General features: G+C 37.1%; 103 protein-coding genes, 1 tRNA gene and 1 riboswitch (2 of these 105 cut by a window edge). Of the genes, 64 read left to right on the top strand and 40 right to left on the bottom strand.

The annotated features are described in order from the left end of the window. The 4 genes from FB551_RS21845 to FB551_RS21830 form a co-directional block, all read right to left on the bottom strand. Positions 1 to 3,157 carry the 5' portion of a S41 family peptidase gene (locus FB551_RS21845; protein ID WP_142018922.1) on the bottom strand. It extends 20 nt beyond the left edge of the window, so the window shows 3,157 of its 3,177 coding nt (coding positions 1-3,157); it begins with the start codon at positions 3,155 to 3,157; its stop codon lies off the left edge, out of view. Positions 3,158 to 3,455: 298 nt separating this feature from the next. Then, positions 3,456 to 3,529: transfer RNA gene (locus tag FB551_RS21840), tRNA-Asn, on the bottom strand. A gap of 81 nt (positions 3,530 to 3,610) precedes the next feature. Then, a complete protein-coding gene (gene rseP, locus FB551_RS21835; RefSeq protein ID WP_142018921.1) occupies positions 3,611 to 5,101 on the bottom strand; it encodes an RIP metalloprotease RseP in 1,491 nt (496 codons plus the stop codon). A 105-nt stretch (positions 5,102 to 5,206) separates the two neighbouring features. Then, positions 5,207 to 5,647, bottom strand: coding sequence for a DUF6646 family protein (locus FB551_RS21830; RefSeq protein ID WP_047428734.1), 441 nt, complete (start codon positions 5,645 to 5,647; stop codon positions 5,207 to 5,209). Between the two features lie 222 nt (positions 5,648 to 5,869). On the opposite strand from FB551_RS21830, the gene FB551_RS21825 reads away from it, so the two are divergent. Next, complete coding sequence (locus tag FB551_RS21825; protein WP_142018920.1) at positions 5,870 to 6,622, top strand: nitrilase-related carbon-nitrogen hydrolase; 753 nt, start codon at positions 5,870 to 5,872, stop codon at positions 6,620 to 6,622. A gap of 47 nt (positions 6,623 to 6,669) precedes the next feature. Here the strand turns inward: FB551_RS21825 and FB551_RS21820 are convergent, their stop codons facing one another. The 3 genes from FB551_RS21820 to FB551_RS21810 are packed head-to-tail and all read right to left on the bottom strand — an operon-like array spanning position 6,670 to position 8,773. Continuing rightward, positions 6,670 to 6,969: a thioredoxin family protein gene (locus tag FB551_RS21820; RefSeq protein WP_047428738.1), complete on the bottom strand. Its 300-nt coding sequence runs from the start codon at positions 6,967 to 6,969 to the stop codon at positions 6,670 to 6,672. Positions 6,970 to 6,981: 12 nt separating this feature from the next. Then, the gene (locus FB551_RS21815) at positions 6,982 to 7,359 is read right to left on the bottom strand and encodes a rhodanese-like domain-containing protein (RefSeq protein ID WP_142018919.1); all 378 of its coding nucleotides are present in this window, start codon (positions 7,357 to 7,359) and stop codon (positions 6,982 to 6,984) included. A gap of 4 nt (positions 7,360 to 7,363) precedes the next feature. Then, positions 7,364 to 8,773 carry an MBL fold metallo-hydrolase gene (locus FB551_RS21810; RefSeq protein WP_142018918.1) on the bottom strand — a complete coding sequence of 470 codons (1,410 nt, stop codon included), beginning with the start codon at positions 8,771 to 8,773 and terminating at the stop codon, positions 7,364 to 7,366. 347 nt (positions 8,774 to 9,120) lie between these two features. Here FB551_RS21810 and FB551_RS21805 point away from each other — a divergent pair, with 347 nt between their 5' ends. From FB551_RS21805 to FB551_RS21750, 12 genes are all read left to right on the top strand, one after another. Then, a complete protein-coding gene (locus tag FB551_RS21805; protein ID WP_142018917.1) occupies positions 9,121 to 10,647 on the top strand; it encodes a helicase HerA-like domain-containing protein in 1,527 nt (508 codons plus the stop codon). A 151-nt stretch (positions 10,648 to 10,798) separates the two neighbouring features. Then, positions 10,799 to 12,022, top strand: coding sequence for a 3'-5' exonuclease (locus tag FB551_RS21800; RefSeq protein WP_142018916.1), 1,224 nt, complete (start codon positions 10,799 to 10,801; stop codon positions 12,020 to 12,022). Positions 12,023 to 12,283: 261 nt separating this feature from the next. Next, a complete protein-coding gene (gene lysA / locus FB551_RS21795) occupies positions 12,284 to 13,486 on the top strand; it encodes a diaminopimelate decarboxylase (RefSeq protein WP_185097530.1) in 1,203 nt (400 codons plus the stop codon). A 248-nt stretch (positions 13,487 to 13,734) separates the two neighbouring features. Continuing rightward, positions 13,735 to 15,468, top strand: a complete 1,734-nt coding sequence (locus tag FB551_RS21790; RefSeq protein WP_142018915.1) for a thiamine pyrophosphate-dependent enzyme — start codon at positions 13,735 to 13,737, stop codon at positions 15,466 to 15,468. 129 nt (positions 15,469 to 15,597) lie between these two features. Then, entirely contained in the window at positions 15,598 to 16,080 is a 483-nt protein-coding gene (locus FB551_RS21785) for a hypothetical protein (RefSeq protein ID WP_226798760.1), read from the top strand. 17 nt (positions 16,081 to 16,097) lie between these two features. After that, positions 16,098 to 16,823 carry an energy transducer TonB gene (locus FB551_RS21780; RefSeq protein ID WP_142018914.1) on the top strand — a complete coding sequence of 242 codons (726 nt, stop codon included), beginning with the start codon at positions 16,098 to 16,100 and terminating at the stop codon, positions 16,821 to 16,823. A gap of 83 nt (positions 16,824 to 16,906) precedes the next feature. Continuing rightward, positions 16,907 to 18,343, top strand: a complete 1,437-nt coding sequence (gene miaB, locus FB551_RS21775) for a tRNA (N6-isopentenyl adenosine(37)-C2)-methylthiotransferase MiaB (protein ID WP_142018913.1) — start codon at positions 16,907 to 16,909, stop codon at positions 18,341 to 18,343. A 201-nt stretch (positions 18,344 to 18,544) separates the two neighbouring features. Then, a complete protein-coding gene (locus tag FB551_RS21770) occupies positions 18,545 to 19,342 on the top strand; it encodes a tetratricopeptide repeat protein (RefSeq protein ID WP_142018912.1) in 798 nt (265 codons plus the stop codon). 36 nt (positions 19,343 to 19,378) lie between these two features. Then, positions 19,379 to 20,668, top strand: a complete 1,290-nt coding sequence (locus tag FB551_RS21765; RefSeq protein WP_142018911.1) for a sigma-54 interaction domain-containing protein — start codon at positions 19,379 to 19,381, stop codon at positions 20,666 to 20,668. Positions 20,669 to 20,681: 13 nt separating this feature from the next. Continuing rightward, the gene (locus tag FB551_RS21760; protein WP_142018910.1) at positions 20,682 to 21,386 is read left to right on the top strand and encodes a hypothetical protein; all 705 of its coding nucleotides are present in this window, start codon (positions 20,682 to 20,684) and stop codon (positions 21,384 to 21,386) included. Next, a complete protein-coding gene (locus FB551_RS21755) occupies positions 21,376 to 21,927 on the top strand; it encodes an LptE family protein (RefSeq protein WP_051934227.1) in 552 nt (183 codons plus the stop codon). The genes FB551_RS21760 and FB551_RS21755 overlap by 11 nt, the downstream gene beginning before the upstream one ends. A 1-nt stretch (position 21,928) precedes the next feature. Further along, positions 21,929 to 24,016 (top strand): hypothetical protein, encoded by a 2,088-nt coding sequence (locus FB551_RS21750; protein ID WP_142018909.1) that lies wholly within the window; start codon positions 21,929 to 21,931, stop codon positions 24,014 to 24,016. Between the two features lie 39 nt (positions 24,017 to 24,055). On the opposite strand, the gene FB551_RS21745 is transcribed toward FB551_RS21750, so the two are convergent. The 4 genes from FB551_RS21745 to FB551_RS21730 form a co-directional block, all read right to left on the bottom strand. Beyond that, complete coding sequence (locus FB551_RS21745; RefSeq protein WP_047428763.1) at positions 24,056 to 24,664, bottom strand: DUF4126 domain-containing protein; 609 nt, start codon at positions 24,662 to 24,664, stop codon at positions 24,056 to 24,058. An 83-nt stretch (positions 24,665 to 24,747) separates the two neighbouring features. After that, positions 24,748 to 25,119 (bottom strand): ribonuclease P protein component, encoded by a 372-nt coding sequence (gene rnpA, locus FB551_RS21740; protein WP_142018908.1) that lies wholly within the window; start codon positions 25,117 to 25,119, stop codon positions 24,748 to 24,750. 99 nt (positions 25,120 to 25,218) lie between these two features. Beyond that, the gene (locus FB551_RS21735; protein WP_142018907.1) at positions 25,219 to 25,944 is read right to left on the bottom strand and encodes a tRNA threonylcarbamoyladenosine dehydratase; all 726 of its coding nucleotides are present in this window, start codon (positions 25,942 to 25,944) and stop codon (positions 25,219 to 25,221) included. Further along, positions 25,937 to 26,563, bottom strand: a complete 627-nt coding sequence (locus tag FB551_RS21730) for a TatD family hydrolase (RefSeq protein ID WP_142018906.1) — start codon at positions 26,561 to 26,563, stop codon at positions 25,937 to 25,939. The genes FB551_RS21735 and FB551_RS21730 overlap by 8 nt, the downstream gene beginning before the upstream one ends. A 96-nt stretch (positions 26,564 to 26,659) precedes the next feature. On the opposite strand from FB551_RS21730, the gene FB551_RS21725 reads away from it, so the two are divergent. The 9 genes from FB551_RS21725 to FB551_RS21685 all read left to right on the top strand — a co-directional run bounded on the left by FB551_RS21725 (position 26,660) and on the right by FB551_RS21685 (position 36,247). Further along, entirely contained in the window at positions 26,660 to 27,289 is a 630-nt protein-coding gene (locus tag FB551_RS21725) for a TetR/AcrR family transcriptional regulator (protein ID WP_047428771.1), read from the top strand. 103 nt (positions 27,290 to 27,392) lie between these two features. Then, on the top strand, positions 27,393 to 28,388 hold the full coding sequence (locus FB551_RS21720; RefSeq protein WP_142018905.1) for an outer membrane protein assembly factor BamD: 996 nt from the start codon (positions 27,393 to 27,395) through the stop codon (positions 28,386 to 28,388). Between the two features lie 42 nt (positions 28,389 to 28,430). Further along, on the top strand, positions 28,431 to 28,754 hold the full coding sequence (locus tag FB551_RS21715) for a DNA-directed RNA polymerase subunit omega (RefSeq protein WP_034681463.1): 324 nt from the start codon (positions 28,431 to 28,433) through the stop codon (positions 28,752 to 28,754). Positions 28,755 to 28,877: 123 nt separating this feature from the next. Further along, positions 28,878 to 30,083, top strand: coding sequence for a bifunctional phosphopantothenoylcysteine decarboxylase/phosphopantothenate--cysteine ligase CoaBC (gene coaBC, locus FB551_RS21710; protein WP_142018904.1), 1,206 nt, complete (start codon positions 28,878 to 28,880; stop codon positions 30,081 to 30,083). Between the two features lie 36 nt (positions 30,084 to 30,119). Next, positions 30,120 to 31,025 (top strand): type IX secretion system protein PorD, encoded by a 906-nt coding sequence (gene porD, locus FB551_RS21705; protein ID WP_142018903.1) that lies wholly within the window; start codon positions 30,120 to 30,122, stop codon positions 31,023 to 31,025. A gap of 354 nt (positions 31,026 to 31,379) precedes the next feature. Next, on the top strand, positions 31,380 to 33,029 hold the full coding sequence (locus tag FB551_RS21700; protein WP_142018902.1) for a DNA repair protein RecN: 1,650 nt from the start codon (positions 31,380 to 31,382) through the stop codon (positions 33,027 to 33,029). Positions 33,030 to 33,103: 74 nt separating this feature from the next. Next, entirely contained in the window at positions 33,104 to 34,570 is a 1,467-nt protein-coding gene (locus tag FB551_RS21695) for a DUF5687 family protein (RefSeq protein WP_142018901.1), read from the top strand. A gap of 3 nt (positions 34,571 to 34,573) precedes the next feature. Then, a complete protein-coding gene (locus tag FB551_RS21690) occupies positions 34,574 to 35,290 on the top strand; it encodes an ABC transporter ATP-binding protein (protein ID WP_142018900.1) in 717 nt (238 codons plus the stop codon). A gap of 18 nt (positions 35,291 to 35,308) precedes the next feature. Then, positions 35,309 to 36,247, top strand: coding sequence for a Dyp-type peroxidase (locus tag FB551_RS21685; protein ID WP_142018899.1), 939 nt, complete (start codon positions 35,309 to 35,311; stop codon positions 36,245 to 36,247). Between the two features lie 91 nt (positions 36,248 to 36,338). Here the strand turns inward: FB551_RS21685 and FB551_RS21680 are convergent, their stop codons facing one another. Beyond that, a complete protein-coding gene (locus FB551_RS21680; RefSeq protein ID WP_047428785.1) occupies positions 36,339 to 36,536 on the bottom strand; it encodes a bacteriocin-like protein in 198 nt (65 codons plus the stop codon). Between the two features lie 246 nt (positions 36,537 to 36,782). Between FB551_RS21680 and FB551_RS21675 the strand changes: the two genes are divergently transcribed. From FB551_RS21675 to FB551_RS21665, 3 genes are read left to right on the top strand one after another with little or no spacing between them, the layout of a single operon-like run. Next, positions 36,783 to 37,343 carry an RNA polymerase sigma factor gene (locus FB551_RS21675; protein ID WP_047428786.1) on the top strand — a complete coding sequence of 187 codons (561 nt, stop codon included), beginning with the start codon at positions 36,783 to 36,785 and terminating at the stop codon, positions 37,341 to 37,343. Next, positions 37,330 to 37,941: a hypothetical protein gene (locus FB551_RS21670; RefSeq protein WP_142018898.1), complete on the top strand. Its 612-nt coding sequence runs from the start codon at positions 37,330 to 37,332 to the stop codon at positions 37,939 to 37,941. Before FB551_RS21675 ends, FB551_RS21670 begins: the two co-directional genes overlap by 14 nt. Positions 37,942 to 37,970: 29 nt before the next feature. Further along, the gene (locus FB551_RS21665; RefSeq protein ID WP_142018897.1) at positions 37,971 to 39,011 is read left to right on the top strand and encodes a porin family protein; all 1,041 of its coding nucleotides are present in this window, start codon (positions 37,971 to 37,973) and stop codon (positions 39,009 to 39,011) included. A gap of 75 nt (positions 39,012 to 39,086) precedes the next feature. Here the strand turns inward: FB551_RS21665 and fumC are convergent, their stop codons facing one another. Beyond that, positions 39,087 to 40,481 carry a class II fumarate hydratase gene (gene fumC, locus FB551_RS21660; RefSeq protein WP_142018896.1) on the bottom strand — a complete coding sequence of 465 codons (1,395 nt, stop codon included), beginning with the start codon at positions 40,479 to 40,481 and terminating at the stop codon, positions 39,087 to 39,089. Between the two features lie 223 nt (positions 40,482 to 40,704). On the opposite strand from fumC, the gene FB551_RS21655 reads away from it, so the two are divergent. Then, positions 40,705 to 42,312 carry a fumarate hydratase gene (locus FB551_RS21655; protein WP_142018895.1) on the top strand — a complete coding sequence of 536 codons (1,608 nt, stop codon included), beginning with the start codon at positions 40,705 to 40,707 and terminating at the stop codon, positions 42,310 to 42,312. 93 nt (positions 42,313 to 42,405) lie between these two features. Beyond that, on the top strand, positions 42,406 to 42,690 hold the full coding sequence (locus FB551_RS21650; RefSeq protein ID WP_170872059.1) for a hypothetical protein: 285 nt from the start codon (positions 42,406 to 42,408) through the stop codon (positions 42,688 to 42,690). 93 nt (positions 42,691 to 42,783) lie between these two features. Here the strand turns inward: FB551_RS21650 and FB551_RS21645 are convergent, their stop codons facing one another. Then, the gene (locus tag FB551_RS21645) at positions 42,784 to 43,656 is read right to left on the bottom strand and encodes a helix-turn-helix transcriptional regulator (RefSeq protein WP_167497908.1); all 873 of its coding nucleotides are present in this window, start codon (positions 43,654 to 43,656) and stop codon (positions 42,784 to 42,786) included. 154 nt (positions 43,657 to 43,810) lie between these two features. Between FB551_RS21645 and FB551_RS21640 the strand changes: the two genes are divergently transcribed. The 15 genes from FB551_RS21640 to FB551_RS21570 all read left to right on the top strand — a co-directional run bounded on the left by FB551_RS21640 (position 43,811) and on the right by FB551_RS21570 (position 67,808). Next, positions 43,811 to 45,889, top strand: a complete 2,079-nt coding sequence (locus FB551_RS21640; protein ID WP_142018893.1) for a T9SS type A sorting domain-containing protein — start codon at positions 43,811 to 43,813, stop codon at positions 45,887 to 45,889. Between the two features lie 192 nt (positions 45,890 to 46,081). Then, positions 46,082 to 48,919, top strand: a complete 2,838-nt coding sequence (locus tag FB551_RS21635) for an alpha-amylase family glycosyl hydrolase (RefSeq protein ID WP_142018892.1) — start codon at positions 46,082 to 46,084, stop codon at positions 48,917 to 48,919. 270 nt (positions 48,920 to 49,189) lie between these two features. Beyond that, a riboswitch (SAM riboswitch) is annotated at positions 49,190 to 49,295 on the top strand. A 92-nt stretch (positions 49,296 to 49,387) separates the two neighbouring features. Next, a complete protein-coding gene (locus tag FB551_RS21630; RefSeq protein WP_142018891.1) occupies positions 49,388 to 51,841 on the top strand; it encodes a TonB-dependent receptor plug domain-containing protein in 2,454 nt (817 codons plus the stop codon). Positions 51,842 to 51,848: 7 nt separating this feature from the next. After that, positions 51,849 to 53,153 carry an APC family permease gene (locus tag FB551_RS21625; protein WP_047428801.1) on the top strand — a complete coding sequence of 435 codons (1,305 nt, stop codon included), beginning with the start codon at positions 51,849 to 51,851 and terminating at the stop codon, positions 53,151 to 53,153. Between the two features lie 153 nt (positions 53,154 to 53,306). Then, positions 53,307 to 54,392 carry a peptide chain release factor 1 gene (prfA, locus tag FB551_RS21620; protein WP_047428803.1) on the top strand — a complete coding sequence of 362 codons (1,086 nt, stop codon included), beginning with the start codon at positions 53,307 to 53,309 and terminating at the stop codon, positions 54,390 to 54,392. A gap of 77 nt (positions 54,393 to 54,469) precedes the next feature. Further along, positions 54,470 to 55,147, top strand: coding sequence for a hypothetical protein (locus FB551_RS21615; RefSeq protein ID WP_142018890.1), 678 nt, complete (start codon positions 54,470 to 54,472; stop codon positions 55,145 to 55,147). A gap of 94 nt (positions 55,148 to 55,241) precedes the next feature. Beyond that, positions 55,242 to 57,344 carry a prolyl oligopeptidase family serine peptidase gene (locus FB551_RS21610; protein ID WP_142018889.1) on the top strand — a complete coding sequence of 701 codons (2,103 nt, stop codon included), beginning with the start codon at positions 55,242 to 55,244 and terminating at the stop codon, positions 57,342 to 57,344. Between the two features lie 138 nt (positions 57,345 to 57,482). After that, the gene (scpA, locus tag FB551_RS21605) at positions 57,483 to 59,603 is read left to right on the top strand and encodes a methylmalonyl-CoA mutase (RefSeq protein ID WP_142018888.1); all 2,121 of its coding nucleotides are present in this window, start codon (positions 57,483 to 57,485) and stop codon (positions 59,601 to 59,603) included. Positions 59,604 to 59,645: 42 nt separating this feature from the next. Continuing rightward, positions 59,646 to 60,629: a M28 family peptidase gene (locus FB551_RS21600; RefSeq protein ID WP_142018887.1), complete on the top strand. Its 984-nt coding sequence runs from the start codon at positions 59,646 to 59,648 to the stop codon at positions 60,627 to 60,629. Positions 60,630 to 61,034: 405 nt separating this feature from the next. Further along, the gene (locus tag FB551_RS21595; protein WP_142018886.1) at positions 61,035 to 61,769 is read left to right on the top strand and encodes a hypothetical protein; all 735 of its coding nucleotides are present in this window, start codon (positions 61,035 to 61,037) and stop codon (positions 61,767 to 61,769) included. 27 nt (positions 61,770 to 61,796) lie between these two features. Continuing rightward, positions 61,797 to 63,188 carry an RtcB family protein gene (locus FB551_RS21590; RefSeq protein WP_142018885.1) on the top strand — a complete coding sequence of 464 codons (1,392 nt, stop codon included), beginning with the start codon at positions 61,797 to 61,799 and terminating at the stop codon, positions 63,186 to 63,188. A gap of 76 nt (positions 63,189 to 63,264) precedes the next feature. Continuing rightward, the gene (locus FB551_RS21585; RefSeq protein ID WP_142018884.1) at positions 63,265 to 63,810 is read left to right on the top strand and encodes a nucleotidyltransferase family protein; all 546 of its coding nucleotides are present in this window, start codon (positions 63,265 to 63,267) and stop codon (positions 63,808 to 63,810) included. A gap of 2 nt (positions 63,811 to 63,812) precedes the next feature. Further along, positions 63,813 to 64,511, top strand: a complete 699-nt coding sequence (prfH, locus tag FB551_RS21580) for a peptide chain release factor H (protein WP_142018883.1) — start codon at positions 63,813 to 63,815, stop codon at positions 64,509 to 64,511. After that, complete coding sequence (locus tag FB551_RS21575; protein ID WP_142018882.1) at positions 64,498 to 65,010, top strand: tetratricopeptide repeat protein; 513 nt, start codon at positions 64,498 to 64,500, stop codon at positions 65,008 to 65,010. The genes prfH and FB551_RS21575 overlap by 14 nt, the downstream gene beginning before the upstream one ends. Before the next feature lie 218 nt (positions 65,011 to 65,228). Further along, on the top strand, positions 65,229 to 67,808 hold the full coding sequence (locus tag FB551_RS21570; RefSeq protein ID WP_142018881.1) for a T9SS-dependent M36 family metallopeptidase: 2,580 nt from the start codon (positions 65,229 to 65,231) through the stop codon (positions 67,806 to 67,808). Between the two features lie 46 nt (positions 67,809 to 67,854). On the opposite strand, the gene FB551_RS21565 is transcribed toward FB551_RS21570, so the two are convergent. Next, a complete protein-coding gene (locus FB551_RS21565) occupies positions 67,855 to 68,142 on the bottom strand; it encodes a c-type cytochrome (RefSeq protein ID WP_047428818.1) in 288 nt (95 codons plus the stop codon). 20 nt (positions 68,143 to 68,162) lie between these two features. Next, complete coding sequence (locus FB551_RS21560) at positions 68,163 to 68,456, bottom strand: c-type cytochrome (protein ID WP_142018880.1); 294 nt, start codon at positions 68,454 to 68,456, stop codon at positions 68,163 to 68,165. 198 nt (positions 68,457 to 68,654) lie between these two features. Here FB551_RS21560 and meaB point away from each other — a divergent pair, with 198 nt between their 5' ends. After that, positions 68,655 to 69,647 carry a methylmalonyl Co-A mutase-associated GTPase MeaB gene (meaB, locus tag FB551_RS21555; RefSeq protein ID WP_142018879.1) on the top strand — a complete coding sequence of 331 codons (993 nt, stop codon included), beginning with the start codon at positions 68,655 to 68,657 and terminating at the stop codon, positions 69,645 to 69,647. Here the strand turns inward: meaB and FB551_RS21550 are convergent. Beyond that, positions 69,644 to 70,192 carry a DUF4251 domain-containing protein gene (locus tag FB551_RS21550; protein ID WP_047428825.1) on the bottom strand — a complete coding sequence of 183 codons (549 nt, stop codon included), beginning with the start codon at positions 70,190 to 70,192 and terminating at the stop codon, positions 69,644 to 69,646. The two genes, meaB and FB551_RS21550, sit on opposite strands and share 4 nt — an antisense overlap. A gap of 105 nt (positions 70,193 to 70,297) precedes the next feature. On the opposite strand from FB551_RS21550, the gene FB551_RS21545 reads away from it, so the two are divergent. Together FB551_RS21545 and FB551_RS21540 are read left to right on the top strand one after the other, a co-directional pair. Then, entirely contained in the window at positions 70,298 to 71,104 is an 807-nt protein-coding gene (locus tag FB551_RS21545) for a M48 family metallopeptidase (protein ID WP_142018878.1), read from the top strand. Positions 71,105 to 71,190: 86 nt separating this feature from the next. Further along, on the top strand, positions 71,191 to 71,502 hold the full coding sequence (locus tag FB551_RS21540; protein ID WP_047428829.1) for a hypothetical protein: 312 nt from the start codon (positions 71,191 to 71,193) through the stop codon (positions 71,500 to 71,502). Positions 71,503 to 71,538: 36 nt separating this feature from the next. Here the strand turns inward: FB551_RS21540 and FB551_RS21535 are convergent, their stop codons facing one another. From FB551_RS21535 to FB551_RS21485, 11 genes are all read right to left on the bottom strand, one after another. Then, on the bottom strand, positions 71,539 to 72,150 hold the full coding sequence (locus FB551_RS21535; RefSeq protein WP_142018877.1) for an outer membrane beta-barrel protein: 612 nt from the start codon (positions 72,148 to 72,150) through the stop codon (positions 71,539 to 71,541). Further along, positions 72,134 to 72,949 (bottom strand): ABC transporter ATP-binding protein, encoded by an 816-nt coding sequence (locus FB551_RS21530; RefSeq protein ID WP_047428831.1) that lies wholly within the window; start codon positions 72,947 to 72,949, stop codon positions 72,134 to 72,136. Before FB551_RS21530 ends, FB551_RS21535 begins: the two co-directional genes overlap by 17 nt. Beyond that, positions 72,949 to 73,701: an MlaE family ABC transporter permease gene (locus tag FB551_RS21525; protein ID WP_047381748.1), complete on the bottom strand. Its 753-nt coding sequence runs from the start codon at positions 73,699 to 73,701 to the stop codon at positions 72,949 to 72,951. The genes FB551_RS21530 and FB551_RS21525 overlap by 1 nt, the downstream gene beginning before the upstream one ends. A 103-nt stretch (positions 73,702 to 73,804) precedes the next feature. Beyond that, positions 73,805 to 75,175, bottom strand: coding sequence for an exopolysaccharide biosynthesis polyprenyl glycosylphosphotransferase (locus FB551_RS21520; protein WP_047428832.1), 1,371 nt, complete (start codon positions 75,173 to 75,175; stop codon positions 73,805 to 73,807). Positions 75,176 to 75,218: 43 nt separating this feature from the next. Then, positions 75,219 to 75,848 carry a 7-carboxy-7-deazaguanine synthase QueE gene (locus tag FB551_RS21515; RefSeq protein WP_047428835.1) on the bottom strand — a complete coding sequence of 210 codons (630 nt, stop codon included), beginning with the start codon at positions 75,846 to 75,848 and terminating at the stop codon, positions 75,219 to 75,221. A 7-nt stretch (positions 75,849 to 75,855) separates the two neighbouring features. After that, the gene (locus FB551_RS21510) at positions 75,856 to 76,740 is read right to left on the bottom strand and encodes a bifunctional 5,10-methylenetetrahydrofolate dehydrogenase/5,10-methenyltetrahydrofolate cyclohydrolase (RefSeq protein WP_034692667.1); all 885 of its coding nucleotides are present in this window, start codon (positions 76,738 to 76,740) and stop codon (positions 75,856 to 75,858) included. A 47-nt stretch (positions 76,741 to 76,787) separates the two neighbouring features. Continuing rightward, positions 76,788 to 78,428, bottom strand: a complete 1,641-nt coding sequence (gene pgi / locus FB551_RS21505) for a glucose-6-phosphate isomerase (RefSeq protein ID WP_047428838.1) — start codon at positions 78,426 to 78,428, stop codon at positions 76,788 to 76,790. A gap of 206 nt (positions 78,429 to 78,634) precedes the next feature. Beyond that, positions 78,635 to 79,240, bottom strand: a complete 606-nt coding sequence (locus FB551_RS21500; protein WP_142018876.1) for a hypothetical protein — start codon at positions 79,238 to 79,240, stop codon at positions 78,635 to 78,637. Continuing rightward, positions 79,230 to 79,739 carry an RNA polymerase sigma factor gene (locus tag FB551_RS21495; RefSeq protein WP_142018875.1) on the bottom strand — a complete coding sequence of 170 codons (510 nt, stop codon included), beginning with the start codon at positions 79,737 to 79,739 and terminating at the stop codon, positions 79,230 to 79,232. Before FB551_RS21495 ends, FB551_RS21500 begins: the two co-directional genes overlap by 11 nt. Before the next feature lie 24 nt (positions 79,740 to 79,763). Continuing rightward, positions 79,764 to 80,639: a TraB/GumN family protein gene (locus FB551_RS21490; RefSeq protein WP_142018874.1), complete on the bottom strand. Its 876-nt coding sequence runs from the start codon at positions 80,637 to 80,639 to the stop codon at positions 79,764 to 79,766. A 155-nt stretch (positions 80,640 to 80,794) separates the two neighbouring features. Beyond that, the gene (locus FB551_RS21485; RefSeq protein ID WP_142018873.1) at positions 80,795 to 81,706 is read right to left on the bottom strand and encodes a DUF4349 domain-containing protein; all 912 of its coding nucleotides are present in this window, start codon (positions 81,704 to 81,706) and stop codon (positions 80,795 to 80,797) included. A 208-nt stretch (positions 81,707 to 81,914) separates the two neighbouring features. On the opposite strand from FB551_RS21485, the gene FB551_RS21480 reads away from it, so the two are divergent. Further along, on the top strand, positions 81,915 to 83,273 hold the full coding sequence (locus FB551_RS21480) for an acyl-CoA dehydrogenase family protein (protein WP_142018872.1): 1,359 nt from the start codon (positions 81,915 to 81,917) through the stop codon (positions 83,271 to 83,273). Between the two features lie 67 nt (positions 83,274 to 83,340). On the opposite strand, the gene FB551_RS21475 is transcribed toward FB551_RS21480, so the two are convergent. Then, the gene (locus FB551_RS21475; RefSeq protein ID WP_142018871.1) at positions 83,341 to 83,718 is read right to left on the bottom strand and encodes a DoxX family protein; all 378 of its coding nucleotides are present in this window, start codon (positions 83,716 to 83,718) and stop codon (positions 83,341 to 83,343) included. Between the two features lie 153 nt (positions 83,719 to 83,871). On the opposite strand from FB551_RS21475, the gene FB551_RS21470 reads away from it, so the two are divergent. Then, complete coding sequence (locus FB551_RS21470) at positions 83,872 to 84,108, top strand: bacteriocin-like protein (protein ID WP_047428849.1); 237 nt, start codon at positions 83,872 to 83,874, stop codon at positions 84,106 to 84,108. A gap of 96 nt (positions 84,109 to 84,204) precedes the next feature. Here the strand turns inward: FB551_RS21470 and FB551_RS21465 are convergent, their stop codons facing one another. Together FB551_RS21465 and lon are read right to left on the bottom strand one after the other, a co-directional pair. Continuing rightward, entirely contained in the window at positions 84,205 to 85,317 is a 1,113-nt protein-coding gene (locus tag FB551_RS21465; protein WP_047428851.1) for an AI-2E family transporter, read from the bottom strand. 208 nt (positions 85,318 to 85,525) lie between these two features. Continuing rightward, a complete protein-coding gene (lon, locus tag FB551_RS21460; protein WP_142018870.1) occupies positions 85,526 to 87,931 on the bottom strand; it encodes an endopeptidase La in 2,406 nt (801 codons plus the stop codon). A 260-nt stretch (positions 87,932 to 88,191) separates the two neighbouring features. Here lon and FB551_RS21455 point away from each other — a divergent pair, with 260 nt between their 5' ends. The 12 genes from FB551_RS21455 to FB551_RS21400 all read left to right on the top strand — a co-directional run bounded on the left by FB551_RS21455 (position 88,192) and on the right by FB551_RS21400 (position 102,742). After that, positions 88,192 to 90,345 carry a SurA N-terminal domain-containing protein gene (locus FB551_RS21455; RefSeq protein ID WP_142018869.1) on the top strand — a complete coding sequence of 718 codons (2,154 nt, stop codon included), beginning with the start codon at positions 88,192 to 88,194 and terminating at the stop codon, positions 90,343 to 90,345. A 127-nt stretch (positions 90,346 to 90,472) separates the two neighbouring features. Then, positions 90,473 to 91,423, top strand: a complete 951-nt coding sequence (locus FB551_RS21450; protein WP_047428857.1) for an MlaD family protein — start codon at positions 90,473 to 90,475, stop codon at positions 91,421 to 91,423. An 8-nt stretch (positions 91,424 to 91,431) separates the two neighbouring features. Then, complete coding sequence (locus FB551_RS21445) at positions 91,432 to 92,769, top strand: (Fe-S)-binding protein (RefSeq protein ID WP_047428859.1); 1,338 nt, start codon at positions 91,432 to 91,434, stop codon at positions 92,767 to 92,769. A gap of 89 nt (positions 92,770 to 92,858) precedes the next feature. Next, entirely contained in the window at positions 92,859 to 93,644 is a 786-nt protein-coding gene (locus FB551_RS21440) for a (Fe-S)-binding protein (protein WP_047428861.1), read from the top strand. A gap of 20 nt (positions 93,645 to 93,664) precedes the next feature. Continuing rightward, entirely contained in the window at positions 93,665 to 94,801 is a 1,137-nt protein-coding gene (locus tag FB551_RS21435; protein ID WP_142018868.1) for a hypothetical protein, read from the top strand. A gap of 86 nt (positions 94,802 to 94,887) precedes the next feature. Then, positions 94,888 to 95,376, top strand: coding sequence for a hypothetical protein (locus FB551_RS21430; protein WP_123277632.1), 489 nt, complete (start codon positions 94,888 to 94,890; stop codon positions 95,374 to 95,376). A gap of 98 nt (positions 95,377 to 95,474) precedes the next feature. After that, positions 95,475 to 96,608 (top strand): glycosyltransferase, encoded by a 1,134-nt coding sequence (locus FB551_RS21425; RefSeq protein ID WP_142018867.1) that lies wholly within the window; start codon positions 95,475 to 95,477, stop codon positions 96,606 to 96,608. A gap of 5 nt (positions 96,609 to 96,613) precedes the next feature. Beyond that, entirely contained in the window at positions 96,614 to 97,867 is a 1,254-nt protein-coding gene (locus FB551_RS21420; RefSeq protein WP_142018866.1) for a lipopolysaccharide biosynthesis protein, read from the top strand. A 66-nt stretch (positions 97,868 to 97,933) separates the two neighbouring features. Continuing rightward, positions 97,934 to 99,832 carry an asparagine synthase (glutamine-hydrolyzing) gene (asnB, locus tag FB551_RS21415; protein WP_142018865.1) on the top strand — a complete coding sequence of 633 codons (1,899 nt, stop codon included), beginning with the start codon at positions 97,934 to 97,936 and terminating at the stop codon, positions 99,830 to 99,832. Between the two features lie 38 nt (positions 99,833 to 99,870). Then, positions 99,871 to 100,389 carry a hypothetical protein gene (locus FB551_RS21410; RefSeq protein ID WP_142018864.1) on the top strand — a complete coding sequence of 173 codons (519 nt, stop codon included), beginning with the start codon at positions 99,871 to 99,873 and terminating at the stop codon, positions 100,387 to 100,389. 65 nt (positions 100,390 to 100,454) lie between these two features. Further along, the gene (gene serS / locus FB551_RS21405; RefSeq protein ID WP_047428874.1) at positions 100,455 to 101,723 is read left to right on the top strand and encodes a serine--tRNA ligase; all 1,269 of its coding nucleotides are present in this window, start codon (positions 100,455 to 100,457) and stop codon (positions 101,721 to 101,723) included. 326 nt (positions 101,724 to 102,049) lie between these two features. Next, on the top strand, positions 102,050 to 102,742 hold the full coding sequence (locus tag FB551_RS21400; RefSeq protein ID WP_047428875.1) for a hypothetical protein: 693 nt from the start codon (positions 102,050 to 102,052) through the stop codon (positions 102,740 to 102,742). Positions 102,743 to 102,818: 76 nt separating this feature from the next. Here FB551_RS21400 and FB551_RS21395 read toward each other — a convergent pair whose 3' ends face one another. The 9 genes from FB551_RS21395 to FB551_RS21355 form a co-directional block, all read right to left on the bottom strand. Continuing rightward, complete coding sequence (locus FB551_RS21395) at positions 102,819 to 103,538, bottom strand: hypothetical protein (RefSeq protein ID WP_226798759.1); 720 nt, start codon at positions 103,536 to 103,538, stop codon at positions 102,819 to 102,821. A gap of 17 nt (positions 103,539 to 103,555) precedes the next feature. After that, positions 103,556 to 104,281: a sulfite exporter TauE/SafE family protein gene (locus FB551_RS21390; RefSeq protein WP_047428877.1), complete on the bottom strand. Its 726-nt coding sequence runs from the start codon at positions 104,279 to 104,281 to the stop codon at positions 103,556 to 103,558. Beyond that, the gene (locus FB551_RS21385) at positions 104,272 to 104,724 is read right to left on the bottom strand and encodes a FixH family protein (RefSeq protein WP_142018863.1); all 453 of its coding nucleotides are present in this window, start codon (positions 104,722 to 104,724) and stop codon (positions 104,272 to 104,274) included. Before FB551_RS21385 ends, FB551_RS21390 begins: the two co-directional genes overlap by 10 nt. 10 nt (positions 104,725 to 104,734) lie before the next feature. Next, a complete protein-coding gene (ccoG, locus tag FB551_RS21380) occupies positions 104,735 to 106,189 on the bottom strand; it encodes a cytochrome c oxidase accessory protein CcoG (RefSeq protein ID WP_047428879.1) in 1,455 nt (484 codons plus the stop codon). 94 nt (positions 106,190 to 106,283) lie between these two features. Beyond that, positions 106,284 to 107,165, bottom strand: a complete 882-nt coding sequence (locus FB551_RS21375) for a cbb3-type cytochrome c oxidase N-terminal domain-containing protein (protein ID WP_047428880.1) — start codon at positions 107,163 to 107,165, stop codon at positions 106,284 to 106,286. 10 nt (positions 107,166 to 107,175) lie between these two features. After that, positions 107,176 to 107,376, bottom strand: coding sequence for a cbb3-type cytochrome oxidase subunit 3 (locus FB551_RS21370; RefSeq protein WP_002983870.1), 201 nt, complete (start codon positions 107,374 to 107,376; stop codon positions 107,176 to 107,178). 22 nt (positions 107,377 to 107,398) lie between these two features. Then, on the bottom strand, positions 107,399 to 109,660 hold the full coding sequence (ccoN, locus tag FB551_RS21365) for a cytochrome-c oxidase, cbb3-type subunit I (RefSeq protein WP_076595424.1): 2,262 nt from the start codon (positions 109,658 to 109,660) through the stop codon (positions 107,399 to 107,401). A 21-nt stretch (positions 109,661 to 109,681) separates the two neighbouring features. Beyond that, a complete protein-coding gene (gene ccoS, locus FB551_RS21360) occupies positions 109,682 to 109,894 on the bottom strand; it encodes a cbb3-type cytochrome oxidase assembly protein CcoS (protein ID WP_142018862.1) in 213 nt (70 codons plus the stop codon). 109 nt (positions 109,895 to 110,003) lie between these two features. After that, entirely contained in the window at positions 110,004 to 112,382 is a 2,379-nt protein-coding gene (locus FB551_RS21355) for a heavy metal translocating P-type ATPase (RefSeq protein ID WP_142018861.1), read from the bottom strand. 88 nt (positions 112,383 to 112,470) lie between these two features. Between FB551_RS21355 and FB551_RS21350 the strand changes: the two genes are divergently transcribed. From FB551_RS21350 to FB551_RS21330, 5 genes are all read left to right on the top strand, one after another. Then, a complete protein-coding gene (locus FB551_RS21350; RefSeq protein WP_047424695.1) occupies positions 112,471 to 113,184 on the top strand; it encodes a Crp/Fnr family transcriptional regulator in 714 nt (237 codons plus the stop codon). A gap of 61 nt (positions 113,185 to 113,245) precedes the next feature. Beyond that, entirely contained in the window at positions 113,246 to 114,061 is an 816-nt protein-coding gene (gene panB, locus FB551_RS21345; protein ID WP_047381678.1) for a 3-methyl-2-oxobutanoate hydroxymethyltransferase, read from the top strand. A gap of 3 nt (positions 114,062 to 114,064) precedes the next feature. After that, on the top strand, positions 114,065 to 114,379 hold the full coding sequence (locus tag FB551_RS21340) for a hypothetical protein (RefSeq protein ID WP_047377337.1): 315 nt from the start codon (positions 114,065 to 114,067) through the stop codon (positions 114,377 to 114,379). Between the two features lie 11 nt (positions 114,380 to 114,390). Beyond that, on the top strand, positions 114,391 to 115,068 hold the full coding sequence (locus FB551_RS21335) for an RluA family pseudouridine synthase (protein WP_047428885.1): 678 nt from the start codon (positions 114,391 to 114,393) through the stop codon (positions 115,066 to 115,068). A 20-nt stretch (positions 115,069 to 115,088) separates the two neighbouring features. Continuing rightward, positions 115,089 to 115,343, top strand: partial view of a hypothetical protein gene (locus FB551_RS21330; RefSeq protein WP_142018860.1) — the 5' end (the start) only. It continues 588 nt past the right edge of the window; only the first 255 of its 843 coding nucleotides appear in the window; its start codon is at positions 115,089 to 115,091; the stop codon falls past the right edge of the window.

Below are 115,343 nucleotides of genomic sequence, written 5' to 3'. Positions count from 1 at the left end.
GTATTTCCTGAACAGCTCTTTCCAACTGTGGATCATTGTTCTGAAGACGGTCCATAAAGGTGTTTTTAACATAAATGTCTGGTTTTACGCCTGTTTTTTCCAGATTTTGTCCGTCCAATGTGTAAGTTCCCCATGCAGGAAGTCTGTAAGAAGATCCGTCTACCAGTCCTTTGGCTGAAGTGAAAATAATCCATCGATACGTATCCTGACCGATAATTTTACCGAGCTTTAATGCTTTGAATCCAGCTGCAGTCATCTCAGCGTCGCTTAATGATGCTTCGTTAATCAAAAGAACAATAGGTTTTCGGGAAGGCGCAAAGTTGGGTTGGGTTGTTATCTTTCCTTCACGGTATTTCCATTGTAAATAAGGTCTCTGAGAAAGGAAATTCAATACCTTGTCATGAACATTTCCACCTGTGTTGTAGCGTAAGTCCAGAATAACAGCATCTTTTCTGTTTTCCTGTTCTACCATGTCTAGAAGGAAGCGGTCCAGCTCATCAGTAGACATGTTTTTCATGCAGGAGTAGGCAATACGGTTGTTGCTGAGCTTGTCTACACGCTGATGATTATTGTAGATCCAGTCATCATAAAGCAATCCTTTTAATTCTCCATTGGAAATCGGATGTACTTTGGTTGTTATAGTTTTACCATCGCGGTTAAAAGTAAGAACAAGTTCATCCTGTTTTTTAGGACTTGTGAAATAAGTTTCGATATTTTCGTTCAGATCTATTTTTTTTCCATTTACAGAGATCAGCTGGTCTCCAGGTTTGATATCAACTCCCGAACGGTAAGCCGGAGATTTTCTCACAATGCTTTCTACTGTGTAAGGATGGTCTTTTTTGAAGATAATTCCGGTTTCGTTGGTGAAATAGTTCAGGAACATTGTCTCTTCTTTTCCGGTAGAAGAAAACCCTGTGTGTGAAGAATTAAGCTCTCCTAAAAGATCGTTCAGTAAAATTCGCAGATCATTTCTGTTATGCACATAGGGAAGGTACTTTGCATACTGCTCCTTTTTCGCTTTCCAATCGATACCATGGAATTTTTCGTCGTAGAAGTTTTCCTCTACGCCCGTCCATGCTTCAGCATACATCTGAGTAAATTCTGATGCCAGATCTTTATCAAAGCTGTACTGGATGTTTATTTTTTCAGGTTTTAATGCCGCTAACGTTGTTTTATAAATGTTACCTTCTATCAGGGCAAATAGGTTTTTCTCATTTTTGGTTAAGTAATAAGCTGCTTTATCAAAGACTTTTTCAGATTTTGCAGGTTCAAAATCTGTGAACACTTTTTTGTAAAGCTGTCTTTTTCCATTATCCTGATTAGAGTTGAATAACAAGATCTCCTTTTTATCATCAGTGAAAACAGCAGGATCATCCTGATATCCATATCGGTCGGTAACCAGCTCAATCCTGTCCAGGGTGTCATCAGGATTTACTTTCAATTCTTTGATTACCGGTTCTTTTTCTTCCTTTTTTTCTTTATTTTTCTCTTCTTCTTTTTTATCCTTCTTATCTTTCTCTTTATCAGGCGATTTTTCCTCCTTCTTTTCTTCAGTGAAGAGATTGTCGAATTTTTCGGATTTAAAAGGTTCGTCAAACCAGTCGAGAGCCATACGGTAAATGTTAGATTTCTGCATGCCTAAAGGGTAAGACGGATTGGTTCTGTCACTGGCAAAATAAATATACTTACCGTTTGGAGACCATACGGGATCTTCCTCTGAAACTCCTGTGTTGGTAAGGTTTAAAGTCTGTGCTTTTTTAATATTATAGATAAAAATATCAAGCTCAAAGTTTCTTTTTGCGGAGAATAATACATATTCGTCATTGGGAGAAAAAGATGGTCTTGAGTTTTGGAATGCCCAGATTTCATCTTTGACGATGGTGGTGGATTTGAAACTTTTTAGATCCAATAATCTTACTTCATCCCTTCCGCTTAAGTAAACAGCTTTTGAAAGATCACTATTGAAGGTGATGCTGCGGTTATTGCGTAAATCTTCTGTTAATTGTTTTGGCTGGCCTTTGCCGTCTGCCTGAATCGTGAACCAGTTTTGATAGCCGTTATACGTTTGGCTGTAAAGCAAAGTGCGGTTGTCTTTCAGCCACTTAACTTCCATAGCATGTTCTTTTCCGTCAGAGACCTGCTGGGCAAATTTCCCTTCAATATCAGAAACGAATATAATCCCACGGCTTATGAACGCCATTTTTTTACCGTCCGGAGATACGTCATAATAGGAAATGTTATTTTCAACATTGAAGTTCTGGGCTTTTTCCAGGGTTTTGTTGGTGTTCAGACTGATATTGAGTGGAGTGGTCTTTTTTGAGGCAACATCGTAAGTATAAAGCTGGTAGTCCCTTTCAAAAATAACTTTAGATCCGTCCGCTGAAACAAACGGTTTTTTAATAGAAGTATCAAATTCCGTTAAAGCAGTTTTTTTACCATTTTCAAGCTTATAAAGATTGTATTCTCCGTTATTTTCATCAGAAATAAAGTAAATAATACCATTTTTATCTACACTTGGGTTGAAGTCTTTTCCTTCATAGTTAGTGTACTGTTTGAAAGAATTATTTTTTGGATTGTATCCGAGAATATCGGGATTATTTTCTCCCTTATAGCGCTTACGCTGTACCTGGTGAGCACTTTCTGAAGAACTTGTGAAAAGATATTCCCCGGCAGGTGTTTCTACGAGGCCGTTAGTATTGTTAAAATAATTATTGAAAAGCTTTTGTGGCGTTTTTCCTTCAATTGTAGTTGTAAAACTGCCGAAATTATTATTTCTGTTGGAAGTAAAATAGATTGTTTTACTGTCCCACGCCCAGCTTTCCATTTCATCTCTTCCGGTATGGAAGGTTAATTGCCTGATCGTTCCACCTCCTGCAGGCATTACATACACATCGTAATTTCCATATTGGTTTGAACTGAATGCAAGCCATTTTCCATCCGGAGAAAGACGGGGGTTGATCTCTTCTCCATCCAGTGCGGTAATTCGTGAAGCGTTTCCACCATTGGAGTCTGCTTTCCAGATATCGCCATCGTAAGCAAAATAAGCTGTTTTCCCATCAGGACTTAATGATGGACTTGATAAAAAATAAGACTTTTCCTGTGCCGAAATCCCTATAATAGAAAATGCTGTTAATAACGAAATAATACTTTTCTTCATGGTCAATTGGTTATTTATGCAATACTGTATATTGGTTTTATTACTCTTTGTCTTGGTAGAGGAGTATCCATTTGCTGAGAACTTTAGCAATTTGAATAACTCTAAAAAAGAATAGTCGAATGATTACGGAAATCGTTACATGAAAAATAGCTGAAAAGGTGGATAATATTCAGTGAAGCAGATCGATACTTCATAAAAGTTAATATAAGTTACCGATATGTGTCTTTTCTAGGCTAGATATGTACAATTGTTCAGATTAAAGCACAAAAAAAGACTTACATTTCTGTAAGTCTTCTTGCTCCTCCTGCTGGGCTCGAACCAGCGACCCTCTGATTAACAGTCAGATGCTCTAACCAACTGAGCTAAGGAGGAATGTCCTTTGTTTTAAGTGGTGCAAATATAGGACGAATATTTATACCCTACAAATATTTTTAAGAAAATTTTTCAAAAAAATTATAATTTCCCTGTAAATACCTTAAAGATGTCGCTTCCAAAGATCAGTAACATCAATCCTAACAGGAAGATAACTCCAATCATCTGTGCGTTTTCCAAAACTTTCTGAGGGACTGGTTTTCCTACAATAATTTCATATAAAGTAAATAAAACGTGTCCACCGTCAAGTCCCGGAATAGGAATAAGGTTCAGGAATGCCAGCCATACAGAGAACATTGCTGTAAAGCTCCAGAAAGCAACCCAGTTGATTTTAAAGCTTCCGTCTGCATCTTTATCCACAGGCATATTTTTTACAATAGCAATAGGACCTCCAACGTTCTTATAACCCTGAACTTTAGAGTTGAACATAATTTTGAACTGCTTAACCTGAGTAGTTAATGCTTCAATAGTTCTTGTAAATCCTCTTGGAATAGCTTCTCCAAAAGAATATTTTTTATTCGTTACAATATCTTTTGCAATACCTTTTGTATCAATGGCGATACCTAACTTTCCGTTTTTGTCAACAGAAACAGCTGGTAAAGTTTGTAAAGCTCCATTTCTCTCAACATCTACAGTAATCGTTTTACCTTTGTTTTCGCTTAAAAGAGTACTTACTTCATCAAAAAATGCTGCTTTCTTACCATTGATACCTACAATTTTATCTCCTTTTGCAAGACCGGATGCCTGAGATGAAGGAGTAGCTAATGAATCAACAACCATAGAAACTCTTGGAGTGATGTATAGTTTTGCTTCTCTCTGCTTAAGAACATCTGCTACACCGTCAGCATTCACCGGGAAAGTAACTTCCTGTCCGTTTCTGTTTACCGTAACATTGTCTCCTAAAAGAATATTGATTGAAGTGTTTTCAAGTCTTTCCGCTGGTTTTCCGTCTACAGTGATGATTTTGTCACCATTCTGGAATCCCATTTTCTTTCCGGCTGAAGTAGCTTCAATACCGTTCTTGAATTTTGTGATATCCGTATAGGTTTCTCCGTTGAAGAATGAAAGGGAGCTGTAGATTAACCATGCAAGGAAAAAGTTAACCGTAACTCCTCCCAGCATAATGATCAGTCTCTGCCAGGCAGGTTTTGATCTGAACTCCCAAGGTTCGGCCGGTTTTTTCATTTGGGCAGTATCCATACTTTCGTCTACCATTCCTGCAATCTTCACATATCCTCCGAAAGGAAGCCAGCCAATTCCGTATTTTGTCTGTTCAGGATGTTTTCTCCAGTCATTGTCCGGAAGTTTTGATATATCGATAGGAACTTCTTCCTTCTTTCCGTTCACCTCTATTACTTCAGAATCAGGAAGGTTCTTTGATAAAAATTTATACTGCCATTTTCCGTTGATTTTCTTCATGGAGAATATGGAGAAGTAAGGATCAAAAAACAGGAAAAACTTCTCTGCTCTGGTCTTAAACCATATTGCCGGTAAGAAATGCCCAAGCTCATGAAGAAGCACAAGTATAGAGATGCTCAGAATGAACTGAAAAAGTTTAATTGCTATTTCCATTAATAAATTTTAGATTTTAATTTGCAAAGGTAACAATTATCAAAACTATGCCAAATAAAAAAGCTCCCCGAAACGAGAAGCTTTGTCATATTTAAAGACGATAAGCTATAAATTGAAAGAAACTCCAAGGCTGCCATTATTACCTACCTCTGCAAAGACTCCGATTTTTTCTGTGAAGAAATATCGGGCTCCGATGTGAGCTCCCACTCCAAAGTCTCTACCAAGAACTCCAAGGTCTACTCCAGGGTAGATATCCCATTTGGAAGGAAGATTTAATGCTTCCTGCAAGTGAAAGTTCAGTCTCCCGAAAACAAAAACACGATTATCCTTATCGTTGTTTTTATAATTATCGAAGTAGCCATTAATCCCGGCTCCTACTGAAATAAGTTTGTTAAGTCCATAGTCGTAAGTTCCCGTGATCCCGGTTCCGTAGCCCCAGGCACTCAGCCCCAGTTGTATTTTCTGATCTCCTTTTCCTGTCCAGGCCTGAGCATTAGCCATAGCCCCAAAAAAGAAGATCGCCACCATAAAAAACAATTTCTTCATAAATTTTTAATTTTTAAGGATAATGATAAAAAAATATCTCTATCAAAAATGAAACCGAAAGGATATGAGTAGCATAAAAATGGTTGACTTTAATATATTATTAAGAAATAGATGCTGTCTTTGTATGAAAAACCATCTTTTCAGCTATTTAATTCTCCTTTTGTAATTATAAAAACTGTATTTTTATATTTCATATTTGAAATAATTTAAAAAGAATAAAAGATGAAAGTTGTTGGGCTTAATTTAGATATCATCTGGAAAAATAAAACTGAGAATTTCGCACGTATAGAAAGCGAACTGCTGAATGTGGAAGCAGATCTGTTTCTTCTTCCCGAAATGTTTTCAACAGGCTTCTGTATGGATGCTTCAGAAGTTGCAGATAGAAATAATGAATCACTGGAGTTTTTGAAAAAGATATCTAAAGAGAAAAAAGCAGCATTCTGCGGAAGTGCCCCGGTTGAACAAAACGGAAACTTCTACAACAGAATGTATTTTGTAAAGCCGGATGGTGAAATCTCTTTTTATGATAAAAGACATCTTTTCTCTTTTTCCGGAGAAGATAAAGTGTATACACCGGGAAAAGAAAGAGTAATTGTTGAATACAAAGGAATACGTTTCCTGCTCCAGGTGTGCTATGATCTTCGTTTTCCTGTTTTTGCACGAAATAATGATGATTATGATGCTGTTTTATATGTTGCCAACTGGCCAGAGAAAAGGGTAGGAGCATGGGAACACCTTTTAAAGGCCAGAGCTATTGAAAATTTATCTTTTGTATTTGGTTTAAACAGAATCGGGACTGATGGAAATGATCTGTTGTATCAGGAAAGCTCACACTGCTTCTTTGGGGATGGAAAAGAAATCTCTCAGAAACAGGGAAATCTTGTATCTGCAGAACTCTATCTGGAAGAATTGAACGATTTTAGAAAACATTTCCAGTTTTTAAATGACCGGGATCGTTTTTCTATTCAACTGTAAATAAAAATAAGGGCTGAAATTCATTGAATTTCAGCCCTTATTTTATCTTAGATATATTGTTGCAGAAGGTTCGTTAATGTATTCACGTCATGAACACCGCTTTCCTTCCATAGCATTTCCCCTTTTTTGAAAATGGCCAGTGTAGGAACTCCACGTACTCCATATTGAGCTGCCAGCGCGGGGTATTGATCTACGTCTACCTTTATAATTCTGGCTCCTTCGCCAATATTTTCCTTTACCGTATTTAATACCGAAGACTGCACTTTACAGGGCTGGCACCATGTTGCGAAAAAATCTATAAGGACAGGTCTTTCGGAATCAATAATTTCCTGAAATTTTTGTGACATATTTTGGTTGTATTAGTTTGCTTTTTTGTTTGTTTCGTCCTGGATTGCCTTTACATTCTTCCAGCTCGTCCCATCATAAGCTTCCACACCATTTTTCTTCAGAATTTCCATAGCCTGATCTGCCTGAATTCCTTTATTACAGAAAACAACAACTTTTTTAGCCTTCAGGGTTTCTACATTGTTTTGAATCTCTGCCAATGGAATATTGATGGCATTTTTTGCCGTTCCTGCAGCATACTGTTCCGGAATTCGGACATCTACCAATACTACATCAGAATTGTTGACGACATCTTTGATGTTAGCTGTAGGAACTGTAGTCCTATGATTTGTCTTACAGGCACTTAATGTAAATGCTAATGCTAAGAATAATCCGAAAAACTTAATTTTCATGATCTTACAGGGTCTTAGATTGACATACAAAATCTGTAGTTGGAAGTTTTTCCGTTTTTTTAATACCGTTAAAACCACCTTCTATTTCAGTAAAGTTTCTGATTCCGTGTGAGTTAAGAATGCTTGCTGCAATCATGCTTCTGTATCCGCCGGCACAATGAAGGAAGAAGTGTTCAGAATCATCAATGGTACGTGCCCAGTCGCTGATGGTATCCAACGGTTTGTTGTATGCATTGTCAATATGTTCTGCTGCATATTCAGTCAGCTTTCTTACATCAATTACAGTAGCTTCTTCTGTAAACTGCTCTGCAAATTCAGCCGGAGTAATTCTTTTGATCTCATCCGTTTCTTTTCCTGCATTTTTCCATGCTTCAAAGCTTCCCTTCAGGTATCCTATTACGTTGTCAAAACCCACTCTGCTCAGTCGCGTGATAACTTCTTCTTCAGTTCCTTCATCAGTAACTAATAATAATGGATGTTTTACATCTACAATAAGAGTTCCTACCCATGGGGCAAAATCTCCTTTCAGTCCTATATTGATAGAGTTTGGAACAAATCCTTTGTGGAAGTCTGCGGGGCCTCTTGTATCTAAAATTAATGCTCCTGTTTCTTCTGCCAAAGCTTCAAAGTCTTCAGCTTCAACAGGATGTAGTCCTTTATTCATTACCACATCAAGGCTTTCATAGCCGCCTTTGTTTAACGCGACATTCATTCCGAAATATTTCGGTGGAGCTGTTAAACCATCCAGAACTTCTCTGATGAAAGATTCTTTATCCGGTTGATTAAGAGCATAATTGGTCTTTTTTTGATTCCCCAGAATATCAACAGTTTCTTTCTGCATATTCTTTCCACAGGCAGAGCCAGCACCGTGAGCCGGATAAACAGTGATGCTGTCATCCAACGGCATGATTTTGTTCTGAAGACTATCATATAGAATTCCCGCCAGGTCTTCCTGAGTAAGGTTAGTAGCCTTTTGTGCCAGGTCTGGTCTTCCCACATCTCCTAAAAATAGCGTGTCACCTGTAAAAATAGCAGTCTCCGCACCATTTTCGTCTATTAAAAGATACGTGCTGCTTTCCATGGTGTGTCCCGGAGTATGCATTACCTTTATCTTCACTTTCCCGATTTCAAAAATCTGATTATCTTCAGCAATAATAGCTTCAAATTCCGGAGCAGCAGTAGGTCCGTATACAATCGGCGCACCTGTCTTCTTACTTAAATCCAAATGTCCCGATACGAAATCAGCATGGAAGTGAGTTTCAAAAATATATTTTAAAGTGACATTATCTTTTTCCAGACGATCCAGATAAGGTTTTACTTCTCTTAAAGGATCAATAATGATTGCTTCATTCTCTGATACAATATAATAGGCACCCTGAGCCAGACAGCCCGTATATATTTGTTCAATTTTCATTGGGGTCTTTTTTTAATGAGTTAAAGATACGAAGTATTAGATCAATTCTAAATGAAATGTTAAATCCCATTGATAGTTTCTTTCAATACTTTGCTAAACATACGTTTAGTATTTGTTGTTTTTTTAGCAAAAAGAATGCCTTACATAAGAATAAAAGGCAAATGCTGTTTTATATCATGTTTAGTTTTTATAACCTTTCCGGTATTTAAAAAAATTAATAATCGTGGTTTAAAATTTGATTATCCAAGAACAAATTTATTTTTAAAAGGAACAGATAGAAGTTCTTCAGAAAATATCTTACATATTTTACAAAAAATTTTATATTTATAAGTTAAAAAAGCGACCAAATGGCAGACAAAACACAATTTATTGAAGAACTGAATACGAGATACACTCCAAAAGGAGAGCATATAATATTAGGAAAGGGAATGTTGGATGGAGAAGTAGTGACAGAGGTTAATGTAACAATTCCCCTGAAAACAATTAACCGCCATGGTCTTATCGCCGGAGCTACCGGAACCGGCAAGACAAAAACATTACAGGTATTTGCAGAACAGCTTTCTCACGCAGGAATTCCATCTTTGGTTCTGGACATTAAAGGAGATTTCTCCGGAATTGCAGAAGCGGGACAAATGAATTCTATTATTGAAGAAAGGTATGCCAAGACACAGCTTCCTTATAACCCGCAAGGCTTTCCGGTGGAATTAATGAGTATTTCCGGCGGAAAAGGAGTGAAACTGAGGGCTACTGTTACAGAATTCGGGCCTGTTTTATTAAGCAAAATCCTTGAATTGAATGATACGCAGCAAAGCATCATGTCTATTGTCTTCAAATACTGTGATGATAAAGGACTTCCATTGATCGACCTTAACGATCTGAAAAAAGTACTGCAGTATGTAACAGATAATGCACAGGGGAAAGCAGAACTTGCAGCCAATTACGGATCCATTGCGTCAGCCTCTCTCGGAGCGATTTTAAGATCTATTGTTGCCCTGGAGCAACAGGGAGCAGCTGGATTTTTCGGAGAATTAAGTTTTGACGTTCATGACTTGCTGGAAACAAGAGATGGAAAAGGAGTTGTCAATATTCTCAGAGTAGCGGATATTCAGAATAAGCCACAGCTTTTCTCAACGTTTATGCTTTCGCTTTTTGCTGAAATTTATATGACATTTCCTGAAGAAGGAGATAGTGGAAAACCAAAGCTAGTCCTTTTTATAGATGAAGCCCACTTGATTTTTGATGAAGCATCCAAGGCCCTTCTTTCACAAATCGAAACCATGGTAAAACTCATCCGTTCCAAAGGAGTCGGGATTTATTTTATTACCCAGATTCCTGGGGATGTCCCTGAAAATGTACTTTCTCAGTTAGGATTGAAAATACAGCACGCATTGAGAGGCTTTACGGCAAAAGATAAAAAAGAAATTACCAAAGCGGTTGAAAATTATCCAACCACAGAATATTACAATGCGTCCAGCCTGATTCAGAATCTTGGAATCGGGGAAGCATTTGTTACGGCACTTGATGAAAAAGGGATTCCTACACCATTAGTCCATACATACCTGATTTCTCCGGAATCAAGAATGGATGTTCTGAATGAAGCAGAAATCTCTGACCTTACATCCAGATCAGCAATGGTAGCAAAATATGAGCAGGCATTAGACAGAGAATCTGCTTACGAAATGCTGACCACCAGAATGGAACAGGCAGCCCAAAACCCTGCGCCAACACAAAAGACAAAACCGGTAAAGGAAGAACCCGGAATGTTTGAACAGGTATTACAGAGTAAAGCCGGCCGTACTTTTACCTCTACATTAATGAGGGAAGGAGCAAAAGCTATTCTCGGAATGTTCGGACTGGGAGGCAGAAGAAGATAATTTGGAAGCTAACCTGCTGTATTTTGATATATTTTTTGTTATTTTAGCAGGTTATCTTTACTTAACGGTAAAAATAGAGCCGTATTTTATTGGGGAATAAAAGACAGGTTTTAAATATTAAAAACAGAAAAACAGCAGTTAACACACATTCATGTATTCAATAATAGATATAGAAAGTAATGGTGCAGGTTATAGAAATGAATGCATTATAGATATCGCCATTTACAGATATGACGGTCAGAAAATCACAGACCAGTTTATATCGCTGGTAAACCCTGAAGGTGATATTACTCCTTTTGTACAAAAGCTGACCAGTATTACCCCCAAGATGGTCAAAACAGCTCCGAAATTTCATGAAATTGCCAAGAGAGTAATCGAAATTACTCAAAACACAACCTTGGTAGGTCATAATATTGATTTTGATTACAGGATGCTTCGCCAGTCTTTCAAAAGACTTGGTTATGATTTTAAAACCAATACTTTAGATACAATTCCGTTAGCTAAAAAATTGATTCCTGATGAAGTAAGTTATTCGTTGGGAAAACTGGTAAAATCACTGGGCATTCCTTTGACTAACCACCATAGGGCGGAAGGTGATGCAAGAGCTACATTAGAACTTTTCAAACTTCTGATTTCAAAAGATACCGAAAATGAGATCATTCAGAAACAACATGACGAGTCTAATGCAAAAACGTATATCAACAAGATCAAAGAGCTAACCCAGGATCTTCCTAATGATAAAGGATTTGTGTACTTTCAGGATGAAGCGGGACGTATTATGTTTTCCGATTATGTTCAGGATATCAACAAATTTTCCAAAAAGGTTTTCAATTCCAAATCAAAAAAATGGGAACAGATCCAGAAAGATGTTGAACAGATTAATTTTGAGCTTACCGGAACAGATATTATTGCCAAACTGATCCTGAATTCCAAGAATATAAAAAAGAAGGAAGTTTTACCTTTCGGATTGTATTTCAGGAATAATAAATATGTGGTTGAAAAAAATAAACTCAATAAAACTGAGAAGCCGGTCCTGAAATTCAGATCATTTACCCAGGGTACAAAAGCGGTTCAGTTTATAGGTTCTCATGAAGAATTTAAAGATTTTTCTGCACTGAAACAGAAGGTCGAATTCAGAAAAAGAAATGAGCTTTGGCTGGGTCCTGGAAGAAAATTAGGCGAAAAGCTGTTTTTAATCATAGAAAACGGGAAAGTGGTTTCCTTTGGTTTTTATGAACTGTTTACGCAGATTCAGACACTCAGTAAGCTGGCTAAACTGAAGATTGATCTTCCGCTGTCTTCCACAGATCTGAATAACGAATTGCAACTGGCTTTGCTTCGCGGGGATTTCGAGACGTTGCCATTACCGAAGTAATAGAGTGTCTACACTTTACAGATTGTATTCTGAAGAGGATACAATTAAATCAAGTTTCTTGAAATAGAAAAATAAATAGTATTTTTGCAAAAATTAAATAGAAGCAATGCAAAATTTTAAACAAAATAAAACTGGAAAAAAGGGAGCTGTAAAGTTCTCTAAGGTTTGGAATATTTAAAAGAGTTGTCTTGCATAAAAAATAATCAATGTGGCAGGCTCTTTTTTATAAGAATCTGCCTTTTTTTATGTTAAAATGAAATTATGAATTCAAAAGAATTATTAAAGATTGCCAATGAGTTTGGCACACCAGTGTATGTTTATGATGCTGAATCCATCAAAGTTCAATACGAAAAACTGACTTCTTCATTTTTAAAACATACTAAGTTCTTCTACGCAGCGAAGGCTTTGACCAATATCAATATTCTTAAGTATGTCAAGAATCTGGGTGCATCTCTGGATTGTGTATCTATTAACGAAGTTAAGCTAGGTTTAAAGGCAGGATTTTCGAAGGAAAAGATATTATTTACACCCAACTGTGTTGACCTTGCCGAAATAGAAGAAGCAATGACTTTCGGAGTTCATATTAACATTGATAACATTTCTATCCTTGAGCAATTCGGAAATAAATACGGAAATACTTATCCGATTTTAGTAAGAATCAACCCACATATTTTTGCCGGTGGTAACTATAAGATTTCAACAGGGCATATCGACAGTAAATTCGGAATTTCTATCCATCAGGTTCGTCACATTGAAAGAGTGATGAAAAGCACGAACCTGAATGTGGAAGGGCTTCACATGCATACAGGAAGCGAAATAAAAGATCCGGATGTATTCCTTCAGGCTTTGGAGATTATGCTGGAACTTTCCGAGCATTTCCCGAACCTGAAATATCTGGATATGGGAAGCGGATTCAAAATCCCTTATCAGGACAGTGAAGAAGAGACTGATGTAAGAACATTAGGTAAAAAAGTAGAAAAAGTAATTTCTGAATTTTCAAAATCTACAGGAAAAAAATTCGAGCTATGGTTTGAGCCTGGAAAATTCTTAGTAGGAAAAAGCGGCTATTTATTGGTGAAAGCTAATGTGATCAAACAGACAACAGCAACTGTTTTTGTTGGAGTCAATTCGGGATTTAATCACCTTATCCGTCCTATGTTCTACGATTCTTACCATCTGATTGAAAACCTTTCCAATCCAAAAGGAGCAGAAAGGATTTATACGGTAGTAGGAAATATCTGCGAAACAGACACATTTGCCTGGGACAGAAAACTGAATGAAGTAAGAGAAGGAGATATCCTTGCCTTCCATAATGCGGGAGCTTATGGTTTTGAAATGAGTTCAAACTTCAATTCAAGATTAAAGCCTGCTGAAGTACTATACTTAGATGGAAAAGCTCATTTGATCCGTAAAAGAGATGAGTTCGAAGATTTATTGAGAAATCAGATTGAAATAGTAATGTAAAATCTGAAAAATATGATATAAACAGCCGCCTTTTGGGTGGCTGTTTTTTTTCTGGTGAGCTAAACCTCACGGGTTTTCAAAACCCGTGAGGTTTCAATAGAAAAAGAATTCAAAATAAATTACAAGTTTTTAACATCGGGTTAGGGATGGAGTCTCAACTTTATTAGCTAAATTTGATAGAAGTATGGATTTACGTCCGTTACAATTCTCATTTTTTCATACAAAACAACCACCAAAACAGACTAATTATGGCGAAAAACATAGCAGAGCAAATTGTTGAAATGCTCGAAAATGCCAATGTGAAAAGAATTTATGCAGTAACCGGCGACAGTCTTAATCACCTGAATATTGCTGTCAAAAAAAGCAGTATCCAATGGATTCATGTAAGACATGAAGAAGTAGGAGCTTATGCTGCTGCTGCAGAGGCAGAGCTTGATGGATTGGCTGTATGTGCCGGAAGCTGTGGTCCAGGGCATGTTCATCTGATCAATGGAGTGTATGAAGCCCATCGCTCTCATGTTCCCATGCTGGTCATTGCGTCCACAATCCCAAGTGATGAAATGGGAATGGATTATTTTCAGGAAACCAATACGATAAAGCTATTTGATGACTGCAGCTACTATAATCAGATGATTACAAGACCTGAACAGGTACAGAGAACCGTACAAACTGCTATTCAGCATGCGATCTCCAAAAAAGGAGTAGCGGTGATAGGTCTTCCCGGAGATGTTTCCGAATTAGATGCTGAGGAAGGCTCTACTTCCACTCAAATATTTAAAACCAATCCTGTCATAAGACCTTCGGATAGCGAGTTGAAAAGCTTGTCAACCCTTATAAACAATAGTAAAAAGATAACCCTGTACTGTGGTATAGGTGCGGCTGAAGCCCGCGCTGAGGTAGTTGCTTTGTCTAAGCTGTTAAAAGCACCTGTGGGATATTCATTTCGGGGGAAAATGGCTATCCAGCCCAATAATCCAAATGAAATAGGACTTACAGGGCTCTTAGGATTTCCTTCAGCTTATCATGCCATGCACGAAGCTGATCTCGTAATTCTTTTAGGGACAGATTTTCCTTATCAGAAATTCATGCCAGTAAAAAATAAGATAGTGCAGATTGATGAAAGCCCTGAAAGATTAGGAAGAAGAGCCAAGCTGGAGTTGGGTCTTGCAGGAGATGTCAAAGAAACCATTAAAGCATTGCTTCCTTTATTGGAAGAAAAAGCGGATGTCCACTTTCTGAATGAACAGCTTGCGTTTTACGATAAAGTAAAAGAAAGCCAGTTGGAGTATGTAAAGGATTTTGGAAAAGAGAACGCTATTCAGCCGGAATATGTAGCACACACTTTGGATAAGCTTGCCGAAAATGATGCTATTTTTACTGTAGACACAGGAATGTGCTGCGTCTGGGGAGCCCGTTTTATTACGGGAACGGGTGAAAGGAAAATGCTGGGTTCATTTAACCATGGTTCTATGGCGAATGCAATGCCAATGGCTATTGGAGCGGCTTTAGCTCATCCTGAAAAACAGGTTATTGCGATGTGCGGAGACGGAGGATTATCTATGTTGTTGGGAGATATGGCTACTATTTTTCAGTATAAACTTCCAGTAAAATTAATTGTTTTTAATAACAGAACTCTAGGAATGGTAAAGCTTGAAATGGAAGTTGGCGGAATGCCGGATAATGAAACAGATATGCTCAACCCTGATTTTGCCCTGGTAGCACATGCCATGGGCTATCCCGGGAAAAATGTGCACCTTCCCGAAGAAGTGGAAAGTGCTATCAGGGAATGTCTGGATCACGATGGACCTTATCTGCTGAATATTTTTACCAATCCCAATGCACTGGCTCTTCCTCCGAAGATTGAATTTGATCAGATCATGGGAATGACCAAATCTATGGCTCAATTGATGCTTGGAGGTAAAATGGATGAGGTTTTTGAAACGGTAAAGACCAATTATAAACACATCAAAGGCCTGCTATAAGAAGAAATAAATGATTGAAAAGTTATCTGAAATTCAGAATCTATATGTAAAACTTCATGCTTTGCGTGAAGTTTTTCTTTTTTATAAATGTGCTAAATATTTACCTTTGCTTATTATTAGTAAACAATTATGAGAACAGTACTTTTATTTTTGGCTTTGTGCACAGTGAATTTTTCCTTTGCACAGGATCAGGAAGAACGTGATGATTCTTTTATCAGGGAGAGCAATAAAAATGTTCTGAAAATAGATATCAAAGAACCTTTTATGCAGGTGGCTGTAAAATGTAATGATTTTAAACCTGCAGCTTATGAAGGAGGTGTAGCAGCCTACAAAGATATCCTGAACAAATATATTTATGCCTATCTGAATTCCGATTTCTATGCTTTGACGGGAGATTTTACATTTACCTTGATGCTTGATGAAAAAGGAAAAGTAGTTGATGTAAAAGGAATGCCTAAAGTGACCAATAGCGAAGTTTTTTTTGATGATATGCAGTACGTCGTAAGAAGAATAAAGAAAAGCTGGATTCCGGCATCTTGTAGTGGAAAGCCAGTAGCATCACAGATTAAAGTTAAAATGAACTTCTCTTCAATGTCTGCTGATATTGATTAAATAATTTAAACACAATAATGAAAAAGACTTTTATTATGTTTTTTCTGGCTTTTGTATCTCTGTATAAAGCGCAGATACTTGATGAATATCCGGAGAAACAAACCTTTTATGAAGGCGGAATGGTTAATTTTTACAAAGATGTCCATGAGTTTCTTATTAATAGTAAATTGAAGGAATGTGATGATAAAGAAATTTATCAACCTAGAATTATCATCACCGAAAAATCTGAAGTTAAATTTATTAAAGATCAGGATACTGCTAATATTGCAAGGAACAAATGTGCATATGATCTTTCCAGAGAAGTTCTTAAGAATCTTAAAAAATGGAAGCCGGCTGAAGCAAAAGGTTGGAAAATTGGAGCCATTACTGAGTTTATTTTATATCCAAAAGATGTAATGAGCAATTATCAGCCTGGTTATGATGCCAATAAATTTGTAGCGCATACCAAATACCCTGAAGGATCGAAAGCTTTTCATACCTTATTTCATGATAATTTTATGACGATTTTTTCAGATTATCAGCTTAACGGGAAAGTAAATCTGGAGTTTTATATCAGTAAAGACGGGCATATTACCAATCCCAGAATTTATCCTGAAGTTGATAATAAAAATTTCAATATTGATTTTATGCGAACTCTTGCAAGGATGAAAAAGATCTGGATACCAGCTTTTTATAAAGATATTCCTATTGTTGAGAGGATTTCATTTCCGGTACAGTTTTCAATAACATTTACTGAAAGATAATCCTGACATTCTGTCACAATATTTTGTATCTTTGCAAACTTATTCGTTCGTAATTTAAAACTACGGACTTTAAATCGATTATCGTGCAGGAAAAATATATAGACGAAACAAAACAGGGCGAAGCTTTTGCTATTGCAGAAAGACCGGAGAACTCTAAAAAACTGTTTTTAGAAAGCTATGGCTGTCAGATGAACTTCTCTGACTCTGAAATTGTTGCATCAATTCTCAATGAACAGGGCTATAATACAACCATGAAAGTTGAAGAAGCTGACCTGATTCTTTTAAATACATGTTCCATCCGTGAAAAAGCAGAACAAACCGTAAGAATGCGTCTTTCTCAGTTTAAAAATCTGAAAAAAGAAAGACCGAATATGACGGTAGGAGTACTGGGATGTATGGCGGAGAGATTGAAAACCAAATTCTTAGAAGAAGAACAATTAGTAGACCTTGTTGTAGGTCCGGATGCCTATAGAGACCTGCCGAATCTTTTAAAAGAAACCGATGACGGAAGAGATGCTATCAATGTAATTCTTTCCAAGGAAGAGACTTACGCAGATATTAATCCTGTTCGTTTAGGAGGAAACGGTGTTACCGCATTTGTCACCATTACCAGAGGTTGTGATAACATGTGTACATTCTGTGTAGTTCCTTTTACCAGAGGGAGAGAAAGAAGCCGTGATCCACACTCTATTATTGAAGAATGTAAAGATCTTGCCAATAACGGATATAAAGAAATTACCCTTTTAGGCCAAAATGTAGACTCTTACCTTTGGTATGGAGGTGGTCCTAAAAAAGATTTTGCCAAAGCTTCTGAAATGCAGAAAGCAACCGCTGTTAATTTTGCTCAATTGCTTGATTTAGTGGCTAAAGCCGTTCCGGAGCTTAGAATCAGATTCTCTACCTCAAATCCGCAGGATATGAGCCTGGATGTATTCAGAATGATGGCGAAACACGACAATATCTGTAAATACGTACACCTTCCTGTACAGAGCGGAAGCAACAATATGCTTGAAGCAATGAACAGACAGCATACCCGTGAAGAATATCTTGATCTGATCAGAAAAGCGAAGGAAATTGTTCCTGAAGTTGCATTTTCTCAGGATATGATCGTTGGATTCTGTAATGAAACAGAAAAAGATCACCAGGATACTTTAAGCCTGATGAGAGAAGTAGAGTATGACTACGGTTATATGTTTGCGTACTCAGAAAGACCGGGAACACCAGCTCACAAAAAAATGGAAGATAATATTCCGGCTGATGTGAAACAGAGACGTCTTGCTGAGGTTATTGCGCTTCAAGGTGAGCTTTCCAGCCAAAGAATGAAATCTTATGTAGGAAGAGTGCATGAGGTGCTGATTGAAGGGATTTCCAAGAAGAATAAAAACCAATGGAAAGGAAGAAACTCTCAGAATGCTGTATGTGTCTTCGATAAACTGGAAGGACAGAAAATAGGTGACATTGTGAACGTTTTCGTGTATGACAATACGCAAGGCACACTTTTAGGGAGAACAGTAGAATAAAATTAAGTTACCATCACTAAAAAACTTAAAAAAAGAAAATATATATTCTTAAAAAAGATCAACGGACATATTACCGTAAGATTTTAGTAAATTGTGAAGGAAAGACAGTACTGTTCAGATTATGGTATATAATCCCGGATCTGAAAGAGATAAAAGGTTTAAAAGTAGATTATTATCAGTATTTAACCTATAAAATTGAAAATGGAAAAGTTTCAGAGGTATTACCTTAGCTTTTTGTTACTTATCGTTTACACCAATACTATTGCACAGGTCAACTGTAATGCAGTAGAGGGTGAGAACTGCAAAAAAGCGTGTGAGTTATACAACTGGGCTTCAGATTTACAAGGTTTCGCAGAATCTCAGGAAGGTTTCGATAAAGCCATTGAATTGTGCCCCGATTTCTCCCATGCTTATATGGAAAAAGCAGTTCCATATCTTAAAAACGGAGATTTCATAACCTGGAAGATTCTAATTGATAAAGCAGTTGCCTTAGATCCTAAAATGCATCTTGGCTACAGAGGCTGGACAAAGTTTCAGTTCTTGAGAGACTATAAAGGTGCCATTCAGGATTTAGAAGGATTAAAAAAATACTACACCGGAGATTTGGGAAGATCTCAAAACGGAGACTATAATCTGGATGTAGTGAGAGCTATGTCCTACAGTACTTTAGGACAGAAAGAAAAAGCGGCTGGGATTATAGAAAGGCTTCTGGCTACCAGAGGTTATGTGAAGGGAATGTTCGATCATTATCAGCTTGGGGTTACCTATTTTGAGCTGGGAAGATATGACAAGGCCCTGGAAAATTTTGAAAAACAAAGCAAAGAATACAACTTTGCCGAGAATATATACTTTAAAAGTAAAGTTTCTAAGATCAGAAACAAAGATTATTTGGATTTAAAAATGTTAGCCCTGCAAACGTATGATGAAGGAAAGACTATGAAAGATGTCTATACTCATCACTTTAACAAAGTCTACAGACAACAGATTGAAGCGCTGTAGAAGATTAACATTAAATCAATAATCAAAAATTTACTTATGAGCAACGAGCTACAAAACATAAAAAACCGTTTCGGAATTATCGGAAACTTTCCCGCACTCAATCGTGCCCTGGAAAAATCTATTCAGGTGGCCCCTACAGATATTTCTGTACTGGTGATTGGAGAAAGTGGAGTAGGAAAAGAATTTATTCCGAAAATCATTCATTCAGAATCCAGAAGAAAACATCAGCCTTATATTGTGGTAAACTGTGGAGCAATTCCGGAAGGAACCATAGACTCTGAGCTGTTCGGGCACGAAAAAGGAGCTTTTACAGGAGCCACCGCTACCAGAAAAGGATATTTTGAAGTAGCAGACGGCGGAACCATCTTTCTGGATGAGGTAGGAGAACTTCCTCTACAGACCCAGGTTCGTCTTTTAAGAGTGCTGGAAAGTGGTGAATTTATGAAAGTGGGTTCGTCACAGGTACAGAAAACCAATGTGAGAATTGTGGCAGCTACCAACGTTAATATGATGAAAGCTATCCATGATGGAAGATTCCGTGAGGATTTGTATTACCGTTTGAATACCGTTCAGATTGATATGCCGCCTTTGAGAGAAAGAAAAGGAGATATCCATTTGCTATTCAGAAAATTTGCCATAGACTTTGCGGAAAAATACAGAATGCCGGAACTGGAACTGGAGCAGAGTGCTGTTCATTACATAGAAAGTTATTCCTTCCCGGGGAACGTCCGCCAGCTAAGAAATTTAGTAGAGCAGATGACCGTTGTGGAAAGGAACAGAAATATCACTGCTGAGAAACTTGCTGAGTATATTCCTATGGAAACCCATCTTCCGATGGTGGTAAATACTCCAAGCACCCCTAAGCAGAGCGACTTCGGAAGTGAAAGGGAAATCATGTATAAAATTCTGTTCGATATGAGGAATGATATTAATGATTTAAAATCCTTAACTTCGGAATTAATCAAGAACAGAGGAACAGCAGATCTGAGCAACCATGAGAAAAACCTGATTAACAGAATTTATACTTCTGATAGTCAGCCGCAAGTGAATTCCGGGTCAATGTTATATTTTGAAAATAATAATGATACGCCTGCTGTTCAGACTCCCACGATTATCTCAACTCCTGACGACAGCTATGAAGATATTGAAGATATCGAAATTGAAGAAAACAGACCAGAATCCCTTTCTCTTCAAAATAACGAAAAAGATTTGATTATCAAAGCTTTGGAGAAGCATAAAGGACGTAGGAACAGAGCGGCAGATGAGCTGGGAATCTCACAAAGAACTTTATACAGAAAAATAAAACAATATAACCTGGAAGATTAGCACAACATAAATAATGAAAGTCAATTTAACACCTAAGCCGATCAATTTTAAACTCGGAGAATACATTAACAAAGGAGTCGAACTTTTAAAGAAAGATTTCGGAAATATTTTCCTGGCATTTTTAGCATGCTTTGTGATGTCTATTATTCCATTCTGTGGACTGCTTGCAATGGGCAATATGTACAAATACCTTCAAAGGCTGAACAGAAGTCAGCCGGCAAGCCCGGGAGATATTTTTGATTTCAAAGATTTCATGCCTTATTTTATGCTGCAGTTAATTATTTTTGGAGGTGTTTTATTACTTTACATTCCTTTATTGGCTGTGCTGGGTATATCAGGTGCATTATCTGATAGTCATGAACCCAATCCAATGGTTGCACTTTTTGTGTTTCCATATATATTTTTATTAATAGCAGCTATATATTACTTTGTATTAAAAGGCTTTTATATCATTCCATTAATCAGTCTTAAAGGAATCAAAGAAGTGAAAGAAGCCTGGAATATTTCAAAAATAATGACCAAAGGAAATTTATTGTCAATCTTCCTTTTCTCATTGGTAGTAAGTATTTTGTCCCAGATTGGTATTGTTGCCTGCGGGATAGGAATTTTTCTTACCTTACCGTTTTTATATACAGCGAATTATTTTGCTTATGAAGATGCTATTCAACAAATTGAGTATGATGAAATTATTGAAATCGGATCTAAAAATGAACTTTAAAATTAACAATATCAGCCTGAAACAATCACTGTTAACGGGAATGCTTTTTGCGTTGCTGGGAGTTTTAAATTCATGTTACAGTTTTACGGGATCGTCTCTTACAGACGAGAAAACAGTTCAGATCAATGAATTTCCCAATAATGCACCTCTTGTAAACCCGGCATTATCCCAACAGTTTTCTACAGCAATACAAAACAGATTCCTTCAGAGAACCACTTTGAAAGGAACAAAAGAAAATCCGGATATCCTGATAGAAGGTGAAATTACAGACTATTCCATTACCCCTACCACAATCAGTTCCAATACCCAGACAAACCCTTCTGGTGGAGTGATTCAGCAGGCACAGAATAAACTTACGATTACCGTAAAGGTACATTATGAAAACAAAATTCATCCGGATGCAAGTTTTGACAGAACATACTCTGATGAAGCGGCTTTCAACAGTGATGTATCTCTAAGCCAGATCGAAGACCAGCAGGTAAAACTGGTAACAGATAGAATTATTAACAAGATATTTAACGACATTGTAGCGAATTGGTAAGATGAATCCGAGAGTTTTAGAATTAATAAAAAATCCGAAAAATATTCAGTCCGAAGACCTTGGTCTTTTGAAAGAAGAGATTCACACTTTTCCTTATATTCAGAATATCAGGGCACTTCACCTGTATGGGGTGCATCTGTATGAAAAAGAAAATTATCAGAAAGAGCTTTCCACTACGGCAGCATATACTACTGATAAAAAGATTCTATATCAGCTGATCAATGGAAAGATCAGACAGGAGGCTAAACCTGAAATTGTTGAAGAGAAAAAGCTTTCTAAAACAATTGAAAAACCTTCTCAATTTACACCAAAGGCGAAACCCTTTCCTATCAAAAGAGAAGAGGACGTTTCTTTGGAAAAGCCACTAGAGGAAAAAGAGAATACTTGTGTTTTACCGACTTTGCAAGACGTTAAGCACATTTACATAAATGGTGAGCGAAACAGAATTTTATTTGAAGGAGAAGAAAACTTCCTGGATGAGGAAAATTCTGAGACGATAGATATTGAATCTACCCTTGAATCGGGAACTCTGGTAACCCAGAAGGCTGAGCCTGTAGTTGAAGGACCGGATCAGGAGAAAGTAGAGCCTGTGCAGGTTGAAGCTGAGGAAAATGGTGGAGAGGAATTTACACCGGAAACCATCATTCACGAAGAACAGATTTCTTCCGAAAAAGAAGAAGAAAAGGTTGAAGAAGAAGAAAATATCAGTTTTCACGAAATAGCACCCTTAGTACCGGAAGTTAATATTGAAGAAGAGTCTGTAAAAGCAGAATCAGCAGCTCACGAAACTGAAATTGTTGCTGAGCAAGAGCCTGTTGAACAAGTGGAAATACAGGCTGAAGAAGAACAGGAAGCTGGAGAAAATTTTACACCGGAAATGATTGTCAACGAAGATCAGATTTCTGTTGTAAAAGAAAGAAGTAATGAAGAAGTGCCTTCAGTGGAATTATCTGATGCTGAAGTAAGCTTCCATGGAACAGATTCATTTATGCCGGACGTTAAGATCCAGGCCAACAACGAGGAAATAGCGGAGACCGTTGAAATTTCCAAACCGAATGTGAACAAACACGAGGAGGAAATGAGACGCCTGATTGAAGAGGTTGAGAAAAAAATGAAAGAAGCTAAGCCTGTTCCACAAGAAGAAGCAATAGAGCCTGAAATAGCTGAAGATCATGAAATTAGCTTCGCGGAAACCCAGAATTTTCATTTTTGGTCCACCAGTGAAGACAAGCCTGCAGAAATCAAAGAAGAGCCGCTGCAGAAAGAAGCTGTTGAGAATCAATTACCTGTAGAAGAAGCTAATTCTGAAGTTGCAGAAGAAAAAATAGAAGAAACTCCTGAAGTGCAATCTGCATGGAAACCAATGAGTGTGGAATCCAATATGCCGGATTCTTTAATCAGTAAGCCGGAACAGGTATCAACTCCTGAAATAAAAACGCCGGCAGTGGAAGTAACTCCTGTTACAGATGAAGGTATTATTGAAGAGACACAATCTCCCGAAGCTGTTCAGGAAGAAGTTTTACCAATAGCGGAAACTTCTGAAGCTAAAGAAGATAATGCTGCTCCAATGGAATCAACTGGAGAAGAAAAAACAGGAACTTTAAAAGAAGATGTTCCTGTGATGAATGTTTCATTCTTCGGGGCCGATATTTCTACCCTTAAGGTTGAAGAAAAGAAAGAAGAACCTGTAGACAAAGTGCAGGAGGTTACTATGAAAAATACGACTCAATCATCATTAGACAGCAACGTTCCTGGTTTTATCAATACGTGGCAGAGCTGGCTTAAGATTGACAGAACAGAAGAGATTGAAAAGGAAAAATCAGAAATCAAAGAAAAAGCTATTGAGAATTTCATTGAGAACAATCCTAGAATCAGTCAGTTAAAAGAAGAAAGTACCTATGTTGTAAAAGAAAAGAATGATGATATCTCGCATTTGATGACGGAGACATTGGCTAACCTTTATTTTGAGCAGAAACTATATACAAAGGCAATAAAAGCGTTTGAAATATTAATCAAAAAGAGTCCTGAGAAAAAAGAATATTTTGAATCCAGAATTCAGGATATTAAGGACTTCAGAAGTAAAAATTAAAATAAAAGGTACTGCTTATAACAGTACCTTTTTTTTGTTTTATAACTTTTGAGAATTGCTTTTACTGCTTCTTAATTTTTTCCAGGCCTTTCGCCCAAATACAATAACAACAATTAAGGTAATGATGGCAAATATTGCGGCCAATACCGGAGCTGCCATCGCAAGGATAGACATAATACCCGCGCCCGCTGTCTCCGTTGTTCCTACCATGGAATTTCCCAAACCTCCTGTAGTCGCTGTAGATGCAGCCCTTATTCCTGCAAATCCGGAACTGATAGTAGCTGCTGTTCCTCCACCGGCAATTAAGGCCAGTGCCCATTGTGGAAAAGTCCCAAGTTCAGCAAACTGACTGGCAAATAATATGGAGCCTGCCACTGTTGCCATGGGAATAGAAACAGTATCCAGTAAATGATCGACAAAAGGGATGTAATAAGCCAATATCTCAATAATAGTGGCTATTCCTGTTGTAATAAGCGTAGGGAGACCCGCAAGCCATTCAAAATGCTCATTCATCGGAATCCAGTTAAAATAAGAAGCAAGGCTTACAACAAACATGGGAAGGAATACCCGGAAGCCTGTAGCTGCCGCCAATCCAATACCGATAAATGCACTGATTATATAGGAAAAATAGGGAACATTCTCTAACATATTAATTTTCAGATTTATTGTTTTCCCTAAAAGTACAAAAACTATGCGAAGATTCATATGAAACTTCATTCCATATAAAAAGTTTACTTTTTCTGTGCTTCACAAAGCTTGATAAACTGCGCCTCCACGTCCTGGAATTTCGGAGGCATCTCAGAAGAAACCCAAAACAGCATTGCCATCGTTTTTTCTCCGAAGGCTTGTTTGAAAAGATCTTTATTCAGGCGATAGCATTCTCTCAGTAATCTTTTGATGCGATTCCTGTGCACCGCTCTTTTAAAGTATCTTTTAGAAACGGAAACTCCAAATCTTGCAGCTTCTACAGGAAGGTTGGGTTTATCCTTTAGAATAATAATTCTCAGATTTCCACTCGTTCTCCATTTGCCTTTTTCAAAAAGCAAACTGATCTCCGTGTTTTTTTTGAGCTTTTCTGCTCTGGGATATTTGGAATTTGTCATTTACGGAGTGTAAATATAGTTTTTATTTTTCTCTTGCTGATTTCACAGACTAATACATAAAATCGTTTTGTAAAATCTGTAAAATAGCTGGAAAATATTTTAATCCTGATTTAATAAATAATTAATCACTTCTGAAGCAGTATACAACCCGAAAATTGCTGGCATATAGCTTATTGTTCCGTAAAAAGATCTTTTATAATTAGTTCCGTCCGTCATTTTTAAACTTTCTTCATCCTGAATATCATTAGCAAAAACACAACGGACTCCTTTGTCTATTTTTACCTTTTTCAGCCTTTTTCTTACTTGTCTTGCCAGGTGGCAGTGTTCCGTTTTGCTGATGTCCCTTACCATTACCTTGCTTGGGTCGGTTTTTCCGCCGGCACCCATTGAACTTACGATTTTTATCCTTCTTCTTTTGGCTGCGATAATCAGACAGAGTTTTGGAGTAACGCTGTCTATACAGTCCAACACATAATCAAATTTTGCAGAATCCAGAACTTCATCCATTCTTTCAGGATTTAGAAACTCATTGATTGTGGTTAAATTAAGATCAGGATTAATATCTAAAAGTCTTTCGGCTACAACTTCTACTTTATGTTTTCCTACAGTAGAACGTAAGGCAGGTAACTGTCTGTTGATATTCGTAATATCTACTGTATCACCATCCACAATCGTCATATTTCCTACACCGGCTCTTGCCAGAAATTCAGCAGCAAAAGAACCGACACCGCCTAATCCAACAACCAAAACAGTGGCCTTATTTAATTTTTCCAAACCTTCTTCTTTTACCAGAAGTTCCGTTCTTTCCAACCAGTACTTATCCATTTTTTATTGTCTCTAAATTTTCTAAAATTTGTTCATTGAGCTGTTCCAAAGAAATACCTTTTATTTCTGAAACCTTACCATACAATTCTTCAATGTTAAAATCTTCATTGTCAGTTTCTAAAAAGAATTTGTCTAAGGGAGTGTTTTTTAAAATATCCTGCAAAGATAAATTATACAAAACAGCTTTTCCAAAACTCAGGTAAAAATTATTAGCAAGAAGGTCTTCTGCAATTTGATGCTTTTTATTAAAACCATGAATAATCATGGGCTGTTCCGCCTTCTTTTTAAAAGAAATGACTTCATAAAATTTTCTGACACAATGAATAATCATCGGTTTTCTGACTTCGTTAGCCATCCTGATCTGTCTTAAGAAAACTTCTTCCTGGATTTTCTGATCTATAGAAACCAAAGAATCTAAACCACATTCACCAATAGCAAAACAGTTTTGAAACATCATGCCTTTCATCCATAAAAACTGCTGTTCGAGATTATTAACATCAATATCCTGGGGATGAATTCCTATAGAATAAGGAAAGTCGGGCGGAATTTGTCCACTGTTCAGATTGTAAATTCCGTTTCTGATATATTTCTTATGATGATGAAAATCAAAAAAGTCCATAGTCAAAAGTAAGTATTTTCAGAATTAATTTAAAATTATTAAACGATCGTTTATAAATGTGTTAAAAATTTCTTAACTTTACTCAAAGTACACTTCATGAAAAAAAAATTTACAGAAAAACAGATTCACATACTGGATATTGCAGAAGAGCTGATTGCAAAAAAAGGATACGAGGGAACTTCTGTAAGAGATATTTGTTCTAAAGCAAATATCAATGTCGCCATGATCTCTTATTATTTCGGTTCTAAAGAGAAAATGATGTCTTATCTCTATCAGTACAGGGTACTGAAAACCAGAGAGAATTTTTCAGAATTTGCAGATACAATCAAGGATGGTAAACCTGAAATGCAATTACGGGAAATGATTAAATATATCGTTTCTCAGCTTTTCAAGTATAATTATTTCCATGGTTTTGTGACCCAGGAGCTTCGTCATACAGAAAATCTGAAAGATGAACTGCTGGATTTCTATCAGCTATTTGTGAAAAAACTGGACGAAGTCATTAAAAAAGGTGTCGCATCAGGAGTTTTTACTTTTACACCCAAACCTGAAGACATTCTTACCATGATTATCGGCTCCACTTTATTTGTCATCAGGAATAAAAATTTCTATGAGCTCTATGTTCCGAGCAAAAATGAGGAAACCTATGCAAAAGAAGCGGAGAAAAAGGTGAGAATGAATCTTTTATTAAGTGTTTTTGCGATTTTGGGATACGCTGCAGACTAAAATTACGTTAAATATTCATAAAAAAAAATCTATTGGCAAAAAAGTTATATTTTTGCAAATTAGTAAATCGGCTGTATAATCCGAAAACTGTTGAATTTTATATATGAAAAAATATATTTTAGGTCTTTTTGCTGTAGCGGTGATTACATCTTGCGTAAGCCAGCAGGAAAGAGCAATGAGAAGTGCTGATAAAGAATTTATCTTAAAGGCTGCTAATGATAATTTTGCTAAGAAAAAGTGGAAAAATGCATTGGCGCTTTATGACAGACTTGCCAATCTTGTGGCAGGAACAGATGATTTTCCTAACGTAGGTTTCAATACAGCTTATGCCAACTATTATGACAAAAGTTATAAGCTGGCAGGTCACCAGTTTAAAAATTTCGCAGTAAGTTTCCCTAAAGATCCGAGAGCAGAAGAAGCAGCATACATGTCTGCATTATGCTACTATGAAGGGTCTATGGATTATAACCTGGATCAGTCAAGTACAGAATTGGCGATCAATGAACTTCAGGACTTCCTGAACAATTATCCTAACTCTGAAAGATCTAAAAATATCAGCCAGTTAATTGATGAGTTGTCTTATAAGCTGGAATTTAAAGCATATGAAAACGGAAGACAATACTACAAAATGGGTGAGTATAAAGCAGCCAATGTAGCATTTGAAAATGTTTTGGAAGATTTTCCAAGTACAAAACTTCGTTCAAAAATTTATGACTATATCATGAAATCACGTTATGAACTGGCGATGAAATCTGTATATAATCTTAAAGATGAGCGTATTGAAAGTGCTCTTACTTATACAAAACTGGTAGAAAAAGAACTGCCTAACACGGAATATTCTAAAACAGCAGCTGATCTTAGAGAAAAACTGGAAAAGGAAAAACAGAATTTCGTAGGGGTGAAAAAACAAGCGGAGGCCAAAATTGCGGCTTTGACTGCCAAACAGAAAAAAGAAGCTGAAAAACTGGCAGATAAAGATAAAACAGAACAGCAAATTAAAGATCAGATCAGTAATGAAAAGAAAGCAATGCAGTTACAGAGGGACAGTGCAGCACTTAAGACCCCTCCTCCTGCAGCGACTTTCAAAATTCAAAGATAATTCGTAAATTTGCCATCTTAAAATAAAAATAATTTTCTCAAAATGAGTGTAAAAGATACAAAAGCAGAAGTAAATACTATTACTTACGACAAAGATAAGATTGAAGATAAAGTAGGTTCAATCTATGAAGCTATTGTTATCATGGGAAAGAGAGCAGAGCAGATCAATGCGGAGATCCGTACGGAACTTCACAACAAATTGGATGAATTTGCCGTTCACAATTCTACATTAGAAGAGGTTTTCGAAAACAGAGAGCAAATTGAGATCTCTAAACATTACGAAAAGCTTCCAAAGCCAACTTCAATTGCTATTGAAGAATGGTTAAACGAAGATGTTTATTTCAGAAAAACAGAAGAGAGAAAGTAATCTTCTGTATTTTAATAAATCAAGGTCATAAAAGAATTCACTTCTTTTATGACCTTTGTTGTTTTAAACCCTCATTGTGTGGGAAAAAATAAGTACTTTAGTATTTCAAAAAATTAGAACTCAATGAGTGTTTCCGGTAAAAAGATACTTATCGCGGTCTCTGGAGGAATCGCAGCTTACAAAATCCATTTTCTGATCAGAGACTTTGTGAAGAAAGGTGCCGAGGTACAGGTTATTATGACGCCTGATGCAGAAAATTTTGTAACGAAACTAAGCCTGTCTACATTATCCAAAAAACCGGTGTATTCGGATTTTTATAGTGATAACGGAACATGGAACAGTCATGTGGAAATGGCTCTGTGGGCAGATGTTATGATCGTTGCCCCATGTACAGCCAATACACTGTCTAAAATGGTTCACGGAATGTGTGATAACCTCATTATTGCCACCTATATGTCTGCCAAATGTCCGGTATTTATTGCGCCTGCAATGGATCTTGATATGTATGCACACCCTTCTACAACAAAGAATCTGGAGCTTGCAGAAAGCTTTGGACATATTATCGTTCCTGCAGAAAACGGAGAGTTGGCCAGCGGACTGATCGGACAGGGAAGAATGGCAGAGCCGGCAACAATTTTTAATGCTGTTGAAAAGTACTTTAAGTCAGATATCCAATCCCGAAGCCTTGAAGGAAAAACGGTTTTAATTACTGCCGGGCCTACCTATGAAGCGATAGATCCGGTAAGATTCATCGGAAATCATTCATCAGGAAAAATGGGATTCTCTCTCGCAGAAGAAGCTTCAAAAAGAGGAGCAAAAGTAATTCTGATTTCAGGGCCTAGTTTTCAAACCATTAATGATCCGAATGTTGAGCTTCATAAAGTAACTTCAGCCAAAGAAATGCTGGCCAAAGTATTTGAATTTTACGACAGAATAGACATTGGAATTGCCAGCGCAGCAGTAGCAGATTATGCTCCAAAGGACGTAGCTAAGGAAAAAATCAAAAAAAATGATGAAAACCTGACTATTGAATTGGTTAAAAACCCAGACATCCTTAAAACAATGGGCGAAAAGAAAACCCACCAGTTTTTGGTAGGATTTGCGCTGGAAACTCAAAATGAAGAAGAAAATGCCAGAGGAAAACTGGAAAAGAAAAACCTGGATATGATCGTTCTCAATTCCTTGCGTGACGAAGGAGCCGGTTTTAAAAATGATACCAATAAAATCAAGATATTTACCAAAACAGGGAAGAAGGAATTCAATCTGAAATCCAAGGATGAAGTAGCAAAAGATATTCTCAATTTTGTTGAGGCTCAACTTTTAAAATAATTTTAATAAATTTCCGTTCTCAATTTTTAATAGACAATGAAAAAAATTATAAGTTTATTTTTTCTGTTATTTCTATACACCCAAAGTTTTTCTCAGGAGCTGCTGTCAACGGTACAGGTCAATTCCAATCAGCTGGGAGGAAGTAACCAGCAGGCCTATAAAGCATTGGAGAAAAGTCTCAGGGATTTTATTAATAATACAAGCTGGACAGGTAAAAAGCTTCAGAATTTTGAAAAAATAAAATGTGCTTTTTCCATTGTTATTTCTGAAAGGGACGTGAACAAATTCAAAGGAACTATTGTTATTCAGGCAGTAAGACCTGTTTATAATACCACCTATGAATCTCCTTTACTGAACCTTCAGGATCAGAGATTTGCTTTTGAATATATTGAAAATGAGAGTCTTATTTTTAATGAAAGACAGTTTTCCGGAAAGAATCTCACAGATGTGATCAGTTTCTATATCTATGTTATTCTGGGTCTGGATGCAGATAGCTTCCAGTCTATGGGAGGATCACAATGGTACGCAAAAGCACAGCAGATTGCACAGAATTCCCAAAACAGAAACTATGAGGGCTGGAATACCATCAATGAGCCAAGAAGCCGTTCTATTCTGATCAACGAAATTATGAACCCTAATTGGGCGCAGCTACGTTCCACTATCTATACTTACCACAGAGCTGGATTAGATAACCTTTTCAACCAGGATCAGACTGCCGGGAAAAAAGTTATTTTTGATGCACTGATGCAATTAAAAATGTACGAAAACAACTTCCAGCAGGCGTTCTTCTTTAATCTGTTCATGGACACCAAAAGCGATGAAATTTTCAATATCTTCAATTCCGGAAATAATGGAGGACTGATTCTTAATGATCTAAAACAAACAATGATCATCCTTTCACCGAAGAATATAGAGAATAAGTGGAATAAATGGAAAGTCTAAAAATTGGTGGATAAGTTGAGAGATGGCCGCTTGATTATTAAAAAGTCATTAAAAAATATTTTGTTCCTTCACAAAAAAACCATTACTGTCCGGTATTCATACATTGATAATATCAATATTTATGGTATGAATTAACAGGTCGCTCCTACGGAGCTATAATTTTAAAACAAATACGTCCTATTAACAGTTAGCTCCCACAGGAGCTGGATTTGATCCCATTGAGATCCGTTGTTAGCAGAAAAATAAAGTCTCGGAGGAGCGATCTGTTAATTATGCTTTAATTAATCGGACAGGAATGAAAAAAAACTTATTTTTACAGTTCAAACTCAAATTGGATTATAACCCGGATTATCAATGCTTTCGAGAATTTACATTAAAAACTTTGCCCTGATTGATACCCTTGAAGTATCATTGAAAAATGGTTTACAGGTCATTACCGGAGAAACGGGGGCAGGTAAATCTATTATTCTAGGTGCTCTCCGGCTTATTTTAGGTGAAAGAGCAGATGTAAAATCAATTGCCAAAGCTGAAGAAAAAAGTGTGGTGGAAACCGAGTTTTCTCTCAATAATCAGTTTAAGAAATTCTTTATTGAAAACGATCTGGACTATGAGCTTCAGACGATTATCCGAAGAGAAATACTGCCCTCAGGAAAATCCCGTGCATTCATTAATGATGTACCGGTAACGTTGGATATTCTTAGAGAACTTTCCTCACAGCTGATCGATATCCATTCCCAGTTTGAAACATCCAATCTTTTTACCTCAGAATATCAGTTTAAAATTATTGACGGACTTTCTGATAATAAAAAAATTATTGAAGAGTATCAACAGGAGTTTTCTGAATTTCAAACGCTGAAGTTGTTGTTGAAAAAGCTGAAAACCCAACTTTCGGAATCTAATAAAGAAAGCGATTATAAAGAATTTTTACTCAACGAATTGGAAGAGCTCAAGCTTGACGATGTTGATTTTGAAGATGTTCAGAATCAGCTTTCTATTCAGGAAAATGCAGGAATGATCTCCGAAAATGTAGGACAGATTTTATCAAGGTTTCATCAGGAGGAAATAGGAATTCTGTCATTCTTTAATGAAGCAACCAGTAAACTTTCAAAGATTTCCGAAGTTTCTACCAGTTTCGCTGAACTTCATTCAAGACTGGAAACCTCATTTGTAGAACTTAAAGATATCATTTCCGAACTTGAACATGAAGCGGAAAGAGTGGAAATCAATCCTGAAAACCTGATATACCTTACCGATCTTAATAATAAAATCAACGCTTTATTTCTTAAACATAATGTTTCAGACCTTAATGAACTCATTGAGATCAGAAATCAGCTGGCAGGAGACCAGAAAGGAGCCTCAGACCTGGAAATACAGATTGAAGAAACTGAGAAAAATATTTCTCAAAAAGAAAAAACACTGCAGAGCCTTGCTGCAAAACTTTCAAAGAACAGACACAAGAATGTTCCTGTTTTCATTAAAAAAGCAGAAAGTCTTCTCAAGAAATTAGGACTCGAAAAAGCAAAAGTGGATATAGAATTAGAGGATGCTGATGAATTTAATCAGTTTGGAAAAGAAAGTATTCAATTACTGTTTCAGGCCAACTCCGGCTTTCCTTTAAAGCCAATTCAAACGGCTATTTCAGGAGGAGAAAGATCAAGGGTTATGCTTGCGGTAAAGAAAATCATTGCAGAAAGTGATGAACTGCCAACTTTGATTCTTGACGAAATAGATACCGGTGTTTCAGGGAAAGTAGCTGAAGAAATCGGAAACCTGATGAGAGAAATGTCTGAAGACATGCAGTTAATTGTTATTTCCCACCTTGCACAGGTTGCTGCTAAAGGAAACGACAATTATAAAGTAGTAAAACAAGATATTTCCGGAAGAACACAATCTACCATCATTCCTTTGACTAATGAGGAAAAACTGAACGAAATTGCCCAGTTACTATCCGGAAGTAAAATTACGGAAGCTGCTTTAGCACAGGCAAAAGAGCTTATTGGATAATAGAATAAATCCACTTTTTCTTAAAAATTTGTAACATATTTTACTTTATATTTACTAATGTAAAAAACTAAAATATGTTTCTAAAGTTCCTTAAGCTTGAAATCAAAAGCTTTTTTCGTGGTACATCTTTAGGGATCAATCTGACCATGAAAATCCTCCGTTTTATTGCAATACTTTATTTCGTGGGCTGTCTTGTAGGTGGAGCTTTTATTGCTTTCTTCTACTTGCAGGAGGAGATGCATCAGAATCCTGTAAAGCTGGTTTCAAAATTCATGATCGTTGCCTGGATTATTGATCTTGTTCTCAAATATCTATGGCAGGAAATTCCTACGCAGAATATCAAACCCTTCCTTACGATGAATATCCGGAAGAATACACTAGTCAATTATATGCTGGCTAAAACTTTTCTTTCGGCATTCAGCTGGCTGAGTTCCTTATTCTTTATTACCTTTTCACTGATTGCCGTATTCAATGGATATAGTATTTTGGGAATTTTGTTATGGCTTACAGGAGTGATTTCATTGTTGTATCTGAATAATTTTATCAACATTTTCTTCAACGGTAAAGAAACCCTGGCAGTGGTTACAGGAATATGCTTTCTTGGTATAGGAGCTTTGGCTTATTACAATATTGTTCCTGTTTTGTCATATTCCGAGTCGGTTTTCTTTAGTTTCTATGAAAAGCCCTATTTCGTACTGATACCTGTAGCTTTGTTCATAATACTGTGGTGGGTCTGTTTCCGTTACCTTCGTAACGAGTTTTACCTGGATCAGGGACTTGAAGCGAAGAAAACGGTTGGGAAAACAGAAAACATTGCCTTCCTGAATAAATATGGCGTTATCGGGACATTTATCAATAATGATATTAAAATGTTGAGACGTAATAAAGTACCCAAGGGAATTTTGCTGGGCAGCTTTATGTTTCTGTTCTACGGATTGCTGATGTTTACTTCCTCAATGTACAAAACACCGGCAATGATGATGGTTATGGGACTTTTTGTAACAGGAGGCTTTCAGTTTCTTTTTGGACAGAGAGTTCCCGCTTTTGACAGTTCCTACTATCCATTGATGATGACCCTGAATGTTCCCTATAAAGAATATTTAAAAGCGAAATGGTGGCTGATGAATATTGTGACAGGAATTTCCATCATTATAGCCCTGTGTTATGCCTATTTCGGGTGGGAAGTATACGTTACATTTTTTGCAGCAGGATTATATAATATAGGGGTGAATTCTCAATTTACCTTGTGGTCCGGAGCTTTCAATAAAACGCAGATTGACCTGAATTCAAAAGAGAAAAGATTGGGACAGAAAGGAAGCTTCAATATGATCGCTATACTTCTGCTGATTCCTAAAATGCTTCTCCCGATGGGTGTTTTTGCCTTAACAAAATATTTGTGGGGAATTACCGGAGGAGTAGTCAGTATTGCCATTATCGGGATTGTAGGATTTTTCCTGAGAGAGAAAATCTTCGATATTATCGTAAAACTTTACAAGAAAGAAAAATACAGCACACTGGATGCATTTAAAAATATAAGTTAAGCCATGATCAATATACAAAATTTATCTAAAACATACGGAAAAGCAACGGTTCTTAATATCGAACATCTTGAAATTCCCAACGGGGAAACATTTGGCCTCGTAGGAAATAACGGAGCCGGAAAAACAACTCTTTTCAGCCTGATGCTTGATTTAATTCAGGCTACTACAGGATCTGTAAGCATCGACGGAATTAAAGTCAATGAATCTGAAGCCTGGAAAAATAAGGTTTCAGCCTTTGTAGACGACACATTTCTTATTGGCTATCTTACTCCAGAAGAATATTTTTATTTCATTGGAGAGTTGAGAGGGCAGAACAAAGCATCAGTAGATGAATTCCTGAAGCCTTTTCATGATTTTTTCAATGGAGAAATCCTTAAGTCGGGGAAATATGTCCGCGATCTTTCAAAAGGGAATCAGAAAAAGGTAGGAATTGTAGGCGCTATTATTGGAAACCCTGAGATTATTATTTTGGATGAACCTTTTGCGAATCTCGATCCATCCACACAGATTAAACTTAAAAACCTGATCAAGGAATTATCAAAACAGGATGGTGTTACTTTCCTTATTTCAAGCCATGATCTTTCCCACACCACGGAAGTATGTAACAGAATTGTTGTTGTGAACAAAGGTCTTTTGGTAAAAGATATTCAGACCAACCCTGAAACATTGAAAGATCTGGAACAATATTTTGCAGATCAGATTTCAGTTTCGGATATTTAATACCACAAAAATAGAGGTATGAATACGACAGAATCACAGAATGTAACAGATTATCCAAATAGCAATACTATTTTTATGGTCTGGAAGCTTCATGACAGTCCACAGCTGAAAAATGTTTTTCAGGAATTATGCGCATTGGTGTTAAATCTTAATAATTCGGTGTTTAACCGTTTCCCGGATAGCAGGGCAAGCTGTGTCATGGGAATTGGTGCAGATGCATGGAGAAAACTTGAACTTCCGTCACCACCGCCAAAGGAGTTAATCAATTTTGAAGAAATAAAAGGAGTAAAACATACAGCTGTTTCTACTCCTGGAGATCTTCATTTTCACCTGAGAGCAGATAACAATAGTATTATTTTCGATATGGCGGTTGAAATATCCGGATTGCTAAGTTCAGTAGCTGAAAGCATTCTGGAGATTCATGGATTCAAATATTGGGATGCACGTTCTATTCTCGGTTTTGTAGACGGTACAGAAAACCCTCATGGGGAAGACCGTGATTATTTTGGAAAAATAGGAGATGAAGATCCTGAATATAAAGGAGGAAGTTATCTGTTTGTTCAGAAATATCTTCACAATATGGATGCCTGGAAGAGCTTATCAACAGAAGATCAGGAGAAAGTAATCGGGAGGTCAAAGGAAAATGATATTGAAATGTCTGATGCTGTAAAACCTTCGAATTCACACATTGCGTTAGCCAATATAGAAGGCGAGAATGGTGAAGAATTGAAAATTGTCAGAGATAATATGCCTTTTGGGAATCCTTCTACGAATGAGTTTGGAACTTACTTTATTGCCTATTCAAGTACATTTGCAACAACAAAAAAAATGCTGACCCAAATGTTTATAGGTGATCCTCCGGGAAATTATGACAGAATTTTAGATTTCAGTACAGCAGTTACAGGAACGCTTTTCTTTGTTCCTACCAGAAATATGCTTGATGAATTCTCAGGATAATATAGAAAAGGCTGTCTCAATCTGAGGCAGCCTTTTTATCAGTTACTTTTAGAGAAATTATGACCCTTTATTGTTGCAATTGAGCTTATGATTAAGCGGGTATACCAGTATCACACATACCAACAGGAGTCAGACAAAATGCAGAAGAGTTGCAAGGATCTACATCAGGTTTTGTACAGCATGCATAATAGCCGTTAGCTTCTACCAGGTAAAGATTACCAAGGCATGTAAAGCCTCCTCCTAGTACTGCTTTTAAATTTTCTCTTTCTAATTTCTTTAAATTTTTCATAGGTTTAGTTTTAAATTAATTAATCCCTAATATAGGAAAAAAAACAAACATGAAATCTTCTTTATTAAAGCGCTGTTTTTCAGTTTTTAATTGGAAATTTTTCTTTTGTTTTTTTGAAGTAAAAAGGGAGAAGAATTTGTAACTCCGGGTAAAAAATATCAACTTATTGTAAAAAAGAATAATTTTTTTAAAACTGTTGTAACTTTTTTTTGTTTTGAGTGTCTTTAGTATAGAAACAGCATAAGCATGAAACTTTTGTTCGGAAATAAAAAGAATGATTTGTTGAGCCTCCTGAAGAAACAGGATCCGGCTGCACAGAAGATTTTCTATGAACAGAACGTGAAGAGATTCCTGAGTGTAAGCAAAAGCTATGTGAGCGATTTGTATCAGGCAGAAGATTGTCTCATTAAAGCGTTCTGTAAAATTTTTAAGCATATAGAAAGCTTCAGAGGAGAGTCGAACCTGGAAAGCTGGGCAAGAAGAATTGTGGTCAATGAATGCCTTAATTTTATCAAAAGTCATAAAACAGTTTTCTATCTGGACGAGATTAATCAGTCTTTTCACGAAGACATTCATGAAGCAGAGATTGATTGCGATTTTAATGCTCAGGAGCTTTTAGACCAGCTTCCCGATGCCTACAGAATGGTTTTTAACCTGTATGTACTGGAAGAATATTCTCATCAGGAAATTGCTGATACTTTGCAGATTTCAGTGGCTGTCAGCAAGACACAGCTGTTCAGAGCAAAAGAAAAATTGAGAAAGATCTATTTTCAACAACAAAAAAAAGTGAAAAATGAAAACGTCTAAAGAAAATATTGGATTTCAGATCAAAAAGCAGATTGAGGAAAGAGAAATTGCTCCATCAAGGGATCTGTGGTCCGAAATTGAGCTTCAGAACAGCAATAATCACCGTTCCAAATCGAAAATGAACTGGCTTTTAATAGCTGCCTGTTTGATTTTGATATTCAGTTTGGGGAGCGTTCTTTTTTTTCTTAATGAACCTTCAGAAACTAATCCGGTAATTGTAAAACAAGCGGGAGAAAAAAAGACAGAAGAAATTATAAAAATTCCAGCTCAGAATGCTGCTCCTTTGGCAGTTGAGAATAATAATAAAAAGGAAGTAAAGCAAACATTTTCCCAGGATAAACAAGAAGTGATTTCTCCGGTGGCAATTGGTCAGAATAAACTTATTCCTAAAGAAACTCTTCCTTTGAAGAAGCTGGATATCACCCAGATTTCCAATCCTAAACTTATGGCAAAAGCCGATTCTATAAAAACTCCGGTTAAAAAGAAAAAATATGTAGACCCATCCACACTTCTTTTCTCAGTAGAGCATAAAGATGTCATCGAAAAAACAAAGGATGGAAGTAACGTGGCCACTACTATAGATCTGAATGCCAGATAATATATCCGTAAAAATTTAAAATTAATACTATGATCAAGAAATTAATCGTAATGGGATTGCTGTGCTCTTTTTCAGCATCATTCTATGCACAGAAGACCTTTAATATTAACCTGTCTTCTAAAAAAGATACAGAGGTAAGCCCTATTGTAAAAGAAAAAGTAGAAGAATATGCTGCAAAAATCAATACCATCATCCAGGAAGAGAAAAAGCTGATGGAAGAAGAACTGTTGGTTCTACAGGCCAAAAACCTGGATAAGGCAGATTTCGACAGAGAAAAAGCCCGGATTGCAGACCGTTATTCCGAGAAAATGGATAAGAGAATTGAGGAACTTGGATTTGATCTGGATGACGTTATCCAAAAACAGGTAAGATATTCCCTTTTGAATACTGATGTCACCTCTAAAGATGAGCTTAAAGAAAAACTGTTGAAAAAATTCCGTCCCAGCAGAAGCTTTACAGGGTATTTCTCTTATGGAATTATGACTTTAACAAACAGTTCTCAGGATAATGAACTGGATAAAAACATAGGATACGCCAATAATCTTGAATTTGGGCTAAAACTGAACTATCAGCTTAGTAGAACTAGCCCATGGGCAATTGTCTCGGGATTAGGGTTTTCATGGAGAACGGTAAGAGCGGATAATAATATGCTTTTTACAAGAAGTGCAGATCAGGGAGTTGCTTTGGCACAATACAGTGGAAACCTTGATAAAAGCAAGCTGAGAACAGGATATATTATGGTTCCTCTTGGGGTGCAGTATAATTTTTCTAAACTTAAAAATGCCGGAATGGATATCCAATACCGCAGTTATTATACCGGATTTAAAATAGGAGCCAATGTTTACGGTGGTGTAAAGATGGCTACCAATAATATTGTAAAAGGAAATGATGGCGAAACAAGAGACCGAGGGAATTATCAGGTAAATCCTTTTGTCTATGGAGCGCAGATTACGTTTTCATACAACAGCTTCAGTCTGTTTGTGAAAAAAGATTTCAGCAACTTCTTTAAAGACAGTTATTTCAAAAATGATAAAGCGCTGATATTCGGCGTGGCCATCGGACTGGATTAAATAAATTTTAATAGCAAAATGAAAAACTCCGGGAAAGGCTCCCGGAGTTTTTGCATTGTATCAGTTATAGAATCATTATTTTAAGCTTCCTACCATATCTTCAGGTTTTACCCATTCGTCGAACTGTTCAGCAGTTAACAAGCCAAGATTGATGGCTTCTTCTTTTAACGTGGTTCCATTTTTATGGGCTGTTTTAGCAATTTTAGCGGCATTTTCGTATCCAATATGAGTATTCAAAGCGGTTACCAGCATTAAAGATTTGTCTACCAGTTCTTTAATTCTCTCGTGATTCGGTTCAATACCTACTGCACAGTGATCATTGAAGGAAATACATGCATCTGCAATCAATTGAGCAGACTGTAAAAAATTGTAAGCCATTACAGGTTTGAAAACATTCAGTTCATAATTCCCTTGAGTTCCGGCAAACGAAATTGTTGTGTCATTTCCTAGAACCTGTGCACAAACCATCGTCATTGCTTCATTTTGAGTAGGATTTACTTTCCCCGGCATAATAGAAGATCCCGGTTCATTCTCAGGAATATGAATTTCCCCGATTCCGGAACGAGGACCTGATGCCAGTAATCTTACATCCTGAGCAATTTTATATAAAGAAACAGCCAGTTGCTTTAATGCTCCGTGAGATTCTACAATCGCATCATGAGCAGCAAGGGCTTCAAATTTATTTTCAGCAGTAACGAAAGGATGTTTCGTGAACTGAGCGATATATTCCGCTACTTTTACATCATAGCCGTTAGGAGTATTCAATCCTGTACCTACAGCTGTTCCGCCTAAGGCAAGTTCAGAAAGGTGAGGCAAGGTATTTTTTAAAGCTCTCAATCCGAATTCCAATTGAGCCACATATCCCGAAAATTCTTGCCCAAGAGTAAGTGGAGTCGCATCCATCAGGTGGGTTCTTCCGATCTTGACAACATCTTTGAAGGCTTTTGATTTTTCAGCCAACGTATTTTTTAATTTCTCCACCGCCGGAATAGTCACTTCCACCACTTTTGTATACGCAGCAATGTGCATGGCAGTAGGATACGTATCATTCGAAGACTGTGATTTATTCACATCATCATTCGGGTGAATTTCAGACTTTTCACCTAATGTTCCTCCGTTGTTGACGTGTGCTCTGTTTGAAATTACTTCATTCACATTCATATTCGATTGTGTTCCGGAACCTGTCTGCCAGATCACCAATGGAAACTGATTATTCAATTTTCCCTCCAGGATTTCATCACATACTTTCGCAATCATATCTCTTTTCTCCGAAGAAAGTACTCCCAGGTCTGTATTGGCATAAGCAGCAGCCTTTTTCAGATAAGCAAAAGCCTCAATAATCTCATGCGGCATTGAACCTTCAGGTCCTATTTTGAAATTGTTTCTGGAACGTTCTGTCTGTGCACCCCAAAGTTTGTCTGCAGGTACCTGCACTTCTCCCATGGTGTCTTTTTCTATTCTGTAATTCATAGTGGTTGAAATTTGTATGATCTTTTTATTCTAAGCCATAAATATGTTGATATTATTCATGTTTTATGAAAAAATAATGTTTTGGCTTCGTTTATTTAGCTTCTATAAAGGTACTTATAAACTCAGAAATCTCCAATTTATAATCATTATAAATATCAATTTAAATGACTGATTTTACTCATATTTTTTTAAGGAGGCGTATTTTTGTACAAACAAAAATTGAATGGATTTTAGATATCAGGATCCGTATCCTATTCAGAAAGATGATACGGTGTACAAAAAACTTACATCAGATTATGTAAAGGTTGAAAAACTGGGTGAAAGAGAAATTTTAACAATTGATCCGAAAGGACTGGAGCTGTTAGCTGAAGAAGCTATGGCAGATGTTTCTTTCATGCTTCGTTCTTCACACTTAGAAAGCCTTAGAAGAATCATTGATGATCCTGAGGCTACAGATAATGACAGATTCGTTGCTTATAACCTTTTACAAAACGCTGCAGTAGCCGTTGAGGGAGCTCTTCCTTCATGCCAGGATACAGGAACAGCTATCGTAATGGGAAAGAAAGGTGAAAATGTATATACAGGAGTAGAAGATGGGGAATACCTGAGCAAAGGAATTTTCAATACCTATCAGAAAAGAAACTTAAGATATTCTCAGGTCGTTCCTCTGACCATGTTTGATGAGAAAAATTCAGGATCTAACCTTCCTGCACAGATTGATATCTATGCCAAAAAAGGAGATTATTACGAATTTTTATTCTTAACAAAAGGAGGAGGTTCTGCCAACAAAACATTCTTATATCAAAAAACAAAATCTTTACTGAACGAAAAATCTCTTGAAGAGTTCGTTAAAGAAAGAATTTCAGACCTTGGTACCGCTGCATGCCCGCCTTACCACCTGGCATTGGTAATTGGAGGAACTTCAGCAGAAGCCAACCTTGCTGCAGTGAAAAAAGCTTCGGCAAAATACTATGACCATCTTCCAACAGAAGGAAATGAGGCCGGACAGGCATTCAGAGACCTTGAATGGGAAGCAAAAGTTCAGAAAATCTGCCAGGAAAGTGCTATCGGAGCTCAGTTCGGAGGAAAATACCTTACTCATGATGTAAGAGTGATCAGACTTCCGAGACATGCTGCATCTTGTCCTGTAGGAATGGGTGTTTCTTGTTCTGCGGACAGAAATATCAAAGGGAAAATCACAAAAGAAGGGATCTTCCTTGAGCAGTTGGAGCAGGATCCAAAAAGATTCTTACCTGATACACCTCCACACTTAGAAGAAGCAGTTGAGATTAACCTGAATAAACCAATGCCGGAAATTCTTGCGGAACTTTCTAAATATCCGATCAAAACCAGATTGAAACTGAACGGAACGTTGATCGTAGCAAGAGATATCGCCCACGCAAAAATTAAAGAAATTATCGACAGCGGAAAACCAATGCCTGAATATTTCAAAAATCACCCAATCTACTATGCAGGGCCAGCAAAAACCCCGGAAGGAATGGCTTCAGGAAGCTTCGGGCCTACTACAGCAGGGAGAATGGACGTTTATGTGGATGAATTCCAAAGCCACGGTGGAAGTATGATCATGCTGGCAAAAGGAAACAGAAGTAAAGATGTTACCAATGCCTGCCATAAATACGGAGGTTTCTACCTTGGATCCATCGGAGGGCCGGCTGCTATTCTTGCCAAAGACAATATTGTGTCTGTAGATGTAGTAGACTTCCCGGAATTAGGAATGGAAGCGGTAAGAAAAATCGAAGTAAAAGATTTCCCTGCATTCATTATTTCTGATGATAAAGGCAACGATTTCTTCGCAAATCTTGCTCACTAATTAGTTTAAAACGAAAATAAATAATAAAATAGAGCACTGATCTTTTGTGTAAAAAAGAAAAAAGCTTTATTTTTGCCTAAAATCTTAAAGAGAATGATAACGATATTATCAGCATTTTGGCCGTTCTACCAGTTCCTTTGGACTATATTCTTCATTACTATGTTCTTAGTAGGTTTCTGGTGTATTTTTATGTTCTTCGGATTAGTAATCCCAATGTGGCTAACTGAAGGTTTGAAAGAGTATTTCGGAAAAGTAAAGCCTTTCGACCCTGAGGATATCAGAAGAAAGCTTATTTCTGAGCAGGAAGGTGTAGAGGTTATCTATAGCGAGCCTAAAGGAAACGGACCTTTCCTTCACGATCACGGACATCATCATTAATTGATTGTCATTGCTTTTTCACCTGAATTCTGAAAAAGTAATATCAAAGCAAAACAACATATACAAAACCGCTTAATTCGTTAGGCGGTTTTTCTATTTATTATTCCTGAGGCTTTCCGGAGACACTCCAAATTTCTTTTTAAAGGCCCGGGTAAAGTTCTGAAGATATTCATAACCGCATTCAATAGCGATCTCTTTGATCATAATTTCTTTATCGGTGATCAGTTTCTTTGCTTTCAACATCCTGAGTTCCGAAATGTAATGGGCAATCGTTGTATGATACTGAGTTTTAAACTCCTTTCTGATAATATTTTGGTTAAGACCAAAATATTTTCCTATTTCCTCCGCCTTTATATTCCTGTGATAATTCTCGTCAATGAATTTCCGGATCATTTCGGGAGTCTTTGGAGTAGCCTCCAATAGATTTTTCTCATTAAATTGCTCGAAGATCAGAATAAGAAGCTTAATAATTTTGGCTTCGATAAATAATTTCTGCATAATTCCACGCTTGGTATAACCCAGAATTTCTTTGACAATCATATGCATTTCGACCGTCATATCCGGTGGTGTTTCTTTATGAAGGAATATGAAATTATTATGAATCATATTTTCGAGAATCTCAGCATTCTCACGATTAAGCTCGGGATTGATGAGGTTAAAAATATATTGATAATTGATCTGAATCTGAAGATATCTCAGGATTTCCTGATTTTCTGTCCATAATTCAGCAACACTTTCTTCAGGAGAATAATGAAGAATATATTGATTCTTTTTAAATACAAACTGAGTTCCGCAATCGTGAGCTTCCAGATTAATACCATCACTTAGCAGGAAAAGCAGATTAAAACTTGACTTACCCTCCAGCATATGAGACTTGAAGGATTCATCAGGGCACAGGTCCTCCTGCATAATGATTTTGATGTCCTCGGATCTGAACAAAAGCCCACTTTTTGATTGACTCCTCATACAACACATTTTTACGGCCATGGTATAACTTCTTATGATAAAAGTCCTTCGCAGGATAACCAAAAGTTCAAAAATGATAACTCGGGGTAAATTATGTGAGGTACTTTTGCGCAAAATTAAATTAAATTTAGAATAATTAAAAATAATATTTCATATGTTTAAAGATTTACATTTTGCAATACGAAAAATCAGAACAGGATTAGCAGTGCTAACCGTTGCTGGAAGCTATATGTACGCCCAGCAATGGGAAAATGTAGGAGGAATTCAGGATGTATCTGCAGGAGGAAGCAGTTTCAATAATCTTGTAATTGATAACTCAGGAAACTACTATTTATCATATTACAACGTTTCAGTAGCCAAAGGTTCTGTTCAGAAATTTAACGGAAGCTCATGGTCCTACTTGGGCGGAACACCCGGAGTTACAACAGGAACAGCTACTTATAATTCATTGTCTATAAGCCCGAACGGTAACAGTATTTATTATACCAATCAACTTGGCTATCCAGGCTCCGGGATGGAAGTCCGTTTGTTTACTGGTTCTTTATGGTCTCAGCTTCCTAACGCCACAGACAGTTCTGTAAATTATCAGGCATCAGCAGTATCCTCTGATAATATTATATTCACTTATGGATCTTACGGTTCCGGAACCGTAAAAAGATATTTTGGAGGAGCGTGGGAACAGGTAGGAAATGCCGGGTTTTCAGGAGGTGCCGAATTTGCTGAAATGGTGATTGGAACCAATGACATGGTGTATACATGTAATGTCTCCGGAGGGATAAAGGTTTTTCAGAACAGTACAGATGCAAGCTCCACACAAAACTGGAGTTTAGTGGGCGGAGCGGCGGCAGATGCTTCTTCATCAGGGGAACAGTACAATGCTGATATTGCTTTAGATGGAGCAAATAGGATTTATGTAGCCTATGTTTCAAACTCTGGAGGAGGAAAAAAAGTGAATGTCAAGAAATTTGACGGAAACTCATGGGTACAGGTTGGAAATGCCAATTTCTCCGAGGGAAGAGTACAGCATGTTGCCTTAGCCGTAACAGAATCCGGAAAACCTTATGTGGTAGCGAGCCGTTTTGAAAATGATAATTTCCTGAGAAATACCGTTTATAAACTAGACGATTCACAAAACTGGGTGCCCTTTGGAGGAGATTTTGTATCAGATGGGGAGGCAAAATACAATGATCTGGCAATAGATAAAGCACAGAATTATCTTGTCTTGGCATATTCAGACAATACAACAAAAGTAAAAAGAATTTCTCTGAACCTGAATCCGCAAACATGCAGCAATACAGATCCTGGAGCTAATACAGGAGATATAGGTTGTGTGAGTTTTATGTACAGAGGGCAGCAGGTTGCTTATACTACGGTAAGAGGTGCTGACGGAAAAATATGGCTTCAGCAGAATCTCGGAAGTTCACAGGTTGCTTCATCAGTAGCGGATGCGAACTCATACGGAGACCTTTTCCAGTGGGGAAGATGGGATGATGGCCACCAGCTTAGAAATTCTCAGGTCGTTCAGGCTCCATCACCTAATACTCCGGAAGGAACAAGTGCCACTGCAGGAGGTTACATTGCTGGATCTCCTGCATGGTGGGCAGGTTTTGCAAGTGGAGATGCCTGGAATGGAGTATCGGCTGCAGATATTAATGCATCTGTGGGAGTAGATCCGTGTAAAGCAATAGGTGCAGACTGGAAAATGCCTTCCCAGGCAGACTGGACTACTTTAATTGGAGCTGAAAGTATTGGTAATCCGGCAACCGCTTACAGCAGCAATCTTAAATTACCGGCGGGAGGATACAGAAGCTCCAGTGATGGGAGCTTTACTTTTGTAGGGCAAAGAGGTTATTTCTGGAGCTCTGATACATCAAGCTTAGGAGCAAAATATCTGTATATAGGATCAACAATCGCCAACCCATCAGCTGGAGCAATGAGAGGACAGGGATCATCAGTAAGATGCATCAAACCTACCTCTTCTTTAAGTACTTCAGAAACTAAGCTGAACAAATCTGTAATCGGAATATATCCTAACCCTACAAAAGGAATTCTTATAGTTAAAACTGATTCTGCGATTGAAAAAATAAACGTTACCAACGCAGTAGGACAAAGAATGAATGTACAGTTCTCGGATAATCAGGTCAATATGACTGAACTTCCTTCAGGATTATACATCGTAGAATTAAAATTAAAGAATGGACAGGCCATCTCTAAAAAGATTATAAAAGGTTAAGCGAAATTCAACACCAAAGACTTTTGCCAAAAAGAATTAGTTCATTACAATTACTTTTATTGGAAGGCTCATGAAATTTTCATGAGTCTTTTTTATCTTATTTTTCCCGGAAAATGGAAATCTTTAATGAAAACTGATTCAAATTAGCGGATATGAAGAAAAAATAATATTATATTCGATAAAAAATAAGACATGAGAAAATTTTATTCCGTTGTTTTTCTGTTGATGACAATGTATGTTTTTGGGCAGATCAATTATACGATTTCTCCCAATCCATTTAATGAATCTGATGTTATTACGCTTACGGTTCCTGGAGATCAGATTGATGAATCTTCCTGGGGAGTTTCCAATAATGCCATTTATATCTGGACTTGGTCTTTTGATACTAATTATCAGAACAGTCAGGATTGCCCTACCAATGGCAGCTGGAACAATTCTAATGATCTGAATAAGCTGAATTATAATGCCGCAACAGACAGTTATTCACTCACTTTTACACCTACTTCTTTTTATGGAAGAACAGGAATCGGAAGGTTTGGGTTTTTATTGAAAGATAAAACAGGATCCCATCAGACCTCTCCGGACATTTTTGTGAATGTGGGTACTTTAAGCTTAAATCTTACCAATCCGCTGGCCAATAGCCTGACTTCTGTTCCGGCAGGAAGCGCTATCAATATTACAGCTACAACAAGTACCAATGCAACATTTCAGCTAAAAGCAAACGGAACTGTTGTTAACTCAACGACAACTCCTTCACAGACCTATTCTTACAGCTATACAGTCACTCAGGATGCGAGTATGGAACTTGTGGCAACACAGGGAACCAATTCCAAAACGGCAGCATTCATTGTACAGGTTCCAAGAAATGTTGTTTCAGAAGCCATTCCAAACTGGATTAAACAGGGAATTAATTATCATCCGACAGATCAGACAAAGGTAGGGCTTGCGTTATATGCACCGGGCAAAAGTTTTGTACATGTCATTGGAAGTTTTAATAACTGGATGGTGAATGACACGTATTTAATGAAAAGAGATACCACAAATCCGGATCTTTATTGGATTGAGTTAATTGGCCTGACTCCTCAGCAACTATATACTTTCCAATACAGAACCAATGATTTGAGAAAAGTAGCTGACCCATATTCTCCACAAATTTTATCTTCTTATGACGATCCGTGGATTTCAGCTTCAACTTATCCGAATTTACCAGCATTTCCAACCGGTCAAGGGTTTGAAGTTTCAACATTTAAAACTGGTCAAACAGCTTATAACTGGCAGGTTACCAATTTTCAGAGACCCGCAAAACAAGATCTGGTGGTCTATGAATTATTATTGAGGGATTTCACACAGGAAAAGAACTGGCAATCATTGATTAATAAAATTTCTTATTTAAAAAACCTAAAGATCAATGCAATAGAATTACTTCCCATCATGGAATTTGAGGGAAATCTTTCCTGGGGTTACAACACCTCTTTCCATTATGCACTGGACAAAGCGTACGGAACACCCGAAAAATTTAAAGAATTTGTAGATCTCTGTCACCAGAACGGAATTGCAGTCATTCTGGATGTGGCGTTTAACCACGCCACAGGGCGCTCTCCTTTAGTAAGACTTTGGAATGTAGATCCGGATGGTGACGGATATGGTGATGTTGCCGCCAACAATCCTTATTTCAATCAGGTTCCGAAGCATTCATACAATGTATTTAATGATTTTAACCATACAAGTCTTTCAACGCAATATTACGTTGAAAGATGTCTTGAACAATGGCTGACAGAGTATCACATTGACGGATTCCGCTGGGATTTAACGAAAGGATTTACACAAAGCTGCTCTGAAAATGATGAAGCCTGTACCAATGCCTATCAGCAGGATAGAGTGGATATCATGAAACATTATGCAGACAGGCAATGGGCCATTGATCCCAATTCATATATGATCTTTGAACACCTGGGAACTGATACAGAAGAACAGCAATGGGCTAACTATAGAATAGCAGAAGGAAAAGGCGTAATGCTTTGGAATAAACAGACAGATCCTTACAATCAGAATACGATGGGATATCAGGAAAACAGCAATTACGACCGAATGAACCACAGTCTTCACGGTTTTACCAACATGAGTGCTGTAGGGTATGGAGAAAGTCATGATGAAGAAAGGCTTATGTTTAAAAACCTTGCCTATGGAGCTGTTAATGGAAGTTACGATGTTAAAAATCTGAATACTGCTCTTGAAAGAATGAAGACTTTCGGAGCGACTTTCTTTACCATTCCCGGCCCGAAAATGATCTGGCAGTTTGGCGAACTTGGTTATGAGTTCAGTATCAACAGATGTGCAAACGGTACCATCGACAGCGGATGCAGAACTGATGAAAAACCTGTTGCATTCACTTTAGGATATGATACCAATGCGAACAGAAAGGCTATTTATGATACTTGGGCTAAAATCATCAATATCAGAAACAGTCATCAGGTTTTTAAATCTAAAACCTACAGTATAGAATCCAACAATCTTACGAATGATCCCAATGGCCTGATCACAAGAATTTATGTGTATGATGCTGCTATTACAACAGGAATAAAGAATGTTGTCGTATTGGCCAATTACACGACTTCCGCACAGAATGTAGTTCCTTATTTTCCTTACACGGGTCAATGGCAGAATCTGATGGACAACAGTATTTCGAATATAGCTTCCACAACATCCCCGATCACTTTACAGCCGGGAGAATTCAGAATCTTTGGCAATTATGCTGGCGCTTTGTCCACTGTAGATATCAATGCAGTCCACAAATTATCCCTTCAGATTGCAGATAATCCGGTTCGGAACGGAATTGCTCAACTCATTTTCAATAAGGCAAAAAACGGAGAGATTCTGATTTTTGATATGACGGGTAAAAAACTGGATACTTTCAAATTGGATAAAGAAAACGGTATCTATGAAGCTAAAATCAGTTATCCTGCAGGAACTTATCTGGTTCAGCTGAAATCGGATACAGGAACAGCCATTCAAAAGATTGTGATCAAATAAAAAAAATTATGGAGTTGTTTAGCTTATAAAAATGTTGAATATATTAAAACCATTAAGAAGGATTTAAGAAATAAAGTGTAGTTAAGATGAATCATTCTGATTTTTAAGCTTAAAGCGAAGCTTATCTTAATACTCTTAAACTCTTATTAAATCTTAATGGTTCAAAAATAAAAGTGTAAACAAGTTCTATAGAAAGAATAAAAGGCAAATTTGCGGATCAGCAGATTTGCCTTTTTTGTAAGTTCAAAAAAATAGTCTACTTTTGCAGTAGATTTATCAAGAAAGGTGGAGGGATTTGGCCCGGAGAAACCTTAGCAACCTGCACGGTTCCAGATGTGTAAAGGTGCTAATTCCAACCCATTGGGGGAGATAATTGAAGTCAATATTCTATATGAATTCCATTTCTTGAAGTCTTGTATATCTGCGGAACTAGCCGTCAGACTGTTATTATTAATTGGCAAGAACAAAATGAAAAAATTAAGCACAGCTGTATTATTGCTTGGGGTAATTCTGGTAGCTGCTCAGGAAAGTGAGGAAAAAGGAAAACAGATCGAAGATATTATCATCGTTGGAAACCGTAATGTCAAAAGAACAAAACTGGAGACGCCGGTTCCTGTAGATGTTATCAATATTGACAAAATCCAAAGAAGTTCTCCGCAAATGACCGCTCAGGATCTTCTGAATTATGTGATCCCATCCTTTAATGCAGTGAGGCAGTCTGCTTCTGATGGTACCGAACATATTGACCCTGTTACTTTAAGAGGCATGGGTCCTGACCAGGTTTTAGTGTTGCTTAACGGAAAGAGAAGACATTCTACTTCTTTGGTAAATTATCAGAATACCGTAGGAAATGGCTCTGTAGGAACAGATTTGAGTACCATCCCGATTATTGCTATTGATAGAATTGAAGTATTGAGAGATGGAGCCGCTGCACAATATGGTTCTGATGCTATTGCAGGAGTCATCAATATTATTCTCAAGAAAAATGCTGGAGCCTCGGCAAGTCTTACTTATGGATTGACCGGACGAAATGATGGGGATACTTACCAGGCGGGAGTCAATTACGGAACTTCGTTAGGAAAAAAAGACAGTTATATCAATCTTTCTCTGCAACTGAGCCACAGGGGTAAAACTACAAGAACTCAAAATCACGATCTGGATATTTTCGGAGATAATTTTGCGTATGAATTTGCCGGGGATGCTGAAGCTGTAAAAGCTGCCAGAGCTGCGGATGATGCAGAAATTGCAAAAAGAGGATTAACCCGTGATGATTTTAATTTTCAGATCGGAGATGCCCAGATCAGGCAGGGACAGTTGTTTTTCAACTCAGAATACCCTTTTAATGATAATTTTAAAGTATATTCTTTCGGAGGGTTCAGCATTAAAGAAGGAGAAGGATTTGGATTCAGAAGGCTGCCGAGCGAAAAGTCCAATGTGGTTTCATCAATTTACCCCAACGGATTTCAGGCAATTCTTGGATCTCAGGTATATGATATTTCTTATGCTGTGGGAGCAAAATATAATGTTAACGACTGGCTATTTGACCTTAGTAATACATTCGGGAGCAATACCTTCAATTATAATGTAAGCAACACCAATAATGCTTCTCTGGGAGCAAAATCTCCAACCCGGTTTTATGCAGGAGCCCATAGTTTTCTTCAGAATACTGTTAATCTTGATGTTTCAAAAAATATAAAACAGTTCAATATCGCTTTCGGAGGAGAATTCAGATTTGAACAATACCAGATCAAAGCAGGTGATGAAGCTTCTTATACCCAATACGACATCAATGGAAATGTTGCCACTGAAGGATCAACAGTGCTTGGAGCAGGTGGTTCTCAATCCTTTATCGGATTTTCTCCAAACAATGCCTTGAAAAAAGACAGGCATTCAACAGCCGTGTATGCGGATGTTTCGTATGATTTAGATAAAAAACTCAATATAGATGCGGCTGCCAGATTTGAAAATTATTCAGATTTCGGAAATACTTTGAATGGAAAACTTGCCGTCCGATATGAATTCGTAAAAAATTATGCAATAAGAGCCGCCGTTGGAACAGGGTTCAGAGCGCCCTCCCTTCAACAGCAATATTTCAATAATTCTTATGCTGATATTTCTACTTCAGGCGAGAAGATTGTCACAAAAGGAATCTTTAGCAATGATAGCAAAGCCGCTGAAATCCTTGGATTTGATAAACTTAAACAGGAAACCTCTGTAAACGGAAGTGCCGGATTTACTTTAACACCTGTAAAAGGACTGTTGATAACCGTAGATGGATATATTATTAAAGTAAAAGATAGAATCGTTATTACTGGAAATATAACAGATCCAAGATTGTCAGATCCAGCGATAGTAGGACAGGGAAAGGAGGTAGAAAGCGGAAGATTCTTTGCCAACGCTATTGATACAGAAACCAAAGGAGTTGATGTTGTAGTAACCTATGACTGGATTCTAGGTAATGGAAAATTAAATATCAATCTTGCCGGAAACTATACGGAAACAAAAATTACAGACTTCCATTTTCCGGAAAACTTAGGAACGCCTCAGGATCAGTTTTTTGGTCCTGATCAGATCAATATCATTGAAACACTGTCTCCAAAAACAAAAGCATCATTAGGATTGAATTATGGAATCGGGAAATTCAGTTTTCTCGTAAGAAATACCTATTTTGGTAAGGTAATAAGAGATGGTTATCCATTTGGAGACGTGCAGGAATTCTCGCCAAAGGTTGTGACTGATGTAAGCGTTGGCTATGATATCACCAAAAATATCAATTTTACAGTAGGGGCCAATAATGTATTTGATGTCTTCCCGGATCGCCAGATTTATAAAAATTCATACTATGGAGTATTCAAATACGCGCCGGTTCAGATGGGAACACTGGGGAATTATTTCTTCGGAAGGCTTAATTTTAATTTTTAATCATTAAATGAGTACTACCTCACATCAGATTGGCTGGAAAACAGCCGCTGCCATTGTCGTTTCCAATATGATAGGAACCGGGATTTTTACGACGCTTGGATTTCAGTTATCTGATATTACCAATACCTACAGTATTTTCCTGTTATGGGCCATCGGGGGAATTCTTGCTTTGTTCGGGGCTTTTTGCTACGCAGAACTGGGTTCACATTTTAAAGGAAATGGAGGCGATTTTATTTATCTCAAAGAAACCTATCATCCTGTATTCGGATATCTGATAAGCTGGATTTCACTCATCATAGGATTTTCCTCTCCTGTTGCACTGGCAGCGTTGGCGATGTCAAAATACCTTTCCGTATTTGACTATTCTTTTGGAAACGGTTTTGCGATCGCCGCTATTTTTCTCGTGGCCATAGCATTATCATTCAGTCTGAAAACATCCAGCAGGTTTCATAACTTTTTCACCTTCATTAAGATAGCTTTTATTATTGTGCTGGTTATTCTGGGAGTAGGAATTTCAGATTCACCACAGTTGGGTAATAGTCTCAATTTCAGTGACAGCTGGCAGAAGGAAATCATGCTTCCTGCATTTGCTACATCTCTGGTATTTGTCACCTATTCCTATACAGGCTGGAATTCAGCTTCCTATATTGCAGGAGAAATAAAAGATGTTCAGAAAAACCTTCCCAAATCACTCATCATCGGAACTGTTTTTGTGACGGTAAGCTATATTCTGGTGAATTATATTATGCTGAAACATGCTCCTGTCAATCAGTTGGCGGGGAAAGAAGATGTAATGGGAGAAGCGGCTGTCAATATGTTGGGGCCCGCTTTCGGAAAGATAGTCAATATTTTTATTGCCCTGCAGCTGGTTGCTACAATTAGCGGGTATTTATGGGTCGGTTCAAGATTGACGCAGGCTTTTGCAAAGCACACCTACATCTGGAAACCATTATCAGCAGGAAATAGAAAAGGAATTCCTGTAAGAGCCATTTTTGCCCATGCAGTCATTGCAACGGTTATCATTCTAACGGGAAGTTTTAAAGAAATTTTTGTCTATACCGCTTTTATTTTACAGCTTTTTGCGAGTCTGGCAATTTCTACCGTTTTCTTCCTGAAGAAAAAAGACAGAAAAATCTTTAAGTCGAATGCGTTTCACATTTTCCCGGCAGTTTTTTTATTGTTCAGTATCTATATTCTCTATTTTACATTCATTCATAATCCTAAAGAAAGCCTGATAGGATTGGGAATTATTGCGGTAGGAATTATTTTATATCTGCTGGACAGAAGACTTTCTAAAGGATCTCAGACTTAGTTTTGATGATGCAGAAAGATGAATTAACAGATTGGCAAATCTGTCTTTTTGTGGTTTTACATCCTTTATCCCTAATGCTCAAAAATTTATGATGATTCGGAATTTTAATTTTGAATTAATAATCCTTATCTTTGCACCCACAAAATTTCTACAATGTCTAAATCATTAATTCCAAAATTAGAAGCTATTAAACAAAGATATAATGAGGTTGCAGACCTTATTATACAGCCTGATGTCATTTCAGACCAAAAAAGATATTCTTCTTTGAACAAAGAATATAGTGATTTGGGAAAAATTGTAAGAGTTTACGATCAGTACAAAGGTGCTCTGGACAGTATTGCAGAATCTGAAGAGATCATTGCAGACGGTTCAGACAGAGATCTGGTAGATCTGGCTAAAGAAGAAAAGCTGGAAGCTCAGGCTAAACTTCCGGGATTGGAAGAAGAACTGAAAGTATTACTGATCCCTAAAGATCCTGCCGATGACAAAAACGTTATCGTAGAACTACGTGCCGGTACAGGAGGTGATGAGGCAGCTATCTTTGTGGAAGATGTGTACAGAATGTATACCATGTATTTTAAAACAAAAGGATGGAGACATGAAGTAACGGATTCTAACGAAGCTGCAAAAGGATACAAGGAATTGATCATGAAAGTGGAAGGAGAAGGTGTTTACGGAATCATGAAGTTTGAATCCGGAGTTCACCGTGTACAGCGAGTACCTGAAACAGAATCTCAGGGAAGAGTACACACTTCTGCCATTACCATTGCTGTTCTTCCGGAAGCAGAAGAAGTAGATTTTGAACTGAATCCTGCAGATATTGAAATGCAGACTTCCCGTTCAGGAGGTGCCGGTGGTCAGAACGTAAACAAGGTTGAAACTAAAGTTCAGCTTACCCACAAACCTTCAGGACTTGTTGTAGTTTGTCAACAGGCTCGTTCTCAGCTTGCTAACCGTGAGTTGGCAATGGAAATGCTGAGAACAAAATTATACGATATCGAATTACAGAAAGTACAGGGAGATATTGCCGCACAACGTAAATCTATGGTATCTACAGGAGACCGTTCTGCAAAAATTAAAACCTACAATTACCCGCAAGGTAGAGTTACAGACCACAGAATCAATAAGTCTATGTACAACCTTGATGCTTATATGAATGGTGATATTTCTGAAATGATTGATGCAGTAATCATGGCAGAAAATGCAGAGAAAATGAAAGGGGAAGAAGAGAATTATTAAAATTAAAACAAATAAAAACAAAGCCTCTGACTTTTCAGGGGCTTTGTTTTTCCCAATAACAAAACAAAATATAAACTATGAAAAACTACAAAATTATTTTCCTGCTGTTGCTTACCATAATGGGGCAGCAACTAATGGGGCAGACAGAAGTAAAGAAACCTAAAGAAGCCTTTGAACTCTTCTTTGGTACTTTTGTGAATAATGATGACACCGCATTGAATAAACTCAATGATTATTTAAAGCCTACCGTAGACGGTCAAACTGCTTATCAGGTGGATTTTAAAGAAACTTCAAAGGAAATGATCAATGGAAGCGTAGATAATTTTCTTGCAGCCTTTCCTAAAGCTACGGCTGCAGCTTGTAAAAAAGAAGCTGAAGATTACTTCGCCGCAATGTTTGGGAATTTTAAAACCGGAAAACTTACTGTAAAAGATGTAAAAGTAGTTCCGAATGAATATGTTGAAGGGCAAAAAATCGCAGAAATAAGCTATTCTGTAAGCTTCCTGGTTCCCTCAAAGCTAACCTCCGGACCAAAAGGAGATCTGAATAAAATAAAAGCTGAAGACCTTAAAAAGTATCTTATTCAGGCAGTTCAGGATTTTAAGAATGCTGATAAGACGGTAACAACCGACCAAAATTTTAGACTTTACGAACTTAAAGAAGGTGATAAAATATACTATTGGAACGGCAGCCCGGATGAGATTGTTTCCAACCTTACCGATTTCTATTTTGAAAGCTTCGGAGCCAATGAATAGATGAAAAGTACAATCATAAATAAAAAAAGTCCTGATATAAAGGGACTTTTTTTATTTCACATACTTTGCGTATTTTTGAGAAAAACCGATCAGTATGAATTTTAAACCTATATTGTTAACCGCTGGAGTATTGTTTTCAGCATCTTTTTATTCTCAGAAAATGAATTATCCTAAAGCGTTAAAAGGAAGTCAGACAGATACCTATTTCGGAACTGCTGTTTCTGATCCCTTCAGAGATCTGGAAAATGATTCCGAACCTACAAAAAAATGGGTAGATGAAGAAGTAGCTTACAGCCAGAATTATCTTTCTAAAATTCCGTTCAGGGATAAAATTAAAAGTCAGCTTAAAGATATCTGGAATTATGAGAAAATTTCAGCACCTTTCAAAGAAGGAGATTATACCTACTATTATAAAAACGATGGTCTGCAGGCACAGTCTGTTTTGTATAGAACAAACAACAAAACCAATGCTACAGAAGTATTTTTAGATCCTAATAAATTTTCAGAGAAAGGAACAACTTCTCTTTCCAATCTTTCTTTCAACAAAAAAGGAAATCTTGCTGCTTACTCTATCTCTGAAGGAGGTAGTGATTGGAACAAGATTATCATCATTGATGCTGTAACCAAAAAACAGATTGATGAAACTTTACTGGATGTAAAATTCAGCGGGATTTCATGGCAGGGAGACGAAGGTTTTTATTATTCAAGCTATGACAAACCAAAAGAAGGAACAGTACTTTCCGGAATGACGGATAAGCACAAAGTATACTTTCACAAGCTGGGAACAAAACAGTCTGAAGATCAATTGATTTTCGGAGGAGATAAAACCCCAAGAAGATACTTAAGTGCCGGAGTTTCTGAAGATCAGAGATATCTTATCATTTCGGCAGCTAATGCTACAAATGGTAATGAGTTGTATATAAAAGACCTTAAAAAAGGGGGCGACTTTGTACAAATTATGAACGGATTTGATATCAATGCCAGCATCGTAGATACACAAGGTGATGATCTTTTCATTTTCACCGATAAAGATGCTCCGAATATGCGTCTTGTAAAAACTACGATAAGCAATCCTGCTCCGGCAACATGGAAGGATGTAATTCCACAGACTGAAAACGTATTGGGAATTTCTTCCGGTGGAGGATATTTCTTTGCAACCTATATGATTGATGCCATAGATCAGGTAAAACAGTTTGATAAAACAGGAAAACTGGTTAGGGAAATTACGCTTCCCGGTAAAGGAAATGTTTCAGGATTTGGAGGAAAAGAAAAAGAGAAAGATGTTTACTTTTCTTTCAGCAATTATATTACACCGGGAACTACGTATAAATTCAATGTTGACTCTGGAAAATCAGAAGTCTATCAAAAGCCTAAAGTAAAGTTTAATCCGGATGATTATGTTTCGGAACAGGTATTCTATACTTCAAAAGACGGTACAAAAGTTCCTATGATGATCAACTATAAGAAAGGAACGAAGTTGGATGGTAAAAATCCTACCATTCTTTACTCTTATGGAGGGTTCAACATCAGTCTTCAGCCATCATTCTCTGTAGTCAACGCTATCTGGATGGAAAATGGGGGTATTTACGCTGTTCCAAACATCCGTGGAGGAGGAGAATACGGTAAGAAATGGCATGATGCAGGAACAAAACAACAGAAGAAAAATGTTTTTGAAGACTTTATTGCTGCCGGAGAATACCTTCAAAGCAAAGGCTATACTTCAAAACAATACATGGCCCTTTCAGGAAGATCAAATGGCGGATTATTGGTTGGAGCAACCATGACAATGAGACCTGATCTTGCTAGAGTAGCCTTCCCGGGAGTAGGAGTTTTGGATATGTTGAGATATAACAAGTTTACAGCCGGAGCAGGATGGTCTTATGACTACGGTACAGCGGAAGACAGCAAAGAAATGTTTGAGTATCTTAAATCCTATTCTCCTGTACATAATGTAAAAGCAGGAACCTGTTACCCATCCACAATGATTATCACAAGTGATCATGATGACAGAGTAGTTCCAGCTCACTCGTTCAAATTCGGGGCAGAACTTCAGGAAAAACAAGCATGTAAAAATCCTATTCTTTTAAGAATTGAAAAGAATGCAGGACACGGAGCAGGAAGATCAACAGATCAGGTGATCAGTGAAAATGCAGATCTTATATCATTTGCTTTATTTGAGATGGGAATAAAGAAATAACTTAAGTTTATATCCATAAGAACGGCTGGACATTTGTCCGGCCTTTTTCTTTTGCTAAAATCAAGAAAAACAGAGTGTTAACAGAAGTTTCATGTTTCGTTCAAAAAAATTAACTTTACGGGGACAAAAATAATTGGAATGCGAAAGACAATTTCTGTGAAAAACCCGGATTTTAATGTATTACCTCAGGAAAGAGAGATTTACAATTTTGAAAAAGACGGCCTTGAACTCAAATCATCCTATGAGAAAAAAGATGTAAAAGATGAATCATTAACGCAGACTTCTCCAGGAATTGCTCCCTATCTGCGAGGACCGTATTCCACCATGTATGTTCAAAAACCATGGACAATCCGTCAGTATGCCGGATTTTCTACCGCAGAGGAATCCAATGCTTTCTACAGGAGAAACCTTGCTGCAGGTCAGAAAGGACTTTCAGTAGCATTTGACCTGGCAACGCACCGGGGATATGACTCTGATCACTCAAGAGTAGTAGGAGACGTAGGAAAAGCAGGAGTTGCCATCGACTCGGTGGAAGACATGAAGATTCTATTCAATGAGATTCCATTGGATCAGATTTCAGTATCCATGACCATGAATGGGGCGGTACTTCCTATTTTGTCTTTCTATATCGTAGCAGCAGAAGAGCAGGGAGTAAAACAGGAACTGCTTTCAGGAACCATTCAGAATGATATTCTGAAGGAGTTCATGGTAAGAAATACCTATATCTATCCGCCGGCACCTTCCATGAAAATTATCGCTGATATTTTTGAATATACTTCGCAAAACATTCCAAAATTCAACTCCATTTCTATTTCAGGATACCATATGCAGGAAGCCGGAGCAACGCCTGTGCTTGAAATGGCTTATACGCTGGCTGATGGCCTTGAATATGTAAGAACAGGAATAAAAGCAGGAATGAACGTAGACGATTTCGCTCCGAGACTCTCTTTCTTCTGGGCAATCGGAATGAATCATTTCATGGAAATTGCTAAAATGCGTGCTGCTCGATATATCTGGGCGACCCTTTTAAAGCAGTTTAATCCTCAGAATCCAAAATCTCTGGCTTTAAGAACCCATTCCCAAACCTCAGGATGGTCTTTAACAGAACAGGAGCCTTTCAATAATATTACAAGAACTGCCATTGAAGCGTTGTCTTCCGCATTAGGAGGAACACAGTCTCTCCATACCAATGCATTGGATGAGGCCATTGCCCTTCCTACCGATTATTCAGCAAAAATCGCAAGAAATACACAGATTATTCTTCAGCAGGAAAGCGGAATATGCGATGTGGTAGATCCGATGGGAGGAAGCAACCTTGTGGAAAGCCTTACTCAGCAAATGATCGAAGAAGCGATGAGGTACATCGATGAGGTAGAGCAGGAAGGAGGAATGACCAAAGCCATCGAAGCCGGAATTCCAAAAATGAGAATTGAAGAAGCCGCAGCGAAAAAACAGGCTAAGATCGACAGTGGAGAAGAATTCATCATCGGAGTCAATTCATTCAAGTCCTCATTGAAGCAGGATCAGATTGAAATCTTAGACATTGACAATACCGAGGTTCGCAGAAAACAGATCGAAAGACTGAATACAATCAAAGCGGAAAGAAATGCTGAAGCTGTTGAACAGATTCTGAATGAAATCCGCCAAAGCGCTCAAACCGGAAAAGGGAACCTTCTGGCACTATGCATTGAGGCAGCAAGAAGAAGAGTTACCCTTGGCGAAATGAGTGATGCCATGGAAGAAACCTTTGGTAGATATAAAGCAAATATTAAAACAATCTCTGGTGTATACGCAATGAATGCCGGTAAAAACGAATACTTTGAAAAAGCCCTTAATCTGACTCAGAAATTTGAAGAAGAAGAAGGACGCCGCCCAAGACTTATGGTAGCCAAAATGGGACAGGACGGGCATGACAGAGGTGCAAAAGTTGTAGCCACAGCATTTGCCGATATGGGATTTGACGTAGATGTTGCTCCATTGTTCCAGACTCCTGAAGAAGTAGCTAAACAAGCTGTGGAAAATGATATTCACATTTTAGGAGTTTCTTCATTGGCAGCAGGACATAAAACATTAGTTCCTCAGGTAGTGGAGGAACTTTCCAAGCTGGGAGCAGACGATATTACCATCGTTGTAGGAGGAGTAATTCCACAGCAGGATTATGAATTCCTTTATGCCAACGGTGCAGACTTTATTTTCGGCCCTGGAACCAACCTTCCGAAATGTGCAGTGGAAATTTTAGAGAGATTTTTAGAAAAATAAACAGAAAAGCTTTAATTTCAATTTGAAATTAAAATGCAGCCTATGATTCTGAAAAATATAATAAAGCCTACGAGGAAAAAATTGTTTCTTGTCGTAGGCTTATTTATTATCGCTGGTGCTTTCCTTTTAGCTTCAGGAAAAAATGAATCCATACAAAGCTCGAAAACCGTTGCAGATACTGCTTTGGTTAGGAAACATTTGACAGCACTTACCCAAACGCCGCAATTTAGAAATCATAAAAATATAGAGCAGCTGAATGCCGTTGCAGGCTATATCCATCAGACTTTCAATACCTATGGTGACAGCACTGCTTACCAGGAATACAAAGTTGACGGAAAAATATATAAAAATGTAATGACCTCCTTTGGAACAGAAAATAAGAAACGAATTATTATAGGAGCTCATTACGATGTTTGTGGAGATCAGCAGGGTGCAGACGACAATGCAACCGGAGTTACGGCCCTTTTGGAGCTGGCAAGAATGCTTAAAGGACAAAAGTTGAAGTACAGAGTAGATCTTGTATCCTACACCTTAGAAGAACCTCCTTACTTCAGAACTGAAAATATGGGAAGTTATGTCCACGCAAAATATTTAAAAGATAACAATATTGATGTCTATGGAATGGCCAGTGTAGAAATGATTGGCTATTTTAAAGATGAAAAAGGTTCTCAGAGCTTTCCTGTAGGTGTTCTTTCATGGGTATACGGTGATAAAGGTGATTTTATTACTTTGATTAAAAAATTCAGTGGAGCTGGTCCGTTTGTAAAAAACTTTATCAGCAACTTTAAAGGTTCCGAAAAGATCAAAACAGAAACCTTCTCTGCCCCGAAATTTGTAGCAGGAATAGACTATTCTGATCATCTCAACTATTGGAACTTTGATTTCCCCGCTCTCATGATTACAGATACTTCCTTCTTCAGAAATAAAAATTATCATGAGCCTACAGACACTTTGGAAACCCTCGATACAAAGAGAATGACAAAGGTTATTGACGCCATTTTTCTCAGTATTATTCACATTAAGTGAAAAAAAATATTTTGATTTTCAGAAAAATGTATATATTTGCACCTGAAAATCAAGTTTAACCAATAAAAAACAACGAAGCAATGTTCAGAACTAATCAGAATTCTACAGTTGGATTGCCACTTATGGTGGTAAGGCTTCGCGGTTTGGTACATTCTTAGAATAACAGTACAATGAAATATCAAAACCCGAAGTCGTAGAGATTTCGGGTTTTTTATTGCGCAATATTTCAAACTCCCAGTTTACCCGAAATTTTTTAAGTGTCATTAAAGACGAAATAGGATGAAGTATATCACTCAGAACTATTATTGTCTATTATTAATCCATTCAACTAATATTTTAGTTGAATAAAAGTTGTGTGAGATAAAATAAAAACATTTGTGATCTCACATCATACTTCTGTGAACAATGGAAAATGATAATCTTCTGTTTTCCCGCCTGAGAAGTGCGAGAAGCAGAAAAAGAACAATTAAAAAAGATGTAGAAAAGCAGATCAGGAAAAAATATCATCGTAGTGAAGAACTTTGGGAAATCAGACGAAATATCCAATGGATTCCTTTGGATAAACCTTATCAAAGAGGATTTGTAAGATTCTTTGTGGTAAGGGAAGATGTAATGAGATCCAAATATGGAGAGTTCTTTGAAGGAATTCTGAAGAAAATCAATACTTACATGTATTCTGAAAGCAGAAAATTTCTTAAAAAGAAAAGAAAATCCGGACGAAGAATCTATGTGGAAAGAGAACAGAAGCTCAGTAGAGTTTCAGCATATACCTGGAGTGATCCGAAATTCGGACTTACACCAATGGAAAGACAGTATTTTTTGCAAAAGGAAGAATATTGCCCCATAAGGAAGAAGTATGAGATTTACTACGAATTCATTGAACCGTGGAGGTTTATCCTTCGAATAAGACCCTATATGATTACCCATTATAAACCTGTAGACTTTGAACTGGAAAAAGAGTGCGCAGAACTGGAAGATTATTTAGGACAGCACAAGGTTGCTGGGATTATCCATAAAACAATATATGGAAAGCCAGGTTCATGGAAGATGAAATACAAATCTGATCAAAATGAAAGTACAAAATACTTTCACTACAAAATGTCTGCAACAGAGATTGCAGAAAGCTTACAGGACTTATGAGTCCAACTGTTATTTAAAACAAAAACAATGGGAAATTTAAAACTAAAAGGAAAAGATATATTAAAACTGGGCTATCCAAATAACCAAAGCGTAAACGTAGCATTGGAAGTCATGAAAAGAAATTTTGCAACGAAGAACATTCACCATGTAAAAGCTCTTTTAAAGGAAATTTTGCTGAATCCGGAAGAATTTGAGAAAGATCTCACCTTCGGACAGATTGCAGAAACCCTGCTTTCATCCAAAAAAACGGAAAAAAGAATGCTGAATTCACAGCGTGCTTCCTTTCAGATTTTTGGTAACAATATCTCAGAAGAGGCAAAAAATCAGTTGTACACAGCTTTGAAATTACCTATTTCTACTCAGGGAGCATTAATGCCCGATGCCCACAGCGGCTACGGACTTCCAATTGGAGGAGTTCTGGCAGTGGAAAACGCCGTAATCCCTTACGGAGTAGGAATGGATATTGGCTGCAGAATGAGCCTCAGTATTTTGGATACACCCGTTTCATATCTTGAAGGGGCAAGAGATAAATATGAAAAAGCCCTTGCCGAACATACAAAATTCGGGATGTATGAAACGCACAAGTCTCACATAGACCATGAGATTTTTGAAAGAGATACATTCGATATGATCCCGATCTTAAGAAGATTAAAGGGAAAAGCCATTAAACAGATGGGATCTTCAGGCGGAGGAAATCACTTTGTAGAATTCGGGGAAGTGGAAATCACCGAAGAAGACGAACAGATTGGCCTGCCAAAAGGAAAATATCTGGGAATCCTTTCTCACAGTGGCTCAAGAGGCCTCGGAGCAGAAATTGCACAGTATTATTCAAGGATGGCAACAGAACAGTGTCCGCTACCAAAAGAAGCCCAAAACTTCGCCTGGCTGGACCTTAGTACACATCTGGGATTGGAATATTGGACAGCAATGAATCTTGCCGGAGATTATGCTTCAGCCTGCCATGACGATATTCACAGAAGACTTGTAAAAGCCGTTGGTGGAAGAGTAAAAGCCAGAATTGAAAATCATCACAACTTTGCCTGGAAAGAAATCCACAACGGAAAAGAAGTGATTGTTCACCGAAAAGGCGCAACACCTGCCAATGAGAATGAATTGGGAATGATTCCCGGATCCATGACCGCAAAAGGATTTATCGTTCGCGGAAAAGGAAACCCGGAATCTCTGAACTCAGCGTCCCATGGTGCAGGAAGAGCACATTCCAGAGGAGAATGCAGAAGTCTTTTCACTCAGCATGATATCAAAAAAGAATTAAAGCTTAAAAAAGTCACACTGATGGGTGGAAATGCTGAAGAAGCACCTATGGCATACAAAGACATCAATGAAGTGATGAACGCTCAGAGCGAATTGGTAGACATTCTGGGAACCTTCCAGCCGAGAATTGTGAGAATGGATAAGTAATTAGCCTAATATTTTACAACCTTACAGGTTTCAAAAACCTGTAAGGTTTAATCAGGAAATATTTAAAAACAAAGAAATGGGAGCACCACATAACATCAAAAGATACGGTGAAGTCTGGCCTGAATTCAGAATCCGGTTAGGACTCAAAATTTTAGATAAATTAAAAGATAAAATCATTATATCAGGAGGTTGGGCATGGCATTTTATGTCCGAAGAAGGACATACGGAATATAAGCATGCCCATGACCATAAGGATATTGATGTTTTTGTAAAAAAAGAAAAGATAGCAGAAGTAGTCATCATTCTTCAGCAGGAAGGATTCCGGAAAGTCTGGACCCGATATGACCATCTGCCGAGCGAGGAAAACTTTCGCAGGTATGAAAAAACTGTTGAGCTTGAAAATGACAAATTCCACAGAATTACCATAGACTTCTTTGAAAGAAATGATCTTGAAACTATAGAAGCTAATGGTTTTACTGTCGTAAAGCCTGATACTTTACTTTCATTTTACAGAAATATTCATTCCAGTGACAAATGCTGGGCAGTAATGGCTGCAAAAGATTTATTAGAAAAGGGAATAGATCCGGTAGGTCACCCTTTATTAAGCAAAATGCCAATATAACAATGGAAAAATTAATACAAATCACTTCAGGAAGAGGACCTTTAGAATGCCAGTGGGTAGTAGCCAAGGTTCTGAAGACTTTTTTTGAAGAGGCAAAACAAAATACAATAGAATACGAAATCATACATCGTGAAAGCGGTGATGAAAACCTAACATTAAAGTCTGTGACTCTGCTTTTAAAGGGCAAAGAGATAAATATATTTTTAAAAAACTGGTTGGGAAGTGTTTGCTGGATAGGAAAAAGTACATTCAGGAAACTCCATAAAAGAAGCAATTGGTTTATCGGAATCTTCGAATTGGAGAATGTGAAAATGATTGACTTCCATGAAAAAGACATCCGGTTTCAGACTGCGAGAAGTCAGGGAAGCGGAGGACAAAACGTAAACAAAGTGAATACCGCTGTTCGTGCTACTCATATTCCTACTAAAGAAACGGTGTTTGTACAGGATTCCCGTTCCCAGCTGGAGAATAAAAAACTATCTGTTATCAGACTCAAAGAAAAGGTAATGGCTGTTTATATCCAACAGCTGGAAAGAAAGCTGAAAGAAACCTGGTCTCTTCAGATGCAGGTAGAACGCGGAAATCCGGTTCGGACATTTTCAGGAACAGATTTTAAAAAGAATTACGACGACAGGACATTCAAAAAACAAAGAAATGCCTTGAAAAACGAACTTAAAAACTACAACAATGACCTTAACTAAAAGTAAATATTATTTTGAAGCATTAGACTACTTTCCATTCAATCTTTCTGAATGTATGGATGCACTGAATTATGCTCTGTCTTACGAACCGGAAGATGCAGACAGCCTTTGCCTGATGGGAAGAGTATATTCAGAAGAATTAAAGGACTATGAAACAGCAAAGAAATATTTTGATGAAGCCATGCAAAGTAATATCGGAAATGTTAATACTCCCAAATATTATATCGAATGCCTTTTAAATAATGAAGATTATAAAGAAGCGGAAAAATTGATAGCATTTGCCTTAAAGCTAAAAGGAATTGACAAATCAGAAATTCTGAACTGTCTCTCCCTTCTGCAGGAAAGAAACTTTGAGTACAAGCAAGCTTTAGGAACCCTTAAAGAAGCTAAGAAATTTGCTTACAACCGTACAGCACTCGATATACTTGAAGATAGAGAAAAAATGATTAAAAGTAAAATGCCGGTAACAAGGGTCAGAAAGAAAGAGGAGATTAAATAAATCTCCTTTTTTAGATATATTAAACCTGATTCTGTAGGTATTTATCAAAAATGACCACCATCAATAGTTAAAATTATAAAACAAAAATTTTAAAAGAATAAATAATATAATTTAAAAAAAACAGAAATATTCAGATATTGCTGATTTTTGTGATTTTATTTTTTTTATAAGTTGTTAGCAGGTAGTGTTTTATATATTTATCTACCTAAAAAAACAATATGAATAAAAATTTTTTTCTAGTACCATTTTCGGTAGCAGCGTTTTTTGTTTCCGGAAATGTTTGCGCTCAAAATTCTGCAGAACTTATTCAGGAATATTACCACAAAAAGGGGCAGATAGCACAAAAGAGTAGCAACGATGCATCAGGAATTATTATTCTGAACGAAGATCTTTCCCACAGCCTTCAGGCCAGAATTGTGGATGTACAGCAAACCTATAATGGGCTTCGGGTCTATAATGCTCTGGGAAAAGTAGTGATCAGGGAAAATAAAATTATCTCTGAGAAAAATGAATTTAAGAGGAATATTGTTGTGGATGGCCATAAAAACAGTACTGCAAAGTTTTCGGATGATCTTATCAAAAGTAAGCTGGGTCTGAAAGATATTTCTGAAATAAATTACGCTGATGATGTCTATTTTGAGAATAATAAAGTATATAAACTTGCAAAGGAATTATTTGTTTCTGATAAGAATTCTTCCAATGTATGGCATGTAATAGCTGACGCAGATACAGGTGAAATATTCACTAAAGATAATATGACCGTCAGTTGTAATTTTGCGGATAAAGAAGAGGACAATAATCGTTCAGAACAACCGGCAAAGTTTCACCTGGTATATGCGGAACCCACTGAAATAAAGAGTGAAATAAATATTCAGGGGAAGCTCGTGCCGGATAATGCATCTTATAATGTATTTCCGTTACCGGTAGAAGCACCTACATTTGGTTCACGTTCTATCATCACTAATCCCTGGGATCTTACTGCATCTCCCGAAGGCTGGCATTCCGATGGAACCAACAGCTACACTATAACAAGAGGGAATAATGTGTACGCTTATTCTGATCAGAATAATACGGATACACCAGGATATTCTCCGGATGGCGGAAGCGCGCGCATTTTTGATTTTCCTTTTGCCGACGGAAGATATGATAATCCCTTCACATATAAAGATGCTGCTATCACGGAGTTATTTTATATGAATAATAAAATGCATGATCTGTTTTATAAATTCGGATTTACAGAATCTGCCCGAAATTTCCAGACCAGTAACTTTGGAAATACTGGTATGGGAGGAGATGCTGTAAATGCAGAAGCTTTTGACGGAAGCGGCCTTAATAATGCCAATTTTAGCCCTGGCTATGAAAAAATTGTCAACGGACAGCCACAGGTAAAGGCAGGTAGAATGCAGATGTATCTTTATGATAGGCTGCAAACAGCTGATGACCCGGTAATAAGGTATCAGTATAATTCTCCTGCTTCCGTGGCGGGCAGACCAAAAGTATTGACAGCAGGAGCATCATTTGGACCTTTGTATGGTGCTCCGGTTACAGGAGACCTGGCAATTCCTGTACCAGCCGATGCATGTACCGCTCCTGCTGCTGGAAGCCTGGCTAATAAAATTGCAGTCATAACAAATGCTAATTGTGAATTTGGCCTTAAAGCCCTCAACATACAGAATGCTGGAGCTGTAGGTGTCATTATGTATAAATCTTCTTCCGATATCCCAACTTCATTGGGTGCAGGAACTTATGGAGGGCAGGTGACCATACCTACTATGAGTATGGGAAAAACGGAAGGTCTATTCCTGACCGGGCAGTTGAATAGCGGAAATACTATTAATGCCACCCTCAATTTAGATTATAGTGGTTTCAAGAATGCATGTTTTGATAATGGTACTATGGCCCATGAGTATGGGCATGGAGTATCCAACCGGCTTACCGCACAGGGATATAGTTGTCTCTCATCCACCAACAGCACGGAGCAGATGGGCGAAGGTTGGTCTGATTTCTTCGGACTTATGGTGACCGCCAGACCTGGAGACACTTCCTCTGTTTCCAGAGGACATTCAACTTATACGAAAAATGAGCCTACAACCGGCAATGGCAACAGGCTGGCTAAATATTCCCCCGATTTTAGCATTAATGATTATACCTACGGGAAAACAAATACCAATACAGAAGTTCATCAGATAGGTTTTATATGGACAACAATGCTTTGGGATCTGGCCTGGAAGTATATAGAAAAATATGGATATAATAATGATGTTCTGGCTAGCAGTACTTCCGGAAATGCAAAAGTTCTTCAGCTTGTCATTGACGGAATTAAGCTGCAGCCGTGCAGCCCCACTTTTATTGATGGTAGAGATGCTATTTTGCAGGCTGATGTAATAGGAAATGGAGGGCTTAATAAATGCTTGATTTGGAACACATTTGCAAGAAGAGGGCTTGGAGTGAACGCATCCGCAGGTTCCAAAACAGTTGCTACTGATCAGGTAGAAGACTTTACAGTACCTGCCGAATGCAATACAGCTTTGGCTACTAAGGAAAGTATAAAAGCAGGATCCAGGTTTATTGTTTTTCCTAATCCTGTTTATGATGAATTTTTCGTGGGAAATATTGATAAATCTCCGAATGAAGTTAAAATTACGATGTTTGACATGTCTGGTAAATTAGTAATGACGGATTCCAGAGAATCAGGATCGAAGAAAGCTGTTTCTGTAAAAGGACTTCAAAAAGGAGTTTATATGGTTCATATCAGTCAGGGGAATCAGTCCCAGGTTGAAAAACTTATTGTAAGATAACAGTTGGCATTAATTAAAGATAAAAAAATAAGCTTTCATTGAAAGCTTATTTTTTATTGACAGAGATCAGATAGTCATACACCATTTGATGCTGGTCATCGCTCAGTTTAGCTTTTGGAGCCATTCTGCTTAACGTGTTGATCCATCCCTTGTCGTCATGTTTCGTTGGTTCCGGCAGCTTATGGCATTTTGCACAGGAATTTTCAAAAATGGTTTTTCCTTGCGCCAGCTGCTCAGATGAGGTATACTTTGGCCCTGTTACAGCCACACTTTTTGGTCCGCAGGATACCAGAAATGCTGATGCTGCGATACCGGCTAAGATGAATTTTTTCATATCCTATTTTTGTTTGATGATTACTTCTTCACAGAAACAATATAATCATAAACCCATTGGTGCTGTTCATCCGTTAATTTTGCCTTTGGAGCCATAGAATTCATGATTCCTACCCATTGTACAGAATTGTGTGAAGCAGGATCAGGGAGTTTATGACATCTTCCACAAGAGTTTTCAAAAATAGTTTTCCCCTGAGCAATCTGTTCTGCAGTAGATGTTGAAGTTCCTGCAGTAGCAGTGGATGTAGCAGCTTTCGGCGTACAGGATACCAGCAAAATTGCAGTAAACGAAGCCGCAGCGATGAGTTTTTTCATGTTTCTTTTTTTGATAGATAACAAATGTAATAAATTCCTTAAGCGGTTGATATAGGGGGTTCTAGTTTTAATTTAGAAGAAATAAAAATTAAAATTACGTAAAATCAGTAATCCCAAATGAAGATAATTTAAATCTTTTGTCTCATCATTCCAAGCAGGCTATTGACCATTCCCATTTTAATTATTAATTTTGAATTAATGAAATTTTCTACAGAAGAGCTAATAGAAGGAATACAGTCAGGAAACAAACGCCTGATTGCAAAAGCTATTACATTGGTTGAAAGTAAGAAAGCAGAGCATAGGGTACAGGCAGAAGAATTGTTGAAGAAAATTATGCCTCTTACCGGAAACTCTGTGAGGGTAGGAGTAACGGGTGTTCCCGGGGCAGGAAAATCTACCTTTATAGAAAACTTTGGCCGTTTGGTTATTGCTCATGGAAAAAAGGTTGCCGTTTTGGCCATTGATCCTAGTTCAGCTATTAACAAGGGAAGTATTTTGGGAGATAAAACCAGAATGGAAGAATTGGCCAAAGAAGAAAATGCATTCATCCGCCCTTCTCCCAGCTCAGGGTTTTTGGGAGGAGTAGCGAATACTACTTTTGAAACTATGATGATCTGCGAAGCTGCAGGCTACGATTATATTTTAATAGAAACGGTAGGAGTAGGGCAGTCAGAAGTGCTGGTTGCTGATATTACCGATGTTTTCTTATTCCTTAAAATTATTGGAGGTGGAGATGAGCTTCAGGGAATAAAAAGAGGTATCATGGAAATGGTAGACCTCATTTTTATCAATAAAGTAGATCAGGACAATCTTCAGAAAGCTAAAAATACAAGACTGGAATTAAAAAGAGCATTAGACTTTATTCCGCCTAAAGAAAAAGGATGGAAGATTCCTGTTTTACTTGGCTCTGCGCTTCATAATCAGGGATTACAGGAAGTGTATGATACAATATCCGAATTTATTGATCTGAAAAAGAAGAGTGGCCGTTTTGAAGAAATCCGGGTTCAGCAGGCTGAAAAACGATTTGAATATTGGGTTCAGGAATATATTTTATCCCTGATGAAAAAAAGTAATGCGGTGGAGGAAGCTTATCATATGCACAAAAAAAATGCTTCAGCCATGGTTTCTAATCCAAGTACTGAAGCAAAATTATTTGTAGAAAAATTTTTATCTAACGAAAACAGGGGTTAAAGCTTCTCTTTTTCCTGTTTAACCTCAGTTTTTGAAATATATCCGTCATAGGTGATGGGTTGCCTGTCGTTACTTCTCATAGAAACGAAAGCTTTTCCGGTTTTAAAAATTTCAATATTCACTTCGTCTACGTTTCTTACATCTTTAGGTTTGAACTTAAAAGTCCAGGTTCCTTTTTTATTCTGAGTTTTAGTGACCGTAAAATCTTTCGAAGTAAATCGGTAGCTGTTATCACTTGCGCTTCCAAAGGTAGGATTGAATAGTCTTCCAAAATAAGGAAGTACTACTTCAAGCGTATTTTTACTGACGTCAATGGTGTAATCTCCATTCAGATTCAACATTCTTGTTGCAGTGGCATTGGGCATTGAATTCATGACATTGATAACATCATAATTCGTAGGGTTGGCTCTTTGTGCATAGAAGGTAAACTCCTGGGAATTCACCAAAGTGTCCACTGTTTTCGGATCTAATGAACCTTGTGAAGCACAGCTCTGGAATAAGAACAGGAATCCAAAAATCATCAGTAAAGAAATATACTTTTTCATAATGATATAATTATTAAATTTAAACAGCAAAATGTATGCAAATATATTCTTTCTGAAATATTTTGGAATAAAAATTGTTAAGGTTGAATTATTAACACTCAAACTATGAAAGTTACACATCTATTAGGAATGGGAGCTATTGCTCTGTCGGCTGTTGCCTGTACTACAAACCCGATTACGGGGAGGTCTTCTTTACAGCTGGCCAACAATTCGGAAATTTTAACAATGTCTTCACAGGAATATAGAACGACATTGTCTAAAGGTAAAGTGATTACCGGTACAGCAGATGCAAAGAGAGTGGTAAATGTAGGAAACAGAATTAAAAATGCGGCAGAAAGATATTATCAGAGTATTGGAAGATCAGCAGATCTTGCAAGCTACAGCTGGGAATTTAATCTTTTGCAGAGCAATGAGCTGAACGCCTGGTGTATGCCTGGTGGTAAAGTAGCCGTTTATACCGGAATATTACCGGTAACAAAAGACGATAACGGACTTGCAGTAGTATTGGGACATGAGGTTTCCCACGCGCTGGCAGGCCACGGAAACGAAAGAATTTCTCAGGCAATGGTAGCCCAGTACGGAGGAGCTATCCTGGGAGGAACAATTTCAAACTCACAATGGGCGAGTGTTTTCCAGAAGGTATATCCTATTGGTTCACAGGTCGCTTTATTGAAATACGGAAGAGGTCAGGAGTCCGAGGCTGATGAAATGGGACTTTACCTGATGTCTATGGCAGGATATGATCCAAGAGCAGCAATTCCTTTCTGGAACAGAATGGAAGCCGCATCTACAGGAGCAAGACAACCTGAATTCTTATCTACTCACCCGAATCCGGAAACAAGAATTTCAGATATCAACAAAGATCTTCCAAAAGCTTTGGAATACTATAAGGCTGCAGGAGGAAAAATATAATTAGAATTTTAATCTTGAGTAAGGCCTTATTAAATTTTTAGTAAATTTGGTAAGGCTTTTTTATGTAACCACCTAAACACAATATTATGAAGAGTTTATCAATTACTGGACTTATCCTTTTGGCTGTTTCTGCCTTACTTTTCTATTTAACAACTGATTTTGCCGTAGAGCAAATAAAAATTTCCCACATTATGGGTATAATGGCGGGAATCGGAATAGGGCTTATCATTGGAGGAATGGTAGGATATGTAAGTAAAGGAAGCGCTATCAAAGCGGAACAGAAGAAAAAAGAATTCAAACAGCTGCAAAAAGACAAAGAAGAGCTTGAAAAACAGGCTGCTGACATTGCAAAACGCCAGGCTGAACTTGAAGAACAAAATAAAAACCCTCAAATTTAAATTTGAGGGTTTAAAGTTGTTATTTTCGATAAATCATTAGAATTTATATCCTAAACCTACCATAAACAAGTTAGGTCTGTTATCATATCTGATTTCCGAACCGGAAACTTTGTTGATGAAATTTCTTTCATCTTTACTGAAAGCACCTTCATATCTTGCATTTACAATAAGCTTTTTGATTTCAAGCTGTGCACCAAACTGATACCCTATGGTAAAGTCATTTTTAGCATTTTCCTTGAAATCGTTGTAAGTATTGTCTTTGTTTAAGTTAAAACTTCCTACAGGTCCTACAAAAACTCCCAGCATATTTCCTAAAAGGTTATATCCCAAAAGAACCGGAACATCAATACGGTTGCTTTTTACATCAAAAGTAGTGTTCTCTGTAGTAAACTCATTTTTGAAGTGAGTATAATAGATTTCCGGCATCACAAACAATGAAGTAGGAAGTCCCACTTTTAATGAAAGCCCAACGTTGAAACCTACATTATTTTTACCTGTTCCTGCAATAGCATCATTCACTGTCCCTTTAATATTGGACCATGAAGGTGAGCCTGTTGGAAAAATTAAGTTGGCTTTACCTGCCAGTGAAATCTGTGCAGATGCCCACATTGAAAACCCTAATAACGCTATACTAAGTACCTTTTTCATTATCGTCTATTTTTGTATTTGTCGTTTCAATCGTTTTATTATTCTCAAGTAAATATTCTCTCAGTTCTTTAAACAGTTCTGAAGAATAAACGAAGTCAATCAGATTTTTATTGCCTGCGGTAATCAGGATGTCTTTATTACCTTCCCATTCTTTGATTCCCAGTCTTAGGTATACAATTTTCTCGCCAATCGTCATTACAGAGTTCATATCGTGTGTATTGATGATTGTTGTAGTATTATATTCTTTGGTGATCTCATAAAGAAGATCATCAATGATCTTTGAAGTATATGGATCCAGTCCGGAATTGGGTTCATCACAGAACAAATATTTAGGATTGTTGACAATTGCTCTGGCGATCGCCACCCTTTTCTGCATTCCTCCGGAAATTTCAGAAGGATATTTTCTTTCCGCTTTGTCAAGATGTACTCGTCCTATTACTTCAAAAACCCTTTTCTTTTTTTCTCTGTAGGTAAGATTGGTAAACATATCAAGGGGGAACATGATATTCTCTTCCACAGTTAAGGAATCAAATAATGCACTTCCCTGGAATACCGTTCCGATTTCTGAACGGAGATGTTGTTTTTCATCTCTCGTCATTGTGTTGATGTCTTTTCCGTCAAACAGAATTTCTCCTGAAGAAGGCATATAGACATTCAATAAACTTTTTAAAAAAACGGTTTTACCGGAACCACTCTGCCCAATGATTAAGTTTACCTTTCCTTTATCAAATGAAGTTGAAATTCCTTTCAATACTTCAACATCATCAAAACTTTTCTTAAGATCTTTTACCTCAATCATCAGCTTAATATTAATTGGGTTAAAATTAATTCAGAAATGATAATGAATACCATTGTCCATACCACTGCCTGCGTACTTGCTCTACCTACTTCCAGGGATCCTCCTTTTACATTATATCCGAAATAAGAAGGAACCGTTGCGATGATAAAAGCGAAAACGATCGTTTTGGTAAATGCATAGTAAATAAATAAATTCGGCATATACATTTGAATACCAACAATATAGTCGTTTTCTGTCCAGTTTCCTGTTAATATCCCGGCAATATATCCACCACCAATACCAAATACGATACTGATAGCAATAAGAAGGGGATTAAACAGCATACAGGCGATAATTTTAGGAAATATCAGAAAATTGGGTGAGTTCACTCCCATAATATCCAATGCATCAATCTGTTCGGAAACCCTCATTGTTCCAATACTTGACGCAATATAGGAACCTACCTTACCTGCCAGAATAAGACTGATAATGGTAGGGGCAAATTCCAAAACCAAAACCGCTTTCGTAGCATATCCTACAAATGAAGGCGGAATAGGAAAAGAAGAAGCATCAAAGTTGTTGAACATCTGAATAGCCACTACCGCTCCAACAAATATGGAGGTGAAGATAACAAGTCCGAAAGAATTTACTCCCAAATCATTAATTTCTCTCATGAACAGCTTCCAGAAAACCCTCATTTTCTGAGGCTTCTGCAGGGATTTTCCCAAGAGGATCATGTATTCCCCTACTGCTGTGAAAAACTTTTTTAACATACTGCTAAATTAGACTTTTTTATTTAATTGGGCTAGAGTCAAGAATAAGACCAAAGCTTAGTTTTGTGTTAAAATTATTTCAATATCTATCTTATTTCTTCCCTTATTTTGCATTTTTATCTCCTCCAATGACCAAAAAAACGGTTTTTAAAATAATTACCAGATCGAGTACAAAACTCCAGTTTCTTACATAGAAAGCATCTGCCAGAACTCTTTTTTTCATTTCTACTTCCACATCTCCAAAGTCACCACGCAGTCCATTCGCCTGTGCCAATCCGGTTATACCAGGGCTAACCATACTTCTCAGGCTGTATCTTCCGATTTTGGGTTTGTAATAATTGTCAACAGCCAGCATATGAGGGCGCGGACCTACTACAGACATTTCACCTCTCAATACATTAATAAATTGAGGAAGTTCATCAAGGCTGGTTTTTCTTAAAAATTTACCTACTCTGGTAATTCTGGAATCATTTATTGATGTAGTTTTCGTCGTAGATTCATCATTGACAACCATTGTTCTGAATTTAATACAATTAAAAACATCTTCATGAAAACCATATCTTTTCTGAAGGAAAAAAACTGGACCTTTGGACGTTGTTTTGATCAAAATCGCAATAATCGGGAATACCCATGAGCAGATTACAATCAATATAAAAGCAGAAAAGAAAATATCAAATGTTCTTTTCATCAGGAAATTAGAATAATAATCTAACGGATACCTGGCCTGATTAAGTACCGGCTGGGTCTGTATATATCCAAGGTCATAAAGGAAAAAATCACTTTGTGTAATGCTTGGGATCAATGATATGTGGATCTTATGATCTTCAGCCAGACTGAAAATTTCATTTTTCATGGCCTCATCATAAGAGTTTTCCATAGATAAAAACAGAGTGTGGATTCCGTTTTTTTTCCAGAAAGCTACCAGCTCATTGATCTTCACCTCGGCATTTTCATATTCAAATATTCTGTACCCATAGTCCTTACGGTCTGTAAAGATATTTTTAAGAATTTCTGTGGAATGCCGGTCTCCCAAAAACATGACATTTCTGTAATTCGCTCCAAGAGATCGCAAATACTTGATCGCAAAATACACTAATGATTTCGCCAGGAAGATGGAAATAAATAGGTAAAGCGAAAGCCAGTAAATATCCGAATTGAAAAATACATTCTTACTTACCTTTCCTATTAGCAGCACTCCCAGTATAAAAAAGAGGAAATGAATCAAGAGGCGTTCAAGAAACAGGGTATAGGTGAGGTTCCTCGGAATATTGTATATTTTTGTCCTACCACTCAGTAGTACCCAGAACAAAAACAACAGAACCAAAGAAAAACTATTCTGATACCAGGTTTCTTTATTGTATTTTAAACTTTCGTTTCTGCTTATAAAAAAGAATATGAAGATAGATGCAATAACCATGAGGTCAAGCAACATAATGATCGATTTCAGGTATCTAGAGTATCGAATTCTCTGCATCTATCGGTATTATAGCGGATAAGCCCAGCTAATTTAAGCTTTTTTACGGGATATTCAGATATTTGTGAGTCTGAACTGAAGCCTGCCATTCCGGATGTTCCAGGATGAAATCTGTGATCTTAGGATACATGTCATCTCTTTTGCTCCATTCGCTTTGAAGGTAAAGTTTACAGTTTTCAGAAACTTTTGAGGCCTGTTCCTGAGCAAACGTAAAGTCATGCTGATTGAAAATGATCACTTTAAGTTCATGAGCTTTTTGATAGATTTCTTCCTTAGGCAGTCCTGTTTTTTTTGGAGAAAGGGTAATCCAGTCCAGCTGCCCGCTCATGGGATAGGCTCCTGAAGTTTCGATATGTACGGTACATCCTAATTCTTTCAGTTTGGATGTCAATATATCTAAATTCCACATCAAAGGTTCCCCACCGGTCAACACTATTGTTTTACAGTGTTTAGCTGCAGTTTCTGCAATTTCCTCTGCATTCATCAGGGGATGGAGGTCCGGGTTCCAGCTTTCTTTTACATCACACCAGTGGCATCCTACATCACAACCTCCCAGCCTGATAAAATATGCTGCTTTTCCGGTGTGTGCTCCTTCTCCCTGTAAAGTGTAAAAATGCTCCATTACAGGGAGCATTTTACCTTCTTTTAATAAAATATCTTCTTCTTTATTCATTTTAAAATTAGTCGTTATAGACCGAAGTTTTGTAAGCAATGATGGTGTTTTTCATTAACATCGCTCTTGTCATTGGGCCCACTCCTCCAGGTACCGGAGTAATCCAGCTTGCTTTAGCTGCACAGCTGTCAAAATCTACGTCACCTGCAAGGTAATATCCTTTTGGAGAGTCATTATCTACTCTTGTAATACCCACGTCAACAATTACAGCTCCTTCTTTGATCATATCTCCTTTTAAGAAATGCGGATCTCCCAAAGCGGTAATTACGATGTCTGCCTTTCTTGTATATTCTTCGATGTCTTTCGTGTATGAGTGCGTAAGGGTAACGGTAGAGTTTCCAGGGAAATCTTTTCTTCCCATAAGGATACTCATTGGTCTTCCTACAATTTTACTTCTTCCGATAATTACACAGTCTTTTCCTTTCGTTTCAATATTATATCTTTCCAATAATGTTAAAATTCCGAAAGGAGTAGCAGGTAAGAAAGTATCCATTTCAAGAGCCATTTTCCCGAAGTTTTCAGGGTGGAAACCATCCACATCTTTTCTTGGATCAATAGCGTTAATGATCTTTTCCTGGTCAATCTGATCTGGTAAAGGCAGCTGAACGATAAATCCGTCTACTGCTTTAGATTTATTAAGCTCGTCAATTTTTTCCAACAGTTCAGATTCAGAAACTGTACTTGGAAATTTAATCAAGCTGGATTGAAACCCTACTTCCTCACAGTCTTTCACTTTCGAGTTTACATAGGCCTTGCTAGCTCCATTATTTCCTACAAGAATAGCCACCAAATGGGGAGCTCTTCTTTTACTTGCGAGAATCTTTTCTACTTCAACCTTGATCTCTGCTTTAATTTCCTTGGATACTTTAAGTCCGTCAAGAATTTCTGCCATTTTTACTTTTTTACTTTATAGATTTACTTTTACTTTCTTTTTGCTTACTATTTATTTTCTTTATAGTAATTAATTAATCCATTGGTAGAGCTGTCATGAGAGCTTACTGCTTCATTATTCTCCAGCTCAGGAAGGATTTTATTGGCTAATACTTTTCCTAATTCTACTCCAAACTGGTCAAAACTGAAAATATTCCAGATAACACCCTGAACGAAAATTTTGTGTTCATACAAAGCGATCAGTTGTCCTAGTGAAAAAGGAGTTAATTCTTTGAATAATATAGAGTTAGTAGGTGTGTTTCCATGGAAGACCTTGAAGTTGATCAGTCTGTCTATTTCTTCATCAGATTTTCCTGCATTTCTAAGCTCTTCTTCTACTTCTTCTTCAAGTTTTCCGAAGGCTAGTGCTTCAGTCTGAGCGAAAAAGTTCGCTAATAATTTATCCTGGTGGTCAGAAACATGGTTAGGGCTTTTTGCATAGGCAATAAAGTCTGCCGGAATCAATTCTGTTCCCTGGTGGATCAGTTGGTAGAAAGCATGCTGCCCATTTGTACCAGGCTCTCCCCAGATGATAGGTCCCGTTTCGTATTCTACAAATTCACCATTTCTGTCTACACATTTTCCGTTACTTTCCATATCTCCCTGCTGAAGATAGGCTGCAAATCTGTCCAGATATTGAGAATAAGGTAAGATGGCATACGTTGTAGCAGCATAGAAATTACGGTACCAGATTCCCAGAAGTCCCATTAATACAGGAACATTTTCAGAGAATTCTGCCGTTTGGAAATGCTGATCTGTATCATAAGCACCTTTTAAAAGCTGTTCAAAGTTTTCATATCCTACAGAAAGTACAATACTTAATCCGATAGCACTCCACAGAGAATATCTTCCGCCTACCCAGTCCCAGAACTCAAAAATATTTTCCTCTGCGATTCCGAACTTCTTAACTTCTTCAATATTAGTAGATAAAGCAACAAAATGCTTCGCTACATCTTCCTGTTTTCCTGCCTTCAGGAACCAGTCTTTTGCTGAATTGGCATTCGTCATTGTTTCCTGAGTGGTAAACGTCTTGGAAGCAATGATGAATAAAGTAGTTTCAGGATTTAAATCTTTTACTACTTCTGCAATATGATTTCCGTCCACGTTGGAAACAAAGTGAGCGTTTAATCTTGTTTTAAAATGCTTTAAAGCTGAACAAACCATCACAGGACCCAAATCTGATCCTCCAATCCCGATGTTGACTACATCTGTGATCTCTTTTCCGCTGAAACCTTTATGTTCTCCCGAAATAATTTTTTCAGAAAAAGATTTCATATGCTCAAGAACTCTCTTGATCTGCGGTTTGATATTTTCTCCATCTACAATAATTTCACGATCAGAGAAGTCTCTTAATGCTGTATGCAGCACAGCTCTTCCTTCTGTTTCATTGATTTTATCTCCTGAAAACATTTTGGAAATAGCATCTTTTAACTGGCTTTCTTCAGCCAATTGCAATAAAAGATCTTTTGTTCTGGAATCAATCAGGTTTTTAGAATAATCAAAAAGGTAGTTGTCCTTTTGTAGAGAAAATTCATTAAAACGGTTCGGGTTATACTGGAAAAGAGTTCTAAGATCAAAGTCATTTCCACCGAAGTGTTCGTCAAGTGCTTTCCAGCTGCTAGTTTGTGTTGGATTTATTTTTGATAGCATATTACAGAATTTTTATCGTTCAGAAGATCATATATCGGATAAGAATAGGTCATAATCCATAATGATTTATTTCTGATTTGCAAATTTACGGAAAAATAAAACCTCTGATAAATTTGAAGACGATAAATAACATTTTTTTAAAAAACACAACCTCAGAACAGGTCTGAGGTTGTATAAAAAGTGTTTTTGGGATGGCTCTTAGGATATTATTCATCCATTTCATTCAGAATGTTTTCCAATTGGTTTGCGCTTCCTCCATAGATGTATTTTGTCCATAGAACAATGCTGGTTATAAACCCTAATGTTCCGATCAGTACTGCAATGATTAATCCCTGTTGATGAGAAGCAGAAAGCTCTGGTAAAGACTTTCCCTGCTCTTTCATCGTATTGTAGATAACCAGTCCAATAGTAATAAGTAAATGAGGAAGTAATAAAAATCCGAAAGATTGGTATCGTTCCATATTCAGGCGAAGCTCATGGTATATTTTCCAAAGGCTGTTTTTGGTATTTCCAGTATAAAGTTCTGTCTGTTTGTAAAATTTATAAAACCCAAACAGATAATATGAAGATATTACGACCATCACTGTATAGGAAACATAATAAATAATATATTGTGAAGACGGAAATTTAAACTGAAGAGGAAAAAAAGCCATCAGAATAATTGCAAGAATCTGCATAGGAAATTCCTTTTTCATATTTTTCTGAATCTTTTCTATAGGGTGCTTGCTCTCCTTTAATTGCTGTATTGTATCAGGGATATGGACATCACTGTCCTCTTTATTCCACTGTTCTTTTAATTGATCAAAATTCATAGCCTGATTTTTTTATGATTTGCTGTATTTTTTCTTTTGTTCTGTTGAGTTTTACTCGCGCATTGCCTTCAGTGAGCCCTAGATTGTTCCCGATTTCTTTGTGTGACATCCCTTCCATGAAATAAAATATGACAGCTTTTTCCAGAGAGTTCAGCTCCTGAACGGCACTGTAGAAAATTTCCAGCTGTCTGTCCTTTGCAGGGTTGTAATCCTCCTGCTGTACTTCAAAATGGGAAGGCACATTTGTATGATTAGTAGATCTTTGCTTTTCCTTTTTTAAATAGGTAATGGCTGTATTAATTGCGACCCTGTACATCCACGTGGAGAACTCGCTGTTTCCTTTGAAGTTCTGATAAGATTTCCAAAGCTGGATAAGAATTTCCTGCTGAAGGTCTTCCCGATCCTCTACAGAATCTGCATAGATCCGCGAGGCTTTGTACAAGATGCCTTTGTGCTGGTTGACGAGTTTTAAAAAAGCGGTTTCAGTTGGATTGCTCACAATCGGTTCATGGTTTGGTTATGGTTATAAGCTTGATACTGGTTTCACCGTGTAGCCTTTTGCCCGCAGGAGAGGAATGATTCCGTTTTCACCCATAAGATGAGATCCTCCGACAGCAAATAACGAGCTTTCTTTTTTCATCATGTCCGGCATTATTTTTACCCAGTTTAGATTTCTATTGGTAAGCATTGCCTTTTCCTGTTGAGCATTCATGAATCTTTCATCCTTGAAAAGACTGTAAAGTGACTGCACATTTTCATTTTTAAAAGCTTCAATCATCTGACTGAATAATAGTTGATATTCTTTGTCCATTTTAAGCTGGGTAATGATACTCTTCAGATCATACGCTTTATTGATCGATTGCATCTGATCCTCTACTTTTTCCAGCCCTTTGATTCCTTTTTTATCTTTTATTGCCTTCTGAAGAAGCTCCATTTCGTAAAGTTTAACTTCGGTCCGGGGGCATGGAATGGCTTTGGTGGAAAGCAAGGCATAAAGTGCCTGAGGACTTGATGAGTCAATGCTTTTCAGATCTGTTCCATAATTGGCAAGAATGGTATTCAGTTCCTTAGCTTCTTCGGGAGAAAGCTGGTCTGATATTTTTTTATCTGCTTTAAACATTTTCTGTAATGACATCATTTCAGCAGGATCAGTATAGTTGATTTCCATGACAAAGTTTTCAGAGTTTTCAAGAGCTTTCAGAACTTTAGGTTTGATCTCAAAATCTTTACTGCATAAGATATGAAAAGTCCCGGTAATATAAGAAGGCTTAGAAAGACCGTTTCCGGAAACTTCCCATAGGAGACTGTTTTCTGTGTTGCTGTTTTTATTTTGTGCATTGGCTGTTATGAAATTCAATGACAATAATGCTGCGAATCCAAGTTTGATTAAATTTTTCATAATATTAATTTTTTAATTTTCTGTTCTTTTAAACAGTAGGTAAGGCATGTGTTATAATCGTTACAGTTTTTTTTCAAAAAAATAAAAACCTCCTGAAAACAGGAGGTAGTAAAATCTAAAATTATGATGATAACCAATTGGTTAGGATAGTTTTTTTATTCCTGGATCTTTGGCTGGCCAGGTTTTGAAGTTTTTCTTTTTCTTAAAAAATAGAGAATTGCAGCAGCAATTAATAGAAGAGGCCATACATTGATCAGAGCCACTATGATTCTCTGAATCAGATAGAAGCCGTACACGAAGCCATCTTTTGCGTCATAGATGAAATTATATTTATATTTATTGTCAATGCTGGTCGTGTTGGTAACGGCGATTTCTGCAATACGTAATTGTGGTTCTTTAATGTAGATATCAATAGTGCTGTATTTCAGATCGTCCGTCATATTCATACTCTGCAGTTGTTGAAGATTTCCTTCAGACATATTTTCGTCATCGAGCGTTACCTTATCTTTATTTGTTTTTAGTTTGCTGATATTTTCCGAAGTCTTTTGATTTCTTTTCCCTTCCAGTTCAGAATATTTGATGTTAGCCGTTACATCTTCTGCATTGATAGATCTGGAATTAAGAAATAACTTGTTTGTATTGATTGCTGTTAAAAGTTCCCCGAGTTTTTCCGCTGGAATACGAACCTGCATTCTATTTTCTGTCTGATATTTTTTAATCAGCATAGCCTCTTCATTGGATGTGTTGTAAGTGTTTTCAGAAACCACATTGCTTTGCAGATTACTGTTGGTAACAAAACCACCCAGTTCCTGTACAGATTTTTCAATAGCAACCGTTGCATTATACACATCTTTTACTTCCATATTCACATCGGCAGTCTTGATGAACTGTTTGTCTTTTACTTTCATATCCGCAACAGATGAGATACTGTCTGATACAATAGCAGCAGTTGAATCTGTAGTAGCATAGGCTTCAAGATCTGCAGAAGAAACTTCTCCTTTTTTACATGAATAAATTCCTAGTAAAAGAACAGCTGATAGAGATAATTGAATGTAAGTAGTTTTCATAGCGCTTATTTTTATTGTTTTCCTGAAGTCAAAGTTCAGCCAGGATCTTTTGTAACGCTTGAAAATCAAAAGTAAAAAGCTTGTAAACAAAATTTTCAGTTATAATGAATTGAAATTTAGTGTTTTGTAAAATAAACATGGGCTTTAGCCATTGCTTTCGGAGCAGTTTTTGCTTATCTTTTACAAACCAAAACAACAATCTGTCACTATGTCAAATACTTTTTCCAAAATCAGAAACGCAATAGAATTATTTAGATCCATAGATTTCGATCAATTGAGCAGCATTTCTCAAAAGGTAGATCTGCCAAAACTGATGCAAAATTTTTCAAAACTGGATGATAAACAGCTTTCCGGGCTTATGAAAATGCTTGATCCCGAAAAGAAAAAGAAAGAATTACCACCTATTGATGGAGACTTTTATGATATCTACCATACGTTGACTCCTGAACAGCGTGAAATTCAGCTGAAAGTAAGAGCTTTCATGGAAAAGGAAGTAAAACCTCTGGTGAACCACTATTGGCTCAGAGATGAATTTCCTTTTGAGCTGATCCCGAAATTCCAAAAACTTGATATTTGTGGTGTTACTTATGAAGGGTACGGCTGTCCGGGAATGCCTTTCCTGATGGAAGGTGTTATTGCGATGGAAATGGCAAGGGTAGATGCTTCCATTGCCACATTTTTCGGGGTACAATCCGGGCTGGCAATGGGTTCTATTTATATCTGCGGCTCTGAAGAACAGAAGCAGAAATGGCTTCCGCAGATGCAGAAATTTGAAAAAATTGGAGCCTTTGGGCTAACGGAGCCGGAAGTTGGATCAGGAGCAGCGGGCGGACTTACAGTAACCTGTAAAAAAACACCGGAAGGCTGGGTTCTTAATGGTCAGAAAAAATGGATCGGGAATGCTACTTTCGCTGATCTGATTATTATCTGGGCAAGAGACCTGGATAGCGGAGAGGTGAAAGGATTTATTGTGGAAAAAGATAATCCGGGATATTCCGTAGAAAAAATTAAGGGAAAAATGGCTTTAAGGATTGTCCAGAACGGATTGATTACCCTAAAAGACTGTCTTGTTACCGAAGAAAGCCGTTTACAGAATGCCAATTCCTTTAAAGATACCGGCAAAGTACTGAGAATGACAAGAGCAGGTGTCGCATGGATGGCCACAGGCTGTGCACGCGGAGCATATGAAAGTGCTTTGGATTATACCCGAAAAAGAGAACAGTTTGGAAGGCCTATTGCTTCATTTCAAATGATTCAGGGACATCTGGTAGAAATGTTATCTAATCTTACTGCCATGCAGACCATGGTTTTCAGACTGTCTGAAATGCAGGATGAAGGAATTTTAAAAGATGAACATGCTTCGTTAGCCAAAGTTTTCTGTACCCTCAGAACAAGAGATATTGTTTCAAGAGCAAGAGAAGTAATGGGAGGAAACGGAATTCTGCTGGAGTATGATGTAGCCAGATTTGTTGCCGATGCAGAAGCTATTTATTCTTATGAAGGAACAAAAGAAATCAACTCGCTCATCGTAGGACGATCGATCACAGGATTCAGTGCTTTTGTATAGGTAACAGGTAGCAGATGGCAGGTAATAGGTTGTAGGTGCTGCAACCTGCAACCTATCATCTGCCCCCTTATGAAACTAAATGTTTGTATTTTTCCTTGTTGTCAATAATCATCCAGATATTGATCAGAAACATTACCCCGGCAATACCCATTCCCATAGGAGATTTATCCATTGTGAAAACATGCGTGACAATGCCTACCATGACAGGTAAAATAACAATGGCACCTAACGCTCTTGTTTTTGGGAAAATAAATAATAATCCGCCAATAACTTCTACGATGCCTACTAATGGCATCAGCCAGCTGATTTCTCCAAATGCAGCGAAAAGTTTCATTTGTTCAGGAGTAGGTTTCTCCGTGGGCATATAATTAAAAAACTTGTTTAATCCGGCATTAATAAACATAAGCCCGAAAAGTAAACATAAAATGAATTTTATTGTTTTCATGTTTGATGATTTTACATCAAATGTAAAATAAAAATAGGATTCGTTGATTGTATTTTTATAAAAAATACACAATTAATGTTAATGATAGGTTAATGTTGTATTTTGGATAATTTCATTGTTTATATTTGAAATTCAAACTAAACTAATACTATTATGTTGAAAAATCTTAAAAAGTTAAACCGTACGAATTTGAGAGAAATCCACGGAGGAATTGATAAATGTGATATCGGGCCAATAGACTGCCCATGTAAAATTCCGCCTGGTCATCCTTGTATCGGAGGTGGTGGAGGAACTCCGGAACCGGATAAAGGATACTGCCCGGATAGTCAGACTTACATCCTGTGCACAGACACTTGTCCAAACGGAATGAGTCCTTGGTGCGCTGCTTAATAACAAAAAAAGACTGTTTCGAAAAAGGCAGTCTTTTTTATTTAAAGTTAGGAATATGTCAATTATTACTTATTACCTATTACTCATTACTTATAATTAGTCCATTTCCTTCAAAGTAATATTCTTGGAGATTTTATAGCTTTTTTTCTTCTTATGAGGTTTAGGTTCTTCTCCAAGCAACCTTCCCCAAGGTTTTAAGTCGTCCACTCTTTCACAGATAATTTTTATAATAGCAATTGCCGGTATACACAGGAACATTCCTGCAATTCCCCAAAGGTGTTCTCCTAAAAGAATACCAATAAAAGAAAATAAGGCGTTGATCTTAACTTTAGAGCCTACCACAAATGGCAGAACAATATTTCCGTCCACAGCATGAATGGCAATATACCCCAAAGCAACATAAATACACGTTGAAGGTGTAGAAGTAGCAAATGCTATAAAACATGAAATCAGAAGGGAAATAAAAATTCCCAGATACGGAATGACATTTAATAATCCTGTCAGAACTCCCAGAAGAATGGCATATTTTACTCCCAGAATGGTAAGAAGAATGGAGGTGAGAATAGATACAATAATTACCTGAAGAAAAAGTCCGAAGATATATTTCTTGGTCATGATTCTGATCTCATTCACAGCTTCCTGTACACTCGCTTTATGTCTTTCATTGAAAACCGTAACAATAAAGTTATTTAAAAGTCTTCTGTAATTTAAAATAAAGATAAAAAACAGGGTGAAAAATATAATAAATCCAAATCCGGTCGAAAAGATCCCAAAGGTAAATCCTAAAATTACTCCTGAGGAAGATAGTAGTTTAGTCAATCCCTGGTTAATATAGTCTACCTGTTCATCCACTTTTACATTAAATGTTTTGGAAACCCAATGCTGAAGGCTGTTAAAAACAGTGGTAAACTGTTCCTTGAGGTGTGGCAGATCTTTACTGAAGTCGGACAACTGATTGGTAAAGAAGTAAATAATACCACTTAGAATCATCAGCATAATGAATACCGAGGTCATGGTAGACATAGATCTTGGAAATCTTAACTTTTTTTCCATAAAAGTGGCTGCAGGCAAAAACAGCATTGCCATAAGGAATGCCAGGAAAAATGGAGCTAAAATACTCTGCCCCAGTGCCAGAAGATAGCCAAGTCCAATGATGGAAACCACCACGAGTGTAAGCTTGACAAGGAAAGGAAGTCTAAGAAAATTCATAATCTAAAAATATGCAGTGTGGAATAAAAATAAGAAAACCCTTCTGAATTGAAAAATTTTTTATTCAATCCTTCGGGATTTCCTTGGATTGTATCAAATTTTATTCCACCTGCCCAGGTTGATTGTGATTTTTTACTGAAAAAACAGAAACACGCCCTGAATATCAGAACGTGTTTCTTTATTGAGAAGTTAATATGTTATAAGTTGTTTATTCTTCAATGGCGATGTCAATGACTTCCTCCATTCTGTTTACGTAATGTACTTTCAGATTTTTCAGATAATCTTTTTTGATCTCCTCAACGTCTTTTCTGTTAGCTTCACAAAGAATAACATCTTTGATTCCTGCTCTTGTTGCAGCAAGAAGTTTTTCTTTAATACCTCCAACAGGAAGTACTTTTCCTCTTAGTGTAATTTCTCCGGTCATCGCAAGGTGAGGCTTTACCTTCTTGTTTTTAAATGAAGAAACCATTGATGTCAGCATCGCAATACCGGCAGACGGCCCATCTTTAGGTGTTGCACCTTCAGGAACGTGCACGTGGATATTTTTCTTTTCGATGTCTTCCTGAGGAATCCCCAGTTCATCATGTTTAGCTTTAATATATTCCAAAGCAATAGTGGCGGATTCTTTCATTACCGTTCCCAGGTTTCCTGTCATCGTTAATGCCCCTTTGCCATTGCTTAAAATACTTTCAATATAAAGAATATCTCCTCCTACACTTGTCCAGGCAAGGCCAGTGACAACCCCGGGAACTCCAGTGATCTCGGATAAGCTTTTTGGTCTTGGTACGCCAAGAATTTCATCTATTTTTTCCACTGAAATTTTTGGATCATATTCCTTTATCAAAGCAGTCTGCAGCGCTACCCATCTTCCAATGGCTGCAATTCTTTTCTCCAGAGTTCTTACACCACTTTCAGAAGTATGCGCTTCTACAATATGCTTAAGTTCGGTATATCCAAGTTTGAATGATTTGGCATCGAGCCCATTTTCCTCCTGTTGCTTTTTAATTAAATGTCTTTTGGCTATTTCAATCTTTTCCTCCAAAGTATAGCCGGCAATCTGAATGATCTCCGTTCTGTCCAAAAGAGGAGTCTGTATTGTTGAAAGTGAATTTGCAGTAGCAATGAACATCACTTTTGAAAGGTCATAACCCATCTCCAGGAAATTGTCATAAAAAGACTTATTTTGTTCAGGATCAAGCACTTCTAAAAGAGCTGAGCTAGGATCCCCATGAAGCCCCTGTCCGATTTTATCAATCTCATCAAGAACAATTACCGGATTTGATGTGCCGGATTTTTTAATGGACTGTAAAATTCTCCCTGCCATAGCACCGATGTAGGTTTTTCTATGTCCGCGGATTTCACTCTCATCATGAAGACCACCCAGTGATAATCTTACATATTTTCTTCCTAAAGCATCAGCAATAGATTTCCCTAAAGAGGTTTTACCAACACCCGGAGGCCCTACTAATAATAGAATAGGAGACTTCATGTTGTTCTTTAGTTTTAAAACAGCCATGTGCTCCAGAATTCTTTTCTTGATATCTTCCAGGCCAAAGTGTGCTTTGTCAAGCACCTTTTCAGCTTTTGCAATATCAAAAATATCTTTTGTATAGGTTTCCCAAGGCAGATCTGTAAAGAAATCCAGGTAGTTTCTCTGAACATTATAGTCCGGGGAATTAGGATTCTGACGTTGAAGTCTGCTGATTTCCTTTTGGAAATGGTCTTCTACTTCCTGGCTCCATTTTTTTGTTTTAGCCTTGGCAATAAGATCTTCCACATCACTTTCAGGTCCGCCGCCAAGTTCCTCCTGGATCGTTCTTATTTGTTGATTCAGGAAGTATTCTCTCTGCTGCTTGTCAAGATCCTTTGATGTTTTCTGATGAATCTGATTTCTCAGTTCCAGTTTTCTGAAATCTTCATGCATCAGTTCGTAGCACTGGTTAGCTCTTGTCATCAGGCTTTTTTCTTCAAGCAGTTTTTGTTTTGCTATTGAAGAGAAATTAGCATTCGTGCAGATGAAATTCAGAAGATCATCATTATTGTTAATATTTTTGATCGCGAAGTTGGCAGCATTAGGAATGTTAGGATCCAGTTCAATGATCTTTAAAGCAAGGTCCTTGATATTCTCCAACAATGCTTCATATTCTTCCTGATCTTTAGGTCGGGTATCTTTTAATTTTGATATTTCTGCTTTGAAATAAGGTTGGTTATCAATGATTTTTTTTATCTTAAATCTGTGAAATCCTTTGGTAATAGCTGTAATGTTACCTTCAGGAAGTTTAATGATCTTAATGATTTTTGCCAGTGTACCGGTAGTATATATATCTTTTTCGGAAGGTTGTTCAAGATCCGAATTTTTCTGGCTAACAATTCCAATAAAATCTCCGTTTTTCTGTGCCTCTTCAAGAAGCTGTATAGAGGTTTTTCTCCCCGCAGTAATAGGAATTACCACATTGGGAAACATAACCATATTTCTTACAGGAAGTATAGGGAATATTTTCTGTTCGGAATTTTTATCAGTCTCTGCGAAGTCGGAAAGATTGATTTCTTCAGTTACGATATCAAATCCGTCACTGATCATTTCTTCTAAACTAATATCTTCAAATTCTGTCATAGTCAATCGAATGACAAATTGTCATTTTCGTTTTTTATCGTTAAAGGAATTTTTTATAATATACTCTGAAAACGTGTGGCATATTATAATATTTTAAAAATGCACAATACTTATGCCATTTGTTTTTTACTTAAAAATACGGTCAAAATTTCCTTTTTTAGATAATCTTTGCATTAAAAATCAAAATAAAGCAGTTCTGTTTCTGTAATTTCTTAAAAATGTGTATTTTCGCAAACTGATAAAAAACTATAATTTATAAAATGGCAATTTTAGGACAGATTAGGAGTAAGCCTTGGCTTTTAATGGGAGTAATAGCCTTAGCGCTTTTGGCGTTCCTGGTGAACCCCGATAGTATCGACAAGGTTTTTGGTAAAAATCCTGACGTTTTAGGAAAAGTAAACGGTGAGAAAATCACCCGCGAAGAGTTCAATGATCAGCTTTTCGTGTTGCAGCAGCAGGCTGAACAGCAAGGTCGTCCGAAAAACGGTCTTGAAGAGCAGGCTTGGCAGTTACTTGTACAATCTAAACTTATCAAACAGCAGTTTGAGAAACTGGGCTTTGAAATGACTGATGATTATTTCTGGAATCAAATCCAGTACGATCAGATGTTTGCTCAGAATCAACAGTTCTTTGATGAGAAAGGTAACTTTAAAACTCAAGAGCTTAAAAAAGAAATTGAAACATTACAAAACACCAATCCTCAAGGATATACTCAATGGTTGAAAACCAGAAAGACAATCGAGTACAGACTAATGGCAAGACAGGTGTTTACCAATCTTTCAGCAGGGATTACTACAGGTAAGAAAGAAGCTGAAGAATTGATGAAGCAGAGAGATCAGCTTGCAGATATCGACTTTGTAAAAGTAGATTACGCGTCTTATCTTCAAAAAACAAAGATCAATGTTACCACACAGGATCTTGCTGATTACATCAAGAAGCACCCTGTAATGTTCAAAGCTGAGCCAAGCAGAAATATAGGTATTGTATTTTTCCCATCTAAACCGAGTGCAGCAGATGATGCCGCAGCCTTGAAAGAAATTACAAAATTATATTCAGGAGGTACAGATGCAAGTGGAGGAGCTGAAAACTTCCAGAATACTAAAAATGATTCTATGTTTGTTGCAGCAAATTCTGATGCACCGTTCAATCCTCAGTATCTGAATCCTGCTCAATTGCCTCCAACAATCAAAGATCAGATCACTGCTGCCGCAGTAGGTCAGACTTTTGGTCCTTATAAAGAGCAAGATGTATACGTAGTATCTAAATTGGTAGGTAAAAGACCTTCAGATTCTACTTTATCAAGACATATCCTTATTGCATTCAAAGGAAGCCCTGCAGGTGAAGGGGTTACAAGAACTAAAGAGCAGGCTAAGAAATTAGCAGACTCCATTGGTGCTATCGTAAAAGCTACTCCTGGTAAATTTACAGAATTCCTTAAGCTTTCAAGTGATCCGAATTCTGCCGCTCAGGGTGGTAGTCTTGGTTGGACAACACCAGAGACGCCTTTCGTTCCGGAATTCCTTGCTTATCTTGCAAGCAATCCTAAAGGAGCTACCGGAGTAGTAGAAACACAGTTCGGTTACCATATCATCAATATTGAAGATAAAAAATCAGGATCAATGGGGTATAAAGTTGCTAACCTTGTGAAAGCAATCAAACCTTCAGATGCTACTGAGGCTGAAACAGACAAAAATTCAAGAAAATTCATTCAGCAGGTTCAGGGAAAATCTTTCAACGATTTCGTGAATATTGCTAAGAAAGGAAACTATCAGTTCTCCAATCCAAAAGCCGCAAAAAGATTTGAAGGTCAGCTTCAGGGCTTAGGTACTGAAAAAGATGCTGATATCCTTGCATGGGCTTTTGATAAGAAAAGAACAAAAGGAGATACTGAATTATTTACAGTAGACGGAACAGGAGATAAAATTGTAGTATATCTGAACGGAAAACAGGAAGCAGGTCTTGCTGATCCTGAATCTGTAAGAGATCAGATTGAAACTATCGTTAAAAATAAATTGGCCGCAAAACAAATTTCTGATAAAATTGCAGCAGCAAAAGCTTCAAACTTGGATCAGATTGCTAAATTGTTTGCCGCTCCAAAACAATCCGCTCAGGTAAACCTATTAAATCCTTCAGTAGCTGGTGCTATGGAGCCTAAAGTTGCCGGTGCAGCATTTGGTGTTGCAAAAGGTAAACTTTCTAACCCGGTTGAAGGAGGTACAGGAGTTTATGTTTTGATCAAAAAATCTGAAACCGTAAACAAACAGCCTGGAGATCTTAAGCAGTTTACAGAGTCTCTTACTCAGAGAAGTGCAGGAATGTTCGGACAGGCCTGGATGAAGAGTCTTCAGGATAACGCAGATATCGAAGATTACAGAATTGAGATCTGGAACAAGCTGGGAAATCAGCAACAATAAGAAATTCATTTCAATGATATAAAAGCGACAAAATTTTTTGTCGCTTTTTTTGTATTTAACGCAGAATAATAAAGGAAAAGATTTATTTAAAATGTATTATATTTGCTTATTAGAAAAAAATTAGCAAGTGAAGTTCAGTAAAGAATTAAAAGCTGGTGTGATTGCACTTCTAGCTATCGTAGGCTTTGTGGTGTTGTTTCAGTTTATGAAAGGGAAAAGCCTTTTTACTACCGACAATATATTTTACGCGAAATATGATAATGTTGAAGGCCTCGCGCAATCTTCAGCAGTTTCTATTAATGGTTTGAAAGTAGGACAGGTAGACAAGATTATTCCTATCACCTCAAAAGATGGCAAAATTAATTTTGTCGTAAAAATTACAGTCGACAATAAATTCGAATTTTCAAAAAATTCAACATTGGAGATCTTTGAACCGGGATTAATGTCTGGTAAAGAAATGAGAGTAAACCTTATGTATGGAGGGGCGACGGCAAAAGACGGGGACACTTTAAAAGGAGCTTTCAAACTGGGAACATTGGGAAGTCTTTCTTCTCAGGTTGGTCCGGTAAAAGATCAATTGCAAGTGGTACTACACAGAGTAGACTCCTTAATGACCAATGCCAACCAGGTTTTCGATGCTCAGAACAGAGCTGAAATAAAAGCTTTATTAGCCAACCTTAATAAAACAGTAGGAGCATTACAGGCAACAGCAGGAAGTGTAAATACGCTTGTAGGACATAATGATCCAAAACTGCAAAAAGTGCTGGATGATGCCAGTCTTACTATGCAAAGTGGAAAAGTTACATTGGATAAATATGGAAATCTGGCTCAGAGCATTGATACTAAACAGCTGAATGCAACGATTGCCAATCTGGATGCTACAGTAGGAAAATTGAATCAGGTGATTGGCGGTATAGACAAGGGTGAAGGAAGCTTAGGTAAACTGATGAAGGATGATCAACTGTATAACAACCTGAATTCAGCTTCTTCCAATCTTAATACATTAATCGAAGATATGAAAGCGAACCCGAAGAGATATATCAACTTCTCGGTTTTCGGTAAAAATAACAAAGACTAATACGCCTTATGCAGTACATCGATAACATTATTTTCCTGATTTTATTAGTGGCGGGATTTGGCCTGTTTGCCAAAAGCCTCCAGAAAATTTATAGAAATATCAGGTTAGGTCACGAAATCAATAGAAACGACAGAAAAGGAGAACGTTGGGAAACAATGGCCCGTGTAGCCATGGGACAGAGTAAAATGACGGCACGCCCTGTTGCGGGAGTTTTACACCTTTTTGTATACGTAGGTTTTGTGATTATTAATATTGAATTAATAGAAATCGTTGTTGATGGAATATTTGGTACACACCGTTTTTTATCAAGCATTTTCGGCCATACATTTTATAATTTCTTTACTGCAACATTAGAGGTTCTGGCACTTTTAGTGGTGATCGGGGTGGTTATTTTCTTTATCCGCAGAAATTTTTACGGAGTGAAGAGATTGACCATGAAAGAACTTTTCGGTTGGCCAAAAAATGATGCCAACTGGATTCTGATTATTGAATTCGCCTTAATGATGGCTTTCTTTATGATGAATTCTTCAGACCTTATTTTACAGTCAAGAGGTATTTTAGCAGAGCATGGAAGCTTCCCGATCAGTGAAATGACATTGGTTCCGTTTTTAGAAATTTTCAATTTTGACAGCGGATTTTTAATGTTCACAGAGAAAGGGGCATGGTGGTTCCACTTTGTAGGAATCCTTTTCTTCATGAATTATCTTTATTATTCAAAACATTTACATATTATCCTTGCATTCCCAAGCACATGGTATGCAAATCTTGAGAAAAAAGGAAAATTCAACAACCTTGAGTCTGTTACAAAGGAGATCAAACTAATGATGGATCCTAATGCAGATCCTTACGCAGCACCGGCTGAAGGAGCAGAAGCTGATGTACCTTCTAAATTTGGAGCAGAAGATATTTTTGATCTGAATCAGGTACAATTGCTAAATGCCTATTCATGTACAGAATGCGGACGTTGTACTTCCGTTTGCCCGGCTAATATTACCGGTAAAAAACTTTCTCCGAGACTGATCCTGATGAAAACCAGAGACAGACTGGAAGAAGTAGGAAGAAACATCGATAAAAACGGAAAATTCGTTGATGACGGTAAAAAACTGTTGAACGATTATATTACAAAAGAAGAACTTTGGGCCTGTACCACATGTAATGCATGTACAGAAGCCTGTCCGGTATTGCTTGATCCGCTTTCCATTATTTTTGAAATGAGAAGATTCCTGGTGATGGAACAGTCTGCTGCGCCACAGGAACTGAACCTGATGATGACAAACGTGGAAAACAATGCTGCCCCTTGGCAGTACAATCAGGCCGACCGTCTGAACTGGGCATCAGAAAACTAGATAATTAATCAATTTGAAAATTTGAAATTGATTATGGTTTATATCACTTTCAAATTTCCAAATTCTCACATTTTCAAATTGAAAAAGAAATGGATTTCAATATAAAAACAATGGCAGAATATGCTGCCGAAGGAAAAGCTCCGGAAGTTTTATTCTGGGTTGGATGTGCGGGAAGTTTTGATGACCGTGCAAAAAAAATTACAAAAGCATTTTGCAAAATACTAAATAAAATAGGGGTAGAATTCGCAGTTCTGGGACAGGAAGAAAGCTGTACCGGAGATCCTGCGAAAAGAGCAGGAAACGAATTTGTATTCCAGATGATGGCGCTTACCAATATCGAAGTATTGAATGCTTATGAAGTAAAGAAAATCGTAACTGCCTGTCCACACTGTTTCAATACCCTGAAGAATGAATACCCAAGCCTGGGAGGTCACTTTGAGGTTGTACACCATACTCAGTTCCTTAAAACTTTAATGGAAGAAGGAAGACTGAAAATTGAAGGCGGTGCATTCAGAGGGAAAAAAATTACTTTCCATGATCCATGTTATCTGGGACGTGCCAATGATGAATATGAAGCTCCAAGAATGCTTCTTGAAAAGCTGGATGCTGAACTTGTAGAAATGAAACGCTGCAAAACCAACGGACTTTGCTGTGGCGCAGGAGGTGCACAGATGTTTAAAGAACCTGAAAAAGGAAATAAAGACATCAATATTGAAAGAACGGAAGAAGCTCTATCTTTTGAGCCTAAGGTAATTGCTACAGGATGCCCATTCTGTAATACCATGATGACGGATGGAGTAAAACACTTTAACAAAAATACAGAAGTTGCCGTAAAAGATATCGTTGAACTTCTTGCTGAAGCAGAAGACTTATAATTGTAATCTTATACAGGTTTATGAAGCTGAAATGGAGACTCTCCTTTTTGTTTATCATTTCAATACTTGCTCTTCTTACATTCTGGAATTATCAGAACAGAGTATATGATTGGGATATGCCCGGCTACATGGGTTGTATGTATACTTCCGAGTTCCCGGATTCTCCGGATAAAGTCCGGATTATTACCTACGAAGACATAAAAAAAGAGGCTCCTGCAGAACATTATACAGACATTATCGGAATAAAGCAATGGGACATCCCAAGGCAGTATTTCGTGAAAAATACACAATCTTTTACAGAACAATTACCCTATTTTCAAATCAAAGTAGGGTATATTCTTGTGATCACTCTTTTTTATAAGCTTGGGTTTACAGCGCCAATGGCAGTTCTGTTTACCAGCCTCATTTCTTATTTCTTTTCAGGAATATTACTCTTTTATATCCTGAAACTGCTGTTTCCCAAAAAATATTGGCTTGCGATAATTGTAACAGTTGTCGCAATGCTTTTACCTCCAATGACTTACATGTCGAGGGTTTCTACACCAGATATGTTTATTTTCCAGTTTATGCTGATCTTTATGATTGGGTTAATCAAAAAATGGAACAACTGGGCAATGTTTGTACTTTTATTCGCTATTACGTTTATACGGCCGGACTATATTACATTTACCCTGACTTATATTATCGCTGTTTTCTTTTTCCATTACTTCCGGGAAAAGAAAATTGATGTTTCTTTTATTGCACAGGGAATCGTACTTCTGGCGATGTATCTCGCCATCATTAAGTTTTATCATTATCCTGGGTGGAAAGATCTCTTTTATGATACTTTTATTGACAGAAGACCTATTATTTCAACACACCCGATAGACGTTAGTTTAAAAGACTATCTGAGTATTATTTATATTAAGATCATTTATTTTAAAAAAGTAACTTTGTCGTTAGCTATTATGATCGGAGTGATCTTCTGGCGTTCCAAAGATGCATGGGTGAGGATGATTGCAGTTCTTTTTGTAGTGAATGTCTATATCAAATTCTTCTTCTTTCCGCAGTCGGCAGCTTTAAGGTTTTTCTTTCCTTTTATCTTTCCGGTTTTCATAGTAATGCTCTATGTACTGAGTAGAAAATACAATGATCTTAAACTCGGGAAAATTGCGTAATTTTGTCTTCACAATGATATGAACATTCAATAGTAATTATAATAGAGATTGACGGTTCATTTTCTTGAAATATAAATATTTACATTATGAAAATCGAAGAATCTAATATTGTAGAAACCAACGACTACAGAGTCATTATATATCCGGCTTCAAGACCTTTCGAAACCAAAGAAGCAAAAGCCATTACTGAGAAACTGTTTGATTTCCTTGCAACATGGGCAGCCCATGGTAAACCACTTTCTTCTTCTTTTAAAATTGAAAAGAACCAGTTTATCATAGTATGTGTGGACGAAGAAAAGGAAATGGCTTCCGGATGCAGCATTGATGCTTTAGGAAAAGTGATGAGAGAAATTGATGAAGAATATCAATTGGGCCTTTTCGATAGAATGAAAGCAAGCTTTGTAGAAAATGGTGAAGTGAAAACGCTAAAATTAATTGATTTTAAAACGAAGCTGAGAAACGGAGAACTTTCAGAAGATATCCAGGTTTTTGACTTCTCTAAAAATACTTACCTTGATTTTTTAAGCCACTTTCTTCTTCCTTTGGAAAAGAGCTGGGCGGCTTCTATAAAATAATCGCTGTTAGGCTGATACAAAAGAATAATCATAAAGTGGAAAATATATTTCCACTTTTTTGTTTTAATGTATATTTGTACAGATTCGAGCAGATACTCATGCCTAAAGTACTTTTTTTAACGACCTCACACAGCTATAATGATGACCGCATTTTTTATCATCAGGCAAAGGCTCTTAGAGATAATGGGTTTGAAGTAAAAATATGCAGTTTATATGCAGAGTATAAAGGTTTTATGGATGGGATTGAAGTAGAATCTTTTGCCGTTCTTGAAGAAAGTATAGACACAAAAATGGAAACTTTCCGGAAAGTTTGCAGTGCCTATCGTCCGGATTGTATCATTGGCTCTGAACCTCTGGCTATTGCAGCAGTAAAGAAATTTGTAAAAGAATATAAAATAAGCTGTATTTATGACATTACGGAATGGTATCCTTCCATGTCAATGCTTCAAAAATACCGCTTTCCTGTTAAGATTTTTCAGGCATTAAAGTTTTCTCTTATTCAGTTGTATGCAGGATTTTTAAGTACCCATTTTATTTTTGGTGAAACAACAAAGAAGTTCCCTTTAGCTTATTTTTTTGGATTTAAAAAGCAAATGATTCTGCCGTATTATCCGGATCCTGTTTACATTCATGAAAATATAAAAGAACTCACTCCCGGAAGCATCACACTATGTTACACAGGTCAGATTTCCAAAGACAAAGGAATTGAGAATTTCTTCAGGGCAATAGACAGGCTGCGGAAGAAACTGCCGGCACTACACATCAGGATTCTGATTATTGGTTCAACTGTACAGGAAAGCGATAAGCTCTACTTTTCATCATTATTGCAGAAATATGCTTTTGATGACGTCGAGATCAGAAAGCCTACTAATTTTGAAACATTTACAAAAGCCTTTGTAGAGGCTGATCTTTGTTTTGATCTTCGGGAAATTAACTTTGAAAACAATCATTCACTGCCCATAAAACTGTTCTATTTTATGGGAGTGGGAAAACCAGTGATTTATTCAGATTTGAAAGGAATCAGGAAGCATATGGGGAAGCTTTCGTTTGGAAGTCTGGCTGATCCTCATGATGCTGAAGCCATCTCGGATATTATCATCAATTATATCAGGAATCCGGAGCTGTATCAATCCCATGCTCTCAATGCACAAAAAGAGTTTAAAGGAAAATATAACTGGGAAATTATAAAAGATATCTTCGTTGATTTTGTAAAAAAATCTATTGATCCATAATCGCCATGCAGCTTACTATTATTAAAACATTTGTCTCACGTTTTCTTATTCTGATCCTCAGCTTCGGGCTGGTGATCTATTCTACGAATATGTGGGGAAGTGAGGGAAAAGGAACCATTTCTATTGTGGTGGCCAATGCTGCTGCAGTAAGTTTTTTCAGCAGTATCTTTTCCGGAAGCAGTGCTTCTTATTTCGCGTCAAGGTTTAAAATAGAGAAGGTTTTATTGTATGCCTATCTGTGGTCTCTCCTGACGGGTCTTTTAATCCCGTTCTTATTCAGTATTGCTTCTATTCAGGGGGAATATCTATTCTATCTTATCGGAATTTCTGTTTTCTCTTCACTATTATCCACCAATATCAGCCTGTTTATTGGAACACAGAATATTAAAAAGTTCAATCTTTATACTGTTTTACAACAGCTTGTACATATTATCTTCTTAGGAATACTGGTATATGTGTTCGGCAAGAAAGATGTTTCAGTGTATTTTCTTGCCCAGATTGGATGTCTCGCCTTGCTCTTTCTCACCAGTTTTTTTCAGATCATAAAAAAATGTACTATTTCTGAAATATCATTTTGTAAAGATGTGGGAAGAAACATGTTTGAATATGGCTGGAAAACGCAATTGAGTGCCTTTGTCCAGTTTTTGAATTACAGACTTTCATTTTATTTTTTAGAATATTTTGAAGGTATTGCCAGCGTCGGAATATTTTCCATCGGCGTTACTTTTTCGGAAGCTATATGGACCATTACGCGCAGTATTGCTGTGATTTTATACTCAGATGTAGTCAACAGTAGAAGCAAGGAAGAATCAATTGGAAAAACCAAAGAATCTTTAAAGCTGACTTTTTTTCTGATGATAGGTTTCGTCCTGGGAATCATTATGATACCCTCTCAGGTATATGTGGTGATCTTCGGGAAAGAATTCAGGGATACCAAAGAAATAATGCTCCTTCTATCACCGGGAATTTTTGCCATTGCCATCAGTGATATGGTGGGACACTACTTTTCAGGAATGCGCGAGCTTAAAATCCTTAATATCAAATCAATTGTGGGTCTGGTGGTTACCATTGTATTGTCTTTCATAGCGATACCCAGATGGGGTATTTTAGGAGCCTGTATTGCAACTACATCATCCTATTTTGTTTCTGCATTCCTGTTGTTCAGAAAATTTTACAATTCCACTCCGTTTATTTTGAAAGATTATATGATCACAAGAGAAGAGATACAGCTTTTAAAACAAAAATTTTTAAAGAAATAATTACTTCATACACAGCTACAAAATAAAGTCATTTTCCTATTTTTACAGATCTATTAACTCTTTACTATGTGCGGAATCAGTGGTTATTATTCATTTCATAAAAGTATTTCCTCTACAAATATTCTGGAAATGAATCAGGCAATCAGACATCGCGGGCCAGATGATGAAGGGTTCTGGCTCTGCAATGCCAACCAGGGAGTTGCTTTTTCAGGGAATGATTCCACACAAAAAATTAAAGAACAGTTTCCGCTTTTAAGCGAGAAAAATTCAGCTATTGCTTTGGGTTTCCGAAGATTATCCATTATTGATCTTTCTGAAAAAGGACATCAGCCCATGCTGTCAGAAAATGAACAGATCATAATTACCTTTAACGGAGAGATTTATAATTTTAAAAAACTGAGGAAAGAACTTGAATCTTTGGGACATTCTTTTCACAGTAGTTCTGATACTGAAGTTATTCTCACAGCCTATCAGGAGTGGGGAAATTCTGCTTTTGCAAAGCTGGATGGAATGTTTGCCATTTGTATTGTAGATCTTATCTCACAGAAACTTATACTGGCAAGGGACAGGGTAGGAATGAAGCCGCTTTTTTATCATCACAGTAAGGATGGACTGGTTTGGGGATCAGAAATAAAAGCATTACTGAAGAATGAATTGGTAAAGCCTGAAATCAACTGGAATGGGGTGTATACTAATTTCCTTTTTCAGACAACATTGGCTCCGCAAACCTGTTTTCAGCATATTTTCTCTCTGGAGCCTGCTTCTTTAATGACTGTTGATTTAAAGGATCATAAGATCACCAAAGAAAAATTTTGGGAATTGCCTTCGCTGCTTTCAAAAGATATTTCAGAAGAAGAAGCGGTAAGAACAATAGATGCTCTGCTTTCTGAAAGTATTTCAGAACAGTTGTATGCAGATGTTCCTGTAGCAGTGATGATGAGCGGAGGAATAGATTCTACCTTAATTGCTTCGAAATCAATGTTTTTCAATGCTGATATTAACACGTACACGATATCTTATCCATTTTCTGAAGAAGAAGTGAAAAATGCATCCGTGGCTGCCAGACATTTTGATGTTTCACATGAGATTAAAAAAGTAAGTGATGAAGAAGCTTTGGAAAATCTTAAAGAGAATATCCAACACTTTGAAGAACCTTACAGCAGTTTTGAAGTGTTAATCAACGCTGCAAAATATGCACACGATAAAGACTTTAAAGTAGTCTTAAGCGGAAACGGAGCTGATGAACTTTTTGCTGGCTATTCCCATACATTGAAGCTGAAAAGATGGCTTCTGATGAGAAATTTTAATTTTATAAGCCCTTTTATCTTTACGAAAGATAAGTTTTCGCAAAGAGTAAAAAATTATTTCTCTCAGGATTATATGTTTGATTTTTTCAGACAAAGTCAGAGCAGTATGATGCCCGTGGAAGCTAAAAGTCTTATTAATCCTCATATTTATAACAAAATTGAGACTAATCTTTCAAAATATCATCTTTCAGAAACCAAAAATTATTCAGGGTATTTTGAATATGATATGAAGTATTCATTGTCTTCTCACCACGTTTTCCGGGATGATATGAGCGCAATGAAATACAGCGTAGAATTCCGCTACCCATATCTGAGTAACAGCCTGATAGATTATGTATCAGCCCTTCCCGAAAATATTAGGTTTAATGGAACTCAGAACAAGCCATTGCTGCGTAAAACAGCTGAAAAATATCTTCCTGAATCCGTTTTGAATATGCCTAAGAAAGGATTTTCATTTCCTGTCGGTTATTTCATTAAAAACGAAAAAAGACTAAGAGATTTTATTACTGATAATCTTGAAAGTTTAAAAAAGAGAAACTTCTTCAATACCGCAGTGATTGATGAATGGTGGAATCATCAGGAACATGAATATGATTGGGTGAAAATATGGCAGCTGGTTACCTTTGAGTTATGGTATCAGAAATATTTTGAAGAATAAAGAAGGAGTCTATAGATTAATATTTTACCTTTGTATTTATGATGAAATATTTTTGGAGTATACTGGTTGCGGTTTTTGCACTGATAGGTTGTAAAAGTGATGATGATTCTTTGCAGAGAATAGATCAGGCTCTTAATATCTATGTGAAAAACAGTGCTGGCCAGGATCTTTTGAACAGTAAGAAAACCGGATCTTTTACGGGATATTCGGTGAATGATATTTTTGGAAATAAAGATAATTCTCCGGTAAGTATATCATTAAGGATGACAACCGATTCATTGTTTTATATGGATTATCTGGCAGGAGCAAAAAGAAGAAGACTGGATTCTATCAGTCCTGATAATCCGGGAACCGGAACTTCCTATTTTTCCAGAATGCAGATTACCTATACAAAGAGTACTAATGTTGCTGAAAATGTGATTGATACTTTGGAAATTCAGTATCGTAATACACCAACAGTATTCCAGGTTTCAAAGGTTTTGTATAACAGGGTTCCGGTATTTTCTAAAGATGCTGATGCACCAACTTCGATAAATACCGTTACGATCACAAAATAATTTTTAAATTTGTACAATGTTAGCTTATTATAAGCTAAACATCTAATATTTAACATCTAAATAAAATGTTACAAGTCAATTTTTTGCGCGACAATAAAGAACGCGTTTTAGAAGGTCTTAAGAAAAGACAATTCAAAAATCTTGAGTTGGTGGACGAGGCTATCGCTGCCGACGACGAAAGAAAAAGAATCCAGTTTGAACTAGATTCCCAACTTTCCGAAATCAACAAAATTTCGAAAGAAATCGGTCTTTTGATGAAAGAGGGGAAAAAAGAAGAAGCGGAATCTGCAAAATCTAAAACAGCACAATACAAAGAGTCGAGCTCAGAATTGAAATCCCAGTTAGAAGTTAAAGAAAACGACCTGCTGAATATTCTGTACCAACTTCCGAACATTCCCAATGAATTGGTAAAAAGCGGAGCTTCTGCTGATGATAATGAAATGATTTTCCAGTCTCATCCGGTAGAAGGACTTGGTGAAGGAGCTATTCCTCACTGGGAACTGGCAAAAAAATACAACCTTATTGATTTTGAATTAGGAGTAAAAATTGCCGGAGCTGGTTTCCCTGTTTATTTAGGGAAAGGAGCAAGATTGCAGAGAGCTTTGGTTCAGTATTTCTTAGATAAAAACGTAGAAAAAGGATATACGGAAGTAAATCCTCCTCACGTTGTGAATGAGGCATCTGGTTTTGGAACCGGACAGCTGCCGGATAAAGAAGGGCAGATGTATTATATCAACGAAGATAAATTATATCTTATTCCTACGGCTGAAGTTCCTGTAACGAATCTGTACCGTGATGTATTGCTTGATGAGAAAGACCTTCCCATCAAAAATACGGCATTCTCTCAATGTTACAGAAGAGAAGCTGGAAGCTATGGAGCTCACGTAAGAGGATTGAACCGTCTTCACCAGTTCGAAAAAGTAGAAATTGTAAGAATTGAAAAACCTGAAAATTCTTATGCTGTTTTGGAAGAAATGGTAGAGCATATCAAAGAAATCCTTACAGATCTTGAACTTCCGTTCAGAGTATTAAGACTTTGTGGTGGCGATACAGGTTTTGCATCTGCAATGACTTATGATTTTGAAGTATGGAGTGCTGCTCAGGAAATGTGGCTGGAAGTAAGCTCAGTGTCGAACTTTGAAACATTCCAGGCCAACAGGTTAAAATGCCGTTATAAAGGAGATGGTAAATCTCAGCTGGTTCACACCTTAAACGGATCAGCAATGGCGTTACCAAGAATTATGGCTGCATTGCTGGAGAATAACCAAACAGCAGAAGGAATTAAGCTTCCTAAAAAGATTGCAGAATATGCAAGATTTGATGTAATTAATTAACCAATCATGTTTTAAGATAAAAAAGACCACCATTCCGGTGGTTTTTTTATTTTAAAATCTTCGTAGATAATTGTTTAGCCATTAGTTCTTGTACTGGCTTTTCCTTTTGAGTTTTTTATTCTAAATTTTTAGATATACTGTTTATTTTATTATTTCATTAATCGATTATCATTGGAGTTTTAGCAATTATTCAAGTTAATGAGAATTAAATTATGTTTTTTTTATTCGTTTATTTAGTTTTGCCAGATCATTGATAGGTCGACGAAATTTTTATTTAAGGAATTATTTACCAATACTTTATTAATATTAAAAATAAACACAAACAAATGAAGAAAAATTTAATTTTCGTAGGATTTCTACTGTCATTAACGTTATATGGACAAGTTGGGATTAAAACGGATACGCCACAAAAATCATTACATGTTAATGGATCGTTACAGATTACCAACGAATTCAATGTAGGAGGAGATGCCAGAACAGCAGGATCTGCAGGATCAGCGGGACAGGTATTGATGTCTCACGGTGCAGGAGCAGCACCCACCTGGAATTCTTTGCAAGGACTTAGTGGTCAAACTTCTCTTGGCTTCAATGTTTTTAGTAGCGGAAAGAGTGTGAATGGCTCTTCAGCATTTAATTCAATTCCAGGGCTCAATTATAATTATACAGCTCCGGCTGATGGTGTTTTACTTATCCAGGCTAATATTTATACGGCATTGGGAGAGGCCTCCGGATCAGGAAGTCTTGTTTTTTCCAATACTCAGATTGTGATAAAGGTTAATGGTATTGAGACATTTTATGGAATGTCAACACCAATAGGACATCCCTCTGCAGGTATGAACCCTGAAACGACAGTTATTATTGGTAAAATAAATGTAACCAAAGGAGCTGCCTATGCTTTTGACATAGTAGCAAAAGATGTTTATAAATTTGGAGGTACTACCGGTGCTTATGCAGGTACATTTACCTGGAATACATATTCTTCACAATCTTCTATTGTAGCAACGTTAATTGCTAATTAAGCACATTAAGAAAAAATAAAGGCCCGGCTCTGTGGTCCGGGCCTTATCATTTTATTCTGTAACAATGATAATCTTTTTATCTGCGTTTTTGAGTTTTTGAATCTTTGTCGTATAGGGCTTTCAAATCATATACGATTCTTACGGAATAGTCGTCAACCTGTTTTAACCAGTCATGTTTACCTGTGATAGACTTTATTTTACTTTCAAATTTTAATGTTGTTCCTATATTTTTGAAAAACATCATCATCATTCCTTCCACTTGCTGAGCTTCCTCTTTTGAACCTTTAGATTGAAGAACTTCTTCAATATTTTTTGCATTGAAAAAATCTGTATTAATGGTTAATGTTTTTCCATCCCAGGTATTGAGTACATTCTGATCAAAAGGCAGCTTTTCGTCTTTATTAAAATTTTTAATTAATTCATAATCATTGGGCGTGATATGATCCATTTTAAATGAATAGCCAATAGGAACAGGTTTATGGTCTTCTTTTACAGATTTCAGAAAAAACTTTTTCAGGATTTTAATAGTATCCTGATTTTCAGTTTTCAGTTTTCCTTCTTTCTTTAACATATCATACATACTTGTCCAGATTGTCGGAAATTTGTCCATATCCTTGAACTTCTCATCCTGTAACGAATCTGGAGTCATAGCCTGCATTTCAGCCATAAATTCCCTCGTATCAATATCAGTAATCACAGATGAAGCCGCATCTTTATGGTAGATTATTTCTGTATTAATATTACAGGATTGCAATGTAAAAAGGCTTATCAGAAATAAGACAATGGTTTTTTTCATGGTTTATCAAATACAAATTAATGACAGTTAACAGCCCCGTTAGGATCTTTAATGATCGTCATGGCTTCCGCTTTTGGGGAAACATATGGAATTCCCAGCTCAAGCCCTCTTAGAATGAATAATCCTCCCAAAATAATCATGATCACCGGAACTGCTTTTAAAACTTTTACCCTGAAAGCCTGATTCATAAGATTTCCGGCCAAAACTATAGCGAACATGAACGGAAGTGTTCCAAGACCAAATAAAGCCATATATAGAGCTCCCTGCCATATTCCTCCTCCTGCCAGGCTGGCAGTAAGTGCCATATAAACCATTCCACAAGGTAAAAAGCCATTTAACAAGCCTGTTGTAAATCTTGAACGGTAATCTGCTTTCTGAAGTAATTTTCCCAGATTCATTTTTACGCTGTACAGAAACTTAGAGAGAAAAGGAATTTTTGAAGCAAAATCTTTTCCGCCAAATGAAAATACAGCCATAATGATCAGAAGAATGCCAGCAGTAATAGTAAGATATTTTTGAAAGCCTGCCATTTCAAATCCCTGTCCGATAATTCCCAGAAGAGCACCCAATAAAGAATAGGTGAAAATTCTTCCGAATTGGTAGGTTAGGTTCTGAAGATAGAAATTGGCAGCCTGTTTTTTGGTTAATCCCATCGATAATGCAATAGGTCCACACATTCCGATACAGTGAAAACCGGAAGCAAAGCCTAAAGCAATAGCCGATACAATAAGTCCTATTTCCATATCACATCATAATCCATTCGGTAGTCTGTTTTATCTTTAGTCCAGCTTAATCTTAAGGTGTAGTTTCCTACTTTCAATACCTGTGCAGGAATTGTGAAAGATTGGCCAGCGTCAAGCTGTACAGATTTTTTGATATCCAAATTCTGGTCGTCGGTTCTGTTTAAAACAAATTTTACCGTAGTATTTGAGTTATTATATTCTTTTGGAAAAGTAATGGTAATGCCCTTAGTATCCTGGCTGTATGCAGGTTTTTCCTGCAGATCATCTGCTTTTTTCTTGGCATCAATCACATCCTGGTATTTCAACTCTTCTTCGTAATAATTATCTGTAACCATTTCGGAATTCTTCTGCCCATTCGGGAAAAGAAACATCATGGATAATATAAAAACTATGAATGCTAATAGTGCAATTACAACACCATGTCCCCAACTAAAGTTCTTCATTTTTTTCTAATTAAAATTGCAGTTTGAAAGGTCCTTCAAAATAAGTCTGGTATGAATCTATCAGTTTACCTTTCATATCATAAACACCAATGGTAATATTCTGTTTAGAGAGCTTCATATCGTTTTCAGGGAAACTGATATTGATGGTCCCTTTTGAAATTTTATCTCTGTCAACCTGAATCTTACTTGATGCACTATACGTGATTTCACCATGTGCAGGATCTATCACTTTAATGGTAACGATCTTCTTATCGTTCGTTTTATTAAGGAAAGTATAATTGTAGGTATTGGTAATTTTACCATCTCTTACAAAGAATGTGCTCCCTGCAGGCTTGATGAATTTAGCCTCCATCTCACCACGGCTGTAAAGAAGGTATCCTAAGAATCCTACAAGAAGGAATAAGAATACAGCAAATCCTTTCATTCTTCCTGTAAACTTAAATTGAGTTTCTTTTTCAATTTCGTTTTCGGAAGCATATCGGATCAATCCTTTTGGAAGACCTACTTTTTCCATGACTTCATCACAGGCATCAATACACGCAGTACAGTTGATACACTCCAGCTGCTGACCGTCTCTGATATCAATTCCTGTAGGGCATACCACTACGCACTGGTGACAATCGATACAGTCTCCTTTACCTGCTGCTTTACGGTCTTCGCCTTTTCTCCATTTTGACCTGTTTTCTCCTCTTTTAAAATCATAGAAAACATTGATTGTGTCTTTATCAATCAATACTCCCTGAAGTCGTCCGTAAGGACATACCAATGTACAAACCTGCTCTCTGAACCACGCAAATACAAAGTAGAATGCTGCGGTAAGAAGAATCATTACAATAAAATTGGTAGGATGTGCAAATGGCCCTTCGCCAACAATTTTAAATACTTCTTCATATCCTACGATATACATGAACATAAAGTGGGTAATGATCAGTGAGATGATAATATAAACAGTCCATTTCAAACTTCTCTTCCAGATCTTCTCGGTGTTCCATTCCTGTCTGTCCAGCTTCATTTGCTTATTTCTGTCACCTTCAATCAGGTATTCGATTTTACGGAAAATAGATTCCATAAAAATTGTCTGAGGGCAAATCCACCCGCAGAAAATTCTTCCGAACGCAATCGTAAAAACAATAATAAAGATTAAAGAGGCAATAGCACCTAAAGTGAGGATAAAAAAGTCCTGTGGATAAAAGGGCTGTCCAAAGATGAAAAATTCTCTGTCTATGACATTGAACAATAATAGTGGATTACCATTGATTTTAATGAATGGTAATGTAAAATAAATAATTAATAGTAGATAGCTTACAATGTTTCTATAGTTGGTGTACCTTCCTTTAGGTTTTCTTGGAAAGACCCACCTTCTTTTTCCGGATTGCTCCATTGTCCCTATAGAATCTCTGTAAGTCTCAGGGTCCAGAACCTGTCCCTGTCCGCCGCGTACTTCTATATCTTCTATGTCTGACATATGTAATAGGTTTTAAAAAAGAAAAAACATAATTCGTTACTATTTTAATCTAATAACAAATTATGTTTTTTTCATATGTTTCTAATTTTTTAAATTATTCTTTTTCCCAATGTGCTTCAGTTCCTTGAGGAGCTGCTCCTCCCTGAGCTGGAGTCACTGGTGGTTGTTCCTGGTTGATGTGATATACATAAGCAGCAATCTTCTCAATTTCTGCCCCTGAAACTTCTCCGTTTTTACCGAAGGCTCTCATGGCAGGGTTAGTAGGAGAACCATTCCAGTCCATATGGAATACGTTTTTAAATAACGTTTTCTCAGGCTGGTTGATCCAGTAGTTATCAGTAAGGTTTGGTCCGATACCTCCACTACCGTCTTCTTTATGACAAGATGCACAGTTTGTTTTGAATAATTCTTTACCTTCTGCAATATTATCCGCTGAATACTTAGCTGTTTCAATGGTTACAGGAGGCTGAGTTTTCTGATATTCTTCAATACTTGCTAACTGCTCTTTATATTCTTTTTCATATTCGCTTAACGGGTGAGCGAAGTCTGTGAAAGAGTATGCTGCAATATATACAATACAAAAAGCGGTCCCAAAATAGAATAAACCTACCCACCATTTCGGTAATTGGTTATCCAACTCCATGATTCCGTCGAAACCGTGGTCGATAAGGATATCCTTTTCTTCAGAAGCAGATTGCTTTTTGAATGCACTTTGGTACAATCTTTTGAAATAAGGAACTTTCTTTTCAGCTAAATAAGCTGCCTTTTCTTCAGGAGATAATTTTTTGAATTTGTTGTTCTCGATAAGGTCTCCGATAGCTCCATGAATATAAGCCAGGATACCAGCGATTACAACAGTTCCCCAGAAGTAAGGTGAAGAAAGGAACGCGTAGCTCTGTACAAATAAATAATAAAAAACTATTAAAAGTCCGATTATTATTAAGATGTTTATAACAACAGGTGTTCTTTGTTTCATAAAAAATAGTTTAATTTTTTAAATTAAAATCGTCATCTTCATCATCCCCAAGCGGTGCCTCTTCTTCTTCTTTGTAATATTTTTTAGGTCTGCTAAAAACATAGATTACTAAAGCTATGAAGAACAGCATAAAGAAAATCAGAGCCAGTGTCTGGTAGAAGCCAGCATTTTCAGTATTGGATAATATATCTTTAAAGTTCTGAGGAATCATAGTATGAACTTTTTAATGTTTTTTAGTTATTACTTGCTGTTTTGATTTCAGTTGTTTTGATATCCGTACCTAATCTCTGAAGATAAGAAATAAGAGCTACAATTTCTTTTTTCTCTAGTTCTCCCTGAGGTCTCTTCGCATAAGCCTGCTTAAGGTCATTAGCTTCAGAGAAGATATCTTTCACAATTTTTGCCGATTGGTTGTTAGCCCATTTATCTGCAGAATCGATTTCAGCCTTAGTATAAGGTACATCGAATACATTTTTCATCAGCTTCATTTTGTCTACCATCTTAGTTCTGTCTAAGTCAGTAGCAATTAACCAAGGGTAACGAGGCATGATGGAACCTGCAGAGGTAGATCTTGGGTTATACATGTGTTTGTAGTGCCAAGAACTTGGGTTTTTACCACCTTCTCTATGTAAATCCGGACCTGTTCTCTTAGAACCCCATAGGAATGGTCTGTCGTATACGAATTCTCCAGCTTTGGAGTACTGTCCGTTTTTACCGTTGAATCTTGTGATCTCATCTCTGAACGGTCTGATCATCTGAGAGTGACAAGCGTTACATCCTTCACGGATATAGATATCTCTACCTTCAAGTTCCAGCGGTGAATAAGGCTTCACGGCAGAAATCGTAGGTACACTTTTCTTAAGAGATAGTGTTGGGATAATTTCAATTGAACTACCGATAGATATCGTGATGAAAGATAGGATCCCTAATAATACCGGAGTTCTTTCCAGCCAAAGGTGAGTACCTTCTCCTTCTTTTCTGTTTTTGCTGATGTTTGCCAACGCTGGTGCTTCAGCAGGAACTTCTTTCTGGAATGATCCTTTTCTTACTGTAGCGATTACGTTTACAATCATCAGGATAGATCCTGAGATGTAGAATAAACCTCCTACGAATCTCATTTTGAAGTAAGGAATAATTGCCGTTACCGTATCCAACCAGTTTTTCCATAATAAGGTTCCATCCGGGTTGAACTGCTTCCACATTAATCCTTGTGTGAATCCTGAAATATACATTGGAACTGCATAGAAAATAATTCCTAAGGTACCTAACCAGAAATGCCAGTTAGCTAATTTTACAGACCAAAGTTTTGTTCTCCACATAATTGGTACCAGATAATAGATCACCCCGAATGCCATGAAACCATTCCATCCAAGAGCTCCTAAGTGTACGTGACCGATAACCCAGTCTGTAAAGTGACCAATTTTGTTGATGTTTTTAGTTGCCAAAAGCGGTCCTTCAAACGTTGCCATACCATAACAGGTAACAGCTACTACGAAGAACTTAAGGATAGGATTTTCTCTTACTTTATCCCAAGCTCCTCTTAACGTAAGAAGACCATTTAACATACCTCCCCAAGATGGTGCAATTAGCATGATAGAGAAACCTGTTCCTACCGCCTGAGCCCAAGCTGGAAGAGCTGTATACTGAAGGTGGTGAGGACCAGCCCAGATATATACGAAAATTAATGACCAGAAGTGAATAATAGACAGCTTATAAGAGAATACCGGTCTGTCTGCAGCCTTCGGAAGGAAGTAATACATTAAACCTAGAACCGGAGTTGTCAATACGAATGCAACCGCATTGTGTCCATACCACCACTGTACAATAGCATCTTTTACCCCTGCATATGCTGAATAAGATTTCCAGCCTGTGAAAGATAAAGGTACTTCAAGGTTGTTGAAGATGTGAAGCATTGCTACTGCAATCCAGGTACCAATGTAGAACCAGATGGCTACATAAAGGTGTCTCACTCTTCTCTTTGAAATAGTCAGGAACATATTGATACCGAAAATGATCCATGAGAATGCAATCAATATGTCGATCGGCCACTCGTGTTCAGCATATTCCTTAGAGGTGTTGATCCCCATAAAGAATGTAACGAACGTAGCAACGATCATAAACTGCCAGGTCCAGAAATGTAGCCAAGACAATGTGTCACTGTACATTCTTGTTTTTAATAATCTCTGTAATGAGTAATAAATACCCGTGTAAACGATGTTACAAACGAATGCAAAGATTACGGTGTTGGTGTGCAGCATTCTGATTCTACCAAAACCAAATGCACCATGAGTGTTTATTAACCCTTCAATATTACCCGATGCCAAACTTTTAATGGTTGTGTCATCCGTCCCGAAAAAGAATTCAGGTAATTCCGGGTAGAAAAGCATTAATGCCGCCGTAAGCCCGAACGTAAATCCAATGAGACCGAAAACTAAGGTCGCATAAAGGAACGCACGGACAATACTATTGTCATAACTAAACTTCTGTGTTTCCATATCAACTATTCACTATTTTTCTCAATTTTTATTATTTTCTCCTATTTCTTTTTCGTCTTTATTTTTGTCGCCGCTTTCATCTTTTTCTTCGACTTTTTCGTCATCAAAAAGGATTCTGACAGCAGGAGATTCATCATCTTCAAACTGTCCTTTTCGGGCATACACTATAAATACGACCAAGAAAATCGCAGCCAAAGAAACACTGCAGAGGATCATTAAATATAGAATATCCATTGGACAACAAAATTAACCTATTTTCGGGGTTCAAATTTAGTGAAAAATAATGACATTCATCACGAAATGCCGATTTCAGCTAATTTAAAATCAGTCTAAATAAGGGCTTTTACGCCTGTTTTTTGAAATATTTACGACCTAAAATCCATGTTGAAACTGTAGTAAAGGTAACCACTGTGATCGAACTGATTGGCATAATGATTGCTGCGAAAAGCGGATGCATATGTCCTGTAACAGCGTAACTTAAACCCACAATATTGTATAGAAAACTGATTATAAATGTCATTTTCACAATGGTGATCGAGCCCTTACAAACGTTCAGATAATTGTCTAAGGTAACCACTTTATCACCGTTCATAATGACATCAGATGATGGGGTAAAACTGTTTGTATCATCAGCAATTGCAATCCCCACGTTACTTTGTTTTAAAGCTCCCGCATCATTAAGACCATCTCCAAGCATCGCTACTTTTAAGTGTTGATCCTGAAGGGATTTGATATAGTTCAGTTTATCTTCCGGGCTTTGATTAAAGGCCATTCCTTTATAATTTGGAATAAGTTCTTTAAGCTGATTTTCTTCTGAGGAATTATCTCCACTCAGAATAAATATTTTGTAGTTGGTTAATTTTGTGAAAAGTTCTTTCAGCTTAGGGCGGTATTCATTTTTAAAGATGAATTTACCCAAATACGCTCCGTTTTTGCTGATATAAACCGCTGTCTCAAGGTTTTTAGGTTCCTGATCATTATAACGGGCAGACCCGATTTTATACATCGTTCCTCTTACATTGGCTTCATATCCTTTTCCTGAAATTTCAACAAAATTTTCTACTGGGAAGTAATCATCATTCACTTCAATGAATTCATACAGTGATTTTGAAAGCGGGTGGTTGGAATTCTTTAATAATGTTTTAATATTCAGTAAATCAAATTCATTGATCTCTGGTCCCTCGTATTTGATATTTGATTTTTTTCTGTGGGTAATCGTTCCGGTTTTGTCAAAAACAATCGTATCAAGCTTCGCGATTTTTTCAATCGTTAAAGTATCTTTTACATAAAACTTATTTCGGCCTAAGATTCTCATAATGTGACCGAAAGTGAATGGTGCAGACAGGGCGAGAGCACAAGGACACGCTATAATCAGAATAGCTGAAATCACCTGAAACATGGTATTTAAATCAATAAAATACCAATAGGTTCCCGCAACTAAAGCAATGCCTAAAATGATGAATGTGAAGTATTTACTAACGTTATTTGTTAGTGTGTCAAGTCCTGTTTCGTGCTTTTTAAATGCCTCTTTATTCCAAAGCTGAGTTAAATAACTTTGATCTACGTTTTTAATGACTTCAAGCTCTAAAGAAGACCCAACCTGTTTTCCTCCCGCGAAAATTTTATCTCCGGGTTGCTTGCTGATGCTTTCGCTTTCGCCTGTAATGAAACTGTTGTCGATATTTCCTTCTCCGTTGATCAGAATGGCATCTACCGGAATGATTTCCTGATTCCTAACCAGAATTCTATCGCCCACTTTTATTTCTGACAGGAGAATATTATCCTGTTTTCCTTCGAAATCAACCTTTGTTACAGCAATCGGATAGAAAGACTTATAATCTCGGTCATAGGAAAGAGCACTGTAGGTTCTTTTTTGGAAAATTTTTCCAAGGAGCATAAAGAATAAAAGTCCGCAAAGAGTATCGAAATATCCTGGTCCATAATCTGTTACCACTTCGTAGATACTTCTTCCATAGAGAACAAGAATTCCTAAGACAATGGGAACATCAATGTTGACAATCTTATTTTTTAAACCATACCATGCTGATTTATAATAATCTGAAGCTGAGTAAAAAACAACAGGTGTTGCCAAAAGAAAGATCAAGGTTCTGAATAAACCTTTATAATGATCCATCCAATAATCTTCCCCACCAATATATTCGGGAAAGGCAAGGAACATCCCGTTACCAAAAGCAAAGGCTGCTATGGCAAATTTCACTAATAAAGATTTGTCAAGATGATCTTCATTTTTATCAGCCGTTTCAAGGCTGATAACCGGCTTATATCCCAGATTCGTTAAAAATTTAGCTAGTTCGCTTAATTTCATATCGTTATGATTGAATGAAATCTGTAAGGTCTTTCTTGTGAAATTAACCTGCGAATATTTGATATGCTTATTTAACGTGTGAAGGCTTTCCAACAGCCAGATACAAGAAGAACAGTGAATGACAGGGATTTTGAAAGTAACAAGACTGGTGCTTCCTTCAGAGAAATCTGTTACTTTTTCAAAAATTTCAGGTGTATCTAAGTAGTCAAATTGAGAAGAGTTTTCATCATTCGGACGAATTCCCGCTCCTTTATTAAGCTCATAGAAATTGCTCAGATTATTTAAATTTAGAATTTCATAAACAGATTTACATCCATTACAACAGAAAGTCTTTTCATCAAATAAAATTCTCTCTTTTTCTATCCCTTGACCACAATGAAAACAGTTCTCGCTCACCCCATAAAATATTGAACTACAAAATTATAACAAATTTTTTTGTTTATCGCGTTAAAAAGTTCTATTTTTGTGATAAATATCATATAAAATGCCGCAGGAACAACAGATAGCAATTGAAGAGAGGTTCGCCAGAGTTTTTAATGATAAATCATTTAAAGAAAGACTTTCTAGCGCAGATTTTGAAAAATATATTAATGGCAAAAAGAAACTGAGTTTTCAGAAACATGAAACCATTTTCGAGGATGGGGAAACTCCAAAAGGAGTATTTGTCCTGGAAAAAGGAGCTGCCAAACTTTCGAAATCAGGAGCGTTCGGTAAGGACCAGATTTTAAGATTTATCAAAGAAGGAGATATCATCGGCTATCGTTCTTTGCTTTGCGGGGAAAATTTCCAGGCCAAAGCAGAAGCAATGACAGATATTGAATGTGTATTCTTACCCGCAGATATCTTTATGTATCTTCTGGAAGTAGATCCACAGTTGTCTTTCGTAATGCTTCAGAAAATTTCATACGAATTAGGAGAATCTTCCAATACCATTACTTTCCTTGCACAGAAAACGGTAAGAGAAAGATTGGCAGAAATTCTTTTGCTGCTGGAACAGAAGCTGGGAGTAGATCCTGAAGGCTTTATCAAGATCTCATTAACGAGAGAAGAAATTGCCAATATTATAGGTACTGCTACAGAAAGTGCCATCCGTCTGATCTCTGAATTCAAACAGGATAGTCTGATTGAAGTAGACGGAAGAAATATCAAGATTTTAAATCACGACAAACTCATGAAACTCGGTCACGTAGTTTTATAAATCATACAAAAACTTAAGTCGGCTGAAGGCCGACTTTTTAACTTTTAAAAATAGATAAATTATGTCTGTTCACTCTGAAATTAAAAAAGTTACGACTGAAACCTTGCGTAAAATGAAATTCGACAAGGAAAAAATAACAATGCTTACAGCCTACGATTTCACCACGGCAAAAATGGTAGACGCAGGTGGAGTAGATGCTATTTTGATTGGAGACTCTGCAGCGAATGTAATGGCCGGTTTTGAAACTACATTGCCTATTACGCTGGATCAAATGATCTATCATGCTCAAAGTGTGGTAAGAGGAACCGACAGAGCTTTGGTGGTAGCAGATTTACCTTTCGGAACTTATCAGAGTAATCCTGAAAAAGCATTGGAGTCTGCGGTAAGAATGATGAAGGAAGGTGGAGCCCATGCCGTGAAAATTGAAGGCGGAAAAGAAATTTCCAAATCTATTAAGAAAATTATCAATGCCGGAATTCCAGTGATGGGACATTTGGGATTAACACCGCAGTCCATCTATAAATTCGGAACGTATAAAGTAAGAGCTAAAGAAGAGGCAGAAGCTGAAAAACTGATTGCTGATGCACAACTTTTGGAAGAATTAGGCTGTTTTTCTGTTGTGTTGGAAAAAATACCTGCAGAATTGGCGAAAAAAGTAACCGAAAGCATTTCTATTCCTACTATCGGAATCGGGGCCGGAGCAGATTGTGACGGACAGGTTTTGGTATATCATGATATGGTAGGAATGAACAAAGGTTTTAGTCCGAAATTCTTAAGAAGATACCTTGACCTTTACACAGAAATTACAGGAGCCGTTTCGCAATATGTAAAAGATGTGAAGAACGTAGAGTTTCCAAACGAAAACGAAAGCTATTAATCTATGCAGAATCAACAATCTATCCAGGGAATATTATCTATCGCAGCTTTGATCTGTCTGGCTGTGGGATGGTTTAATTTATTTTCCCCGGAAATCAATCATTTGCTTTCAAGAAAAGTATTTTATGTTCTGATAGGAGCGAGCTTCTTTATTCAGGCTCCACTGCTTACCAATAAGAATTTTGTCTATGCTATGTATGCTGCTGCTGCCATTTGTGTATTTGGTGCATTTATTCCGGAAGGCTCAAAACTTTCTGCAGTAAAAACAGTAGGGCTTCTGGCCGGGATTATCCTGTCATTATCTAATAGAAGAAGATAGACTCAAGAAGTATGAAGGAGCAGATTATATATGAAGACAATCATCTTATGGTGATTAATAAAAAGGTAGGTCAGCTTGTACAGGGTGATAAAACCGGAGATGAATCACTGTTAGAATCCATCAAGAACTTTATAAAAATAAGAGATGCTAAGCCGGGAAATGTTTTTCTCGGCTTGGTTCATCGTATAGACCGCCCAACTTCCGGGCTGGTGATCTATGCAAAAACATCCAAAGCGCTTTCCCGTCTTACGCAGATGGTGAAAAACAGGGAGGTAAAAAAAACGTATTGGGCGGTTGTAGGAAAAGAAATGATTCCGCAAAGCCAGAGACTGGTTCATTATTTAAAGAAAAACGAAAAAAATAATAAGGCCATTGTCTTTCCTAAGGCAACTGAAGGCGCAAAAGAAGCCATTCTGACGTATAATGTGATTAAAACATTAGACAATTATTTGCTGCTTGAAATTGACCTTGAAACCGGAAGACACCATCAGATTAGAGCACAATTATCTAAAACAGGAATTCCGATCAAAGGTGACCTGAAATATGGTGCGCCACGTTCCAACCCGGATGGAGGAATCAATCTTCATGCAAGAAAGCTGGAGTTTATTCACCCGGTAACCAAAGAAGAAATTGAAATCATAGCTCCAGTGCCTCAAAATGATGCGATCTGGAGAGCTTGTGAAGAATAAGCATATCATAAAACTATACCATGAAATTCAAATCACTTTTATTAGCCACATCGCTGGTTATGGCATCTTGTTCAGACAATGATGAGTTACCAGTTGATAATTCACAACAGACGATTACTGAAAATACAAGTAAAATATCGTGGAATTATCCTGTTTTGTCACCTGTCTTTAATGGATTGGAACAAAATTATATGTTCGAATATGATTCTCAGGGAAGAATAAGTAAAAAAATAGGAGGAAAACTGGAACTTTCCGGAAGTACTGGTTTTCCTTAT

Origin of the sequence: Chryseobacterium aquifrigidense (assembly GCF_006716485.1) — a bacterium.
In the GTDB taxonomy this organism is placed as follows: Bacteria; Bacteroidota; Bacteroidia; order Flavobacteriales; family Weeksellaceae; genus Chryseobacterium; species Chryseobacterium vietnamense.
The sequence above is the reverse complement of the archived record's forward strand: the minus strand, read 5'-3'. Positions and strand labels throughout refer to the sequence as shown.

Bases quoted from the DNA above. Each gene is read 5' to 3' on its own strand.
- FB551_RS21615 (WP_142018890.1), top strand. From the start codon at position 54,470: ATGAAAAACTACAAAATTATTTTCCTGCTGTTGCTTACCATAATGGGG.
- lon (WP_142018870.1), bottom strand. From the start codon at position 87,931: ATGACAGAATTTGAAGATATTAGTTTAGAAGAAATGATCAGTGACGGA.
- FB551_RS21820 (WP_047428738.1), bottom strand. From the start codon at position 6,969: ATGTCACAAAAATTTCAGGAAATTATTGATTCCGAAAGACCTGTCCTT.
- FB551_RS21375 (WP_047428880.1), bottom strand. From the start codon at position 107,165: ATGAAACAAAGAACACCTGTTGTTATAAACATCTTAATAATAATCGGA.
- FB551_RS21410 (WP_142018864.1), top strand. From the start codon at position 99,871: ATGATGAAATATTTTTGGAGTATACTGGTTGCGGTTTTTGCACTGATA.
- FB551_RS21370 (WP_002983870.1), bottom strand. From the start codon at position 107,376: ATGATTCCTCAGAACTTTAAAGATATATTATCCAATACTGAAAATGCT.
- FB551_RS21690 (WP_142018900.1), top strand. From the start codon at position 34,574: ATGATCAATATACAAAATTTATCTAAAACATACGGAAAAGCAACGGTT.
- FB551_RS21540 (WP_047428829.1), top strand. From the start codon at position 71,191: ATGAAGAGTTTATCAATTACTGGACTTATCCTTTTGGCTGTTTCTGCC.
- FB551_RS21335 (WP_047428885.1), top strand. From the start codon at position 114,391: ATGAAGGAGCAGATTATATATGAAGACAATCATCTTATGGTGATTAAT.
- FB551_RS21695 (WP_142018901.1), top strand. From the start codon at position 33,104: ATGTTTCTAAAGTTCCTTAAGCTTGAAATCAAAAGCTTTTTTCGTGGT.
- porD (WP_142018903.1), top strand. From the start codon at position 30,120: ATGAAAAAAATTATAAGTTTATTTTTTCTGTTATTTCTATACACCCAA.
- FB551_RS21595 (WP_142018886.1), top strand. From the start codon at position 61,035: ATGGAAAATGATAATCTTCTGTTTTCCCGCCTGAGAAGTGCGAGAAGC.
- ccoG (WP_047428879.1), bottom strand. From the start codon at position 106,189: ATGTCAGACATAGAAGATATAGAAGTACGCGGCGGACAGGGACAGGTT.
- FB551_RS21590 (WP_142018885.1), top strand. From the start codon at position 61,797: ATGGGAAATTTAAAACTAAAAGGAAAAGATATATTAAAACTGGGCTAT.
- FB551_RS21730 (WP_142018906.1), bottom strand. From the start codon at position 26,563: ATGGACTTTTTTGATTTTCATCATCATAAGAAATATATCAGAAACGGA.
- FB551_RS21490 (WP_142018874.1), bottom strand. From the start codon at position 80,639: ATGAAAAATTTAATCAAACTTGGATTCGCAGCATTATTGTCATTGAAT.
- FB551_RS21645 (WP_167497908.1), bottom strand. From the start codon at position 43,656: ATGAGGAGTCAATCAAAAAGTGGGCTTTTGTTCAGATCCGAGGACATC.
- FB551_RS21480 (WP_142018872.1), top strand. From the start codon at position 81,915: ATGTCAAATACTTTTTCCAAAATCAGAAACGCAATAGAATTATTTAGA.
- FB551_RS21470 (WP_047428849.1), top strand. From the start codon at position 83,872: ATGTTGAAAAATCTTAAAAAGTTAAACCGTACGAATTTGAGAGAAATC.
- FB551_RS21435 (WP_142018868.1), top strand. From the start codon at position 93,665: ATGAAGCTGAAATGGAGACTCTCCTTTTTGTTTATCATTTCAATACTT.
- FB551_RS21430 (WP_123277632.1), top strand. From the start codon at position 94,888: ATGAAAATCGAAGAATCTAATATTGTAGAAACCAACGACTACAGAGTC.
- panB (WP_047381678.1), top strand. From the start codon at position 113,246: ATGTCTGTTCACTCTGAAATTAAAAAAGTTACGACTGAAACCTTGCGT.
- FB551_RS21510 (WP_034692667.1), bottom strand. From the start codon at position 76,740: ATGGCAGAAATTCTTGACGGACTTAAAGTATCCAAGGAAATTAAAGCA.
- FB551_RS21560 (WP_142018880.1), bottom strand. From the start codon at position 68,456: ATGAAAAAACTCATCGCTGCGGCTTCGTTTACTGCAATTTTGCTGGTA.
- FB551_RS21790 (WP_142018915.1), top strand. From the start codon at position 13,735: ATGGCGAAAAACATAGCAGAGCAAATTGTTGAAATGCTCGAAAATGCC.
- FB551_RS21825 (WP_142018920.1), top strand. From the start codon at position 5,870: ATGAAAGTTGTTGGGCTTAATTTAGATATCATCTGGAAAAATAAAACT.
- FB551_RS21445 (WP_047428859.1), top strand. From the start codon at position 91,432: ATGCAGTACATCGATAACATTATTTTCCTGATTTTATTAGTGGCGGGA.
- FB551_RS21420 (WP_142018866.1), top strand. From the start codon at position 96,614: ATGCAGCTTACTATTATTAAAACATTTGTCTCACGTTTTCTTATTCTG.
- FB551_RS21425 (WP_142018867.1), top strand. From the start codon at position 95,475: ATGCCTAAAGTACTTTTTTTAACGACCTCACACAGCTATAATGATGAC.
- FB551_RS21675 (WP_047428786.1), top strand. From the start codon at position 36,783: ATGAAACTTTTGTTCGGAAATAAAAAGAATGATTTGTTGAGCCTCCTG.
- FB551_RS21475 (WP_142018871.1), bottom strand. From the start codon at position 83,718: ATGAAAACAATAAAATTCATTTTATGTTTACTTTTCGGGCTTATGTTT.
- FB551_RS21455 (WP_142018869.1), top strand. From the start codon at position 88,192: ATGGCAATTTTAGGACAGATTAGGAGTAAGCCTTGGCTTTTAATGGGA.
- FB551_RS21655 (WP_142018895.1), top strand. From the start codon at position 40,705: ATGGATTTTAGATATCAGGATCCGTATCCTATTCAGAAAGATGATACG.
- FB551_RS21520 (WP_047428832.1), bottom strand. From the start codon at position 75,175: ATGCAGAGAATTCGATACTCTAGATACCTGAAATCGATCATTATGTTG.
- FB551_RS21400 (WP_047428875.1), top strand. From the start codon at position 102,050: ATGAAGAAAAATTTAATTTTCGTAGGATTTCTACTGTCATTAACGTTA.
- FB551_RS21565 (WP_047428818.1), bottom strand. From the start codon at position 68,142: ATGAAAAAATTCATCTTAGCCGGTATCGCAGCATCAGCATTTCTGGTA.
- FB551_RS21770 (WP_142018912.1), top strand. From the start codon at position 18,545: ATGGAAAAGTTTCAGAGGTATTACCTTAGCTTTTTGTTACTTATCGTT.
- meaB (WP_142018879.1), top strand. From the start codon at position 68,655: ATGAAATTTTCTACAGAAGAGCTAATAGAAGGAATACAGTCAGGAAAC.
- coaBC (WP_142018904.1), top strand. From the start codon at position 28,878: ATGAGTGTTTCCGGTAAAAAGATACTTATCGCGGTCTCTGGAGGAATC.
- ccoS (WP_142018862.1), bottom strand. From the start codon at position 109,894: ATGGATATTCTATATTTAATGATCCTCTGCAGTGTTTCTTTGGCTGCG.
- FB551_RS21720 (WP_142018905.1), top strand. From the start codon at position 27,393: ATGAAAAAATATATTTTAGGTCTTTTTGCTGTAGCGGTGATTACATCT.
- FB551_RS21815 (WP_142018919.1), bottom strand. From the start codon at position 7,359: ATGAAAATTAAGTTTTTCGGATTATTCTTAGCATTAGCATTTACATTA.
- FB551_RS21395 (WP_226798759.1), bottom strand. From the start codon at position 103,538: ATGAAAAAAACCATTGTCTTATTTCTGATAAGCCTTTTTACATTGCAA.
- FB551_RS21600 (WP_142018887.1), top strand. From the start codon at position 59,646: ATGATTCTGAAAAATATAATAAAGCCTACGAGGAAAAAATTGTTTCTT.
- FB551_RS21585 (WP_142018884.1), top strand. From the start codon at position 63,265: ATGGGAGCACCACATAACATCAAAAGATACGGTGAAGTCTGGCCTGAA.
- FB551_RS21570 (WP_142018881.1), top strand. From the start codon at position 65,229: ATGAATAAAAATTTTTTTCTAGTACCATTTTCGGTAGCAGCGTTTTTT.
- FB551_RS21635 (WP_142018892.1), top strand. From the start codon at position 46,082: ATGAGAAAATTTTATTCCGTTGTTTTTCTGTTGATGACAATGTATGTT.
- rnpA (WP_142018908.1), bottom strand. From the start codon at position 25,119: ATGACAAATTCCAAATATCCCAGAGCAGAAAAGCTCAAAAAAAACACG.
- FB551_RS21800 (WP_142018916.1), top strand. From the start codon at position 10,799: ATGTATTCAATAATAGATATAGAAAGTAATGGTGCAGGTTATAGAAAT.
- FB551_RS21610 (WP_142018889.1), top strand. From the start codon at position 55,242: ATGAATTTTAAACCTATATTGTTAACCGCTGGAGTATTGTTTTCAGCA.
- FB551_RS21390 (WP_047428877.1), bottom strand. From the start codon at position 104,281: ATGGAAATAGGACTTATTGTATCGGCTATTGCTTTAGGCTTTGCTTCC.
- FB551_RS21760 (WP_142018910.1), top strand. From the start codon at position 20,682: ATGAAAGTCAATTTAACACCTAAGCCGATCAATTTTAAACTCGGAGAA.
- FB551_RS21575 (WP_142018882.1), top strand. From the start codon at position 64,498: ATGACCTTAACTAAAAGTAAATATTATTTTGAAGCATTAGACTACTTT.
- FB551_RS21725 (WP_047428771.1), top strand. From the start codon at position 26,660: ATGAAAAAAAAATTTACAGAAAAACAGATTCACATACTGGATATTGCA.
- FB551_RS21650 (WP_170872059.1), top strand. From the start codon at position 42,406: ATGATAACGATATTATCAGCATTTTGGCCGTTCTACCAGTTCCTTTGG.
- FB551_RS21830 (WP_047428734.1), bottom strand. From the start codon at position 5,647: ATGAAGAAATTGTTTTTTATGGTGGCGATCTTCTTTTTTGGGGCTATG.
- FB551_RS21745 (WP_047428763.1), bottom strand. From the start codon at position 24,664: ATGTTAGAGAATGTTCCCTATTTTTCCTATATAATCAGTGCATTTATC.
- FB551_RS21670 (WP_142018898.1), top strand. From the start codon at position 37,330: ATGAAAACGTCTAAAGAAAATATTGGATTTCAGATCAAAAAGCAGATT.
- FB551_RS21630 (WP_142018891.1), top strand. From the start codon at position 49,388: ATGAAAAAATTAAGCACAGCTGTATTATTGCTTGGGGTAATTCTGGTA.
- FB551_RS21785 (WP_226798760.1), top strand. From the start codon at position 15,598: ATGAGAACAGTACTTTTATTTTTGGCTTTGTGCACAGTGAATTTTTCC.
- FB551_RS21625 (WP_047428801.1), top strand. From the start codon at position 51,849: ATGAGTACTACCTCACATCAGATTGGCTGGAAAACAGCCGCTGCCATT.
- asnB (WP_142018865.1), top strand. From the start codon at position 97,934: ATGTGCGGAATCAGTGGTTATTATTCATTTCATAAAAGTATTTCCTCT.
- ccoN (WP_076595424.1), bottom strand. From the start codon at position 109,660: ATGGAAACACAGAAGTTTAGTTATGACAATAGTATTGTCCGTGCGTTC.
- FB551_RS21755 (WP_051934227.1), top strand. From the start codon at position 21,376: ATGAACTTTAAAATTAACAATATCAGCCTGAAACAATCACTGTTAACG.
- FB551_RS21765 (WP_142018911.1), top strand. From the start codon at position 19,379: ATGAGCAACGAGCTACAAAACATAAAAAACCGTTTCGGAATTATCGGA.
- FB551_RS21530 (WP_047428831.1), bottom strand. From the start codon at position 72,949: ATGATTGAGGTAAAAGATCTTAAGAAAAGTTTTGATGATGTTGAAGTA.
- FB551_RS21535 (WP_142018877.1), bottom strand. From the start codon at position 72,150: ATGAAAAAGGTACTTAGTATAGCGTTATTAGGGTTTTCAATGTGGGCA.
- FB551_RS21700 (WP_142018902.1), top strand. From the start codon at position 31,380: ATGCTTTCGAGAATTTACATTAAAAACTTTGCCCTGATTGATACCCTT.
- FB551_RS21500 (WP_142018876.1), bottom strand. From the start codon at position 79,240: ATGAATTTTGATCAATTAAAAGAACAGTGGAATAAAGAGGACAGTGAT.
- FB551_RS21485 (WP_142018873.1), bottom strand. From the start codon at position 81,706: ATGAAAACTACTTACATTCAATTATCTCTATCAGCTGTTCTTTTACTA.
- fumC (WP_142018896.1), bottom strand. From the start codon at position 40,481: ATGAATTACAGAATAGAAAAAGACACCATGGGAGAAGTGCAGGTACCT.
- rseP (WP_142018921.1), bottom strand. From the start codon at position 5,101: ATGGAAATAGCAATTAAACTTTTTCAGTTCATTCTGAGCATCTCTATA.
- FB551_RS21515 (WP_047428835.1), bottom strand. From the start codon at position 75,848: ATGAATAAAGAAGAAGATATTTTATTAAAAGAAGGTAAAATGCTCCCT.
- FB551_RS21805 (WP_142018917.1), top strand. From the start codon at position 9,121: ATGGCAGACAAAACACAATTTATTGAAGAACTGAATACGAGATACACT.
- FB551_RS21550 (WP_047428825.1), bottom strand. From the start codon at position 70,192: ATGAAAAAGTATATTTCTTTACTGATGATTTTTGGATTCCTGTTCTTA.
- FB551_RS21750 (WP_142018909.1), top strand. From the start codon at position 21,929: ATGAATCCGAGAGTTTTAGAATTAATAAAAAATCCGAAAAATATTCAG.
- FB551_RS21350 (WP_047424695.1), top strand. From the start codon at position 112,471: ATGCCGCAGGAACAACAGATAGCAATTGAAGAGAGGTTCGCCAGAGTT.
- FB551_RS21640 (WP_142018893.1), top strand. From the start codon at position 43,811: ATGTTTAAAGATTTACATTTTGCAATACGAAAAATCAGAACAGGATTA.
- FB551_RS21810 (WP_142018918.1), bottom strand. From the start codon at position 8,773: ATGAAAATTGAACAAATATATACGGGCTGTCTGGCTCAGGGTGCCTAT.
- FB551_RS21545 (WP_142018878.1), top strand. From the start codon at position 70,298: ATGAAAGTTACACATCTATTAGGAATGGGAGCTATTGCTCTGTCGGCT.
- FB551_RS21525 (WP_047381748.1), bottom strand. From the start codon at position 73,701: ATGTTAAAAAAGTTTTTCACAGCAGTAGGGGAATACATGATCCTCTTG.
- FB551_RS21680 (WP_047428785.1), bottom strand. From the start codon at position 36,536: ATGAAAAATTTAAAGAAATTAGAAAGAGAAAATTTAAAAGCAGTACTA.
- prfH (WP_142018883.1), top strand. From the start codon at position 63,813: ATGGAAAAATTAATACAAATCACTTCAGGAAGAGGACCTTTAGAATGC.
- FB551_RS21685 (WP_142018899.1), top strand. From the start codon at position 35,309: ATGAATACGACAGAATCACAGAATGTAACAGATTATCCAAATAGCAAT.
- FB551_RS21780 (WP_142018914.1), top strand. From the start codon at position 16,098: ATGAAAAAGACTTTTATTATGTTTTTTCTGGCTTTTGTATCTCTGTAT.
- FB551_RS21665 (WP_142018897.1), top strand. From the start codon at position 37,971: ATGATCAAGAAATTAATCGTAATGGGATTGCTGTGCTCTTTTTCAGCA.
- scpA (WP_142018888.1), top strand. From the start codon at position 57,483: ATGCGAAAGACAATTTCTGTGAAAAACCCGGATTTTAATGTATTACCT.
- FB551_RS21385 (WP_142018863.1), bottom strand. From the start codon at position 104,724: ATGAAGAACTTTAGTTGGGGACATGGTGTTGTAATTGCACTATTAGCA.
- lysA (WP_185097530.1), top strand. From the start codon at position 12,284: ATGAATTCAAAAGAATTATTAAAGATTGCCAATGAGTTTGGCACACCA.
- serS (WP_047428874.1), top strand. From the start codon at position 100,455: ATGTTACAAGTCAATTTTTTGCGCGACAATAAAGAACGCGTTTTAGAA.
- FB551_RS21735 (WP_142018907.1), bottom strand. From the start codon at position 25,944: ATGGATAAGTACTGGTTGGAAAGAACGGAACTTCTGGTAAAAGAAGAA.
- pgi (WP_047428838.1), bottom strand. From the start codon at position 78,428: ATGCTATCAAAAATAAATCCAACACAAACTAGCAGCTGGAAAGCACTT.
- FB551_RS21715 (WP_034681463.1), top strand. From the start codon at position 28,431: ATGAGTGTAAAAGATACAAAAGCAGAAGTAAATACTATTACTTACGAC.
- FB551_RS21340 (WP_047377337.1), top strand. From the start codon at position 114,065: ATGCAGAATCAACAATCTATCCAGGGAATATTATCTATCGCAGCTTTG.
- prfA (WP_047428803.1), top strand. From the start codon at position 53,307: ATGTCTAAATCATTAATTCCAAAATTAGAAGCTATTAAACAAAGATAT.
- FB551_RS21465 (WP_047428851.1), bottom strand. From the start codon at position 85,317: ATGAATTTTCTTAGACTTCCTTTCCTTGTCAAGCTTACACTCGTGGTG.
- FB551_RS21440 (WP_047428861.1), top strand. From the start codon at position 92,859: ATGGATTTCAATATAAAAACAATGGCAGAATATGCTGCCGAAGGAAAA.